Origin of the sequence: Chryseobacterium sp. GM_Chr_2 (genome assembly GCF_026540445.1) — a bacterium.
Lineage (GTDB): Bacteria > Bacteroidota > Bacteroidia > Flavobacteriales > Weeksellaceae > Chryseobacterium.
Genome location: NZ_JALNUD010000005.1, coordinates 115,343 through 230,685, shown reverse-complemented (window position 1 = coordinate 230,685; position 115,343 = coordinate 115,343). Strand labels below are relative to the sequence as shown.

Here is a 115,343-nt window from a genome sequence, read left to right as displayed (position 1 = left end):
TAAATGTTAGAAGATGGAAGCTGGGAGATGGAAGTTTGTCGCATCATCACATTTTCACATCAGCTCATTTTCAAATTTTCAAATTATTCTAGTTTGCAAACGCTAAAATTACAGCTCCTGTAATTAATAAGTTTACCAATGCCATTGGAATTAACGTTTTCCAACCTAAGTGCATTAATTGGTCATATCTAAATCTTGGAAGCGTCCATCTGATCCACATGAAGATCAAAATTCCGATCACTGTTTTAGCTAAGAATGCTACGATACTCAAGATACCAGCTGTGTTTTCACCCCAGTTTTGAGTTACCCATTCAATTCCCGGATAGTTGTACCCTCCGAAGAAAAGAACCACCATGAAAGCATTAGAGATAAACATATTCACGTATTCACCGAACATATATAAACCTAATTTCATTGATGAGTATTCTGTAGAATATCCTGTTACCAATTCAGATTCACACTCAGGTAAATCGAAAGGGTGTCTGTTTGTTTCTGCTAAAGCTGCTACAAAGAAAACAAGGAAAGCAATCGGCTGGTAGAAAATGTTCCAGTTAAGACCCGAAACCCACGGAATGAATCCCCAAAGTTTTCCTGTTGTCTGGCTTTCTGTGATTTCTTTTAAATCTAAACTTCCCGTCATCATAATGATAGAAAGTAAAGCCAATCCCATTGCCAATTCGTAAGAAATCATCTGAGAAGAAGCACGGATGGCACCTAATAATGAATATTTGTTGTTCGAAGCCCATCCTCCGATCATGATTCCGTAAACACCAATTGAAGCCATTCCGATGATGAAAAGTACACCAACATCGATGTTAGCCACCTGAAGATCATAAGAAGTACCTGCAATATTTAAACTTTTACCCCAAGGAATAACCGCTCCCGTGATTAATGAAATAAACATTACCAATGCCGGTCCCAATACGAAAAGGAATTTTTCGGCATTGGCAGGTGTAAAATCTTCTTTAAAGAAAAACTTTCCACCGTCAGCAAGAGGTTGCAGCAATCCGAAAGGTCCTGCTCTGTTGGGACCAATTCTATCTTGCATGATAGAGGCAACTTTTCTTTCTGCCCAAGTAGAGTAGGCTGCAATCGTTAATGAAAGCAAGAAAAGCGCTAGTACAAGTATAAGTTTAAATGTAAGTAAATCCATTTTTTATTTTAAATGTTTGAAGATGGGAGCTGGAAGCTGGAAGTTTATCACGTCGTGCATCAACTCTTCATCACATTACCAATTTATTTTATTTTTTAACGATTTTAAAATTAAAAGTAGAAGTGAAAAATTTTACGGTTAAAAACCTCCATCTTCCAGCTTCAAGCATCCAACTTTTTATTTTTCGTCTTTTTCACTGATTTCTTTAGCCATTGGATTGTCTAAAACTCTTAGCTCATCCTTTGGTTTTTCATAGTGATTCAATGAAATAACTGAATGTCTGTCGATGTGTCTAGGACCTTCGATGTTCCAGTCTGAAAGAGATTTTCTTTCGAAACGACAAGTATCGCAGATGAATTCTTCAACTTCACCCCACTGATCTTTTCTTGCAGTTACTCTTGAAATTTCGTCACCTTTCATCCAAACGGTAGCTTTCCCTGAACATTTATCACATTTACAAGAAGCATTCATTGGCTTTGTAAACCAAACTCTGCTTGCAAAACGAGAAGTTCTGTCTGTTAAAGCTCCAACCGGACAAACGTCGATTACGTTTCCGATGAAGTCGTTATCTAAAGCTTTATTTAAATAGGTAGAAATTTCAGCGTGATCTCCTCTGAACAAAATTCCGTGCTCTCTTTCTCCAGTTAACTGGTTGGCAGCGAGTACACATCTTGCACAAAGAATACAACGGTTCATGTTCAATTTAATGTGAGGACCAAGATCGTCTGCTTCGTACGTATTTCTTTCGAATTCTGTTCTTGTCTGAAGATTTCCGTGCTCATAACCTAAATCCTGAAGGTGACATTCACCAGCCTGATCACAAATAGGGCAATCAAGAGGGTGGTTTACCAATAAGAACTCGGTTACCGCTTTTCTACCTTCCTGAGCTTTTTCAGAAGTAAGATTTTTTACTTCCATACCATCCATCACATTGGTTCTGCAGCTTGCCACCAATTTTGGCATAGGACGAGGATCTGCTTCCGATCCTTTAGAAACTTCCACAAGGCAAGTTCTGCATCTTCCTCCACTGGTTTCCAATTTGCTATAATAGCACATTGCAGGAGGTACAGATTTTCCACCGATTTGTCTTGCAGCTTCCAAGATAGAAGTTCCAGGCATAACTTCGGTAGTCTGTCCGTCTATAGTTATTTTGAATTTTTTAACCTCTTCGCTCATATTCTATGCTTTTCGCTTATGCCTTAGCAGTTAAGCTCTATTTTAATTATACTTTTTTGTATTAAATGTATATCCGATTCCGAAATTGAATTCTCCAAAAACGAAATCCTGTGCAGCTTTATCGGGCTTATTATTAAGGGTTGTCTTAATATCCGGCATATTGATGTATCCGAATTTACCTTCCGCCTGCAATACAATATGTCTCAATACCACAACACTTAGAGCCGTTCTGATATCTGCTCCGAAACCTGCCAAATGGAATCTGTCACTTCTTTCATTTCCCATTAGTTTTACATTAGATTTCGGTACCAAAGCTCCGATACCTGCTCCGTAGCTCCAAAAAACATCAATATTCTTTTTATCGTAGATATTCATGTATTTCTGAGCGCCGATATTTACATAATTAAGACCGTCTGTATGTTCAAATGTTAATAATTTGCCATCCGTAAGATCTACTCTTCCGTTGTTTACCAGCGATGCATATTCAGGATTGTTGATATATCCTTTAAAATCTACGGTCTGGTTTTGATCCATCACATATTTCATGTGATCCATCCCTAAAGTAATCCCTAAATTATCCTTAATAAAATAAGTTACTCTGTAGTTTACCTGAGGAACCGTCACTTTTCCAGGGTTGAAATATAAATTCCATCTGAATGCCGATTGTCTGTCGTGAGCCACTACATTATTCAACTGAAAATCATATCCATCACCCTTAAAACGGATGTCTGAATTTGAATACATTGAATTATTCCATCCCCAAAATGCCAATACTGAACCTTTTTTAAAAGGATTTACCTCCTTTTTGTAGGTAGGTTCTGTAATTTCATTTGTGCTTCTATCTATTAAAGTATCTCTTTTTGCCTGAGCAAAAACAAGATTCGACATCATTAAGCCGACAACCAATAATTTATTCATCTAATTAAGCGTTTTTTTCAACCGCAGGGATTGGATCTGCATAATTGCCCAATCCGTAATTTTGTGTCTGAGACAACTCAGGGTTTTTAATATGCCATTCAAACTCATCTCTGAAGTGACGAATAGCCGCTGCAACAGGCCAAGCCGCTGCATCACCCAATGGACAGATCGTATTTCCTTCGATTTTTCTCTGGATGTCCCAAAGAAGATCGATATCTTCCATTTTTCCTTCTCCTTTCTCGATTTTTTTCAAAATCTTGTACATCCATCCCGTTCCTTCACGGCAAGGAGTACATTGTCCGCAACTTTCGTGATTGTAAAATCTTGCCAACGTCATGGTATGTTCTACGACACACTGGTCTTCATCCAATACGATGAAACCTCCTGAACCCATCATTGTTCCGGTAGCAAAGCCACCATCTGCTAATGATTCGTAGTTCATATATCTTGGTTCTCCGTTTACGGTTTTTAATAATAAATTAGCAGGAACAATTGGAACTGAGCTTCCTCCAGGGATACAAGCTTTCAGTTTTTTTCCGTCTTTAATACCGCCGCAATATTCTTCAGAGTAAATGAATTCTTCAACCGTAATAGTCATGTCGATTTCATAAACTCCTGGTTTGTTGATGTTTCCACAAGCAGAAATCAATTTTGTACCTGTAGATCTTCCCACTCCGATTTTAGCGTATTCAGCTCCTGTAATATCAATGATTGGAACGATTGCCGCGATAGATTCAACGTTATTTACAACCGTTGGTCTTTCCCAAAGTCCTTTTACAGCCGGGAATGGCGGTTTTAGTCTCGGATTTCCTCTTTTACCTTCAAGAGATTCAAGCAATGCCGTTTCTTCACCGCAGATATACGCTCCACCACCTCTTTGAACGTAGATTTCTAAATCGAAACCTGTTCCTAAAATATTTTTACCTAAAAATCCTGCTGCTTTAGCTTCTTCAATCGCTTCTTCCAAAATATCAGGAATCCAAGAATATTCTCCACGGATATAGATATAAGAAACGTTTGAGCCTAAACAGTAAGATGAAATTAGCATTCCTTCAATTAATAAATGAGGAAGAAATTCCATCAGATATCTGTCTTTGAAAGTTCCCGGTTCAGATTCATCGGCATTTACCACCAAGTGTCTTGGCACTCCTTCCGGTTTTGCCAAAAAGCTCCATTTCATCCCAGTCGGGAATCCAGCTCCACCACGTCCACGAAGTCCTGAAACTTTTACTTCTTCAAGAATTTCGTCCGGTGTCATTTTCAAGGCTTTTTCAGCTGCTGTGTAACCTCCCTGTTTACGGTACGTTTCAAAGTAGCGGATACCTTCTATATGTGCGTCTTTAAGTAAAAGTTTTTTACTCATTGTTATATGCTTTTGGCGAATGGCTTTTAGCTTTTGGCTATTTGCTCTGCGCCTTTTTTTAATTAGTTTAAAATTTATTTAGCCCAAATCAACCTGTCCTTCTCTGCAAAGATCAAGGATTTCGTCAACTTTTTCTATCGTTAAATTTTCATGAAAGAATTTTCCTAACTGCATCATCGGCGCATATCCACAAGCACCCAAACATTCAGCAGGCTTTAATGTGAACATTCCGTCTTCCGTAGTCTGTCCGTCCTTAATGTTCAGTTTTGTTCTGATATGATCCAGGATTTTCTCGCTTCCGCAAACCATACAAGGCCCCGTTCTGCAAACTTCCAAAACATATTTACCAACCGGTTTCATGTTGAACATGGTATAAAAAGTAGCTACTTCATATACTTCAATTGGCTTAATACTCAATAATTCAGCAACATAATCCATCACAGGAACGTCTAACCATCCTCCGAATTCTTTCTGTGCTACGTGAAGTACAGGAAGAAGAGCAGACTTTTGTCTTCCTTCAGGATATCTTGCGATAATTTTGTGTACCTGTGCTAAACTTTCCGGTTTAAAAGCTATTGTTTCGCTCATTTTTTATCTAAGATTAAAGAACATAGAAAAAAGAGAAAAGACTCTGAGATTCGTGTTCTAAATTCAATTTTATATTGGGTGATGAAAGTCTTTTATCTTTCATCTATTATCTAAATTCTAATTATGCGTCTAATTCTCCCGCAATAATATTCATACTACACATCGTTACGATCGCATCGGAAATTACAGAACCTGTAATCATCTCAGGATACGCCTGGTAGTAGATAAAACATGGTCTTCTGAAGTGCAGTCTGTAAGGACTTCTTCCACCATCACTCACTAAATAGAACCCTAATTCTCCGTTTCCACCTTCTACAGCGTGGTAAACTTCACCTTTAGGCACATCAGTTTCTCCCATTACAATTTTGAAATGGTAAATCAAAGCTTCCATTTTTTGATAAACATCTGCCTTTTCAGGAAGATAGAAATCAGGTACATCCGCGTGGAATGGTCCTTCAGGAAGATTTTCGTATGCTTGTTTGATGATTTTAATGGATTCCCAGATTTCCTGTTGACGAACCATGAAACGGTCGTAAGTGTCACCAGAAGTTCCTACTGGAATGATGAAGTCGAAATCTTCATAAGAAGAATAAGGTTGTGCAACTCTTACGTCGTAATCTACACCTGTTGCACGTAAGTTTGGACCTGTGAAACCGTAGCTTAATGCTCTTTCTGCAGAAATTGCTCCTGCTCCGATGGTTCTGTCCATGAAAATTCTGTTTCTTTCTAATAAAGTACAGAATTCTTTGAATCTTGGTGGGAAAGTTTTAAGGAAATCCTTTAATAACTCATGGAATTTCGGTGTGAAATCTCTTTCAAAACCTCCGATTCTTCCCATATTGGTCGTCATTCTCGCTCCGCAGATCTGCTCGTACATATCGTAAATACGCTCTCTTTCGATGAACATGTAGGTAAGACCGGTAATTGCTCCGGAGTCCATCCCGGTTACACCATTACAGATAAGGTGGTCACCGATTCTTGCTAATTCCATTAAAATGACACGCATATAATCTACACGTTTTGGAACTTCAACACCAATTAGCTTCTCCACTGTCATGTGCCAACCTAAATTGTTGATCGGTGCAGAACAGTAATTCATACGATCGGTAAGGGTCGTGATCTGAGAGTAGTTTCTTCTTTCAGAAATTTTCTCAAAAGCTCTGTGGATATATCCCACCGTCTGTTCTGCGTGAAGGATTCTTTCTCCGTCCATCGTTAAGATATTCTGGAAAATCCCGTGCGTTGCAGGGTGAGTGGGTCCTAAATTGAGGGTGTATAATTGTCCATCAATCTGCTCCTTACTGTCGTACTGGTTTAGTATATTAGATAATGAGTTATCTTTCATAATTTAAATGCTTTAGGCGATAGGCTTTAGGCTTTAAGCTATTGCTTACTGCTTACTGCTTATTGCATTATTTTTTATCTTCCGAACATGCTATCGTTCTTGTCGGTTCTAGTTCCGTCTTCCAAACGATATTCTTTCAACATTGGGTGGTATCCAAGATCTTCCATATTTAAAATAGCTCTAAGATCCGGGTGTCCTTTAAATTTAATTCCGTAGAAATCAAAAGTTTCTCTTTCCATCCAGTTAGCTCCTGCATATAGTTCCACCAAAGAATCCACTTCTATATTTTCTCTGGACATAAAGATCTTCAGACGCAATCTGAAATTAGCCATCATATTATGCAAATGATAAACAACGCCTATTTCTTTTTCAGGAAATTCAGGGTAATGGATTCCACAAATATCTGTAAGGAAGTTAAATTCTAATGATGAATCTTTAAGATAGTGAATGATCTTCTTGATATCTTCTTTCTTTACCTCGATCGTCAGCATTCCATATGGTTCTGAACTCTCGATTACAGATTCCGGAAATTCTCTTGTGATTGCTTCTAATACAAATTCGTTTGTCATTTCCGTTAGTTGCTTATGTTGTAAGAATCTAATAATTTCTGATATTCAGGAAGATCTCTTCTTCTGATGCTTTCGCTTTCAGCAAGAGCCTGAACCTGCATTACTCCTTCAATAATTTGTTCCGGTCTTGGAGGACATCCAGGAACGTAAACATCTACAGGAATAATTTTATCGATACCTTGTAATACAGAATACGTATCAAAAATACCACCGCTGGAAGCACAAGCTCCAACTGCAACCACCCATTTCGGCTCTGCCATCTGAGTATAAACTTCTTTTAGGACAGGTCCTAATTTCTTTGATATAGTTCCGCAAACCATCAGCATATCTGCCTGTCTTGGTGAGAAAGAGTTTCTTTCCATACCAAATCTTGAAGCATCATACGTTGGGTTTAGGGTAGCCATAAACTCGATACCACAACAAGAGGTTGCAAAAGGTAAAGGCCAAAGTGAAAACTTTCTAGCCATCCCGATTACACTGCTCAGTTTCGTTGCGAAAAACCCTTCTCCTTCAAATCCTTCCGGAGCAGGTGCATCTGTTCTTATTACTGGTTTGTTATCTGACATAATTTCTTCTTCTTAAATAGTTTTATTTATCCCAATCTAAAGCGCCACGTTTCCAGACATAGAAAAATGCCATGAAGAAAATCGCCACGAAGGTAAGCACTGCCAAGAATCCTTCCATTCCGAATTCTCTGAAATTTACAGCGTATGGGTAAAAAAATACGATTTCAATATCGAATAATACGAATAACACCGCTGTCAAAAAGTATTTGATGGAAAACGGCGTTCTTGCATTTCCTTCTACCGGGACACCACATTCCCAGCTTTGGTTTTTTACAGAATTTCCTTTTTTCTGTTTAGGGCCTAAAAAATGCGCTCCAAGCAAAGAAACTGCTACGAATGCTACCGCAACACCTGCTTGTATTAGGATTGGAATATAACTTTCAGGTAAATTCATTTTTGCATTATTATCTCAATTTGCAAATTTAGCGAATAAACAAGAAAGCATGAAATTTATCAGCTTAAAAGTGGCTTGAAAATGGGTGAAATCGGTAATTTAGAATTGATAAAAATAAGATTCTATTTCTTCATTTTTTTTAGCAAAGAGAACGCCATAAATGAAATATATCCAAAAAGAATACTTGCATAAATAATATTAATCGCAGTATTGGTTCTGTCGTCATCCGATTGTAAAAAGAAATTGTAAATAATAAATCCGGCAATTAAAATTCCAAAAATGATAAGATGTGGCTTCATGATGAGTTGGGAGGGTTTGAGAGTGGTAGAGTTTTGGGATTGAGTTAAATTGGTAAGATTGCTCATTACCAATTACTCATTACTGATCCCCAAAGAGTAAGTTCTTCTTCTCTTATGGTTTACCGGATTGTAATCCTGCCAAAGCACCTGAACACTTTTATTTTCTTCCAGTTCAGGATTGGTTTCTGCAAACTGAATTCCCATGCTTGTAAATCGTACAAAAATCTCCTTGAAAATAATAGCCGTTACGCCACGTCTCTGATATTCAGGATGAATTCCGATAAGATAGAAATTAGCACGGTCGTTTTTCTTGCTCGCCTGTAAAAAATGCCACCAACCAAATGGAAACAATTTTCCTTTTGACTTTTGTAAGGCTTTTGAATAAGAAGGCATGGTGATGGCGAAGGAAACAAGCTCATTGTTCTCGTCTACCACACAGATTACATAGTTTTTATCGATAAAAGGAAAGTATTTTTCCTTGTATGTTTTTATTTGCTCTTCGGAGATCGGAGTGTAAGTTGAAAGATGTTTGTACGTTTCATCCAGTAATTTAAACATAGGTTCTACAAACGGTAAGATTTCTTCTTTCGTTTTAAAATGAAGAACTTTAAGCTTATATTTCTGAGCAATTAATCCACTGAATTTTTCTACTTTTTCAGGTAAAACTTTAGGAAAGTTCATTTCAAATTCTACCCATTCTTTTTCTTTGGTTAAACCAAGATCTTCAAGATGTTTAGGATAATATTCATGATTATAAATCCCGATCATCGTGGCCAGTTTGTCAAATCCCATTGTCAGCATTCCAGCCTTGTCGAGATTGGTAAAGCCCATTGGACCTTCTATTTTATCGATATTATGCTCTTTAGCATAATCAATTGCCTTTTGGATTAATGCTTTTGAAACTTCTTTGTCATCAATAAAGTCGATCCAGCCAAAACGAACCTTTTTTATACCTAATTCTTTTTCTTCTTTATGATTGATGATCACCGCAATTCTCCCGACCACTTTATTATCTTTCTTGGCAATGAATTGTTTAGATTGAGAATAGTTTAAAGCTGGGTTTTCTTTGGCATCCCAAATTTTAAATTCATCCTTTATAAAAGAAGGAACATAATAAGGATTGTTTTTGTATAAATCCATTGGGAATTGTACAAACTGCTTTAGATCATTAGGCGTTTTTACTTCAATAACTGAGACTGTAGACATAAGTTCAAAAGGGTAATTAATCAACAAATATAAATAATAAAATCGTAATACTTTGGCATAGTTTTTACATCTCAAAGCTTGAAAATATACAATAAAGTTAGTTAAAAATGATAGGTTATTACATAATTATCGGAATTTCGATGCTCGTAAGCTGGTGGGTTTCATCTAGATTGAAGTCGAAATTTGAGTATTATTCCAATATGCATCTTAGGAACGGGCTTTCTGGTAAAGAGGTTGCGGAAAAGATGTTAAGAGATAACGGAATTAATGATGTTCAGGTAATTTCGGTTCCCGGACAGTTGACAGACCATTACAATCCTTCAGATAAAACAGTGAATCTTTCAGAAGCTGTTTATATGCAGAGAAATGCTGCTGCGGCGGCAGTTGCGGCTCACGAATGTGGTCATGCGGTTCAGCATGCGGTAGGATACTCGATGTTGCAATTGAGATCAAAACTGGTTCCTGTGGTTCAAATTAGCTCCAATTTGATGCAATTTGTTCTTATTGGAGGAATTATGATCATGGCTGCAACCAGAAGTATAGATAATCCAAATGGAAATACATTAGTCTTAGCGATTGGTGTTATTATGTTTGCTTTTACTACGCTGTTTGCATTCGTCACGCTTCCAGTAGAATACGATGCGAGTAATAGAGCCATGAAATGGTTGAAAGATACAGGAACAGTAACTGCTGAGGAATATGTAGGAGTTCAGGACAGTTTGAAATGGGCAGCCAGAACGTATGTTGTTGCGGCAATCGGTTCACTGGCACAGCTTCTTTACTGGGCCTCTTTATTGATGGGCGGAAGAAGAGATTAATCTTTAAATTCAAAAGAAACATACTGCATCTCGGACAATTTGTCTGAGATGTTTTCTTTTTGTGCCAACTTTAAGGAAGCGGTTAGAATACAATTTTCATCCGCATCAAAATCTAATACTTTTGCATCAAACTTTGAAAGCAGGGTGAAAATGATATTTTGTTGATTAAAATTAAACTGAATTTCGATTTGTGTTTCCAGTTCTTTGGTAATGATATTGGCTTCTTCCAATGTAATTTTAGCACACTCTTTATAAGCCTTTACCAAACCTGAAACACCCAATTTTGTTCCTCCATAATACCGAACAGAAATCACAAGAACATTTGTGATCTCATGAGCCAATAGTTGATTGTAAATTGGTAAACCTGCACTTCCGGAAGGTTCACCGTCATCATTAGCACGATAATTTTCCCCATTTAAACCCATTCTGAATGCATAACAATGATGTGTTGCTTTCGGATGTTCAGCTCTGATTTTTTCTAGGGCGGTTTTTAGTTCCTCTTCATTATTTACAGGAAAGGCAAATCCAAGAAATTTGCTTCCTTTTTCTTTTAATAAAGTATTTTCTATGGGTTTTTCTATGGTTTTGTATTCGAACAGCATTGTTTATATGTATGCTTCGACAAAATTAACAGGACAAAATTATGTGTTATATTGTCAAGCTGAACTTGTCGAAGCCTTTTTTAATTATTACGATAAAATTCAATCAAATTATCTCTAAAATTCTCAACTTTATTAAATGTAAAATCAAACTCAGGAGCTTTCGTTCCATTTTCCAGTTTCAAATTTTCATTTTTGATCACAATCGCTTCATCCCAAAGATTAGCATTAATGAATTGTTGTAAAGTAAACCTTCCTCCTTCAATAATAACTGACTGAATTTGTTCTTTATATAAAACTTCCATTACATCTGAAAGAAAATTTTCTTTATCAATTGTAATAAAATGAATATGATCCTGAACTTCTTCTTTTACAGAATTGATGACAATCGTCTTGGCTTCTTGATTGTAAATGTTAAAGTCTTGCGAAACTTTCAATTCAAAATCAATTAAAATTCTGACAGGATTTACGCCTTCTACATTTCTTACATTCAAACTAGGATTGTCATTCAAGGCTGTTTGTGTTCCGACCAAAATGGCGTGTTCATCTGCTCTTAACTGATGCACAAACTGATTAACCAAAGAATTAGAAATAGAGTAGGGTTTGAAATCTTTATCTAAAAATCCGTCGCTCGATTCTGCCCATTTTAAAATTATGTAAGGTCTTTTCTTTTCATGATAAGTGAAAAATCTTTTGTTCAGTTCAATACATTCATTTTCCAAAACTCCGGAAACAACTTCAATCCCTGCATCCTGAATAATCTTTTTTCCTTTTCCATTTACCTTATCATGAGAATCCATGGCACCAATCACCACTTTTTTGAAACCTAATTCTTTAATTTTCAAAGCACATGGCGGAGTTTTTCCAAAATGAGCACATGGCTCCAAAGAAACATAAATAGTAGATTCAGGGATCAACGATTTATCTTTCACGGAATTAATCGCATTTATTTCCGCATGAGGTTCTCCAGCTTGATGATGATAGCCTTCCCCGATAATTTCGCCGTTATGTACAATTACGCTTCCCACCAAAGGATTAGGATAGGTTTTTCCGATGGCTTTCTGAGCCAATTCGATACATCTTTTAATATAAAATTCGTCTTGCATATTGAATGAAAAAAGCGAAGTCAAATTACTTTGCTCCGCCTTTTTAGATTTTTAACTATTTTATTCTCCCGCGATAATGCTGTGAAGATTTTGTTTTAAGGTTTCCAAATGAGCTTTTTTCTCATCAATCGAATCAAAAGTATCTTTCAGCAAAGGATTATCTTTTGTAGGATTTTTAAAGAATGCCAAATTGTTTTCCAGTTTTACGATCTCAGCTTCAAGATCAGAAATCTGGTTTTTAATTTTTCTTGCCTTATCCGTTAACTGATTTTCAGATAAACCTTCTTCTTTAAGTTCTAATTCGTTGATTTTGTTTAATTTCAATTTCTCTCTCAACGTTTTGTTGAATTCAGAGTTAATTGAAATTTTATCTCTCGGTACTTTTCCGATATTATTCCATGCTGTTTTTATCGCTTCAATTCTTTCGATGCTTCCTTCTTCATTCGTAACGTTTTTCAAATCATCAAGAATCGCTTTTTTGTTCTTGTAATTTTCCTTCCAGTTATCGGTTGAAGTATTGCTTTTTTCTCTATAATTATTGAAGAAAGCGTTACATGCATCACGGAAATCGTCCCAGATTTTGTTCGTCATGCTTTTAGGAACATGCCCGATCTTTTTCCAGTCTTCCTGAAGTTTTTTGAACAACGGAACAGCAATATCCCATTCTTCATTAGCCTGATTATCCTGAGCAGTTTGAATTAATTTCAATTTTTCCTCAAGATTAGATTGCTGAGAGCCTTTTAAAGATTTATAATACGTATTTTTTGTTGTATTAAAGCTTCTTAGTGTTGTTTTAAAATCATTCCAGTTTTGGTTTGATAATTTTCTCGGAACACTTCCAGTTTTTAAAAACTCTGAACGAAGATCTTCCACTCTTCTGATCGAGTTTTGCCAATAATTATGATTTGGCGTTTCTGCAGGTTCAGATAATTTTTTGATTTCAGCGATAATTTGAGTCTTTTTCTCAAGATTAGCCGCTTGTTCAGTTTCAATAGCTGCAGAAAGTTCAGATTTTCTTTCGTGAATTTTGTTGGAAATTTCTTTAAATTCTTCCCAAGTTTTTTCACGGAATTCTTCTGCTACCGGCTCAGCTTCTTCCTTCCAAAGTTTATGAAGGTACTGAAGTTCATTTAATGCTTTTTGAATGACAGGCTCATGCTCAAGTTGCTTTGCACGCTCAATAATGTGCTGTCTTTTCTCAAGATTATGATTATATTCCTGCTCTAAGAATTCTTTATTTAGATCCAACATTTGATAAAACTGATTCAAATGATGGAAATAATTATTATTAAGAATTTTAAATTCAGACTTAGCCACTTGCCCCGCATTCGACCAATCTTCTTTTATTTCTCTGATAGATTTAAATAAATTGGTGCCTGGCTCTGAATTCGTATAAAGATTTTTAAGCCTTTCAATGATGGTTTGGCGATGCTCAAGATTCTTCTTTTGCTCTTCTTCCTGACCTTTTTGGTAAGTGTCGTTTTTCTCTTTGAAAATATTCACCAAAGCAGAAAATCTTGCCTGAGAAGGATGCTCATAACTGAAGTTTTCAGGAGCGTTTCCCGCATCTACATATTCATGTTTTTTGTCTTCCACTTCATCATGAATATAATGACTTGCTTTTTCTTTTAACAGATTGAATTTTTTGAAGTCTTCACCCGCATTTGGCGCGTTGATAATTTTCTCCATTTCCTTCAAAGCATCTGCTAAAGTGATTTCTACCTCTTCATGCTCTTCTTCGTGTTCAGCCTCTTCCTCGTGAAGTTTTTCATCGTTTGGAACCTCAGTTCCCGATGTTTCTTCTTGAGATACTTCGTTAGAATTTTTCATTTCTTCGTTTTCAGAAAGATTGTTTTCTGTAGTCATAGCAAATCGTTTATGTGAGTGGCATTAATATCTTTTAAATATAGCCAAAAAGCCAATTAAAGTACTAATTTATGTTATTTTTTTTGAAAATTCCAAATTTCCCAAGCTTTTTCTGCCTGTTGTTCCAGCATGTAATAGCCGTTTACCGTTTTGGCTCCTTTCTCAGAAGCATTGATGATAAATTGAGTATAATTCGGATTGTAAATTAAATCTATAATTAAATGATCCTTAGAAACTCCGTCAAAAGGAAAATTCAGACAATCTTCCACATTCGGGAAAGTGCCGACCGGAGTACATTGAATGATAACAGTATGTTCCTGAACGGTTTCTAAATCTAAATTTTCAAAATTGATTTCAGATTTTCTTGAAATGGTTTTTGAAGCAATTCCGTTTTTATCTAAAACATATTTTACAGCTTTTGCAGCGCCGCCATTTCCTAAAATTAATGCTTTTGTATGATGATCTTTTTTGTGGAGAAGTAATGTTTTCTCAAAACCAAAAGCATCTGTATTATAGCCTGTTTTTTTACCATTTTGAATTAAAACACAGTTTACAGCGCCTATTTTTTCTGCTTCATCGCTTAATTCATCCAGATAATCAATGATCTTTTCTTTATAAGGAATGGTAACATTAAAACCTAAAAGATCGGGTGTGGAAAATAAATTTTCAACCTCATGGATTTCGTTTAAATCAAAAATGTTGTAAGAAAAGCCTTTCAACATTAGTTTCTGAAATTTATCTTCAAAGTATTTTTTTGAGAAAGAATAGGAAATGTTTCTTCCTATCAAGCCTAATTTTTTATTGGAATCCATATGATCAAAAATAAAAAAAAGACCGATAAAAATCGGTCTTTCATATAAAATATTTTTTAACTTTTATTCTACGATGAATTTAGTAGAGAAGTTATCTGTTCTAAGAATGTAATTTCCTTTTAACAAACCTTTTAAATGAATTTTGTTTGATGTTTTAAAAGGATTTTCAATCGTCTGAATCAATTTTCCGGAAAGATCATAGATCTGAGCTTTAGAAATTTTGTTCAGGTTTTCTCCTTTTACAAACAATTCGTTGTTCTTAACAGGGTTCGGATAAATTGTAAATTGAGATTTATCTTTTGATGTTTCTGAAGTTGCTAATGCTCCTAAATAGCACGTCCATGAAAGGTCATCAATAGCAATTCTGTTGTCTGTAACAGAATTTTCAATTGAAATTACAACGTTTCCGCTTACATTAATATTGTTTATTGTAATTGGATTTGCTGGAGCTGCCGATGTGTAAGGAATTGTTCCAACGGTGTTACCATTTACTTTAACTGTTAAACTTCCTGCAGTACCCGTAAATTTCAATTGTGCTTTTACAGATAAACTTTGAATACCACCAGCAATTGTTGAGCTTGTTAAGCTACCATTTCTAATTGTAATTGCTTTTCCGTTAAGGGTTTGGTCAATTCTGGCATCCGTAGCTGTCCAAGTAATACTATTATTAGTCCATGTTCTTGTATCGTAAGCAGGAGTCGTTGGTGATGTAGGAATATTTGAAAAATCTTCAGTTCCACAGCTTCCGCCTACTGGTCCGTCGAGTGTTGTTTCTAGTGCATCATTACTTTGTGGAGAAGAATTTCCTGCTGCATCTTTAGCAATTACATGGAATGAATAAGTTGTAATCGGAGCTAATCCAGTAACAACAGTTGAAGTTCCTGAAACTGTAGCTTTCAATGTTCCGTTTGCATATACATCATAAGCGGTAACTCCAATATTATCTGTTGCAGCTGTCCAGCTTACAGCAATTGAATTTGAAGTTGGGTTGTTAGCAATCAGGTTGGTTGGAGCTGTTGGAGCTTCTGTGTCGGCAACTTGCGATCCCCAAATTAACTCTACAAATTCAGGATGATCAATAAATGGATTTTTATTAGCCTGATATGCAAATGTAGCATTGTTTCTTGAGATTTCGGCAGCAGAAACAGGATCCTGTGCATGCCAAGCACGTAGTTGTTCAAGCTCCCATGATTGTAATCCAGGGAATGCAGATGTTCCCAGCATATTACCTGTACCATTTGCAGAGGTAAATCCTGCAAGTTGGTTTTGATATCTTGTTACAAAATAAAAAATCATTCTTGCAACATCCCCTTTAAACTCATCAATAGGCTCGAATACGGTACCGCCGTATCCGGGAGACACAGATGCTCCTAACTTAGAACCGTTTAACGAAGTAAATGAAGATGTATTTACTTTACCAAAAGGATAGTTAGATCTCATTCCGTTTACTTTTCCGTCTGTAGCTCTTATGAAATTCACGTCAGCCACCATAGGCGATGCTTCATCAAATAAACTTTGAGGAACAATGTGTTCTCTATTGTAGCAATCGCCTTCTGCACCATAGTTTCCACATCTTTTAACGTTTAAGACATAGTTGTATGGATCTGCGGCAGTAGGATTTTCTGAATAAATGTCCAAGATAGTTCCATCATTTTCATAAAAATAATCTCTATCTGTTGTCTCAAAGGCTGTCCATAGACCATTATAAGTTTTAGTCTGATGACCATTTGTTATAATTTCATTTAATTTGTTTTTCAAATTAACACCTGATAATCCTGCTGTACCGTCATAATATGTGGCGGGTGCAGTTTGCGAGAATGCATTAAAAAATGCAAATAATAGGAAAAAGGGAAGTAGATTTCGTTTCATTTTTAAAAATTGGGACGCAAAGGTACCAAAAAATTAAAAAATCTTTATATTAATTTTTGGTAATGTAATCTTTACTGATTTTAGAAAAGAACCAAGAAATCGCGAAACCAAAGATGGATGCGGTAAGCGCAACAATAAAATAATTTTTACCCACAATTTTTACAGGGAAGGGTAATGCTTCATTTGCTCTGAAAAATTCTGTGTACAGTTGGAAATAGCAAAGTGCTGTTCCAAGAATTAAACCTGTGATAACTCCTAAAGTTACAATTAAAACTCCGGTATAGAAATACGTTCTTCGTAAATGACTCAACGGGAAACCTAATGAAATCAAAGATTTTGCCTGTTCTTTTTTATCAAGTTGTAAAATAATAATGGCTCCTGCCAAATTAAATGTCGTGATAAAAATAACTAAAGCAAAAATGAGATAAATAAATAGCTTTTCTGTATTAATCATTTTCCAGAAAGCCGCATTTTCTTCTTCTTTAGTCTTGATTTCTATATCTTTACCTAAAGACGAAATTAAATTTTGCTTTACCGAATCTGTATTTTCAGGATTTCTTAATTTTATAACAATTTGATAAGCTGATTTTTTGGGAAGATTTAATAATTCTTCCGACAGTTCAATAGGAGAGACGATATAATTGTCTAACTGATCATTTCCAGGGAAAATTCCCGTTACCAGAATGTCTTTTTTGTTGTAAATATCTTCCTCATTATTAATAATTCCTGTGCCTGGCTTAGGCATAAAAATCGTAGCATAATCTGTTGAAGAACCTACAGGAATTGATAACCTGTTGTCTAAAGAATTCTCCATTAAAACTTCGTTAGAATATTCGAAGCCGGGATAAGAACCATAGAAAACATTTTTATCAATAGGATTTACTTTAATATAAGCAGAATCTACCCCACGCAGGTAAGCAATATCACCTTTTCCGTTATAATTAATGTAAACTTTTTCTTCAATAACTCTTGAGAAATAGTTAATTTCCTTATTATTTTTTAAAACAGAGGTGATTTTAGGTAAATCTTTAATTGTTTTTCCGGAAGCGCTTTTGATCGTTAAATCTGCATGAAGATTAGAAATAAGGTCTTTATTTAAATCTTCCAATCCGGAAAAAACAGAAATAATAACGAACATTGCAGCAACGGCAACCGTCATCGCGCCAACCGCCAACCACGTAATAAACGTAACGGCAGTGCTTCCTTTCTTAGCTAAAAGGTATCTGGAAGCGATATAAAATGCAATGTTCTTCAAAATTTATAAAACAGGATTATCGCCTTCGCCTCTCAATTCTTTCTCCAATCTTTCCACATCATCAAGAGCGGTGTCTAGATAAAAATTAAGATTAGGAATTACACGAACCTGTTTCGCCATTTTCTGACCGATAAAATTTCTGTATTGAGCTTTATTTTCCTCAATTTCTTTCATTACAGCAGAACGGAATTCCTGCGGAAATATGCTTAAATAAATTTTGGCAATACCCAAATCTGCAGTTACCTTTACATCTGAAACCGATACTAAAATGCTCTGTTTGCTTTCTGCAGCCTGTTTGCGGAAAAGTTCTGCGAAATCTTCCTGTATAATCTGTGCTACTTTTCTTTGTCTGTTACTTTCCATAAGTTATGCAAATTTAGTATTTTTGTTTGAATTGATACTTTGAAATTTGGTGTCTGTATCAAATTTACGACTTAAATATTATTAAACTTTATGAAATTAGAACATATTGGTATTGCCGTTAAATCTTTAGGTGTCTCGGATGAACTTTTTGCGAAACTTTTAGGAAAAGAATCTTTCAAACAAGAGTCTGTGGAAAGGGAAGGGGTAATTACTTCATTTTATGCTGCCGGAGAAAGTAAAATTGAGCTGTTGGAAGCCAGTAAAGAAGAAAGTCCGATCTCAAAATTCATAGATAAAAAGGGAGAAGGTATCCATCATTTGGCTTTTGGCGTTGAAAATATCTTTGAGGAAGTGAAAAGACTGAAAAAAGAAGGATTTGAATTTATCTCTGAAGAACCTAAAGAAGGTGCTGATAACAAATTAGTTGTCTTCCTTCATCCCAAATCTACTAACGGCGTGCTGGTAGAACTTTGCCAAGAAAAGCAATAAAAAATTTTGTAGTAAAAGAAATTTTGCTATTTTTGCAATCACAAAATTTAACCAAGTTTTGAGGTCCTATAGCTCAGTTGGTTAGAGTCCCTGACTCATAATCAGGTTGTCCTTGGTTCGAGCCCAAGTGGGACCACTTTAAGCACTCTTTTGAGTGCTTTTTTTATTTCTATACTATAACTATACCGTAATTTAAATCTTCCACAAAAATTTAAATACAAAATTTCACTTAATTTTTTTTTTGTTAAATCTATGGTAAATTGTTGAATAGGAGTAATTTAAAAATATTTCCTTTTGTAGAGAATTTCAAGAAATATTTTTACATTTGTATCAACGCAAACACATTTATATGATGAAAACAATTGTTCCTAAGCATTTGGATCTGCCTTCGATGGTTCGTGAGGAAAGGCAGTATCACTACAATTTTACTAAAAAGAGCTTTAGCCAAGAAAAAGTATTTTCATTCGATTTTACTTTTATTCATAACGGGCAGACTAATGATGAGCCTAAAAGATCTGTTATAAAAATTAATCGAAATAATCTTTTAATAAATAAAGAAAAACCTGACGGAACGCTTATCAGCGAACTTTTGTATCATTCCTCTCAGGCTTTATTTCCTTTGAGATTATCTCTTAATTCTTATGGTTACCCTAAAAATATCTGTAATCATGCTGATATCGTTGAAAGATGGAAAAGCTTTATACCAAGATTCAAGCCTTATTATGAAGGTGAAAAAGCAATAAAACTGCTTAATCGCATTGGGAAAATATATCGAAATGAAGATTATCTGTTAGATAGTCTAAGAAAAGATGTCTTCTTTTCGGTTTATTTCTTTCCAATTTACGGAGATTATGGAGTAGGTAGGGTTACGAGTATTGAGGGTTACGAGTTTTGTTTTAATTCTGGGCAAAAGATCAAGTACACTTTGGATTTGGAAATTATAAATGAATTTACCGAGAATGGTAAAATCAAAATCATGGTTAAAGGCAAATCTAATGTGAAAGAAGATGATACCGTTTCAGGATATTTTTTATTGAATAAAGACCGAACGATTCATGAAATAAAAATGGATTTCTTCTTCGTTGATTATAATGAAGAAATTAACATTCAGATTTTTGAAACGAAAGAAATTGCGGAAAGAAAATCGGCTTTTAATGTCGTTTATGATGAAAAAGAAGAAAGCGAAAAGCTAATGAAGTCAAGAGGATTTTTCATAGAAGAAATTGAAAGTGATGATGTACCAAAACACAAATAACAATTATGAAAAAAGGATTTATTTACATTGTAAAAAAAGGGGAGACCTTAGAAAGTATTGCCGATGATTATGGGATTTCTGTGTATCAGTTAAGAAAATTCCACAACCTTTGGTGTGAAGATATTAATGACGGAATTGCTTATAAAGTTTGGGAAGGAAAAAAATTGACGGTAGAAAGGGAAATGCCTTCTAAAGAAGAAATTGATGCTCGAAAAGAGGAAGAATATCAGCAGGAAAAAGAGAAAAAAGAAGTACAAAAACAGAAAGAAGAGGAAACTCAACGTATTGAGCACGAAAATAAATTCTATGTCGTGGACGGTGCAAAATGTGTCTGCGATAAAGGCGCTGTTCCTGCTACTTTAAAGGTAACTTCTCATTCAAAAACTATTTTCAGCAGTCGTAATAATGATGAAAAGTTTGTGGGAACTTTAGAAGATGTTCAGTTCAAAGAAGGAAACAGCTGTTTTGGAAGTTGTACCGCTAAAAATAACAATCCCTGCGCTTTTGTTCCTGCCGGAAAATGGAAAAAACCTTATGAAAAAATGAAGATAGTGAACAAACAAGCTCTTTTGGAAATATCTTATCTAATGTGTTCGGTGGGTGGAAAAATTACGGTACAGCATCACGGACAAAGCGTGATCATGGGAAGCAATAATGTGCAGAAAGCAGATGCAGAGCTCATGAATCAAGTAATGCCCGGAATTAATTTTGAAGAGTTTCAGGGCGAATATGACGAAAACCAATATTATTTATAAATTAAATTATGGGTAAAATTTTAAGTGGAATAAAGGGAGAACGTTTCCCTTTGATTGGAAAACAAGCTCAGAAATATTCGGTGACTTTTGATGAGTCGGCAGATATTGGAACGATAAATGATGATGAAATTCTATGGCAGATATATGCTGCTAATGAATACGATAAATATGAGAAAGTGCCGTTTTCGGGACAGAAAAAAGGCAAATTGACAACCTATACGTTTTTCCAAAAATTATTAAATAAAAATCTACAACTCCAAGCGACATACAAAAATGAAACCGTAGAACTGCATATTACTCCGCAAGAGAACGGAGAAATAAAAATAATTGATGTATTTTTTCTGGATATAGAATATAAGATACGTGAAAAAGACAATCTGAAATATATGAATAGTGTGAATCTTCAAATTTACACGTTGAATATGTTGGATAAATATGTCGATTTTAAAATTTTTGGTACCTTAAATGGCACAGAAAAAGAGCTTTACAAAAGTGATCAACCGTTAAAAATTGAACAGAAAAACGGGATTGTAAAAACTAAGAAGTCTATTTTGCTAAGTCCCGCTATGTATATACAGACTCAGCAAGATCTATCTGCGAGTGTGCATTCTTACAGGATAAAAGTCTGGGAAACGGACAATGAAAACAATTTTTATGAGGAAGGCTTAACTGTAAAAAACGAGATGGGAAAAATGGAAGTCCCGCAGGATTCTCAAACGCCTGTGAAGACGGGGACTTCGGAACCTGTGAAGAAGAAAGAAGAGGAGAAGAAGAAAAATGCTTGTTCGGATGACTTTACTTTATCACAAATAAAAGAAGTATGGCCGTCAGCGAAAAATATTATTTGGGTACAAGGTATCGTTGATGAATTAAATAAATCATATGAAATAAAGGGCGAAAATAAAAAATTATATGAGATTTTTGAGTTAAATACTTGTCTTAAAAGAGCGCACTTTTTTGCTCAAGCATTTGTGGAAAGTAGTGCCGATTTATCGGGTGCATTTAACGGAGAGGGGCTTAATTATTCTGTAGAGGCATTAAGGTCTGGATATCCGTTTTCTGTTTTTAAAAACAATAAAAAATATTATGATTATGCTGATAATATTGGTAGAAAATCAGAAATAGATCCAATAACTAAAAAGAAAAAAATTGTTCATCCAGCTAATCAAGAAGAAATTGCTAATATTGCTTACAATGATAATAATAGAGGGGCTGGATACAAACTAGGTAACATTAAAGAAGGAGATGGCTGGAAATTTAGAGGAAGAGGATTGATGCAAATTACAGGAAGGAGTAACTATAAAAATATTCAGGAGATTATTGATAAGCGTTTACCAAATTCTAGCATTGATTTATCTCTCGGCAAATCGACATTTACTGCGAAAGAAGCCGTTTTTGCAGGATTGGGAGATTGGATTTTAAAAAATGCAAATATTTTAGCGGAAAATGGGGCAACACCTGAGATCGTAAATTCTATAACAGCTAAAATAAATTATAGTACAAAATCATACAAAGATAGAAGAGATGCTTTTATTAGAACAATTAAAATATTTAAAGATGAAAAATAATTTTAGTATAATCTTATTGTTTATGAGTATCCAGATTTATACTCAAAATCAAAAAGTAAAGGATTTTTTGAAAACAAATTATATAATTTCAGAACTCCATAATGATTTTAATAATGACGGGTTAAAGGATGATTTATATATTTTCGCAAGTAATACTGAAAAAGAAACAAAAGTAACTACTGAAGGCATGAATAAAAGGAAGTTGCTAATAATATTTAATCGGAATAACAACAATTCAGCTTATTATGAAAATGATAATATATTTCCTTGTAGAGAATGTACAGGGAAAAGTGATAATGATATTAGCGATTTAAAATTTGAGAAAAATATACTATCATATAAGACAATAATAGCTCCTTTTTCATCTAATAATTATTCTATAATAAATTTTAAGTTAAAATTTATTAATCAGAACTTTGAAATTTGCAATTATGAAGAAACTTATTATAAAGTCGGTGAAGATAATAATGCTATTATCAGGTTAGATAGTGGCGATATTCCTAAGATGAAATTTAATTATTATGATTGGGTAGCAAGTAAAAGTTGGGATGATTATATTTTAGTAACAAGCCAAAATGTTACAAAACTTAATGATTTTGCTTATAAGATTGAAAGCGTAAATCCATCTGTTTCAATAAATGTTCTTTTAAAGATTATTAAAAAATATCCAGAACGCGTAGTAGCTTATCTTAATTTAGCAGATGGCTATTGGGAAACTGGAGATAAATTAAAAGCCAAAGAAAACTATAAAAAGTACATTGCTTTAATGAAATCTCAGAACAAAGATTTGAAAAAAATACCGCAGCAAGTTTGGGAGAGAGTAAATTGATTTTATAAAAAATAAATGAGTGTAAAAACAAATAAATCGATATTGCTCAAAATCCTTTATTTATCATTTATATTGATAACAGGACATTTAAGTTATGCACAAAAAATTAACGATAATATTTCTATAAATGATTTTAAAAATCAAAAATATAAGCAAATTTTTCAGCAGAATTATAAGTTTGGTTTAAAAAATATTTCGATTCATATTCTTCAAAAGGATGAGAAAAGAAAACTTTTAATTTATGAAAACTCATCATCTTCAAAAAGAAATATCATTGTAAATAATGATGATGTCATTTATTCTAAATCATCCGAATGTTCTAACGATAGCTTTAATAAAATAGTTCAGAAAAACTTATATTTTACCATCGAACAGAACTTTTGTACTAATAGAAGAGGGCAATATCTACAAGAATATTTAACTTTCAAATATAATAGTAAAATCAGTAGCTTTTTACTTGATAAATATAGTTTCAACCTAGTAAACCATCTTCCTGCAGATGATTCGTTACCTCCTAAAAGCTATATTGAAGATAAATTTCCAACAGAAACTTATACGAGTAAAGATTTTGGAAAAATTGAACTGAATAATTTTAATGAAAATTCAATCAATGTTATTCGTGAGAAATATTTAGAAGATAAGTAAATTAAGAAAATATCCTAATTGTGTTGTTGTATACCTTAATCTTGCAGATAATTATTGGGCAATAAATAAGAAAGATTTAGCCAAAGAAAATTACAAAAAATATATTTCTTTAATGAAATCCCAAAACAAAGATTTGAAAAGAATACCACAGCAAGTTTGGGAGAGAACTAAATAAAGATGAAATATTTATTATTAATTACTGTCTTCTTTTTATTAAATTTTGAAAAAGACAATTCAGTTACAGGTTTATATAAAACCACCGAAGATAGTTTTTGTAATCCTAAAATGAGTATTAATATCAAAAAGAATCAGAAGGGTTATTATTTTACCATATACAGAAATAGAAAAAATATTACTAGCGGAAAACTCACTATTCGTATTAATGATAATCAAAAAAAAGTTTTAAAAATAAAGAATAGTATTGGAATATTGAGAAGTGACAGTATTATTATTATTATTATTATTCAAAATTCAGGAAATGAGATGAATCAATATAATAAATTCAAAAACTGTAGTGCAAAATATTTAATCTTTTTAAAAGAAAAATAGAGTTTTAATAGTAAGAAAATTTGAATATGAAAAAAATTGTCTTAATAATTGCCCTACTATTTTTTGCAAATATCTATTCTCAAGAGATTTATTTAGATTCAGATAATCTTGAAGATAAAATTATTTTAAAGGAAAATAATGTGGCTAGTATAAATATCAATAGAAAGAAGATTAATATTTTTTTAGATAAAATACCTTTAGATAAGTTGCATGATAGAACTGGGGATATAATTGATTTTGATATATTTTCAAATAAAAAAATGCAAATTATCATTTTGGGAAGCTGCTGTGTTGGCGTTACCGAAACAGCTTATTATGAGTATATTCCAAAAGTGGATAATTGGTTAATGTATAAAACGATATATTCGGAAATATCAGCAAATATGATATCAGATGTCTCTGTGAAATATTTTCCATATAACAGAAGTATTGATAATAAAATTTATCCTCCAAACACAAAGCTATTTAACTTAAATATTTCTAATTCAAGACAGACGAGCAATTTTATTTTCAATATTGAATATAAAAAGCTTCAAAAATCAAACAATTTGAAAAATTATAATTTTAAATATTCTATTCCTGAAATATGCGAATTGCTAGAAAATATTCCTATTAATGATGATAATGTAGATAAGTATAATAACTTAACATATTATCTTTCAAAAATAAATCAGGATAAGCAAATTTTAGCTGTATATATGTTTGAAAAAATTATTGAAAAGTTTCCGGAAAGAGTGGTAGCATATCTAAATATTGCTGATACTTATTGGGAACTTGAGGATAAGGATGCTGCCAAAGAAAACTATAAAAAATACATTGCTTTAATGAAATCTCAGAACAAGGATTTGAAAAGAATACCTCAGCAAGTTTGGGAGAGAACTAAATAAAAAATTAAAAAAATCCGAAGAAGAAAATCTCCGGATTTCAATAATCTTTCAAAAATTAAAGATATTTTTAGTCTATTAATTATTATTGTTCAGTCTTGTAATTCTGAAATATTTCGTATAATCTTCGGTTGCTTTTTTCAGAATTCCGGAGTTGCTTCCGTAGGCTGGGGCAGAAGTTCCGGGTTTTGTAATCACCATTTTAATCCTATCATTGGCGTTGAAACGCAATATCGTTCTCGGTAAAATAACCGTTTGAAGCTGATTAGAAGTTCCTATATCGTACGGCATGGCCGAACCCGCAACGGCCGTCCATGTAGAACCATTATTGGTAGATTTCATTACGGTAATTGCCACATAAGTGTAATTCGAATTGTCTGTCGTGACACTTCTTTGAGGATTAAAACTATAATTCGAAAGTATTCTGTAATTTCCTTCAGCTTTTATTCTGAAGGTATCGTTGGTGCTCAATAATTCAATATCGGCGGCGTTGTCAATAGAAATTTCATTAGAAGACCAGATCACGGGAACTTCATAACTTTCACTATTGTTGATGCCTGTTACTTGAGTGGCGGTAAAAGTCTGAGCCGTCGTAGACCTCATCACATATTGATTAGACTGTTTGAAAACCGTAATTTCAGACAATGCTGTAAATTTTTGCCATGCCGAGCTTTGCCAAAAATAAATGGAATTTGCTGCTACGGCATCAGTTCCGGTTCCGTTGGCGGTAAGGTTTACAATCATTAATCCGTTTGCCGGGTTGGCAATAGTAGTTACATCATTTCTTCCTGTTAAATTAAGTCTGGGTAAAAGAAATCCTTTATTGGTAGCAGAAACATCTAAAATAGCCGACGGATGTGGAGAAGTAGTTCCTATTCCCACTTGCCCGTAGCAGAATGTGCTTAAAAAGAAAAGGATATATGTGCTTGTATTGTAAATTTTCATGTCGTTTAAATTTTATCGATTCTTTTTAATTCAGTTTTTGGAATCTTAAAAGGCGAGAATAAGCCAATCCTGTGCCCGATTCAATATTTAGAACGCTTGTGGTAGATACCGTTCCGTGATTTACAGTCGATCCTTTCGCAATAACAGCACGTACAAGGTTATTGGCGTTGAGGTTTACGATAAATGGTGCAATCATGACAGATCTGTTTCTGTCTCCCGTTCCCACACCCCACGTAGAGATGGATTTTGAAATATTCGTCCATGTACTTCCGTTGTCTGTTGAAACTTGAACCATCAGATCTAGCGCAGCAATACAGTTAGCTTCCGTTGCCTGAGTTGTACACGTTGTAGAAACCCACGGATTGTAGCCAACGTATCCCGTAATTTCATATCTTCCGGATGATAATATTTTAAAATTATTATTAGCCAGCGAAACACGATTTCCTACATCTACGTTCATCGCTCCTGATGATGCAGAATTAAAAGTCACCACAGCACTTTGTCCGTTATTGAAGTTCGTTTTGTTAAGTTCTTGATTTCCCGTGTTTCCTACAATGAAAACTTGCGGATAAAGCTCGGTTTCAAAGGTTTGAGAAGTGGCAAGATCAATCCAGCTGGTTCCCGTCCAATAATAAAACGTATTTGCCATTATTAATGAATCAGATGCGGAATTTGTTGTGTTATAAACCAGCAAACCCACTGCCGGATTAGGAATGGTAACCACATCTGTTCTGTTTTGTAAAGCCACACGAGGAAGCAGCAATCCTTTTTTAGCATTACTGGCAAGAGAGCTTACGTCTACATCCAGCATGGCTGAAGGATTAGGGCTGCTGGTTCCAATTCCGACGCCCGGCCCGTTTGTATTTTGAGCCGAAATCATATTTGCGGTAAAGAGAAAGGCTGCCCAAATATTCTTCAGTAGAGTTTTTTTGTATTGTTTATTGTTGAATATCATAGTCTAAAAGGGTTAAGGTTAGGTTTTTTGATATCGGAGTTCTTGCTGAAGCCGTAATAGCCGGAAGCGGAGCGCTTGGATTGGTCGTAGGATTTTCCCCATGAATACTCGAAGTGTCACTTACATCAAACGGATTTTGAACAACCATTCTTAACGTTTGTCCCGCAGTAAGGTTAATGGGGGTTGAAATAAGCGTTGCCGTTTTCAGGAAGCTGTTGGTTCGTACACCCCAGGCAGTTCGGTTCCCGATAACATCCGTCCATGTAGCGCCATTATTGTTAGAAAGCTGAAGTTTAAGATTCAGAAAACAACCTCTTTGTGGTGAGCCGATGGAAGTACGATTCGGATTATAATTCACATATCCCGAAATTTCATAAAGTCCGGTAATGTTAATTTTAAACGTATTCCCGGTTTTTGTGGCAATATTTCCAGTGTTTACTGCAATATCAGAATCAGCAAACGAAACAGGAATTCCGCCATTGGCAGCGCTGGTAGAATTGATAGTGCTATACGTAAAGGTTTGACTTGAAGTAGCGTTTAAGCTAATGACTCTATAAGCCAAAAAGCTTTGTAAAACGGTAGTTACTCCAAAATCTACCCATTCTGTTCCGTTCCAGTAATAATAACGGTTAGGATAAACATCGTCCGGAAAAGTTCCGGCGGTTGAAAGATTATACACCAAAAGCCCTACGGCAGGTGATGGAATCGTTTGCACATCTCTCGAGCCGGTGAGGCTTACACGCGGTCCCAGAAAGCCTTTCTTATTCCCTGTTGGTAAGCTTCCCGTATTCACTTCCAAAATAGCGGATGGATGAACTTGTGGTGTTTGAATTCCAACTTGAGCATTTAGGTAAAGACTAAAACCTAATAATGAACTTGAGAAAAATAATTTACCCATAATTTAAATTTTACGATAATTGCTTTAATGGTAATTTGAATTTTGGTGGAAATGGTGCGTAAAAACTAGTCGAATGTATAAAATCATATAAGAAGCGGGGGGCTTCTTAACATAGCTTAACAGAAATTACCATTATTGATACTATCAATTATGATTATAGTTTAAATGGAATAATACTTGAAGTATTCAAAAATTTTCCTGATGTAGAAATGTTAATAAAAAGAAATTTTTTATAATCATTTCCAACCTTTTTTCACTTTCTCACATCTTTATCAATACAAACATTGTTCAACTAAAAACATAAGGATATGAGAAGTGTTTATATAAAACTATTGTTGTTTTTCCCTGTTTTGTGTTTGGCACAAATTCCGGTGATCGAAACTCCTGATAAAAAAGGTGGTTTTGAAAAAGATAAAAACGTTATTCTTCAAAGATTAAATATCGAAACCAAAATCACAGGCGGAATTTCCACCAATGTCGTAACGATGGTCTTTAAAAATAATTCTAAAAGAATAATGGAAGGTCGCGTGACGTTTCCGCTTCCGGAAGGGGTAAATGCAAGCGGTTATGCATTGGATATTAATGGTAAACTGCGAAATGCCGTTCCTGTAGAAAAAACGAAAGCAAAAGAAGTTTTTGAAACCATTGAAAAACGCAGAGTAGATCCGGGAATTCTGGAAAAAGTGGAAGGAAATAATTTTAGAACCCGAATTTACCCTATTAATCCCAATGGCGGCGAGAGAACTATTCAGGTAACGTATAATTACGAATTGAAAAAGTCAGGAAAAAATTATCAATATTTTTTACCGTTAAATTATTCGACTGAAATTCCTCAATTCAATGTTAAAACAACGGTTTACCAAAGTGCCAATGCTCCTGAGTTAATTGAAAAACCCGACGGTAGTTTTGATTTTATTAAAAAAGGAAATGTCTGGATGGCAGAAACTCATAAGGTGAATTATAAACCTTCTGAAAATTTAAGAATTAATTTTCCTCAGGACGAGGAAAGCCAAAATATTTTATTGCAGAAAGCTTCAAACGGTTCATCTTATTTTTTAGCTAGTATCGGCTTAAATGCTCAGGAAAAACCGAAAAAACTGACCAACAAATTAGCTATTGTTTGGGATAATTCTTTGAGCGGTTCTAAAAGAAATCATAGTAAAGAGTTCGAATTATTAAACGAATATTTTAAATCAAATAAAGATCTGTCCGTAAAAGTTTACTTTATTAACAACGCTTTTGAAGAAGGTAAAAACTTTATAATCAATGATGGAAACTGGTCGGAATTAAAAGCGTATTTGTCTCAGGTTGTTTACGATGGTGGTACAGATTTCGGGCAACTGAAATCCGTGAAAGAACGTGAGATTTTATTTTTTACGGACGGACTTTCTTCTTTTGGAGATTTAAAATTAAACTGGAAACAGCCTGTTTATACTATTTCGGCTTCCAATAATTCCAATTTTAGTCAATTGAAATTTATCAGCAATAAAACGGGCGGCGAATTTTTAAATATCAACGAAAACGAGCCGAAAAAAGAAGTGAGAAAACTATTGTTTCAGCCTTTACGATTTTTAGGAATTGAAGATAATACGGAAGTTACAGAGGTATATCCTTCTTTGCCGCAAGCCGTTTCGCAGGATTTTGTTTTAACAGGAATTTTGAAAGGTCAAAAAACGACGATACATTTAAAATTCGGGTATGGAAATGATGTTTCAGAAACAAAAACAATCGATTTAAATACAAATGAGCAAACGGTAAAAGATTGGGAAATCTCACAATTTTGGGCTCAGAAAAAGCTGAACGAGCTGGAAATTTTTGAAAAAGAAAATAAAAATGAGATTAAAGATCTCAGCCGACAATTCGGTGTGGTGAGCAATAATACAAGTTTGATGGTGTTGGAAGATATCGCAGATTATGTGCGCTATGAAATTACACCGCCTTCAGAATTACGCGCAGAATACGACCGATTGGTTAAAAATAATCGGGTTCAGAAAGATCAGAGAGTAAATGATTTGATGCAGAGAGCCGTAAATATAACGGCTAATCTTAAAAAATGGTGGGAAACAGATTTTGAAAACAAACCAAAATCTTATCCAAGAACGAGACGTTCCCAAAACGATACCATGAATCGAGAACTACAGATTGAAGAAGTGGTGATGGTAGGTTATGGGCAGGAAAAGAGAGTTGCTCCTCAGGCTTTGGCTTCAAATTCTGTACAGGCAGAGCAGGTGCTACAAGGCAGCGTGGCAGGATTGAATATCAGAAACAAAGACAAGAAAGTAGATGAGGTTTTAGTAGAAAGTGATATCATCAACAGCGGAAGAATTATCCTGGCTGATATTAAGTCTGATGCAGAATACATGAAATTTTTTGATAATGCTAAATCTTCTGAAGAAATTTATCAGTTATATCTTAATTATAGAAAAGATTACAAAGATTTACCGCGTTATTATTTTGATATTTCTCAATTGCTTTTCAAACAAAATGATAAAATTTTAGGCTTAAAAGTTTTGAGTTCAATCGCAGATCTTGACCTTGAAAATGAAGAATTATATAAATTATTGGCTTATAAATTGAAGCAGGCTGAGGTGTTTGACAAAGAGCTTTGGATCAGTCAAAAAGTATTGGAATGGCGACCTTTCGATCCTCAAAGCTACAGAGATTATGCTTTGGCTTTGGAAGATAACGGGCAATATCAGGCGGCTTTGGAGAATTTGTATAAAATTTTAAATCAATCCTATACAAGAGAATTGGCGGCTCGTGATTACGGAATTGAAGAAACGATTATCATGGAAATCAACGAATTGATCAGCCGTCATAGAAAAGATTTGAATCTGAAGAAAATCAATCCTAAAATTATGGCAGATCTTCCGGTAAACATTCGCGTGGTCATCAACTGGAATAAAGATAATACCGATATTGATCTTTGGGTAACCGACCCGAATAACGAACGTTGCATGTATTCTCACAAAGAAACGGCGATTGGCGGTAGGTTGAGTAATGATTTTACGGGAGGTTTTGGTCCTGAACAGTTTTTACTGAAAAAAGAAATCAAAGGAAAGTATAAAATTGAAACCAATTTTTATAATGAAAACCAAGTAAGCATTGCAGGGCCAACGGCGATTATGGCTGAGATTTATATCAATTATGCTAGCGGAAAACAGGAAAGAAAAGTAGTTGTTTTTCAGAATAAAAGTGAATCAGACACCCGAAATAGAGATGGTGTGCTCGTGGGCGAATTTGAATTTTAAGTTAGTGAAAGTAAGGGCAGAAATTTCTGCCCTTATTTTTTATGAATTGATATAAAATTAGAATTATTTCTATACAGCTTCGATTTCTTTCTACCTATAATTTTTCGTGAAGTGCCTGCAGAAGGGTATTTTTACAACACAAATATTGTTGGGTGTCATTCCGAGACAATACATGAGATTATTAGAGTTCGATTGTCGTACTTTTTATAATCCTTAATTTTTTAAGTTAGGTTTCAAGTCTGTTCATCGAGCAGGCTTTATTCTTTCTCTCATTTCCAATTTCCTTAAAATATTGTTAAATCCTTAGGCGGCAAGCTTATTTTTTACATTTAAATAAAATTTATGTTTATTTTTGGAATATTAACTCAACTGAATTAAATTATGTTTATAGTTAAAAATAGGATAACTGGGTTGATGTGTGCAATCGGTTGCATTGCTTCCGCTTCTTTGTACGCTCAAAAAACAATTCAGGTTACCAACCCGTCTGATTTTCCTAGAAATGAAGTGGTTTCAATTCCCCTTTCGGATTTGAGAGCTTTTTTAAAGAAAACGAAAGAAACAGACCTTAGAATAAAAGATGGAAATAATAAATTCATCACCATTCAATGGATTGATTATAATGGAGATAAGAAAAATGATGAATTGCTTTTTCAAGTCAATATAGAAGCAAAAGCGACCAATACGTACACTTTGGTTTCAGATCCTAAGACTCCGGTTCCGGAAAGTAAAATCACCACGTATTCCCGATTAGTTCCTGAAAGAGTAGACGATTATGCTTGGGAAAATGATAAAGTAGCTTTTAGAGTATATGGCCCAAAGGGGCAGGAAGAGGCGCTGGCGGGTGTGAAAGGAAGTACACTTTCGAGCGGTGTTGATATTTGGTTTAAAAGAACAGATCAGCCCGTAATTAATAAATGGTACAAAGGATATCTTACAGACCCTATGTATTATCACAAAGATACACGCGGTGAAGGTTACGATCCTTATCCGGTGGGAGACAGCCGTGGAACGGGAGAAATAGGAATTTGGTATCAAGATAAACTAGAGGTTTCCAGAAACTTTATTTCTTCTAAAACGATTGCTGAAGGGCCTTTAAGAACTGTTTTCGAATTGACATATAAAGGTTTCAGTACTTTTGATGTAAAGGAAACAAAAAGAATTTCTCTGGATTTAGGATCTAATTTTTCTAAATTTGAATCTAATTTTAAAAGTGAATTAGGCGCTCCGAATTATACCATCGGAATTTCATTACATAAAAATGAAGGTGAAACAAAACTGAATGACAGAGCTGGATATTATCTTCATTGGGAAAAAATTGATGATGCGTATGTAGGCGAAGGTATTGTGGTAAACCCGAATATTGTTCAAAAATCGTTTGCGAACAGAACGGAAGTTCCCGATCAAAGCAATTTGTTGGTGGTTACGACACCTCAACCTAAGTTAACGTATTATGCGGGATTTGCCTGGGAAAAAAGCGGACAGATAAAAACGAAAGACGATTGGGAAAATATGCTGCAGAAACAGGCTAAAATTGTTGCCAATCCTTTGGTGATTGAACTTAAATAATTTAAAACTAAGAATGAATTTAAAAATCTGCATATTAGCTTTAAGCTTAATGACTTCGAGTTTTTCGGCTCAGGTAAAAGATACTTTGGCGGAAAAAATCTTGTTGTATCAGCTTCCCATTGGTGGTTGGGGAAAACAATTGGAAGATAAATCTGTGGTAAATTATAATTTGCCGATTGATAAAACGCTTTTAAAAAAGATAAAATCAACAGGAAACGATCACGCTACAATTGATAATAATGCCACTTCAAGAGAAATTAATGCTTTAATTAAAGCATATTCCACCACAAAAAATCCTGAATATCTGAAATCTGCGGAAAAAGGAATCGCTTATCTTTTGTTGATGCAATATAAAAACGGTGGTTTTCCGCAATATTATCCGAATACGGGATTGTACAGAAAGCAGGTGACTTATAACGACAATGCGATGATTAATGCTTTAACGGTTTTATACAACGCTGCTGAAGGGAAAAATGATTTTGATGTTATTGATCTAAAACTAAAAGAAAAATCAAAAGTTGCCGTACAGAAAGGTATTGAATGTATTTTGAAAACTCAGGTTTTACAAAAAGGAAATCCTACAATTTGGGCAGATCAGTATAACGAAATTACCCTTCAACCTGACAAAGCAAGAGCTTTTGAACCGATTTCTTTAGCCACCGGAGAATCTGTAGGAATTGTAAGATTTTTAATGTTACAGCCTTTGAATCCAACAATCGAAAAGTCGATTAACGCGGCATTAGAATGGTTTAAACAAAATAAAATTGAAGGTTATAGTTACAACGTTTCAAAAGTAGATGGAAAAGCGGTAAGAACATTAGCGGAAGATAAAAACTCGGTTATTTGGGCAAGATTTTATGACATAAATACCAATAAACCTCTTTTCGGAGATCGCGATGGAAGCGTGAAATACAATTATTACGATGTTTCTGAAGAAAGACGAAACGGCTACAGCTGGTACGGTGATTTCGCTGAAAAACTGATTGCCAAAGAATATCCGAAATGGCAGGAGAAGAATAAGATTGGTAAATAGTGTTTGAGGTTCTAGAGTTGGAGAGCTGTAGAGTAATAGAGTAATAGAGTAATAGAGTAATAGAGTTTTGAAAAAAATAATACAGTCTATATAGTCTTTTATAAGTGAAACGGCTTTGTGAAACTTACAGAATTAATTTTCAATAAAAACTTAGGGGACTTGGTGTTCAAAATTTAAGATTTGTAATACTATGCTTAGATCTCTACGGGGATGACAAATTGTATGGATATAAACTTAATGGTTTCTAACTCCTGTACTTGACCCTAAAAAATCTAAACTAAATTAAAAGACCTTTTCAAAAGCATAAAAAAACGACTGAGATTTCCTCAGTCGTTTTTTTGATCAATAAATAGTATTTAAATTCTTTAGAAAGAATCACACACATTGCCTGTTAATGTAGCTCCAGCATTGGCTGTAACATCAGATTTTACAGAAGATAAAGAAAGGGTTCCGATAGAATAAGGCGGCGTAAATGCCGTTCCGCTTCCCACTTTATTTCCGGTAGTGTTGGTAAATGTATTGTTAGAAGTTACCGTTACTGCGGTGTAACCGCTCATTAAATTGATCGGTTCTTTCACGTTTTCAAAGACGTTTCCATCAACAAGAATGTTCGCTTGAACGCCTGCTGCAATACATTTGTTGCTTACAGTACTGTTGAAATAACTGTTCAGAATATGAATTTTTCCAAATCTCACTCTCGGCATACGTTCTCTACATCCCGGAGCCCACCAGCAACGAACAAAAGTGACGTTAAGTTTTCCTGCATCGGCTGTTGCACCATCACTCGAACCGATTAGATTTGAGAATCTGTGATCGTCCGTTCCTCCTGAACCCCCTGCTTTTGGAGCTTTTAGGTAATGGAATTTCGTGTAAGAAACTGTAATAAAATCAGATTTATTTTTAATATCAAAATTTCCGTCTACGCCATCTCTGAATTCACAGTGATCGATCCAAACATTTCTACAATCATCCAAAATAGCATTGTCCCAACCATCGGTATCATACGCTCCCGGGCCTTCAAAGATCAGGTTTCTGATGATGATATTGTTACATCTTTTAATGTTGATAATTCCTGAACCGTCTTTTGTCTGGTCTGTTGAAACCAATTTAGCACCGCTTGCTCCATAAATCGTTTTTCCGGTTTGATCCTGAAATGATAAACGTGTTGTTATGGTAATGGTTCCGGTAACTTTTATCACTTTCACGGCTGTATTTTCAATCGCCGCTTTTAGCTGAGCATAGGTGGAAACCGTAGTTTCTGCTGCAGTTCCGCCACCGGTTGTACCTCCATTTTGAGAAGCCCATCCCGGAGCCACACAATCTGCCAATGGAATAATTTTACCTGCAATAGAAGTTTTTGATCCCGGTTCAGAAGCGGTTTTATCTGTGTTGATTTCTTCCTGACCGCACCCGATCAAAGCAAAAGTAGAACTTAGAGCTACCGTAAGAAAGGCAGCTTTAAATGTTGTCTTCATAGTTTATATTTTGTGATTTGTTCGGGTGTAAAATTATAAAGTTAATATTAAATTAATTTATATTTTAATATATTAATATTTATATAATTTTAATGTTAAATATTTTATTTATTCAATCGGTTACATATTATATTATGTGTAAAATAATATTTCTTTTATATTTTAATGAAATTTGAATCAATTTATTAATTGAGAATTTTAACCAATAAAAATCCCACAGATTTCAAAAATTCACAGAAAAAATCTGATGAAATATGAAATCTGCGGGAAACAGATTTTTTGAATATTTAATTCAATTTATTTTACATCAAAAGTATATGTTTTACCTGCTTTTGTATCGATATCAAAAAGCTGAGTTTCAGGAACAGCATATCCTTTCAATTCCGCCTTTTCTGAAATTAAAGGTGTCTTAATTGCATTGACCTGATAATATTCGTTCGGGTTTTCACCACTCGCTTCCGTAAGTTTAGATCTGAATTGAAGATCCTTTGCCACACGTATTCTCGCATTGCCGCCCAATGCCGATTTTATGGTTAATCTCTTGAGTTTAGAATCTTTCCAGTCGATATCAATTTCAAAACCGCCTCTCGCTTTTAATCCTTTAACAGAACCGTTAGGTAAAGCATCCGGAAGTGCCGGTAAAATATAAAGATCGCCGTCATAACTCTGAAGCAGCATTTCTGCAATTCCCGAAGTGCAGCCAAAATTTCCATCGATCTGGAATGGCGGATGCGCGTCTAACAAATTAGGATAGGTTCCTCCCGATTGCCCTTTTGTTTCCATTGGAGCTGGAGTTAGTTGATCTGAAATTAATTTATAAGCACGGTTTCCATCAAGCAGTCTTGCCCACCAGTTCACTTTCCAACCCATCGACCAACCTGTAGATTTGTCACCTCTGTAAATCATGGAGTTTTTTGCAGCTTCCGCTAAATCAGGGTTTCTGAACGGTGAAATTTGTCCTGAAGGAAACAAACCGTATAAATGTGAGATATGTCTGTGTTTGTCATCCGTTCTGTCCATATCAGTCAGCCATTCCTGCAGCTGGGCATGTTGCCCGATTTGCATTGGCGGAAGTTTATCCAAAGCTATTTTCACTTCATCTGAAAGATCCTGATCTTCATTAATTAGCCTTGAAGCATGAATGAAATTGTTGAAAACATCAAAAACCAGCTGATTATCCATTGTGGTTCCTGCAGTAATTCCAACCCCTTTCATATAGGTGTTTTCCGGCGACATAGAAGGAGAAACTACGAGATATTTTCCCGAAGGATCAGGTTGAAGCGTGTCTAAATAAAATAAGGCGCAACCTTTTAAGGCTTCGTAGTTTTTCTTTAAAAATTCTAAATCTCCGGTGTATAAATAGTGATTCCAGATATGCTGAGTCAGCCATGCGCCGCCCATAGGCCACATTCCGTAGAAACCGCCGTCTACAATTCCTGTAATTCTCCACAAATCAGTATTGTGGTGCATATTCCAGCCTCGTGCGTGGTACATTTCTTTGGCAGATTCCTGCCCGGTTACCGATAGATCCTGAATCATATCAAACAAAGGCTCATGCATTTCGCTGAGATTGGTATTTTCCGCAGGCCAGTAATTCATTTCAGTGTTGATATTCACCGTGTATTTACTATCCCAAGCAGGATCCAGTTGATAATTCCAGATTCCTTGTAAATTTGCAGGCTGTGTTCCTTGCTGTGAAGACGAAATCAACAAATAACGTCCAAACTGAAAATATAAAGCCACCAAATCCGGATCGCTTGCAGTTGCAAACTCCTGAATTCTGACATCTGTTGTTTTCTTCGTCTGATCCGTTGTCCCTAAATCCAGATTCACACGCTTGAAATATTGTTGATATTTTTCAACATGCGCTTTTAATTCTTCATTAAAACTTTTCTTCAACGCACTGTTTAAATATTCCGTAACTCTCGTATGAGGATTTCCCGAAAGATCATCATATTTTTTGAAATTTGTCGCGGTAGAAACATACAAAATAACTTCATTGGCTCCGGAAATCGTGATTTTACCTTTTGATGAGGTTACTTTTCCGCCTTTCAAAACAGGAACTGCTACGGTTTTAAATTTAACCCTGCCAATTTTATTATCCACAGAACCACTAGTTCCGTTAATAATCAGCTGATTACTTTGTGTGAAAACCGATTGTACTTTGTGTGGAGTCGTGGCACTGATCGAAAAATTTAGATTTCCTCTCTTGCTGGAAGTTAGCCTGATCACCACTACATTATCGGCAAAAGATGTAAAGATCTCGCGTTTGTAAGTCGCCCCTTTTACTTTGTAGGAAACGGTGCTTACCGCATTTTCAATATCTAAAGTTCTCTGATAATGACTGAAATTTTCATGACCTTTAAAATCAATAAACAGATCGCCCATCGTCTGATATGGCATCCCGTAATTCAGATCTTTGGTTGCTTTTCTTGGGTACGTTCTGTTGGAAACATTTTGTGCTTCCTGAAACTGACCGTCATTTAATAATTTTCTGATTTTCTGAATACTGTCAAAGGTATTTTTCGGAACGTTATTTCCTGGTTCACCCGCCCATATCGTTTCTTCATTCAGCTGAAGATGTTCCTGAGCAGCACCACCAAAAACCATGGCGCCTAAACGACCGTTTCCGATGGGTAAGGCTTCATTCCAGTTTTGTGCCGGTTTGTCGTAAGTAAGTTTTAAATTTTTCTGAGCCTGAACGGTAACGGAAATCATGGTTCCGCAGGCGATTAATAAAATTTTATGTTGAAGAATGCTTTTAAACATGATCAAATTAAATTTATAAAGTCTTAAAAAATTATTTATTAATAATCGTTTTCAACCAATCTGTGCAAATTTCTTTCCAATTGTCTGTTAATTCAGATTTATTAGAAATTCCGATGTTGTGTTCGCCTTCAGGAAAAATAAATAATGCGCCTTTTACTTTATGTTTTATCATGGCTTCGTAATACAGAATACTGTTGATAACGGGAACAGCAGGGTCATTCTGAGCATGAAATAAAATGGTTGGCGGTGTTTTTTCATTCACCTTATTCTGCATAGAATATTCTTTTATTTTTTCCGGAGAAGCATCTTCGCCCAATAAATTCACGCGGCTCCCTTTATGCGCAAATTCACCAAGGTCGATCACCGGGGAAACAAGAACTGCAAAATTAGGAATTGTTGAGATGGTAGACAAATCGCCTTTCAATTCTGTATAATCTGTAGAAATATTGCTTGCCATTGCAGCTAAATGTCCGCCCGCGGAAGTTCCTAAAACGCCTATCTGCTCAGGTGAGATACCGTATTGAGCTGCATTTTTTCTGATTAATTTAATAGCTGCCTGAATATCTTGCAAAGGTGCGATCTCTCTTTGTTTCAGATCTGGAGAAGTTGGTAGTCTGTAATTTAAAACGAACGCGGAAATTCCTAATGTGTTCAGCCATTTTGCATAGGAATAACCGCCTAAATCATAAGTTAAATGATGATAACCGCCGCCGGGAATAATGATAATCGCCATCGATTTTCTCTCTTCTTTTGCCGGTAAAAACACAAACAGTTCAGCTTCCTGAATCTGAGTGATTCTGCCTTCCTTTTCTTCATTAATATTTAATTTTAAACCTTTGGAATTGGGCATTTCGCCTTTTGGCCAAACGATAATTTTTTGTTGCGCGGATAATTGTGCGCCAAAAAAAATGATGAAAACTAAAAAAATACTTTTCATTACTGTTATTTTATGATTTGTTGGAAAATCGCAAAGACACAAAGTTTTTAATTTTATATTGTTTTTAAGGCGCAAGAAAATCAAAAATTTTCAGCAAAGTGTTGTGTAATAAATTTTATCGAAGATAAAATCCTTGTGCCTTGAAGAATATTTAAGAATTCAAAAAATCTTTGCGTCTTTTTATAAACCAACATAATTTGTGAATTACTTATTACTTATTGTTTCAAGCCAGTTGGCACACAGTTTTTTCCAGTTTTCGCTCAATGCATCTTTATCAGTTACAAAAAAGCGATGACCTCCTTTCGGAAAAATAAATAGAGATCCTTTTACCTTATGCTGAGTCATTGCTTTGAAATACAAAATACTGTTCATCGGAGGAACTGCCGTATCATCCTGATTATGAAATAAAATGGTGGGCGGCGTTTTTTCTCTCACCCGATTCTGCATCGAATATTCCTTGATTTTTTCTGCTGAAGCGTTTTCTCCAAGTAAACTTTCGCGGCTTCCTTTATGAGCATATTCACCAAAATCGATAACCGGACAAAACAAAACGGCAAAATTCGGAATCGTGGAGATACTTTCCCAATCACCTTTTAACTGAGTATAATCAGTCGTAATATTGCTTACGCTTGTCGCTAAATGTCCGCCTGCTGAAGTTCCAACAACGCCTACCAAATCTGGTGAAATGTTCCATTGAGCAGCATTTTTTCTGATGTATTTTATCGAAGCCTGAATATCCTGCAACGGCGCGATCTCTCTTTGAATTAAATCGGCTGATGTCGGTAATCTGTAATTTAAAACAAAAGCGGAAATTCCCAGTGTATTCATCCATTTTGCAATCTGAAAAGCGCCTTCATCGTAGGTTAATTTTGAATAACCACCACCAGGAATAATAATCACCGACATTTGCTTTCTTTCTTTTACAGGTGGAAGAAACGCAAAAAGTTCGGGTTCTTTTAATACTTCAAGTTCTTTTTTCTTTTTAGTTTTTAAGGCTAAAATTTTAGAATTTGGCATCTCACCTTTTGGCCAGAAAAACATCTTTTCCTGTGCAGAAAACTGAGTCAAAAACAGAATGATGAAAAGAAAAATTATTTTTTTCATTGGTGCTGAAATTATAAACCTCACAGGTTTCAAAAACCTATGAGGTTTGATTTTTTATAAATTAATCTTTTAAAAAATCTTCTCGGAAAGGAGTGAAAGCATCAATCAATTGTCCTGCTTCCAGACATTTTACTCCGTGAAAAATATTTGGCTGGGCGAAGAAGCCGTCACCTTTTTGTAATATTTGGGTTTCGCCATCAACAGTTACTTCAAATTTTCCTTCTGCAACATAAGTAATTTGTGAATGAAAATGCTGATGCAAAACTCCGATCGCATCTTTTTCAAATTTTACAATGACCATCATTACCTGAGAATTGTAGCCCACAAACTGTCTCGAAACACCGTCGCCTAAATCTTCCCATTCAGAATTGCCATCGAAAAAGGGTTCTTTTTTGAAATTCATTTTTTATGTTTTTGAATTTTAAACTTTATCAATTTCACTTTGTCATGCTGAAAGCATCTAAACGCTAAAAAGTAAGTATAGATCCTTTCAGGATGACAAAAAACTGTTAATTATTTCTCGCAAATTTTGCAGATTACGCAGATTTTTTTAGTGTTCACCTGAGAAAATCTGCGTAATCCGTGGAAGGTTATTTAATATATTTCTCCAAACCAGTTTTCAGGCTTTTCAAATCTTTAACAGCCAATTTTGCAACAGATTCAGCGCCTAATCTCGATAGATGCGTGTCGTCTGATTTATCTTTCGTATAATAAGGATTTTCTCCTGCCTTAAAGTGAAGATGTAACAGCTTCGATTTTTCAGGACCTGCAGCAATTTCCAGTTGCTCGGTTAATAATTGCATATCAACAAAAGGAACTTTCATATCGTTTGCAACCATTCTTACCACCAAAGGATATTCTTTGTGAGTATCGATTAAAACACCGTTTTCATTGAAATTTCGTCTCGTAATAGAGGTCATCAGAATAGGTGTTGCTCCTTTAGCTCTCGCTTCATTTACATATCTTTCCAGATTCGCTCTGTATTGAGTGTAAGGATTGGTAAATTTTGTAGAATCTTTCAATTTCTGATCGTTATGTCCAAACTGGATAATAACAAAATCTCCTTTTTTCAGTTGTTTTTCCACTTTATCCCATCTTCCTTCTGTTCTGAAACTTTTTGAGCTTCTTCCATTCATCGCATGATTCTGAATTTCAATTCCGTTGGTCATGTATTGTCCTAAAACCTGTCCCCAACCGTGTTCCGGGTTTTTATCCGGATTTTCCTTATTCGCCATCGTGGAATCACCGATTAAAAATAAAGTTGGTTTCTGTTGAGCAAATAAGAATGTTGCTAGACAAATGTATAATGCTAAAAGTATTTTTTTCATTTTAAATAAATTTTTAATTAATATTCTTTTGTCTTAAAACAAAAGAATCAAAAGTTGAAGACTTGGAAATTTCCGCTAAAAATTATTTCTGTTCTCTAAAAATTCTAAAACTCGCGCGAATTCAGGATTTGTCCTTTGATTTAACATTTGTGTCACGCTCAAACAGTAGAATTTTCTTAACGTTCACGGAACTAATTTTCTTGACGCTTCATTTTCCTATGTCGATTTAGTTATAATTACTCATTATTGATTACTTATTACTCATGTTGAGGGTTCCAATCATTAAAAATCTTCTCTAATGTGTAATTTTTTAAATCTTTTTTCGTCAGTTGATGAGACCAATTGATTCGTTTTGAAACATTTCCGCCATCGCCTTTGCTTCCGAATTCTGCGTAATAAGCAGTTTTTTCTTTATCGGGGAACATTTTGTCGCCTTTCCACGGATTCCAGCCTTCGGGAAGAATATGTTTTCCCATTTCGGTGTTGATGAAAACTGTCTTAGCATACGGTCGCCACGGTCTTCCTAAATAGACTTTGGTAATGCCTTCTTTGGCAATTAATTTACAGTCGAAAAAGACAAAACCGTATGGTTTATCTGCTTCTGTTGCCGCTGCGGTGATGTAAGAATCGGCTAAACTTTTAATGATACAATTTTTAAAAACTACTTTTGCCTGTCCGAAAATGAAATCTGTCGTTCCTTCGATATAACAGTTTTCAAAATATTGTCTGCTGTGGTTGGTTGCAGAATAAATCGTGTCTTGACAACCTAAAATATTCGAGTTTTTAATCACAAAACGGTCACCTTCCACATGGAGAGAAACCGCCTGTCCTTCATTGCACGAAGAATTTTTAATGGTCAGATTACTGATTTTAATATCATCGCCCATCACCAATAAAGTGTAGGAATTAAACGTCGTCATCTTTTCATTAAACGAATCCAATTTCCCCGAAAAATCATTGTTGGTAATGATCGTATTGTCTTTATTTTCGCCTTCTAAAGTGATTTTATGTTTTGAAGAACCGATGACAACTTTTTCATTATACGTTCCGGATTTAATGAAAACCAACGCTTCCGCTGGACCTAAATCTCTGATTGAATTAATCGCCTTCTGAATCGATGTAAAATCTCCGCTACCGTCTTTGGCTACAGTAATTTTAATATAAGGATCATTTCCGGCAAAGAGAAATTGAGCCATCGAAATGAGAAGAATTAAAAATAATTTTTTCATAGGTTGAATTATTTTTTTTGACGCAAAGATTTTTATAAAGCCTCATGATTTTTAGGGAGCAAAGGCAAATAAAATTTGCTTCGCGAAGCTATGACGATAACTTCATCAAATCAACTTGTTGATTCATCTTTGCTCCTTTAAGTTTAACATATTTACTAATAAACTTTGCGTTTAAAATTATTATTTCAAAACTTTATTTAAAAAATCAACAGTTAAATTCAATGTTTCTGTAAACCAGGGTTCTGCTGACCAGAATGAATGCGGGGAATCTTTGATTTCATGAAACTCAGTCGGAATATTATAACTCTTTAATTTTTTCATCATATCGTCTCTTCCTGCATGAAAGCGAGGCTGTGAACTGTTGATGAAAAGGGTAGGAGGCGTATTTTTATCCACATATTCCAGCGGTGAAGCTTCTTTCCAGTTTTTTAGATTATTCTCTCTATCGCCTCCAAGCCAATACGCAGCGTAGGTGCTTTCCTCGGCTTCAGGATGAATAAATGAAACGATTCCGTCTACATTTACAATGGCCTGAATTTTATTCTTTTTCTTCACGCCTACTAAAGTTGCCATTTGCGCTCCCGCAGACTCGCCCAAAACCACCATTTTCTTTTTATTTAAAGAATATTTTCCGTAGTTTTTCTTTAACCAATCAATTCCGGTTTCAATATCTTCAACGCCGGCAGGATATTTAGCTACATCAGCCAATCGATAACCAATTGCAATCACCACATAACCTCTTGAAGCCAATTCCATCGCCATGAATTTTTCATTTTCTTTGCTTCCGGAAATCCATCCACCACCGTGAACCATCGCAATTCCCGGATATTTTTTGGATTGGTCTGAAGGATAATAAATATCAGCTTTTAAAGAAAGTCCGTTGACATTTTTATATTCCACATCTTGATCGATTTTGATATTTTGTGGAACAGGTCTTTCAATAGAAGTGAGAAAAGGATATTTTTTCTTGAATTTTTCAAACGTACCTTCGGTGGTGTAAGGAGTAGCATTCGGTCGATTTACCTGTCCGAATGCCATTGTCCCCACAAAAAAAATAGAAATATAAGTATGTTTTCTGTTAAAAATCATGTTGTCAAATTTTTAAATTTTGAACCATTAAGAATATTGAAGGAGTTAAGTTTTACTAAGAAAATCATTCTGATTTTATCTTAAAGTAGGATTACTTAATTGTTCTTAACAACTTAATTTATCTTAATGGTTTAAATAATTGATACACTATTTAACCGCATTTTTCGCTACATCCGTCCCAATAGAAAGTAAATTTTTATCAGACGTTACTTCTTTCGGTAACAAAACGGTTCCTGTTTTGCTGCCTAAAACCTTCACAACTGGTTTATTGACAGATTCAAATTTCACTGTGGAAAGGTTGATGTTTTTACTGTTATAAATTGTTGCTCCCGTTCCCTGAGAATATTTCAGTTTTACATTTTTCAATTGAATTCCGTCTGCATCTACGATTGTTAAAGCTTTTCTTGTATCAAACTGAGAATCTTCAATGACAATATTTTTAAGATTCATTTCTGCTAAACCGAACAACGTAATCGCTTCATCTGAATTCACCGCATTGATGTTTTTAAAGAAAATATTTCTGAAAATCGGAGTTTCTTCCGTTACGGGATAAATCTTTTCAGGTGTTTTATTGCCTTCCTGTTTCTGTCCGTCTTCCAACACCGGAGAAGCACCCTCGTAGAACATATTGAAACCAATCGTCTGTGTAGGAATATTAATCATATCAATATTCTTGATGTAAATATTTTCAACAATTCCTCCTCTTCCACGCGTTGTTTTGAAACGAAGACCGATATCGGTTCCGATAAAAGTACAGTCGGAAATGTGGATATTTCTTGCGCCGCCTGACATTTCACTTCCGATCACGAAACCTCCGTGACCGTGGTATACAACATTGTTTTTAATGATCACATTTTCCGTAGGCATTCCTCTTTTTCTTCCGTCCTGATCTTTCCCTGATTTAATACAAATGGCATCATCTCCAACATCAAACGTATTATCGTAGATCAAAACATTTTTACAAGATTCTAAATCTACACCATCACCGTTTTGAGAAAACCAAGGGTTTCTAACGGTAAGATTTCTTAAAATCACGTTTGAACACATTAAAGGGTGAAGATTCCAAGCCGGAGAATTCTGGAAAGTTGGGCCGTCTAACAAAACTTTGTCGCAACCCACCAAACTTACCATAACCGGACGAAGGAAATCTTTAACCGTATTTAATTCATCTTTAGAAATTTTATCCGGAACATTGAAGCTTGAGCTGCTTTCAAATCCTTTTTTATAGCTTTCTGAAGGATACCAGTTTTTACCGTCGGAAGATAAAATTCCGCCGGATTTTACGATATTTTTCCATTCAGATTCCGAAACTTTACTTTTTTTGATCGCTCTCCATGCATCACCGCTTCCGTCGATGACCCCTTTTCCTGTGATGGCAATATTGGTTGCATTTTTTGCAGAAATCGGAGACTGGCAGCGAGTGGTATTTAATCCTTCAAAGCTCACATCCACCAAAGGATAATCTGCTTTATCTCTACTGAAAATGATAAAAGCACCTTCTTCTACATGAAGATTGATATTGCTTTTTAATTCGATAGGTCCTGTTAACCACATTCCGCGAGGAACGACTAATTTTCCACCTCCTTTTTTGCTTAAATCTTCAATCGCTTTTTTGAAAGCTTCTGTATTTTTTACATTTCCGCCTGCAATACCGCCATACTGGGTGATAGAAACGGTATTGGCTGCAAATGAAGTTTCTGCCACCTGAGGCATTTTAAACTCAATGTTTTTATAAATATCAAGGTTCTGAGCATAGATTTGCCCTGAAAACATCATTGCTGCTACTAAACCGATCACTTTAAGAGACTTCTTCATTTTATTATTTTTTGAGTTTTAATTCATTTTTTATTGCGCTTTGCCGTTGCCTATGAAGCATTTGTTTGTGACTGGTATGCAGACAACAGCAAAACGACGAATAAAAATGAAACTATATTGTAAAGTTTTTTGTTCTTAGATTTTTTAATCTAATATTTATTTTTTGCTCGCAGATTAGGCAGATTGCGCAGATTTTTTTGTTATTTAATTCGATAAAAAATTATACAGGATCATCTGCGTTATCTGCTCAATCTGCGAGCGCTTTAAATCTTAATTTTTCGTTATTCTAAACCAATCAAAATCGGCATATCCGCCGCGCGCCGCTTTGGTGGTGCTTATGCTGTATAAACCGACTTTAGCACCAATCCATTTTCCTGGCGTCGACTGGAAAACGTCACCTACTTTTGTGAAGCTTTTTCCGTTTTCACTGTAGCTGAACTGGCATAAACCATTGGGTTCATTTACATTCACTTTTAAATAAGCTTCGTTTCCTTTTAATTTGGTTTCAAACAAAATCTTCTCTTCGCCGCCTTTATCTGCTTTTTCGGCTCTTCTTAACTGAAGATAAAACCCGTCCGGCTTATTGGTGATTACAATTGATTCATGATTTAATCCCATCACTAAAAGTCCTGCGGTTTTTCCTTCTTTAGCATCTTCGGGAGTTAATTTAACTTTTGTAGATGCTGCAAAATTCGGAGCCGGGAATTTTTGGGTTAATAAATTCGGGACATTCCACAGATTTTTTTCACCCTCAGGAACTTTTATCGAGAATAATCTTAAAAATTTCTGTCCCGGAAGTTTAGAAGACCACACTATATTTTCGTTCGCGCTCCATTGCCATTGTAACCCTAATTTTTCTCCATCAAATTCGTCTGTTTCAGGAGGTGTAACGACAGGGTAGGTTTTCCCAACGTTTGGTTTTTTATAGGTTAAAACCGGTTCTCCGATTCCGTTTTTATTATTGTCAATTCCGATAACCGGCCAGTCTTTTTCCCATTTCATCGGTTGAAGGTGAACAATTCTTCCACCTGCATCCACATCCTGAAAATGATAGAACCAATCTTCACCCGAAGGCGTGTCTACCCAAGCTCCCTGATGAGGTCCGTTGATTTTTGTTGAACCTTGCTCTAACACAATTTTTTCCTCGTAAGGACCATAAATATTTTTAGACCTTAAGACCAATTGCCAGCCTGTAGCCACGCCGCCAGCAGGAGCAAAAATGTAATAATAGCCGTTTCTTTTATACATTTTAGGACCTTCAACCGTTGGATGTGCATCGTGACCATCGAAAACATGAACGCCTTTATCTAAAACTTTCGTTCCTTCAGGATTCATTTTATTTAAAGTTAAAATACTTTTCACTCCGGCACGGCTTCCCGCCCAACCATGAACTAAATAAGCATTTCCGTCTTCATCCCAAAACGGACAGGAATCAATCAAGCCTTTTCCTTCCATCACCAAAACGGGTTTTTCCCAAGCTCCCAACAGATCTTTGGTCTTCACCATATAAATTCCATAATCGGGATCACCCCAATAAATGTAGAATTCTCCTTTGTGGAAACGGATGGCAGGCGCCCAAACGCCGTCGCCTCTTTTGGGCGTTGAAAAATGTTCGCTCGGAAGGACATCCGGAAGGGCATAATTCACCAACTTCCAGTTAACCATATCTTTTGAATGAAGAATCGGCAGTCCCGGAGCTTCATTAAAACTCGAAGCGGTCATATAATAATCTTCACCCACACGAATGGCATCCGGATCGGAATAATCTGCATAAAGGATCGGATTTTTATAATTCTTTCCCTGATTGGCAGTCCAGACTTCGGAAACGTAGTTTTTTTCCTGAGCATTCAAATAATTTGACGCAATTGAAAAAACAGTTACTGAAAGTATATTTAAAATGTTTTTTGTTTTCATAAATCAGATTTTAGATCTGGTTTAGTTTTAACGCAAAGTGCGCAAAGTTTTTTTGTAAATAATGCTGATGATTTTTTCGTTCGCAAAGGCGTTTCACTCAGCAAAGGCTAATTGTTTAAAATTTTTTACCATTAAGGTTTTATTAAGGAGTTTAGTATAATTAAGTTGAGCTTTGCTTTAAGCAATGAGCTTAATAGAATCTTAACTTCTTAGCTCTTCTTAATGGTTTAAAACATTACTTTTCAAATTCCAAACTTGCCAGAATAAATGGGCCTGTTCCTTTTCCGTCATTGGAACGGATTTCTTCATTTACATAATATTCGTAAGAACCGTCTCTATAAGGTTTTCCGCCTAATCCGGCAACGGCACAGCATTTATTTAAGTTTACGACTCCGTTTTCATCAACGGTGATTAAGTTTTTAATGATTCCGTCGTACCCTTTTTTAGCCGCCGCTTTGTATGATTTTGGCAGATAACCTTCATTCACCGATTTGATGATGGTGTAAACGAACATAGAGGATGCTGTAGCTTCTTCATAATTACCTTTTTCCAAAGGCTTATCCATTATCTGATACCAAAGTCCTGATTTTTTATCCTGAACTTTAATCACGGCATCAGCGTAAGATTTTATATAAGAAATTAATTTTGCTCTTCCTGGATGGTCTTTTGGTAAATAATCTAAAACGTCTACCAGCGCCATTCCGTACCAGCCCATTGCTCTTCCCCAGAAATTAGGTGAAAGCCCGGTTTCCTTGTTCGCCCAAGCCTGTTCTTTGCTTTCATCCCAGCCGTGATACAGCAATCCAGTTTTTTTATCCAGCATATTTTTCTGAACAGATTCAAACTGGAAAACAATATCATCATACGCTTTCTGAGCGTCTGCTCCTTTTACGAAATCTTTTGTATAGTGTGTGTAGAAAGGCATTCCCATATATAATCCGTCTAACCAAACTTGGTAAGGATAGATTTTTTTATGCCAGAAAGAACCTTCATTGGTTCTTGGCTGCCCATCGATTTGCAGACGTAATGTTTGAAGTGCCTTTAAATATTTCTCTTTTTTCTCTTTTTCATAAAGATAAAGTAAAACATTTCCACTGTTCAGCATGTCGATATTGTACTTATCAAGGTCGTAAGTAAGGATGGTACCGTCTTCTTTAATTAAATCTTTACCGAAATCGCTGATATAATTATAATATTCTTTTTTACCTGTTTTTGCATATAATTTTTCGGCGCCATCCAAAACAATTGCTGATGGATACGTCCATTTTGGGCTTTTGCTGAAATCCAGCATCCAGGCTTGTGGAAATCTCTGCATTTCGGAAAGCATCATTCTTTCAGACCATTTAAGATTGATCGGAACAACTTTTCCTGATTTTGATGTTTCAGTAGCCGGTTTTGCAGCGGTTGCTGTTTTTGTCTGAGCACAAGCCAAGAACATTCCTGAACCTAAGATGGCAACAGCATATGCTTTTATTTTATAATTAATGAAATTCATTTGTTTTAATTTTAAAGTTGTTTGTTTTATCTAAAATTGTTCAAGTTAAATATGATATAACCGATTCTCAAGTGTTTTCATTGTTATTGTTTTTCGGTTATCTTTTTAACAATATCATTAAAATAGACTTCAATATTATCGTAGTTTTTATTTAAATCTCTTCCGTTGGCATTGGCAACTTTTGGATTTAAACCATTATTTATTTCCCATTCATCGGGCATTCCGTCGTTGTCTGAATCGGGTAGAGGTGTGCCTTGTTTCAAATCTGGGAATCCGCCAACATCTTTCTGAGAATCAATGATTCCGTTGGTACTTCCTTTTGAACCATTATATGTGAAACTTCCTTTTTTTACATCTTTTAATACATGTAAATCGATTGCATCTCTCGTCAAACTTGCTCCTCCAATCTCCAAAATTTTGGCATAAGCCAGTTTAGGACTATCTGTCTTTACATTATCCTGAATATCGTGAGGTTGGTTGATTTTTATTTCGTTTTTATCTTTATCCGTCAAATTATAAGAAGGTTTCATCTGTGCAAAAACTCCCTGTGTCCAGTTGTCTTTTGAGATTTCAGAATTTCCTTCAATTATATTTCCGTTGATGTAATATTTTCCCCAGATATTATAAACTTCGGTTTCCGGCTTTTCGTTTTTATCGATGGCAACAATTCTTTGTCTGGTCATCGTTGCTGGTCCTGGTTTGTAGTAATTGTTAACGATATTCACATTCATCCCCTCACCACCGTAGACATTATTGTGCCCCCAATTATAGATCACATTATTTCGGAAATCGGTAAGATCGGTCAGTGCAAATTTACTTCCTGCGTACTCTCCCAATCTTGGATTTCTGCTGTCGTGGTGCGCGTAGATATTATGATGAAAAGATGCGAATTTTCCGCCTGCAATTCCTCCATATCCGTGAGCGCCTTTCTGATGGGCAGAGTTTCTTAGACTTTCTGCAATGACACACCATTGAAGTGTAGTATTTTCGTTAACATAAATGGAAACGGTCTCGTCTGTAGACCAACTCATCGAACAATGATCAACGATTAAATTTTTAATGAATCTTGCGCCCAATGCATCTCCTTCATAATTTTTCTGATCGCCCATTCTGAAACGCATATAACGAATAATTACATTATCTGCGCCTACGAAAGTTTCGTAATTGGCTATAGTAATTCCGTCTCCGGGAGCGGTTTGTCCGGCAATGGTTACGTCGCCTTCTTTTATCTTTAAAGGAGACTCCAGATAAATTGTTCCTCCTGTTTTAAATGCGATATATCTCGGACCTTTTTGGTCTAAAGCATATCTTAAAGTTCCTTCTGAACCATCATCTGATAATTTAGTCACAAAATAAACCTTTCCGCCACGACCGCCTGTTGTGTATCTTCCGAAACCTTCAGCACCCGGAAAACTTAACACCTGTTGAGCGTTAATCTGTGTGGAAATACCGCATAAAATTCCTATCGTGAAGAGCTTTGTGAAGTGTTTTTTCATGATTGAAAATTTTTTGGTGTTGTTGAGATTTAGATTAAAAATTTATTTCAAACTTTTCAATGGATTCCAATTGTCTTTTCCTTTAAGAATATTGTTTATGGTGTATTTTTTTCTTTCTTCCTTTGTTAACTGATGTGACCATGAAACTCTTTTGGCAGCATTCGCTCCTAAACCTTTTGAATTAGACTCTCCGTAAAAAGTTGTTTTTTCTGCATCGGGTTTGCTCCAGTTGTGCCAGCCTTCAGGTTTTATGGTTGAGTTGATTTCACAATCGATATAAACGGTCTTTGCAAAAGGTCTCCAAGGTCGTCCTAAATAGACTGAATTTTCTTTGGCATCGCCGATAATTTTAGAGTTGATAAAAATAAATCCGAATTCGTTTTCCTGTGGAGTAGAAGCGGCAGTCACATAGCTTGCTGTTTCTTTAGAATAAATCGTACAGTTTTCAAAAACGGCAGTTCCGGCTCCGAAAATATAATCTGTTGTACCTTCGATGTAGCAGTTTTTAAAATAATTTCTTGAAGATCTTGTTTTATCGGGTGAATCCTGAACGCCTTTTAAATATAAAGTATCTTGATTTCCTAAAAATCGGCAGTTTTCAAAAGCTATTCTGTCACCTGTCGTTAAAGCAGCAACAGCTTGTCCGACTCTTCCTGAACTGTTTTCAAACGAAATATTTTTCGCTGTAAAATCATTTGAATAAATAAAAATCGTGGAAGAACCTGTTGTTCCGATATCTTTTCCTTCAGCATTCTTTTTTGAAGCAAAATCATCAAATGTGATGATGGTATTTTGAGAATTTTCGCCTTCTAATAAAATAGCTCCTTTGCTTTCAGGAACGGTAATTTTTTCTTTGTAAGTTCCAGATTTAATTAAAATTTTTGTTCTTGTTGAAGAACCATTTTCAACGGCATCGATGGCTTGCTGTACTGTGGTAAAGTTGCCTTTTCCGTCTTTTGAAACCACGATCGTTTTATCAGCAGTTTTAAAAGAAAGAAGACTTAACAAGATGATCGAAAAGATTGAAAGTGACGTTAAATTTTTAATAAAAGTGGAAGTTTTCATTGAAAAATTTTTTAGTTAAAATACAGGCTTTTCTTTTGAGGAATAAGCCTGTATTCTTTGATATGAATGCGAAACTTTTTCTAGTATCCGTAATCTTGGGTAAGATTATAGTTTGAATTAACAACATCCAAAGCCAATGGAAGAAGTTCTCTCTTGTTTGGCTGGAAATAATAGGCATAACTCTTAAGAGGGTCGCCACTAATGTATGACTGTGTCATTGCTAATCTCCAGTTAACTTTCGTATATCCGGAGGGTGTCGCCACACTTTGGTTCGGGCTATAGAAAATATCTGCTTTTGCAACGCCCGTCGTAGTATAGAAATCTATATCTGTAATATTCTGTTGAGCCGTTTTAGACTTGTCGTACGCTACTTTTTTATAGAAAATATATTCCGGAATGTTGGCATAAGCGCCTGTACCGTTCATGAAATCAGTCAGTTTTTGTCTGGTTTCATTGATTTTTGTTTCTAACAAATTCCAACGGATAAGATCATATTTTCTCAAACCTTCTCCACCAAATTCCAATTGTCTTTCTTTTACAAGATAATTGAAGAACGCAAGTTTAGTGGTAGGAATGGTTCCTACTTGACCAAGATTACCTGTGTAAGCTCTTCTTCTTACCGCCATTACTGCATCGATAGCATCTTGTGAAGGCGCACCATGCAATTCGTTATCTGCTTCGGCAAACATTAACAGGATGTCAGAATATCTTAACAAAGGCCAGTCGATACCAAGGTTCTGAGAAGTGCCTGTAATATTTGACCAAGATTTTCTGAATTTTCCGTCATTCCAGTTGATAGAAGTCTGAAGTTCTTCCTGTTTTGATGTATTTACTCTGAAGATCGCAACGTTGATGTCTCTTCTTAGGTCATATTTTCCGAATTCGTAAAAATAAGTTGGAATAGCGCTGATACCTCCTGAAGATTTCCAGTCTGTATCATCGTGTCTCAACCCATTGTAGTAACCGATTTTAGAATCCGTTCTTGAATTTCCTCCGAATGCTCCGATGGCATAAATTACTTCGTTTGTAGCATCCTGAGAATTGGTATGCAATGCTCTGAACATTCCTTCATAACTCGGATTTAACTGATGCTGACCAGAATTGATGATATCTTTACATTCATCAAAAGCAATCTGATAATATTTCTGAGGATTAGAACCCTGTAGCATTTGCTGTGGTGCTCTTCTTAATGAATATCCAGCTCTTGCTAAAGCGATTCTTGCTCTTAATCCTTTCACTGCTCCTTTTGAAATTCTCTGAGCGGTTGTTCCACCTTCAGATCTCCAAGGAACTAAGCTTTCAGCTTTCAATAAATCATCAAGAATTTTATCGTAGATGATATCTCTGTCTGTTTTAGGAAGGTATAAATCTGGCAAATCTGCTGAAGGAACGTCCTGGAAAGGTACATCTCCCCAGTTTTTAATAAGATCAGAATAGAATTGAGCTCTCAGCGTTAAAGCTTCACCCAAATATCTGTCCATTAATTTTTTATCTGCATCAGAACCTGTTTTATAAACTGGCGAAAGCGGAATATTTTTAATAACAAGATTCGCTCTCTCGATACCTGCATACGTATCAAGGAAAGGTCTTAAAAGTTCTGTATTTGTAGGTATTGCGCCAAAGCAGCTAACTCCTCTTCTGTCATTGGCATTATAGTCTCCTGAAGTTCTTAAATCGTCTCCTGACTGTGTCAGAATAAGATTCATCCTTTGTCCGTAGGTGTTGTCACCCATTGTGGCGTTGTAGACACCAACCAAGGCCGAGAAAGTATCCGACGCAGAGTCGAACTGCTGAGCTTCTGCGGTATTAGATAAGCTTTCTACATCAAGATATTGATCGCATGAATTTAAAGTGATTAATCCTGCAATGGAAAATACTATAGCTAAAAATTTATTCTTCTTCATAATGTTAGGGTTTAAAAAGTGATGTCAACTCCGGATAAGATAAATCTGCTACGCGGATAAGCTGCATAATCTACTCCCGGTGTTAAAGGATTTCTTCTTGTATTAGCTTCCGGATCATATCCAGAGTAACCTGTGATTGTAAATACATTGTTCATTGTAAAATACAATCTAAAGTTTGAAAGACCTAATTGTTTAGTAAATTCTTTTCCAAGAGAATAACCGATGGTTACGTTATTTAATCTTAAGAAAGAACCGTCTTCAATAGCATACGAATGTAAGAAATAGGCACCTGCAGGCGGAGTCCACCCTGTTGTGTTAGCATTTAAAGCAGCTAATGCGGTGGGGTCTGTTACTTTTTCTCCGGCGCTGTTAAACCATTTCCATCTGTCGGCCACTTCCGCCAACATATTATTGTCTCTGTATAAATATTGTGTTGAATATTCGATTTTATTAGCATTATAAACTTTATTTCCGACTGAGAAATTGAACATCATGCTCATATCCCAGTTTTTGTAACGGAAAGTCTGGCTGAAACCACCATAGAATTTAGGCTGTGCATTTCCTAAATCGGTCATGTCTTTATTATCAATTACACCATCACCATTCAGATCCTGAAGTTTAAGATCTCCCGGTTGTACTGGTTTAGCTCCATTTGCTGCTGCTGCCGAACTAGGAATTCCTGCTTTTAATGTATAAACCTGCGTTGTTGGGTTATAATCGAAATCACTTACTTCATATCTTCCTGCTGTTTGATATCCCCAGAAAGTACCTACCGGTTTACCCACCTGTACTAAGAAATCATTCAAACTGTTTTGCCATCCGGAAGGGTATAGGTAAGAGAATGAGCTTGGAGAAGCATTATTCCCTAAACTTTTGATCATGTTTTTGTTTGATGAAATATTAGCATCCACTTTCCAAGAAAATTTTTCATTGCTGATAATTGTACTTCCTATGGAGAATTCAATACCTTTATTCGTCGTACTTCCTGAGTTTTGATATTGATATTCGTAACCCGTAGTTTTAGGAATCTGTGCTAAAAGTAATAAATCTTTGGTATCGGTTTGATATAAATCTAACGCACCATAAACTTTCCCTTTAAAAAAGCCGAAATCTAAACCAATGTTTTTAGAAGTCGCTGTTTCCCATTTTACATTTTTATTTGCTAAAATGTTTCCTGTAGTTGCTCCCGGTGTTACGTTTGTTCCAAATGCATATCCGTAATCAGACGATGTTGTAAAGAAAGTATCGTACAAGAAAGACCCGATTCTGTTATTTCCGGAAAGACCATATCCTAAACGAAGTTTTAATTCGCTGATTGTTTGGCTTTCTTTCAAGAAATTTTCTTCAGTAATCTTCCAAGCTGCTGAAGCTGCCGGGAAGTATCCCCATCTGTTTCCTGGTCCGAAAACGCTGGAACCATCGGCTCTCATGGAAGCAGTAAGGATGTATTTGTTTTTGAAAATATAATTGGCTCTACCAAAGAATGATGCCAAACGATCCGGGCTTCTTCCTGCTCTCGGTGCATCCTGTATCAAACCTGCTGGAGGCGATGCCGACTGAATATTAGCAAAAGCTTCTTCAGCATTAATCGATTTTGGGAACCATTTAATGGTCATTGCCAATGATTCTCCATCCGTTTTCACAATTTCCTGACCTACTAATAAGTCTACTTTATGATTTCCGAATGTTTTTCTGTAGTTTAACGTATTGGTGTTGGTAATTCTTCTCGTCTGAGATTTGTTTAAAACTACCACCGGCTGATCGTTATTCTGTCTTGCAACAGATGTTACCGTTCCTGAGAACTGATTGATAAACTCATCTCTCTGAACATAACCGATCACACTTCTAAACGTAAAATCTTTACTGATTTTATATTCTATTGTTCCATTTAGCAATAAATCGTTTCTGCCGTTTTCTTTAATCTCGTTATTCGCTAAAAGAATAGGATTTACAAGATTGGTTTCATTAGCAAATAACGGATCGAAATCATCCACATTTACATTAGAACCTCCTTCAAATGGCTGATATCTTACAGAGTTTCTCAGTCTGTTTGTTCCCTGAGAACCTGTAGAAGATGTTCCTGCCCCGTAGATTGTTTGTCTACTATATCTGGCATTCAAGCTCATGCTCAACTTCTTAGAAATATCGTAATCATACTTGAAGTTGGCCATGTTTCTTTTAAATCCGGAACCGATCATAATTCCGTCTTCCTGCACATTATTCAATGATAATGAGAAAGATGAATTATCAGATCCGCCCGTTACTGCAAGATTATGCGTAAAGTTGAAGGCTTCTCTTCCGAATACTTCATCCTGCCAGTCTCTTGTTTTTAATTTTTTGTAATCTTCAAGCTTATCATAAGTACCATATCTTGCTACAAAGGCATCTATATCAGTCTGTACGCCGCCTTTGTTATAAACTTCGTACTGATAAAGCACGTATTGATAAGGATCTAATACATCAATAGTATTCTGTATTTTTCTTACTCCTAAAAATCCATTGTAGTTGATGGATGTTTTTGCTCTTTTGCGACCGCCTTTTGTTGTGATTAAAACCACACCGTTAGCTCCTCTCGCTCCATAAATATTGGTAGAAGATGCATCTTTTAAAACCTCAATAGATTCAATCTCTTTGGGTGATAAAATAGAAAGTGCGTTGTCCATCTGTACCCCGTCCACGATATAGAGTGGTGCATTACTCCCCGTGATCGAGTTACCACCTCGGATGACGATGTCTACATCAGCACCCGGCGAACCTTCACTTAACGAAACCTGTACTCCGGCCATTCTTCCCTGAATAGCTTCGGCAGCATTGGTAGAAGGCATATCTTTAATTGCATCTGCCTTTACAGAAGCCACAGAATTGGTAACATCCTTTTTAGAAACTTTGGTATAACCTACCAAAACCACTTCGTCGATTTTAGTTTCTTTTTCCTTTTTCGGTTCTTTTTCTTGAGCCATAGCAAGGACTGGAAGTAGAAAAACAGTTAAATATAACCACTTTATTGATTGTACTCTTTTATCCATTTTAGTATCCTTATAGTTTTAATTCTTGGTTGAAAGTTTCTTTTCAATTTTTGTGTGTTTTTTGTGGATTTGTAAGTATTCTACGGCGTTTCAGTGGTAAATATTCTTTGAAAGAAATACGCTTTTAGAGTGCAATCGATTGCGTAGTTTTTCATAATAAAATATCCTGGCTTCTAAACTAATATTATTTTCCATTACACAAAGAAAAAAATATTATTTTTTCATTAATTTGATTGTTTAATGTGTTAATTTTTTCAAAACATTTGTTCGTTAGGTTGATTTAATTTATTGATTATTAAGTGTTTGATAGTTTATGTGGTAACTTTTATTTGTATTTAAAAATCTTTAAAAAATGTATTGTTTAACATTTTAAAACTTAAAAATTCCTTAAAATCTGCCTCATTTTTGGCCTTGAAAAATCCCCAAATTTGTCTTCAAGAATAAAATTTTCACCCTTTTACTGATTTTTGTCAGCTTTTCTGGTTAATATTTTTAACCTTATTTTCTACTCAATAAGGATTAATCTTAATATATATAATATGTAGAGTATATTTGGCTTATTATTATCGATTCAATATTGATTGTTTTGTGGTTTTATTTTGGCACGATTTTATATTTAAACCATAGTTAAGCATTAATTTTGGTTAATCTAAATCTTAATATTTTCTTAAAATATTTCAAAATTCTTCTCAATTTTAAATTTTATTAAATTGTATTTCAGTTTATTATAAATTTAAATTAAATTTTTGTTAACTAATTGCAGAATAATTATATATTTATCCCACAAGTATTTCTACAGAATTTTAGTGTAATTTTATGCAATCGATTACGCAATGTTTAACAGGTTTTGATAAAACCGCAAAAAGAAAAGTATAAAGTAGTATGACAAAATCAGAATTTCGTTACGCCCATCATCCAGAAGATGTAAAAAAATATACAACTGAAGACTTGAGAAGGGAGTTTTTGATGAATGATTTATTTAATGAAGATCAGATCAATGTAGTGTATTCTATGTACGACAGAATGATTGTTGGTGGTGTAATGCCTGTAAAAAGTGCTTTGAAACTGGAGCCAACAGACGATCTTAAAGCAGAGAATTTCCTTGACAGAAGAGAATTGGGAATCATCAACGTAGGGGCTGCCGGAAAGGTGACTGTGGATGGTGAAGTTTTCGAACTGGGAAATAAAGAAGCTTTATACATTGGAAAAGGAGCAAAAGATGTTGTTTTTGAAAACGGAAATGAAGGTCAGACTTTATTTTATTTCAATTCTGCACCGGCTCATCACGCTTATCCTACAAAGAAAATCACAAAAAACGAAGCTGAAATTGTAGAATTGGGCGAAACAAAATACGCAAACAGAAGAACAATCAACAAACTGATTGTCAATAGCGTATTAGAAACTTGCCAGCTACAAATGGGAATGACCGAGCTGCACGAAGGAAGCGTTTGGAACACAATGCCTTCTCACACGCACACTAGAAGAATGGAAGCGTATTTCTATTTCGATTTGGAAGAAGGTCAGGCGGTAAGTCACTTTTTAGGACAACCGAATGAAACCCGTCATATTTTTATGAAAAACAATGAAGCGGTATTGTCTCCGGAATGGTCGATTCACTCAGGAGTTGGAACTTCCAACTACACATTTATCTGGGGAATGGCAGGAGAAAATATGGATTACGGTGATATGGACGCTGTTAAAACTAACGAACTAAAGTAATTTTTCTAATGAATTTATTTGATTTATCCGGCAAAGTAGCAGTCGTTACAGGCGGTACTCACGGATTAGGAATGGCAATGGCAGAAGGTCTTGCCGCTGCAGGTGCTGAATTGGCGATCACAAGCACAACGCCGTCAAAATTAGAGGAAGCTTTAAACTATTATCATTCCAAAGGATATAAAGCAACCGGTTATCTTTTTGACGTGACGGATGAGCTGGAAGCCGCTCAGAAAGTAGCTTTAATGGAAGCTACTCATGGAAAAATAGACATCCTTGTCAATAACGCAGGAATCATCAAACGTATTCCGGCAATTGAGATGGAAGTAGAAGACTTTAGAAAAGTAATCGATGTAGATCTTACAGGACCTTTTATCATGTCCAAATTAGTTGGAAAATACATGATCAAAAGAAAATCAGGAAAGATCATCAACATCTGCTCAATGATGAGTGAGTTGGGACGTGACAACGTAGTAGCTTATGCTTCTGCAAAAGGCGGTCTGAAAATGCTTACCAAAAATCTGGCGACAGAATGGGCAAAACATAATATTCAGGTGAACGGAATCGGTCCGGGATATTTTGCAACTTCTCAGACAGAACCAATCCGAGTGGATGGGCATCCTTTTAACGATTTTATCATCAGCAGAACTCCGGAAGGAAGATGGGGAAATCCGGAAGACCTTGCAGGAACGGCTATTTTCTTAGCTTCAGACGCAAGCAAATTTATCAACGGACAGATTATTTACGTTGATGGAGGAATTCTGGCAACCATCGGGAAGCCTGCTAATGAATAACAACAGAATTAGACTAGAATGAAACCTTTTATTACAGATAATTTTTTATTACAGAATAAATACGCTGAAGAATTATACTTCAAGTACGCGGAAAAACAACCCATTATTGATTATCATAATCACTTGATTCCTAAGGATATTGCAGAAGATACGTCTTTCGAAAATATCTCAAAGGTTTGGATTGCGGGTGACCATTACAAATGGAGAGCCATGCGTACAATGGGCGTGAACGAAAAATTCATCACGGGAGATGCTTCAGACAAAGAAAAATTTGAGGCTTGGGCTAAAACAGTTCCGTATACATTGAGAAATCCTTTGTACCACTGGACGCATTTAGAATTAAAAAGATATTTCGGAATTGATGAATTGCTGAATGGTGACAATGCATCAGAAATTTACGATAATATCTCATCTCAGCTTCAGACTCCTGAAAAATCGACAAGAGGTTTATTAAAAATGATGAACGTAGAATCTCTGTGCACAACGGAAGATCCTACTGACATATTGAATTATCACCAAGATTTGGCGAAAAGCGATTTCTCTATTAAAGTGAGTACAGCTTTCCGTCCTGATAAGGCGATTTTGATTGAAAATCACAATTTTGCAGATTATATTTCTAAACTAGGCGAATCTGCCGGAATTGAAATCAACTCTTATCAAACGTTGTGTGATGCTTTGACGAAAAGAATTGAATATTTCCACGAAAACGGATGCAGATTATGTGACCACGGATTGAACAATATTTCTTTCGAAGAAGCTTCGGATGCTGAAGTGGAGACTATTTTTAACGATAAAATTTCAGGAAAAGTAATCGCTGAAAAGCAGGTAAATCAATTCAAAACAGCCATTTTATTATTCTTAGGGGAGGCTTACCACAAATTTGGTTGGGTTCAGCAGTTCCATTTGGGTGCGTTGAGAAATAATAATGAAAGAATGCACAGAATTTTAGGTCCGGATACGGGTTGGGATTCTATTGGTGACTTCGTTCAGGCTGAAACTTTGTCTAAATTATTGAACGCTTTAGACGGAAAAGATAAACTAACGAAAACCATTTTATATAACTTAAATCCTGCCGACAACGAAATTTTCGCGACAATGATCGGGAATTTCAACGATGGAAGCATCAAAGGAAAAGTACAGTTCGGTTCAGGATGGTGGTTCTTAGATCAGAAAGACGGAATGATCAAGCAGATGAATGCCCTTTCAAACATGGGATTAATCAGCTGTTTTGTTGGAATGTTGACGGATTCAAGAAGTTTCCTTTCTTTCCCAAGACACGAATATTTCAGAAGAGTATTGTGTAATTTATTCGGTGAAGAAATGAAGAACGGAGAATTACCGGACGATATGGAACATGTCGGAAAAATAATTTCTGATATCTGTTATCATAATGCTAAAAATTATTTTGATTTTTAAATTTCAAATTAAATAAAAAGTCTCGCAGATTTAGCAAATCTAGCAGATGATTATGTTTAAAAAAATCTGCGTAATCTGTAAAATCTGTGAGAGATAAAAATAAATTTTAAACCATTAAGGAAATTTAAGAAGTTAAGTTTTGATTAAGATAAAATCAAAGATTTTAATTAGGTAAAAACGCTTAAAGCGAAGCTCAACTTAATTTTTCTAAACTCCTTAATAAAATCTTAATGGTTTAAATAAAAAAATCTGTAATTTCTACTAATGAAAAGTCTTTGCGGTCTTAGCTGAGTGAAACGCCTTTGCGAACTTAAAGACAGGTAGTAGTTAAAAAAAATCTTTGCGCCCTTTGCGTTAAAAACAGAAACAGATATTCAAAAAATTAAGGTTAGTAAAAACTTATGGGCAAAATACTTACTTTCGGTGAAATCATCATGCGACTTTCGCCTCCCGGAAACAGAACGATGAAGCAAAGCCACGAAATGGAATTTTTCTTCGGCGGAACTGAACTTAATGTCGCTTCTTCATTGGCAACAATGGGTTGTGAAGTGAAACATGTGAGTGCTGTTTCTGATGATTTTGTGGGAGAATCGGCAATCTCTTTCATCAAAAGTTTTGGAATTGATACCCATTTTATTTCTAAAAATGAACATCCTTTAGGGTTGTACTTTTTAGAAGTAGGATCATCAGTTCGTGCCAGCAGAATTGCTTACAACAGATTGAATGGTTCTTTTGCCAATATTCAGCCTGAAAAAATTGACTGGAAAAAAGCACTTGAAGGTTGCCAATATTTTCATTGGACAGGAATTAGTCCGGGAATTTCAAAAACAGCTTATGAAGCTTTGAAAGAAGGTTTACAAACTGCCCGTGAATTGGGAATTGAAGTAACAACAGATCCGGCTTACCGTTCAAACCTTTGGAAATATGGTAAAAACGGAAATGAAGTGTTGAAAGAATTGGTTTCTTTATCAACAATTTTCATCGGCGGAGTAAATGAAATCAACGAAATTTTAGGAACTCAGTTTTCATCAGATAAAGAAGGTTTCATTGAAGCTTGTGAAGAATTGAAAAAACAATGTCCTTCGATCCATAAAATTTTTGACAAAATAAGAATCGGTGTTACGGCGAGTTCTCAGCAAACGCAGGGAAGAGCTTGGGTTAACGGAAATTATTTTGAAACTGTATTTTTAGAAATAGACAATGTAGTCGACAGAATCGGAACAGGTGACGCTTTTGCCGCAGGTTTGATTTATGGCTTAATCAATTTCGATGACGAAAAAGCATTGAATTTTGCCAACGCAGCCTGCGCCATCAAACATACTATTTTAGGAGATATCAATTACAGCAGTGCAGAAGATATTCTGGAAGTAATGGCTGGAAATTCTGGAGGAAGAATCAAAAGGTAATTTGCTTCTGGCGGATGGCTTTTTGCTAATAGCTTCTAGGAAATGCATAAACTAAAGTTGGAAAATAGCGGACTTGGCTGAGTGAAACGCCTTTGCGAACGAAAAATATACATCAAGTTTTAAAAGAAAAATCTTTGTGCCCTTTGCGTTAAAAATTTAATCTTAAGAAACAGCACACTAAAGGATAGACTTCATCCCATTAAAAATTATTTTTAAACAAGATAATTCAACAAAATGACAAAAATTCAAACCGTTACCAACGTCATCATCAATCAGGGGATTTTACCTCTGTATTATAATGCTGATGAAACGGTAACCATAGAAATATTAAAATCACTTTACAAAGCAGGAATTCGTGCGGTAGAATATACAAGCCGTGGCGAATCTGCGTTGAGTAATTTTACAAAAATGGTAGAAATCCGTAATGTGGAAATGCCGGAAATGCTTTTAGGAATCGGAACGATTAAAAATTTACAACAAGCTGAAGAATATTACAAAGTTGGGGCAGATTTCTTTATCAGTCCGGGTTTTGTGTCGGAAGTAGCAGAATTTTTAATTCCAAAAGATTTGCTATATAGTCCAGGTTGTATGACACCTACGGAAATTATTACCGCCGAAGCGGCTGGAGTAACTTTTATTAAATTATTCCCTGGAAATGCTTTAGGAGCAGGATTTATGAGTGCAATCAAAGATGTTTTCCCAAATCTGAAATTTATGCCGACTGGAGGTGTTGATACAACAAAAGACAGCATTGAAAGTTGGTTCAACGCGGGAGTAGCTGCAGTTGGAATGGGAAGCAAATTGGTAAGCAAAGAATTGATGGCGGCAAAAGACTATGCAACCATTGAAAATGAAACTAAAAAAGTTTTGGATATCATTCAAACTTTAAAATAATAATGATAAAGCAGAGCAAAAAACTTTGTGATCTTATTTAAGTGAAACGCCTTTGCGAACTTAAAAATATACATCAAGTTTTAAAGAAAATCTTTGTGTTCTTTGCGTTAAAAACAAAAATTATTATTAAAAAATATTCAAAAAACTAACTAATTCTAAAACTAATATGAGTTCAGTTAAATCTTCAAAACCAACGAATTTCAGATGGACGATCTGCGTTTTGCTGTTCATTGCAACAACGATCAATTATCTGGATCGTCAGGTTTTATCATTAACGTGGAAAGATTTTATCGCTCCCGAATTTCATTGGAATAACAACGATTACGGAAATATCACAGCTTTATTTTCTATTTTTTATGCGATAGGAATGCTTTTCGCTGGAAAATTTGTGGATTGGATGGATACCAAAAAAGGTTTCCTTTGGGCAATCGGAATTTGGTCTGTCGGAGCAATTTTACACGCATTTTGTGGAATTGCAACTTCAGGAATTCTTACCGGAAACTGGTTCGCTGGTTTTCACGGCTCTAAAGAATTAATCGGGACGGTATCCAATACTTCAGCGATTATCAGTACGAGTGTTTCATTATTTATTTTCGCACGTTTTGTATTAGCAATTGGTGAAGCAGGAAATTTCCCGGCAGCCATTAAAACTACTGCTGAATATTTCCCTAAAAAAGACAGAGCTTTATCCACAAGTATCTGGAATGCCGGAGCAACGGTGGGAGCCTTAGCAGCACCGATTACGATTCCTTTCATTGCAAAATCAATGGGTTGGGAATGGGCATTTATCATCATTGGTGCATTAGGATTTGTTTGGATGGGACTTTGGGTTTTCTATTATAAAAAACCTCATGAACATCATAAAGTTAATGAGCATGAACTGACGTATATTCAGCAGGATGTAGAAGATTTTCCGGTTGAAGAAAACATAGTACAGACAGAAGAAAGAAAATTCTCGTTTAAGGAATGTTTTAGTCACAGACAGACTTGGGCTTTTGCCTTTGGGAAATTCATGACAGACGGTGTTTGGTGGTTCTTTTTATTCTGGACTCCCGCTTATTTAAGCTCGGTTTACAAAATGGATTCTACCCAAAGTGCATTCCCGTTATTCGTTCTTTACATGATTACTTTATTGTCGATTATCGGAGGATGGCTTCCAAAATATTTTGTGGAAAAGAAAGGAATGAACGCCTATTCAGGAAGAATGAAAGCGATGTTGATTTTCGCATTTTTCCCGTTATTAGCGCTTTTAGCACAACCTTTAGGTTCAATGACCTATTGGATTCCTGTTTTAATTATCGGAATTGCAGGAGCAGCACACCAAGCTTGGTCGGCAAACATATTCTCAACAGTTGGCGATATGTTCCCGAAAAAAGCAATCGCAACCATCACCGGAATTGGTGGAATGGCAGGTGGAATCGGTTCATTTATCATTAATAAATCTTCAGGAGTTTTGTTCGATCACGCTCACAAAGCTTGGTCAACCGTTGACGGAATTCCATTGTTAGAAAAATATCCACAATATATCAACGAAAGATTGCCGGATGGATTCTTTGAACAATTAGAAAAATCAGGAGCAGTAGTGGTAGATGGAATTGATAAAGGATACATGATTATTTTTTCAGTTTGCGCCGTTGCCTATCTAATTGCATGGAGTGTAATGAAAACATTGGTTCCAAAATATAAAATAATAAAATAAGAATATACAGTTTTAAACCTTCCAGGTTTCAAAAACATTGAAGGTTTGGCTAAGATAAAAACTTTGCGATCTTATTTAAGTGAAACGCCTTTGCGAACTTAAAAACGAATAGTAGTCAAGAAAATCTTTGCGCCCTTTGCGTTTAAAACAAAACCAAACAAAAATAAGCGCAAGTAACATTAAAGAAGATGGAAAATCAGATAAAACAAAAATTGAATCGTGAATTAAGCAATTCTCAGGAAAAACTTCCGATCAAAATCATACAATTCGGTGGGGGAAATTTCATGAGAGGATTCACAGATTATGTTATTGATAAATTAAATAAAGAAACCGATTTTAAAGGTGGAATTGTAAATGTACAACCCACTCCGAATGGTTCGGTTCATAAACTGGAAGAGCAGGATAATTTATATACGCTTTTCACAAGAGGAATTAAAAAAGGAGAAATCCATGATGAAAAGCAGATCATTTCTGCGATTCAAAAGTCGATCAATCCTTATGCAAATTATGATGAATTCTTAGCATTAGCAAAAGAAGAAGAATTAGAATTTGTCTTTTCAAACACTACAGAAACAGGAATTGCTTTTGATGAAACGGAAACTTCTTACGAAGGTCCGCACAAGAATTTCCCTGCGAAAGTTGCGGTTTTGCTTCACGAAAGATTCAAACATTTTAACGGAGCAACTGATAAAGGATTGAGAATTATTCCTTGTGAATTAATTGAAAATAATGCTTTTGCATTAAGAGATATTATTATTAAATATGCTCAACTTTGGAATTTAGAAGAGTCGTTTGTGCAATGGATTAACCAAAATAATTATTTCCATAATACATTGGTTGACAGAATTGTTCCGGGTTATCCGAAAGACGATGTAGAATCTTACGAAGATCAGTTAGATTACGAAGATCAAATGATGGTGGTTTCTGAAACGTTCTTACTTTGGGTTATTCAGGATGCCGGAAATTTGAAGGAAAGAATTCCTTTTGATCGGATTAATGAACAAATTTTAGTCGTTGATGATATTCAGCCCTATCGCTTAAGAAAAGTAAGAATTCTGAATGGCGGTCACACCTTAATGTTGGCTCCGGCAGTTTTATCAGGAAAAGAAACGGTAAAAGAATCTATTGATGATGCATTTATTGGTCAGTTTTTAAGTGAAACTATTTTCAATGAAGTCAATCCAACCTTAGGTTTAGATGAAACGGAATTAAAAGATTTTGCGGAAGAAGTTTTCGACCGATTCAGAAATCCTTTTATTAAACATTATCAGACGAGTATTGCTTTGTATTTTGTTTCTAAATTTAAGGTAAGAATTCTTCCGAGTTTGTTGGGCTATGTTGAAATCAATAAAAAATTACCGTTGAATTTGGTATTCTCTTTGGCAAGTTTAATCAGATTCTATCAGGGGAGTTTTGGAGAAAAAGCTTTACCGATTAATGATGAAGAAGCTATCGTTGCTAAATTCAAAGAAATCTGGGCAAACGAAGATTACGGAAAAGTTGCAGAACTGTCATTAAGCGAAACAACTTTCTGGGACACAGACCTTACTCAGGTGGAAGGCTTGAAAGATGCAGTGGCAAAAGCTTTGTGGGAAATAGATCACAACGGCGTGGAAACTGCATATCACAACTTTATACAATTTTATTCTTAGAAAAAATGCAAAAGAAAGTACTAAAAGTAAATCCCAAGGATAATGTAGTGGTGGCGCTGGTTGATTTGGCGCAGGGGGAAACTGTTACTTTGGGTGAACTTACTTACGAAATTATAAAAGATACGAAGGCGAAACACAAATTCGCCGCCGTAGATTTTGAAGATGGCGATCATATTATTATGTATGGCGTGATCGTTGGAAAAGCGAATCAATCTATCAAAAAAGGGGAAGTGATTACGACTGAAAACGTAAAGCACCAAAGTGCAAAAGTAGAAGGAAAAACCGCTACTTTAGGCTGGACTCCACCGAATGTTGATAAATGGAAAGACCGCACTTTCATGGGATATCACCGTGAAGACGGACAAGTAGGAACGGAAAATGTTTGGCTTTTCTTTCCTTTGGTATTCTGTGAAAACAAGAATATTGAAACGCTTAAAGATATTTTCGAAAAAGAATTACTTCACGATAAGGCAAGTAAACATCAATTATTGCTAAGATCATTATTAAATGGTGGAGCGACTGATGTTTTGGAGGAAGAAAAAGAAGAAGATACGAGAGTATTTAAAAATATTGATGTTAGATTCATCACGCACCAGGGTGGTTGTGGCGGAATTCGTCAGGATGCGGAAGCATTGGGAAGACTATTCGCAGGATATGTGAATAATCCGAATGTTGCAGGAGCAACGGTTTTAAGTTTAGGTTGCCAGAATCTTCAGGTGCAGATTTTTATGGATGCACTTCATGCTTTAGCTCCGAATAATAAAAAACCGATTGTTGTTTACGAACAGCAAAAATCCGGTACGATCGACGAAATGCTAACCGGCGTTATCAAAGATTCTTACGAAGGAATTAAAAAAGCCAACGATATTGAAAGAAAACCTGCACCGATCACAAAACTGAATATTGGTTTAGAATGTGGTGGTTCAGATGGTTTCTCCGGAATTTCTGCAAATCCTGTTTTGGGTGAAGTTTCCGATATTATGGCGGCAGTTGGCGGAACAACGATGCTTGCCGAATTCCCTGAATTGTGTGGGGTAGAGCAGGAGTTGGTCAATCGTTGCATCAATGATGAAGATGGCGTAAAATTTCTTAAACTGATGCAGGATTTTGAAAAATCAGTCGTTGCTGCAGGCTCAGGCTTTGATATGAATCCGTCGCCGGGGAATATTAAAGATGGACTAATAACCGATGCCATGAAATCTGCAGGAGCGGCTAAAAAAGGTGGTGCAGCCCCAATTGTAGGAGTTTTGGATTTTACTGAATACGCTACAAAATCAGGTCTAAACCTTTTGTGTACGCCCGGAAATGATGCCGAATGTACAACGGCTTTGGTAGGTTCTGGAGCAACAGTTGTGCTTTTCACAACAGGTTTGGGAACCCCAATGGGAAATCCAATTTCTCCAGTGGTGAAGATTTCTTCAAACACGATTTTATCCGAAAAAATGTCGGATATCATCGATTTTAATGCGGGAACAGTGATTAGCGGAGACAAAACTATTCCTGAAGCAGCAGACGAATTGTTAGAATACATTATAAAAGTAGCAAGCGGCGAGGTAAAAACCAAAGCCGACCTACTCAATCAGAATGATTTCATTCCTTGGAGAAGGGGTGTTTCTTTATAATTATTGTTTTAATTATATAAATATTAGGGTTGAAAATGCTTCTTGCTTCGGTGAGGAGCATTTTCTTTTAAACAGGAGTAGCACTTTTTTACACGAATAAACATAATAGTATAATCTAATCAAGATATTTATATCAATAGGAACGGGCTTTAGCCAGTTTAATGAATATGCAAATCATATTGGCTTTAGCCAAAACTTAAATTAGTCCTCCATAATAAAAATGTCACGAATTAAAAATCCGCGATATCAGTATATTTTGCATATTGATTCTAATCAAATTATTGCTTGGCAACTTTATTTCCTACCCCAGTCAATGACGTATTGGGTTTTCCGCTTTTTGTACCGGAAGTTTTATAAAATATGGTATTGTTACCTCCTTCCATTGTAATGTTATCTACTCTATCGATGTACACTTTGTTACCAGTTCCGGAAACAGAAATTTTCTTCGCGCTTCCTTTAATTGTGATCGTATTATCGCCTCCTTCCACTTCTACGATACCTCCGTTAAGGGTGTAATTCAGTTTATGGCCGATGCCTTCTACCTGTATTTTTTTATCATTGTCTGATTTTTCTACGCCTTTGATGGATTCTGTTTTTCTGGATTGAGAAAAAGCAGTTCCCGTTCCTAAAAAGAGAATTGCCAAGATGGCTGCTGTTTTAATATTTTTCATAATCAATTTGAATTTAGTTGAAGGTAAATATAAGTATAAAATGAATTCTTATGGACTGTTTAAAAGTTAAAGGATTATAAAATTGGTTAAAGCTTAGATAACGTAGACTAGGTAGCACAGATTTGTAATCCATGCTTAGAATATGATGTTGGAATAAAGTTTAAATTTTAATTTTTATCGAAAATTTCCAAGTCTTGAGTTTTTGTTTCAAGACAAAAGAAAAACAGCCTCTTTTTGAAGCTGTTTTTTTATATAAGTTTAGATGTTTCACAATGACAAATAAAGTATTTGTCTCCGTAAGATCTTTTTGACTTTATGCGAAAAGAAAATTAATCTTTTTTAGATGACTTTCGAATATAAATCTGCGGAGCGAGCACCACTTTTTTCTCAATAGAAACTCCGGAACCGTTTTCCTTTATACTTTCGAGAAACACTTGTCCTGCCATTTTTCCCATAGGTACAGGAGTTTGGTCAACAGAACTTATCGGAAGCTCCATAAATTGAGTAAAAGGTTCGTTGGAGAACCCAATAACAGCTACTTCATCCGGAACTTTAATATTACGTTTTTTAAGTTCCTGACAGGCACCCAATGCGGCAAAGTCACTGGAAGAAAAGATTGCATCGGGAACAGATTTTTTATCCCAAAGCTTTTTAATGGCATCAATTCCTGCATCAATAGAACTGCCGGTTTGTAGAATATTGTCTTCTTTTACGGGTAATTGATGATCTATTAAGGCTTGCTTATAACCATTCAGACGGTTTTGATAGATCTCAAGATTCAGATCTCCGGCAAAATGGCAAATGTTTTTATAGCCTTCTTTTATTAAATGTTCAGTTGCGATATAGCCTCCTCTGTAGTCATCAATCACCACGGTGCTGATTCCCGAAATATCTTTTTTACGGTCGAAAAAGATGATCGGAGTATTCGTAGTATCTAAAATATTTTGGATGTGTTCTGTATCGATCGTTGTTTTGGAAACCGACATGAAAATGCCGTCTACCTGAGCATTGAGCAAAGTATTAAGATGTCTTTTTTCAATATTTACATCTTCGTGGCTTTGGCAGATAATCACGTGATATCCGAATGGTGAAAGCTCTTCTTCAATTCCGCGGATGACGGAGGAGAAGAAATTGGTATTTACAAACGGAACAATAATTCCTACGTTTTTGGTTTCCCCACTTTTCAGTGCCTTGGCAAGATTATTCTGCTTGTAGTTCATTTCCTTAGCAGTTTTCTTTACCAAATCTTTTGTGGCCTGGCTGATTCTCGGGTGATCGTTTAATGCTCTCGAAACAGTTGCCACACTGACATTTAGCTTCTTCGAAATATCATATATAGTGGCACTTTTTTTATTCATACAAGTTTTTTTCTAGCTGTTTTTCGTACATCAAAATGATATACATTATTGACGTAAATTTAATCAAATTAAGCATATCTGTACTGTAAAAAATTATTATTTTATAAGTATTTTCAATAAAAACATCTGAAAAAGCCTTTACGAATATTTTTATGAATTTTTTAACCCTCTCTTTTTAGAATTGAATAAAAGAATTAGTCTAAAATATACATTTTTTTGTTTTTCAGGCTGATGCCTATTTTTTTTCCGAACCAGTTGATGCTTGTTTTTCCTTCATAAATTAAACCTTCTACAAACATCACTTTGGGATCTTTCAAGGTCACAAATTTGTTGGAAATTGAATTTACAGAACCTTTGTAGAATTTGGTAACTACCTTTTCATCAAATTCACTTTTCTTTTCTAGAACTTCAAGTTTTTCTTTGTCGATACTTAATGTCTTTAGCAGTTTATCACTTAACCAGAAAGAATTATTTCCTGCTCCTGAATCTAGCAACACCTGAATTTTATATTGATCATTCAGCATAATGTAAGTGAAAATATCCAACGATTTATCTGCCTGAGTTGTAATTTGTATATCAAAAACTTTAGCATTTTTTTCTTTGGAAAGATCGGTAAGATTGATTTCTTTTTTATCAAAATCAATGATAAAATCTGTTTCGCTGAACATGGGAAGTGAGATCAAACCATCAATGCCGTTCAGCTTCATATCAAAAGTAGAGTAAGGTATATTGGCGAATTTTTTTCCGGCAAACGAAACTTCACTGCTTTGAAATACAGGGATATCCATTCTTTCGCCAGTTGCGCGATAAGCTGTCAGGAAATTATAGGTTGATTTTTGTTTTAAATCTTTAGCAAAACTGTCGAAGAATAAATTGATGCCGCCGCCGGTATCGAAGATGAAATTTCCTTCTTTTCCTTCAATATTAGCTTTCGCAATAATATGACCGGATGGAAGAATATTAATCGGCGTTTTTTGAGAAAATAAAAAACCGGATGCTGCAACAGCGAATAAGTACAATGTTTTTTTCATGGATTAGTTTAAATTAATGGGTTAAAATTAATAAAATTCAATGAAGTCTTAATCACTAAAAATAATGAAGGACACCAAAAAATGATGTCCTTCACCTAACTAAGTGTGTATGATGTAAGAAATTTTTATTTTTTCCAAAGGGTTTCAATTTCCTCTAATGATTTTCCCTTCGTTTCAGGAACCATTTTCCATACAAAAAGTAAGGATAAAACGCTCATTACTCCATAAAATCCGTAGGTAAATGCCCCACTGAATTCCATCATAAAAGGATAAGTTGATGAGATTAAATAATTGGCAGCCCATTGCGCGGCAACGGCAATCGCAATCGCACCTCCTCGTATTTTGTTCGGGAAAAGTTCAGAGATTAAAACCCAGCAAATCGGTCCCCACGACATCATAAAAGATGCCGTATACACAATGATAAACACCAAAGTGGCAATCCCGATAATATGAAGGTAGGAGAAAATAGCAATGGCAAACATACCAATTGCCATTCCGATGGAACCAACGATCAATAAAGGTTTTCTTCCCCATTTATCAACGGTAAAAATGGCGACAACGGTAAAGACTACATTCACCAATCCCATCACCACAGTCTGTAACATGGAAGCGTCTTTATGAACGCCCATGCTTTCAAAAATCCTCGGTGCATAGTACAAGGCAACGTTGATTCCAACAAACTGCTGAAAAACAGAAAGCAAAATCCCGATAATGATAACAGTTTTTCCGAAAGCGAAAATCTCACTTTTATGTTCGGCAACCGTTCCTTTTATTTCGTTAAAAATCTGGTGACCTCTTAATTGTCCATTAATTTTTGTTAAAATTTTAAGCGCTTCATCATCTTTTTTAATCAAGGTTAAATATCTCGGTGTTTCAGGTACAAAGAACAGTAGAATTCCAAATAAAGCAGCAGGAATCGTTAGAGATAAAAACATGTAACGCCATCCGATATTGTTGATCCATTCTACGGATTTTCCATCCGCAATTCCCCAGTTGACAAAATACACCACCAACATTCCGAAGATGATTGCAAATTGATTCAGAGAAACTAACCTTCCGCGAACTTCAGCAGGTGCAATCTCTCCAATATACATCGGGCAAACGGCAGAAGCTAGTCCAACTCCGATTCCACCGATAATTCTGTAAAAATTAAAGGCTAGCAAAACTCCCATGGAATGTTCACCGTGCTTAAAGAATAAAAATTCTGGATAAGCAGCTCCCAAAGCGCTGATGAAGAATAAAAATGCCGCCAGCATCAAAGATTTTTTTCTTCCTAATTTTGATGAGAAAAATCCTGAAACTGCTCCTCCGATAATGCAGCCGATCAATGCGCTGGAAATCGTTGCTCCATGGGCAAGAGAGCTCAATCCTAAAGGAATGATTAAATATTCCTGAATCGATTTTTCGGCTCCGGAAATTACAGCCGTATCATAACCGAATAAAAGTCCGCCTAAGGTCGCAACTAAGGTCAATACAGTTACATAAGTCATATTAATTTCCGCTTTTGCTCCAGAAGAATATTGTGGCCCGGAATCTATTATTTGCATAATGTCATGTAGTTTTAATGATAGGTGATTAATTTTTTATCTTTCAATGTAATCGATTGCACTTTTCTATCTCTGTTTCATAAAAATTAAACTTACTTATTTTCTGAATTTTAGAAATAATTATTTAAAAAGTGTTTTCAATATAAAATGGTAATCAATGTTGATGATTTATTAACAATTGAAAGTCTCTAAATGTAATAATTTTAAACAAACTGCAAAGAGATTTTTATAATATCTTACGTTGTATGATAAGGATGAGTGTATGTGTTTGTTTTTTAGTTGAATAATCAATATTTATTGTTTTGTTTTTTACGATAAAAATTAAATTTTGTTAACATTAAGCAGGGTTTCCCTTTCCCAAATTTGTGTTCTGCATTACGTTTTTTGGGTTTTCTTACAAATATTGATTCCCAAAATCAATATTTTTCATTAAAAATTTTACATTTGAGCATGAATAACAGGAACCGTGGAAAAAATACCGAAGATGATGATTTGTTTGGAATAGAAAAGCAAATTGATAAGATGAGAGAGGCTGTTCAGGATGTGAAATATCTTTTGAGCCATGGATACGCAGAAAAGGCAAGTTGTGATTTGGCAGGAAATCGTTATAAACTTAAAACCCGACAAATTCAGGCTTTTCGTGGTGCTTCGGCATCAGAAAATCAGATTCAGACAAGAAAAAATAAGCAACTGAATTTTATCGATCTCAAAGATAAAGTTGTTTTTCTAGATGGCTTCAATATTTTGATTTTGTTGGAAAGTTTGCTTTCCGGAGCATATTTATTTCAGGGATTGGATGGCTGCTACCGTGATTTGTCAGGCGTTCACGGAACTTATAAAAGAGTGAACCAAACTTTTGAAGCAATTGGTTTAGTAGGTCGTTTTTTTCATCAGATAAAACCTGAAAAATTAGTTTGGGTTTTTGATCAACCGGTTTCTAACAGTGGAAGAATTAAGCAGATAATTCTTGATTTTGCTCGGGAAAAATCTTATCATTGGGAAGTACTTTTAGAATTTAATCCCGATAAATTTTTAGTGGAAAATGCTGAAATTGTGGTTTCCTCAGACGGCTGGGTTTTAGATCATTGCAAACATTGGTTTAATCTCACAGATTATTTAATTACAGAAGAAAATTTGCCTGTTAATCTGATAAAACTCTTTTAAAAAATGAATCTATTTCAACCCTATATTTCATTGTTTTCGAATGAATGGAAAGATCAATATTCTAAAATTTTAGCTGAAGAATATTTGGAAAACATGAGTAAGAATATTCATCGGTTTAAAGATGGAAATGTAGACTTTGTATTGCCTTATTTTAATGAAGAAATTCAAATTGAGCGATCTGAAAGTTTTAAATTATTCATTGATATTTTTGATAGAGAATTAACAAAGGAAGTACTTGTAAAATCTCTTGAACAAATTCCTTTTGAACATTGGTTGAATATTTTAGGACAACGGTTGACTTCTGCGAGTATTCGCGATGAATCTGCCATTCCGCCTTTAAAAAATATTTTGATTGAGAGTTGTGAAAAGCCTTTTAATAATGAAATCACCATCGCACAGCGAGCTTGGGAAAAACATGTCGGAAGAATGGAAGATCAGTTTTGGGGCGAAGTAAAAGGAAATAATCAAGAAAAACAGAAGATTGTAATGGAAAAAATCCACCATATTTTAGATTACCAAACATGGTGGAATGTATTTTTTCATTACAAACACAATCTTGTATTTGAAGTTCGTGAAAAAGGAGGTCATGGTATGAGGTGGAGCCACGGAGGGACTCATTTAATAGGCTTTCTCGAAACTTTTATTAATGATTAAAAGTTGAAGAATAATCTCGCTTTTGTTTTTAATCTGAAAGCAACTTTGGTTTGATACTGTAAAAGATCATAAATATCTTTTTCGTTAGTATAAGTCTTGGGAACAGTTTGCTTATTAATCATCTTTATAGAGCGCCTTTTCATCGTGTTAAAGATAACTCTGGCAAAAGATTCTTTCGCTTTTTTCTTCGATTTGAATTGTGAAATTCCGTGAGAATGAAGTCTGTATTTATAAAGATCTTCATCAATAAATGCAGGATTTCCGTGATCTAATATTTTCAGATAAAGATCTTGATCCACAGCACTGGTAAGTTCAGGATTGATACCTAAAGTTTTTTGGTAAATTTCTTTTTTAAAAGTAAAAAAGTGAGCAAATTGAACTGGACAATTAAAAAAATACTTGTCGTTGTAGATTTGTTTTGTTTTTGAAAAAGTTTTGTCAGCCGTCAGATTTTCATCACACATCATCATTCTGGAATACGTAGCAACAATTTCAGGATTATTGTCGTATTCTGCTACCGATTTTTCTAGTGCGGTAGGGTAAAGCGCGTCGTCAGGATCCAGATAACCACAGATTTCACCTTCTGCATATTCCATACATTTTCTTTTTGTGAAACCACATCCTTTGTTAGATTCATTTTCAAACAGTTTGAAACGATCATCTCCCGAAATGATTCTTTTTATAATTTCCACAGAATCATCCGTTGAAGCATCATCCACTATTATCACTTCAAAATTAGTATAAGATTGATTGATAATAGATTCATAGCACTCCTTGAAGTACTTTCCGTTATTATAATTCGCTATAAGAACTGAAAATTTTATCACCATCATTAGAAATATTGTATAACGTAAATTTACGATTTTTTTATTTGAAAGTATTTATTATTGGTTGAAATTTAATTTTTATACTGTAATTTGTTATTATTCAATAAGATTATTTTTAAACGTGGTATGTTAATGTTTTATATATTTTCTTTAAAATAATAAATGTTGTTGTTTGTATTAATCTCAACTTGGCATTTTGTTATTATTATTTGAAATTGAAAATATGATATATAATAATTTATGATTGTGAATAATTATTAATGAATAAAAAATATTTTTTGCTACGTAAAAAGAATGCGTACATGAAAAATAATTTTGCTTTTGTAAATAAAAAGCAATGGATTTTTCTAATCAAAACTTTACGCAAAGCGAATGGAAATCGTGTCTTAAGGTATTAAATGCCTTAAAAGATGAGCCATTTTCTAATCCGGATAATCAAACTTTTTCAGGATTAATTACGAAAATTCATAAGAACGCCAAAAAGCAAAGTCGCCAGGAAAATTACTTTCAGATGAAATCTCATGATTTAGAGATTAATTCTGAATCTGTACTAATGAAAAAAGCGTTGGCGGGAGTTTCTGCTTTTTATGATGACCAAAAAGGCGAAACACAACTTACAAAATTACAAATACCTAAAAACTGCTATTGCTGTAACCAAAGTTATCATTACGCCCATTCTTTTTACACGAGACTGTGCCCAAAATGTGCGGACGAAAATTACGAAAAACGTTTTTTGTCAACAGATTTAGCGGGAAGAAATGTAATTTTAACCGGAGGACGTGTAAAGGTAGGTTTCGCAACCGCTTTAAAATTGTTGAGAAACGGTGCCAATTTGGTTTTGACGACCCGTTTTCCGGCGCTGGCATTGGAAACTTTGCAGCAGGAAGTAGATTATGATGAATGGAAAGACAGACTTTGGGTATATGGTTTAGATCTTAGAAATTTAAAGGCAATTCAGGAATTTATAGATTTTTATAAATCGAATTTTGAAACGCTTGATATATTAATCAATAATGCAGCGCAGACAATTAAATATCCCGATCAATATTATTTACCTGTCATCAAACGTGAAAACGAAATGTTGGTTGAATGTAGAAACAATCAAAAATTAATTCCCAACGCAACAGCAATTTCCTCCGAAATCGAAAAACTGGAATATGCGGAAAATGAAGAAGCGAATATTGCTTTAACGCGTTTCGGGCAACCTGTTGATAATCGGGATAAAACGAGCTGGAATTCTACATTGGAAGAAGTTTCGATGTACGAATTGGTTGAGGTGAATTTAATCAATCATATCGCGCCCTATTTTCTGATTAAAGAATTAAAACAATTAATGAAAAACTCAGTTTTTAAAGAAAAATTTATCGTGAATGTGACGTCTTCGGAAGGTATTTTCAGTTATGATAATAAAACGATTTTTCATCCGCATACGAATATGACAAAGGCCGCTCTGAATATGATGACGCTCACTTCGGCAAAGGAATTTGAAAAAGATCAGATTTATATGACAGCAGTTGATGTTGGTTGGATTTCCACGGGAGCAAAGGAAAGTTTGAGAAAGAAACAGTTTGAACAGGGATATATTCCACCATTGGATTCTGTGGATGGAGCTGCGAGAATTTTACATCCGATTGTGGAAGGAATTAATGGAAATTATTTCAGTGGAGTTTTATTGAAAAATTATAAAATTAATAACTGGTAAAATATAGGAAGCGTTAGTTCAGCTGGAAGAATTTTGTCATTGCGCGGCAAAGGTCGTGGGTTCGAGTCCCACACGCTTCCAAAATGGAGATAATAGTTATAATGGAAAAATACATTTTGCTAAAGTGAGTTGCAGGTTCGATTCCTGCTTATCTTCCAAAACAGAAACGTTAGCTCAAAAGGAAGAGCCCTGATTTTCCAGGTCAGATGTTGCGGGTTCGAGTCCCGTACGTTTCGCAAGGAATACGAAGTTTATAGAGGGAATAAATACTTTCGCTAACATGCGAAAGAGTATGCAGGTTCGAATCCTGCGGTATTCCCATCTTAGATTTCAAGGCAAACGAAATTAATTCATATTTAATTCAAAAGCATGAAAAACATTTATAACAAGGGAACTTTCAGAAGTTATGAATGGGGTAAAATCGGACCTTATTTAAAAAAGTATGGGAATAAAAAATGGAGAAGGACTGAAAGATTAGAAATAGAAGATCAACTTAGAGAAACAACTCAGTTTTTTAAATGGAGAAGAAAAAAACGAAAATTAATTTGGGCTAAAATTACAAGAGAAATCAATGGAAGAATAACTTCTAATTATAGAAGCTTTTACTCTGAAAAATCTTTTAAAAGCTCGATAAGCAGAGCCCATATAACAAGATGTTTTTTAATAAATAATGATAAAAAAAGAAAAAAATGAACACATTTATCGATATTGGTATCAATCTCACCAATAAACAATTTTATAACGAACAAGAAGAAATCATCAACCGCGCCCTTGACAATGGAGTAGAGCAAATGATCCTCACAGGAACAAGCGTTCGCCGAAGTAAAGAATCAGCGGAGATTGCAGAAGATTATCCTGAAATTATATTTTCAACCGCTGGAATTCATCCTCATGATGCAAAATCTTTCAACAATGAAAGTATTCATGAATTAAGAAAACTTTTAAGACTGGATCACGTTGTTTCCGTTGGAGAATGTGGACTAGATTTCGACAGAGATTTTTCGCCAAGATCCATTCAGGAAAAATGCTATCGCGCTCAACTTGAATTATCAATCGAAGTGAATAAACCTCTTTTTTTTCACGAAAGATTAGCCTTCAAAAGGTTTAACGAAATCACAGACGAATATTTATCAAAACTTCCAAAAGCTGTTGTCCATTGTTTTACCGGAGCTTTGGAGGAAGCGAAAATTTATTTGGATAAAGGTTTTTACTTAGGTTTCACTGGAGCTATTAGCGATCAAGGTAGATTCAAATATTTGGAAGAAGTCATTAAATATGTTCCCCTCGACCGAATAATGATCGAAACCGATGCGCCTTTTATGCTTCCGAAAAATATGCCTCGAATGCAAAACCGTAGAAACGAACCTTCATTTTTGCCTTATGTTGCCCAAACGATTGCCAATGTAAAGAAAATCAGTATTTCTGAAGTTGCCGATGAAACAACAGAAGTTGCAAAAAGTTTTTTCAGAATATAAAAAAAGAGTTCTACATCACTGTAAAACTCTTTTTTATAAATATTTTCAAACGAAAGATATTCGCTCTTATAAACTTTTAAGTGCTGATTCCAACGCTAATTCCATCATTGGTTTCAACGCTTTTTCTCTTTCGTCAGCAGAGATTTTTTCGTGAGTCGGAATAATGTCTGTTACCGTAAGAATGGTTGCGGCATTTTTTCCTAAATATTGAGCATTGGCGAATAATCCAAAAGCTTCCATTTCTACTGCAGGACAGTTATATTTCGTTGCAATGGCAGGAACAGCCGGATCTTTTCTGTAGAAAATATCACTACTGTGAACATTGATTGCTTTGGCTTTTAATGAAAGTTCTTCAGCAGTTTGGTTAATCGTATTGAAAATATTTCCTTGGTGAGAAAGAATTTCATCTTCAATTTCCCAAGCATATTTTGCATACGTACTTTCACTGGCTGCATTTTCAACATTTAAAATATCAAAAAGCTGAAGCTCTGTATTGTAAGCGCCACAAGTTCCGATTCTGATGATCGTATCTACATCATATTCTGTAAACAACTCAAAAGAATAGATTCCGATGCTCGGGAAGCCCATTCCGCTGGCTCCCACAGAGATTTCTTTTCCTTTATAAAGCCCTGTATAATAGAAAATTCCTCTTGTTTTACTTACCAGTTTGGCATCTTCTAAAAAATTTTCGGCAATATATTGTGCGCGAAGCGGATCTCCGGGTTGTAACAAAACTTTAGCAATTTCTCCTTTTTTTGCGCTAATGTGAATACTCATAATTTTATTTTGAAAGTGCAAAGATAGCAAATATGTGCATAGCTAATTTCTAATCTTTATATGCGGTAAATATCAATGTGATAAAATTATTTAATCAGTTTTTTTAGGAGCTTTTTCGCGCTTTCCGCACTCGCTATTTTTTTGTTTCGGGCGGCGGCTGGCAAAGCCAGCCGCCGCCCGAAACAAAGAAATGAGCTCAAACAAATGCTCCAATCACGGCTAGGGAAGTTGTTTACCAATTAACAATCAGTAATAACATTCACCTTTTATCATTCAAAATGAATCTACAAAAAATAAAAACTTCCATTACCCAACATCCTAACTTCCATCTTTTTATTATTTAATCATCAATCCTTCATTTAAAAATTTTATTGTCGGATAAATAATTCTATTTTTGTTATATCATGGAAACCAAATCCCCATTTTTAGACACTTTATTTATGCTTCGGAAAGACGAATGCATCACTATTTTTACGGACATTCAGGAAATCTCAAAAAAAGAAGAGCACGATGCTGCCGATTATTTTGAATCTGAATTCGAAAAAGAACGTCTTGAGTTTTTATCAGATCAAATCAGTTGTGATAAAGAGGCGGCTGTTTGGGCTGCAAAAGTTCTGTATCAGAGTGTGCAATTGCATCTTATCAGAAAAGGAACCGGAAAAGATTTAGAAAAACTGATTCCGAAATTTAAAGGAAAAAGAGATGTTTCATCCATGCTGTCGGCCGATCTTTCACTGAGGTTTTTACCACAAATCATTATCGTCCTTCAAAATGCGGATCCTGAAGATGCTTTAGTGAAAATGTTGGAAGACATCCTATTGCAATTTCATTATTCAGGAATTGGATATGATCTGAATCTGGAAAAAATAAACTGGGAAGAAGAACTGAAAGATAAAACCTACCGAAAATTATATCTCGAAAGAATTGTAGAAAAAAAAGCATATCAGCTTGCCGAAATTCCTTATATCAATCAGTTATTGATCGCCGAATTTGGAATGTATAAAGATATTTTCTGGAGAGAATTAAAAATTGTAAAGGATTAAATCTTTGTTGTCTTTGTTAAGTGAAACGCCTTTGCGAACTTAAAAACATTTATTTATTAAAAAGAAACTTAGCGCTCTTTGCGTTTAAAAGATAAAATAAAAAATTAATGACTCAGAATATAGAAAAATTAAACAAAGTACTGTCCTATGTGAAAGACACTTTTGTTGGAAAAAACGATGTAGTAGATCTATTGGGAATCTGCCTTTTGGCAAGAGAAAATGCCTTTTTGTACGGCCCTCCGGGAACGGCAAAATCTGCTATTGTGAGAACATTGGCCAATACTGTAAAAGATGGCAAAAACTTCGAATATCTTTTGACACGTTTTACCGAACCTAACGAAATTTTCGGTCCATTTGATATCAGAAAATTAAAGGAAGGTGAATTATTGACGAATACCGAAGGAATGATGCCGGAAGCTTCCATGGTTTTTCTGGATGAGATCTTCAATGCCAATTCGGCGATTTTGAATTCACTTTTGATGGCTTTAAACGAAAAAATTTTCAAGAGAGGAAAAGAAACCAAGCATCTTCCAGCCTTAATGTTTGTCGGAGCAAGTAATGTTCTTCCCGAAGACGAAGCGTTGAATGCTTTGTTCGATCGTTTTCTGATCAGAATTAATGTAGATTATGTACATCCTGACCTTCTTCAACAGGTACTTTTAGCCGGAAGAAAACTGGAAAATTTTGTGGAAATGGAAAGTCCAGAAATTTTAGCTCATGAGATCAAAGAACTTCAGGGTTTGTGCAGAAGCATAGATTTGAAGCCTATTTATGAAGTGTATTTAAATACGATTATCAGTCTTAGAAATACTGGAATTGCTATTTCCGACCGTAGAGCGGTAAAGTTGCAGAATTTGATTGCAGCAAGTGCTTTGATTTGCGGAAGAAATGAAGCCATTTTATCGGATTTATGGGTGCTGAAACATATTTGGGACACCGAAGAACAGATTGAAATTCTGGAAGGTATCATCAACAGGACGATTGAAAAAGATGAAAATCCTCAGTCTCATCCTCAGGCATTGCAAAACAAAACGCCGAATCCTGAAGAAGTGATGAAAGATGTTAAAATTTTGATTGAAAAATGGGAAAGCGGCGCATTAAGTTTTGAAGAGCAGAATGTCATCAAAGATAAATTGAGATATCTTCAAACGCGTTGCGACTGGATCAAAAATCCTGAACAAAGACAATTTATTCAAAAAGAAATTGAAAGTCTATGGCAGAAGATTCTCCAAAGCGCATAAAAGAATATTGGGCAGAATTTCCGCGTTCGTCTGAAGATTTTCTAGGCTCGATCCGAGATTGGAAAAATGTTCAGATCGCAACGGATGATGAGATCATTTGGCTCAGAGGTTTTACCGAAGAACAGACAGTTTCTTCGGAGCTTCAGCAGTTGCCTAATTTTTTGCTTTACGAATTACGAGACGGACTTTTATTCAGAATAGAAGCTTTGGTTCCGAGTAAAAAAATACGAACAGGTTTGCTGTGGATGTCGATTCATAAAGCTTTACAGCTTACTTTTCCTCCTTCCAATCAGAATTTTTTTGGAATTGACGGGAAAATTGAAGTTCAGCTAAAACCGAGTGAAGAAGAGCAGCCGGCAACCGCTTTGTTATGTTCAATGAAAGATATCAAAGAAATGCTCATTGCAATGCCAAAATTCAAACTGGAAAAAATCAACTGGATTGTTATTAATGATAAAGCTTTATTTATGGGAAATCCGTTGCTGAGCTTTCCGGGGAAAACATTTTGGCTAAAAAACGATCATTTATTGCCGACAGGTTTTGATTTTGAATTTAAAAACGTAAGCACTTTACTGCAAAAAAAATATAATGAAAAACGCGGCAAATGGCTTTTATGGAATGAAGACGGAAGTTATCTGCCAATCACTAAAAATGATTTTCGAAAGTTGTCTGTAAGCTCATTTCGCCTCACCGAAAAATCGAAGGAATGGATATAAATCAATATTTCCAATCGTATGAAAATTATTTCTGGGAATGGACGACCGATGAAGACGTTCCCGATGAATCCGGCTATCACGAAAACAATCTTATTTCGATCCCGAATATAGGACCGATTGCGTATAGAGCGTATGTGATCGAAGTTTTGAAAATGTTAAAAGTAGGTTTCCCGAGTTTTGGTTCTCTGCTTTTAACTTTGTATGCCACTCAGGATGGGTATATCAATTTTAATGATGCATTGGCTCCGACAAAGAATTTTTACGGCGATGGAGATGCTGTAAAAGGAATTGTGAATATAACGGTTGATTTTCTGGAGCGCGTAAAAAGTTTAGATAAAGTCTATAAAAAAGGTCAAAATAGAATCACGCTTTTACAAACCTTATTTGGAAGCGTTTATCTTCGATTGTCGTCCGGAAATTCTGAATTAATTTTAGGAAGATACCGAAAAAGACCGCATAAAATTGGCGAAAGCGCAGTTAAAAAGTATGCAACTCCCAACTTTGTTTATAATGATCTACGGATTTTTGAACGATTAAACCAAATATTTCCTACAACACAGTCCATTATTGATGCATTACAGGGAAAAATTGATGATCTTGAATTGGAAGATGAAATTGCCGAAGATGAAGCCACTGTAGAAAGTGCCGGTAATGATTTCATTCAGGAATTGATCGAAGAGCCAAAAACATTTCAGGTTGGAAGTTTGATTAAAAGAATCTGGAGCGGTTTAAAAATTCCGATGAAGCATCTTTCGCCTGGCGAACAGCCAATTGGCGGCGTTTCTGATATGACGAATAAAGGTGAACTTCACAGAATGCTTTTGTCTGAATTTGCTAATGAAGATGAGGTTTTCATGAGTAGAATTGCCAATAATGAGGCATTGTATATTCAAAGGGAAATTCCGCCTGAAGAAAATATTTTTGAAAGAATTATTTTAATAGATACTTCCCTGAAAAATTGGGGAATGCCGAAGGTTTTGTCTTTTGCTTCCACGATTGCGATCATCAAACATCCGAAAGCACACACGGAATGCAAAGTTTTTGCCTTGGGTAAAAATATCACGCCGATGTCTTTGGATAAAGTGGAAGAAGTGGTTGAAAATCTGAATCAGGTGAGTGGTTTATTGGATGTTTCACCTGCATTGGACGAGTTTTTCAGTAAAAAGCATTCTGAAAAAGATCTGGAAGTTTTCTTTGTTACGAATGAGGAAAATTTAGCCAATCCCAATCTTCAGAAAGTCATTCATGAGAACAGAGATCGATTGAAATTTATTGTAACTACTTCGGCAAATGGCGAACTGAATTTTTACAAACATCACAACGGAGCCAGAAAACATATTCAGAAAATTATGTTGCCGTTGCAGGAATTATGGGCAAATCCTCCGAAGAAAAAAGCGGTTCAAAATAATAATGCTCAGAAAAGCGGTTCCAAAACTCCGATTCCGTTGAATTATCCGGTGCTGTTTCCAACACCAAAAAGCAGAATTACCACTTTTTTATATGAAGGAGAATTTTATATTTTAAGCAACAAAAAACAATTGCTGCGAACGTATTTGTCAGACAATTATTACAACAAAAATATTTATGTAAGTTCTAGAATTCATCGTGGTTCAGAGGTTTTGGTTGAAAATATTTCCATAAAACCGAAAGGACAGTTTGCTTTGGCTAAAGATAAACAGGGAAATTATATCATTTGCCAATATCAGCCGGATAAAAAATTGCTTTCAAAACTGAATGTGATTACCGGAGAATATTCTGATCTGAATGTAACGGGACAAAATATTCCGTTGAATTTTAATCTTATTTACTTTAACCGAAATTTTTATCTGCATGAAGATGGTTTTCCGAAGATTTTCAAAATCAATATTGATGGTAAAATCTCCATAGAACAGGTTGAAAATAATGAAGAAATAAGCAGACGATTTATCCGAAATACGGCAGAGTTGGCGAGGCTTCATAACGGTGGCGAAAATATTTTAAGCAATTTTGGAATCATAGGAATTAATGAAGCACAAGAATTGGTGGTTTCCAAATTGGCTTTATCGCGTAGGTTTGATAATGTATATAATTTTAATAAAAATCTTATGGATTTGGATGTCATCGCAAGCCAGAATAAGAATAAATATACTTTTGGAGATGGCAGCGAAATCATCACCGATACCCGCGGAATGCTCACTTTTAAAAGCAGCAACAAGCATATTCCTACTTTTTATATACCTTCCACGCAATACGGTTATCTCGCGTTGGCAACCGGAAAAGATTTTGGCGGTTCAGAATATTATCTGCCTAAAAATACGCAGTTGAAGATTAAAGAAATGGACGAAATGTATACGGATTATATGAAGAATTTCATTAAACATATTTTGGATTATGGAACTAAGAATTAAACCTTTTCCGAAAAACAGCTATCCAAAGAAAGGACTTTTGATAAAAGGTTCTTCACCTTTGGTATGGCTTCAGGAAATGGAATTGTTGGGAATTGATCTGAATGAGGTGAAATCTTTTGCTATTCCGTCTAATGAACCGAATAGCTTATACGGTTGTTTGTTGATTTTCAATGGTTCTGCTCCTAATGAAATTGGAAAGAACGCTTATTTTCAGTCGGTTGATGACAAATTGTTTATTCCGGAAAACACTATTTTTTATCCGCAGATTTTGCCGGAAGAGTGGAAAAGTTCAGGTTCAGAATATCTGATTATGCATCCTGATTTTGGTTTGGTGAAATTGTCAGAGCAAATTAATTGGCTGGAAGTCATTCAATCTCCTTTGCTGGATTCTTCGAAAGTTCGAAAACCATCGAATGGGGTGAAAATTTCTTCCGAAATTAAGAGTTATACGGTAGAAATGGATGATGATAAGGTGTTGGAAGCTTTATCTAAACCTAAAACCGATGAAGAATGGATGAAAGATTTACCATTCGATCTAAAAAAAGTATTAGCAGGAAATCAAAAGGAAATTGAAAAATATTTAAAATATATCGAGCAGCATCCGGATAGAATTGTGGATTTGGGTGTGCCGTTGGATGTGATGGGAACTTCACGCGGTGATGGTTTCAGCAAATTTAAATTTGGCGAGGGAATGTTCGGTAGATTATTTGGAAATATGTTTGGCGGAAACAATAATTCAGCTGAAAATTTTTCTGATAATGAACGTCCCCGTAAAAAAAGCTATTTCTGGATATTTTGGGTGATCATTATTATATTTTCAATCATAAGATTTGCGATACGATGGGATAAAATGAACTCTACACCTGAAAAAAGTGAAAATGTTCAGACGAGTAACCTTCCGGTAATTTCAAAACCATCAGATCCGCTGATGTTTGAATCGGGAGTTACGGAAATAGATATGAAAATTGATTCTATTTATCGCGAAAAGAGAACACAACTTTCAAGAGAACTCAACAAAACGAGACAAATTTACACACATAATGATGATTTGGTAACTCAGCATCATCTTCAGAATGGCGGACGAAATCTGGAAACTGTAGAAAATGATATTGCGATTACAAAAAATAAAATGAAAAGGTCGAAAGATTCTCTGAAGCAGATTTATAATCAGAAAATTTTTCAGCAGGTAGAGGAAAAATCAACAAGTTTTAAGAAAAAAATTGCTGATTCTCTGAAACAATCAACCGGAAAACCTGCCGATAAAGGTTTGGTAAAAAGCATTTGGAATAAAAAACAAATTCTGATGATCGATTCTCTCGGAAAGTATTACGGAACAAAAGAAGAACCTGAACTTCCTGTTATTCATGATGGTAAAAATAATTTTGAAGAGCTGCAAAATGCAACACCGAAGAATAATACCTCATTTATGGAAATCGTCTGGCTGATTATCTTTATGATAGGAGCGGTAGGGCTTTATAATTATCTGGTAAAGAGAAATTATTTTGATATCGGCGGCGAAAATATTCCGGCGGGAGTGAAAGTATTACTCATGATTATCCTTTTGGGAATGTTGCTTTATATTTTTTATCCGCTCATTAATATGTTTGGCTACAACTGGTTTGTCTGGTTGCTTATTGTGTGCGTTATCGTCGTATTATATCGACTATTTAGTAAAGATAAAACCATCTTAAAATCTGATAAAAATGAATAAACAAAGATTTACAGATAAATTTATCGCGGCACTTTTTATCCTGATATTCATTAAAATATTCGGAATTCTGGCCGAGCTTTTCCATAAGAGCTTTTGGGATGTGTTTGCTACTTTTTTAATTTTTGTAGTAGTGGCTATTGTTGTGCTTATTGTGGTTATTTTTCAATCTGACAAAGAAATAAACAATGCCAATGCTGGAAAAAGTGGCAGATCGATGGCGGGAAATAGCTCGTATGTAGAATCCTCAGTTTTCAACAGGCTTCATAATATATACGAAGAACGTGCGCAAAAATACATTTCCGAGAAAGATTACAGAAATGCGGCAAAAGTGTATATCAATCTTTTGAAAGATAATTATCGCGGTGCAAAAACATTGGCAGACGGCGAATTGTATAACGAAGCAGCAGTAATTTACCTCAAAAAATTAAATAATAAATCTGAAGCAGCCCATTGTTACGAAAAAGCAAAACAGTATAAAAAGTCGATTGAATTATATAAAGAATTGGGGCAAAAAGAAAAAGTGGGAGATCTGTATAAGGAAATTAATGAGGTTGAGAATGCCGACAATTATTATCAAATGGTGGTAGATGATTATGTGAAATATAACCAAATGGTAAAAGCTTCTTTAATTTATCGTAAAAAAATGGAAAAACCGGAAGCGGCTCAAAAAATTCTACTTCAGGGCTGGGAAGAAAATAAAGATGCTTTTAATTGTTTGAATAACTATTTTGCGAATATCTTCGATGTTAAAAATCTGGATTCTGCGATTCGTGAAGTATATAAAAAGACGCCTTCCGAGAAAAAATCGATTTATTTGGATGCAATGAAGCATGAATTTAAAAAAGATGTTCAGCTTCAACTGACCGTAAGAAATATTGCTTACGAAATTATTGCGGAAAAAATTAAAACCCATTCTGAAATAGTGAATGAATTAAAATATTTTAATCCTGATGATGAGGTAATTTTAAAGGATATTTCAAGATATAAAATGAATCGGAGTAAAATTTTTGGACATTAAATTTAAAGAATGGATAATTATCACAAATATCTATATATCAAGAAAGGAGATAAAAACGTTTATGAAATTGTTGATGAATTAATGAGAAAAAATAAATCTCCATTGATTGCTATTAAACGGCTCAAAGAAATTTTCCCTGCTCTTTCATTAATGGAAGCAAAAGGAATTGTAATTATCAGGACGAGCGAGCATAAAAGTTTATACGATTATCAAGGGAGTTTATTTTCGGATCTTGAAGAATTTGATAGATTAATGAATGAAGAAAAAGAAAACAGAAACGAATAAAAGGCTCTCGAAGCCGCTAGTTTTTGATCTACTCGTCATAAACATTGTTAAAAAATTAAGAAAAACAATTATCTTTGCACCAATAAAATTATGACAATACAAAGAGCACATATCAGTTTAAATCTATGCGATCACCCTGTAGTAAAGGGATCGTTTGGATATGAATGGATGATATTGGATGAGGCGAAATGTGCTTGCTTTGAAAATTATTTACTGTAAACTCGTAAAAATTTAAACAAAATACTGCAGAAACGCCTCGATGATCGGGGCGTTTTTTGTGTTTTTAGGGCAGAAATTATTTAGAATGAAAAAAAATAACCATAAAAATGAAAATTATTTAATAACAAATGAACAATTAATAAGAAAATAAAGCGTGATAGGTAACCCGATGAGAGACAGTCATTTAGGTATTTAAGACATCTGCAAAATATTGCGGACGGAAATTCTCTATTCTAAATTTCAGTCATAATTAATTGATTTTCAAGTGTTTAAATGAAAAATAAATTTGCGGGTTAAAAAAAATCATCTTTACTTTGCAACCGAAAATTGAAAGCAACAAGTTTTCAACCTTTCAAACAAACTTTTTTTAAAACAAGAAAAATAAAATGAAACAATTACATAACATATCTAATTTACCTTCAAGACAGCGCGGTGTAGAACCGACGGGGCATGGGTATGCTTGTATTGTTCTTCTTGATAGTGAATTTGTGGATAAAAGGTGCTTATATAAATGGGTCAGCTAATAAACTGACCCGTCTAAAAATATAAAGCGCCTCCCGAAAAGAGGCGCTTTTTTATGTTTTATGGTTTCTCTAGCTTATTTGGTAAAGCGTCGGTTTGTGGCACCGGAGAACAGGGTTCGATCCCCGGAGATACCCAAAAAAGTGAATAGTCAATGGTCAATTTTACTTCGTAAGCGAATTTTTTAAAATTGATAACCAAAGCAGATTGACGATTGCTTATTCATAAATTAAAAACAATCTCATAGCTCAATGGGTTGGAGCATCGGTCTGATACGCCGAAGGTTGAAGGTTCGAGTCCTTCTGGGATTACAAAAAGTGAATGGTGAATTTTGTTTCACAAATGAATTTAAAATTTAAAATTGACCGCTCACAAATAAAATCTCATGGCTCAATTGGATAGAGCGTCGGTTTACGAAACCGAAGGTTGAAGGTTCGAGTCCTTCTGAGATTGCAAAAAGTGAATAGTGAATTTTGTTTCACAAGTGAATTTAAAATTGACAAGCAAAGCGAATTAACAATTCACCATTCACAAATAAAATCTCATGGCTCAAATGGTTAGAGCACCGATCTTTTAAATCGGGGGTTGAAAGTTCGAATCTTTCTGGGATTACAACGGTCTCGTAACTCAACTGAATAGAGTATGGGTTTTCTAAACCCAAAGTTACAGGTTTGAATCCTGTCGAGATCACAAAAGGAGAGTAGGCAAATATTGGTTTGTTGCGGCTTACTGCTAATGAGTTCTACGACAGTAGTGAAGGTTCGATCCCTTTGCTCTACGCAAAAAAAGGTCTATTGAGGTAATGGCTAACCTACCTGACTGTCGCTCAGGCACTGCGAGTTCGATTCTCGCATAGACCGCAAAGATTCACGGAAAATTTTGGATCCGACTGTCTCTCGGAGAAGATTTTTAAAGTGAATCTGCAAAACTGGAAAGATAACGGTGGTTGTTTACCCGTCTTGGACGCGGGAGGTCGCAAGTTCGAATCTTGCTTTCCAGACGAAAAAATGTGAATAGTCAATTGTGAATTTTGTTTTACAAGTGAATTTAAAAATTGACAAGCGAAGCAAATTGACCTATTCACAATTCACATCAAGTTAATTGTTTCAAAAGAGAAAAAGAAAAGGTTTGTCGAGAGCAGAAGATCTTTACGCCAAAAACACGATATAATATAGACAAGCTTTTTCTTAACTCACTTGAAACTTGATGAAGAAAGTTTTAAACATAATATAAATTTTTAGGTAAAATAAAGTTTGTCAAAGCGCAGAAGTTCTTATATCAAACAAAAAATTAAGACAGGCTTTATTTTTTAATGAAAATTTAAATAAAAAAGAATAATCAGAATGTTGGGAAATTACTCATTGCCCATTACTGATTACTCATAAAAACGATGGTTCGCCGAAGTGGAAGAGTCGGGGCGGTCTGCAAAACCGTTGCGTAAGCTGAGTGAGTTTTGAAATGTGAAACATTCGTGAATTCAGATAAAAAAATAAAATGGTTATGAACAATCTCATAACCATCTCAAATAACTAAAATGAGATTAGTTCCGAAGAAAAAGAAAAGTTTGTCGAGCGTAGAAGTTCTTATATCAAACAAAAAATTAAAGACAGGCTTTGTTTTTCTTCACAAGAAATTAAAAGTTAAGAATTGGAAGATTATTATAAAATATTACTCATTACCAATTGCTTATTACTCATGAAAACCGGAAGTACGCCGAAGTTGGAGAGTCGGGGCAGACTGTAAATCTGTTGCTTTATTGCTGAATAGGTTCGAATCCTACTACTTCCACCAACCGCCGATAATGTAATGGCAGCATGCAGGAAATGTACTCTTGTTGTTCAGGTTCGACTCCTGGTCAGTGGTCAAAGAAAGTGAAATGTGAATAGTGAATTTTGCTCCGCAAGTGAATTTAAAGATTGACTACCAAGTAAATTGACGATTGACAATTCACAAGAAAAACGCTCTATTCGTCTAACGGTTCAGGACGCCTGCCTTTCGAGCAGAAAACAAGGGTTCGATTCCCTTATAGAGTACAGAAAAGTGAATAAGTGAATGGTGAATTTTGCATCGCAAGTGAATTTTAAAAATTGACTGTAAAACAAATTGACGATTAACAATTCACAAAGAAATAGGTTTAAATGGAAAGGGAAAAGTTTGTCGAGCGCAGAAGATCTTTACGAATATAACAGGCATAGTTTATAAATATAGACAAGCTTTTCTCAGACCTAAAATATGGGTAATAAGTAATGGGCAATGAGTAATTATTGCAACGGGTATAATTAATAAGACATAATTTTTTCATTACTGATTACCAATTACTCATTACTTATAAAATCCGCGGGAATGGTGGAAATGGTAGACACACTTGATTTAGGCTCAAGGTTTTGGGGGTTCGAGTCCCTCTTTCCGCACAAAATTGCCTCTCTATTCCAATTGGCAGAGAAAACGGCTTTAAATCCCGTAAAATCCCAGTTCGAATCTGGGGTGAGGTACAAAATATAATTGATAAATAATCAATCATAAATGATAAAAACTGCAATGGGATCATTTATAACTTATCAATTATCATCCATAAACAAGGAAGAGTGGTGTAGCAGGTCTGCACGTTAGTCTGAAAAACTAAAGGTACAGGCTCGATTCCTGTCTGTTCCACCAAAATATGAATAATAAGTAATGTGTAATGAGTAATAATAAAGCATGAAAATATTACTAATTACCAATTACTTATTACTTATAAATTGATTCATAGTGTAATTGGTCAGCACACAAGACTTTGACTCTTGTTGTTCAGGTTCGAGTCCTGATGAATCAACAGAAAAGGCTACAACAAAAAAACTCTTTTTTCTTTGCTGAGTGAAACGCCTTTGCGAACATAAAAACAGATAGTTGGTAAAAAAACTTAGCGCACTTTGCGTTAAAATAAATATTTAAACAAATACAAAACAAAACATGTAGAAAAAATGGAAACGCAACAACAAACTTGGCAGAACATGATGGGAAAAATTTTCCAACAGTCTATCACACAGTTGGTAGAAGAAGCCATCATCCGCGAACAGGCAAATGGACATCGACTGAAAGTATGTGTGGGTTCAGACTCTCACGTTTATGGTGATGCTATTAATTATGCTACGGCAGTTGTCTTTATTCGTGAGGGAAAAGGAGCGTTTACCTTTATCAGAAAAGAAAGAGAAATACAGAGTATCAGTATCAAAGAGCGTATGCTGAACGAGGTGAACAAATCCGTGGAAATCGCTTATGCAATTTGCTCTATTCTGGAAACTTATGATGTGGAAATGGAGGTACACGCAGACATTAACACCGATCCGGATTTCAAATCCAACGTCGCTTTGAGAGACGCTATGGGATATATTCTGGGAATGGGATATGTGTTTAAAGCAAAACCTTACGCATTCGCAAGTTCAAATTGTGCTGATATGATGGTGTAAAATAGTTGGAAGTGGGATGATGGGAGATGGAAGTTTTTTTACAGTATGAATTTAACTTCCCTCATCCAGCTTCTAGCATCCATCAAAAAAAATAAAACAATGAAAACAATTTTAATCATTAATGGGGAAAAATATTGGAAAGATTATTTTGCGGGATTTAATGTGGTTCAGAAGAAAGTTCAAACCTCAGAATTTATCGTAAAAGATGCAGAATTGTATGTGATTGATGTAGATGGAGTATGCAAACCGGACGTGATTTTTTGGAGATTGGGAGCAATAAATCCTGAATCAAAACACAGAAATATTTTGGAATTAATTGAATATTCCGGAGTTCCTTGTGTGAATTCAGCTTCAACATTATTAATGGGTTATGAAAGATTATCAATGCTAAACAGATTGAAAAAATTGGGATTACCTGTTGTTGATTTTAACGTAGCAACCAATACAACCCAATTGAAAAATCTGGAAATGCAATTTCCTTTTGTGGTTAAAGTTGGAAATCATCATGGTGGATACGGAAAAAGTTTGGTTTCGACCGAAGAACAATGTGAAGAACTGAAAGATTTGCTGTTTATCCATCAAGATTATGTGACGACAGAAAAATTTATTAATTATAAATATGACATTCGTTATCTGGCTATCAATGATAAAGTCTGGGCAATGAAAAGAAAAGGCAAATATTGGAAAGCTAATTCTTTAACTCAAGAATATCAAATCGTTGAACCGGAAAAAGAATGGATAGAAAAAGTAAAATTGTTACAGGAAATATCAAAGCAGATATCGTTGCGATTGATGTTCTGGAAACAGAAAACGGAGAAAAAGTGATTTTAGAATACAACGATATTCCAGGACTTTCAGGATTTCCTGAAGATGCAAAAATGGAATTAGCGAGTATTGTAAAAAATAAATAAAAGAACCTTAAAAAACTAATAACCATGTATTTTTTAGTTCAGGCTAATGTGTATTTAGATCCCGATCATTACAAGATTTTTGATGCTTTGGAAGAATTAAATATCGATTACAGTGTAATTAATATTCCTCCAACCGCAGAAAAAATCGATTTCGAAACAAATAGAAAAGATGTTTTCGTCTATGGTTCGGTGACAATTGCAAGATTGGCAAAACAAAATACGGATTTGTTTCCCGGTTCTTTTTATGGAGGCAATCATTTGTATGAAGTGTATTCTAAATATTACGGTGAAAATCTTCTCAATCACAAAGTTTCCGTACATAAAATTTCAGAAGAGTTGATTTGGAAAAAAGGTGAAATTAAATTCATCAAACCTTACAATGAAGCGAAAATTTTTACAGGAAAAGTTTTCAATGAAAGTGAATGGAAAGATTTTGTTTTTGAAGCTTTGGAAAATCAAACCAACAGAATTACGGAAGATTCTTTAGTTCAAATTTCAGAAGTAAAACGAACGATTAAAGAAGCAAGACTTTGGATTGTTGGCGGACAAGTTATCGATGCAGGATATTATAAATTTAATGATAATGCTCCTTTCGAAGAAAAAATTTCAGAAGATGGGTTGAATTTCGCTAATGAAATGATCGAAGTGTTCAACCTTGAAGAAGCTTTCGTAATGGATATTTGTTTAACCGATGAAGGCTGGAAAATTGTTGAAATAAATTGTATTAACAGTTCCGGGTTTTATCCAAATACAAACGTGAAAAGTATTATCAAAGCATTAAATATTTACTTTTCAAATTAAAAAAAATAAAGCAATGGAAATAACAAAAAGATTACTGTTTATAGACGATATAAGATATCCAATCGAGGCGTATCATTATACCAAACAGGATATTTTTCTCAGAAATGATTGGCATATCGTTCGAAATTACGAGCAGTTTGTCAACAGGATTTTGGAAAAAGGACTTCCAGAAATGATCTCTTTTGACCACGACCTTGCTGATGAACATTATTTAAAACCAAATTCTCAGGAATTTATTGAAAAAACAGGCTACGATTGCGCAAAATGGTTGGTAGAATATTGTATGGATAACTATTTAGAATTGCCAAAATTCTATTGCCATTCAATGAATCCTGTTGGAAAGGAAAATATTGAAAGCCTTTTAAACAATTTTAAAACTATTAAAAATGAAAAAGATAAGTACATTATTCAAAAAAGATATAAATAATTTAGGAAGAGTTATTAACGAAATTAATCCTGAAAACAACTGGGTTTTTGACGGAAAAGCTGTTGCTACGCAAAAGTTTGATGGTTCTGCATGTGCAGTAATCAACGGTAAATTATACAAAAGATACGATGCCAAGAAAGGAAAAACAGCTCCTGAAGTCGCAATTCCGTGTCAGGAAGCGGATCTTATTACCGGTCATCATCCGCATTGGGTAGAATGTGATAGGACTTAAAAAAGAGGATCAATACTTCTGGGAGGGCTTCAATGCTTTGGCCGAATCGGGCAATGTAGAAGACGGTACTTACGAACTTATCGGTGAGAAAGTACAAGGAAATCCTGAAAATATTAAAGGTCATTTATTGGTAAAACATGGACATAATATTCTTAGTTTAGAAAGTTTGGATTTTGAATTTATTAAGAACTTTTTGAGCAATCCTGAGAATAATATGGAAGGTATTGTTTTCCATCATACAGAGGATCATCGTATGTGCAAGATCAGGAAATCTGATTTTGGTATACGTAGAAAAGTATCAAAAGAACTTGTTGTTTAAAATAAAGATTAAGTTTCGGTAATTCATTTTATCGAAACTTTTTTACGTGTTAAATTGAACCATAAATTTATCTGTCAAATATGCAGAAAGTTTGTCATTCTAACGAAGGAAGAATCTAGGCATTTTTTTAGAGATTCTTCATTACACTTCGTTTCATTCAGAATGACAGTTAGAATGATAAAATATGGTTAAAAAAATTAAAAAGAAATGTTACAAGCAGAAATAAAAAGTCTTTTAAAAGAAGACATCAGTATATTAATAAAAGTTCCAAATTCGGCAAAGCATTATTTATGCGATTGCGGTGAAGCGAGTTTGCTGACGGTGAAAGAAGTTCAATCTGTTTCGGTGGTTTTCATCAGTCATACTCACATTGATCATTTTTCAAATTTTGATGGAATTTTCAGACATCAGATTGGAGGTGGCGAAAAAATTGTGATTTGCGGACCGAAAAATATTCATCAACAAATTGAAGCAAGGTTAAAATCTTACACTTGGAATTTAATTGATGAAAATGCTATTGAATATGAAATCCGAGAAATCGTTTCGAAAGAAGAAATTAATGTCTATAAAATTCGTCCTCCACATTGGAATCTTGAATTCATTGAAACTCAGAATTTCCTTTTTGAAGATGAATATGTAAATGTTGATTTTGCCATTCTTGATCACAAAACAGATTCTATCGCTTATTTATTTAAGGAAAAAGATTCAGTGACTTTTAATGAAAACGGTTCTGAATTCAAAAAAGGAAAATGGATCAGCGAATTGAAAACGGCTTTTGAAAACAACGATTTAGACAAAGAAATTCAGATTGAAGAAACAGTTTATAAAGCTTCAGATTTATTTCATTTCCTGACTCGTAATGTAGGTTACAAATTAGGTGTAATTATGGATCATGCCGTTTGTGAAGACAATTATGAAAAAATCAAAATGGTTTTCAAAAATGCAGATATGGTTTATATCGAAACTTTTTATAAAGATGAAGATGAGGAATTTGCAAAAATAAATTATCATAGTTTCGCCTCTGCATCCGGAAAAGTTATGAATGAATGTGAAGTAAAAGAAGCAATCCCGATTCACTTTTCAAGAAGGTATGTCGAAGGCGATAAACTGGAAATCGAAACGGCTTTTTATAAAGCATTTCGAGGAAATTAATTAAAAATATTTATTAAACTAAAACTGCAATTTTATACGGTGAGTTTGTCATTCTGACGAAGTAAGAATCTCAACGTCAATCATTATAGATTCTTCATTTCACTTCGTTCCATTCGGAATGAGATTGGAAACGCTGAAATTTTGCAGTTAAAAAACAAGCAATTAAAAAAATGAAATCCAATATATTTTTCACAGCAGACCACCATTTTGGTCACGAAAATATTATAAAATTCTCCGAAAGACCTTTTGAGTCTTTGGAACAGATGAATGAAGAACTCATTAAAAGATGGAATGAAAGGATCGGCAAGGACGATATCGTTTACCATTTAGGCGATGTAAGTTTAGGAAAACCAGATATTACAAAAGGTATTTTAGATAAATTGAATGGTAAAATTCATTTAATAAAAGGCAATCACGAAGGTGCGGCTCTGACTTATCCTAAACGATTCGCGTCTATCAGAGATTATCACGAACTAAAAATCGATGAGCCTGAAAACAGCAATGGCAAACAAAAAATCATCCTTTTTCATTACGCCATGAGAACCTGGAATGGTTCACATCGCGGAGTTTGGCAACTTTACGGTCATTCACACGGAACTTTGCCGGATGATGAAATGGCTCTGAGCTTCGATGTCGGTGTAGATTGTCATAATTTTTATCCAATTTCTTACGAAGAAGTTAAAGAATTTATGAAAAAGAAAAAGTGGACTCCGCCATTTGCTCCGAGAAATTAATAAGATGGAAGCTGGATGCGAGATGATGGAAGTTTTTACAGTGCGTAATTTACTTCCAGCCTCCAACTTCCGGCTTCCATTCTTTAAACCAAAAATTATGAAAACAACCAATGAAATATTAATCATCGATTTGGAAGCCACATGTTGGGAAAACGACAGAATTCCCGCCGGACAAAAAACCGATATTATAGAAATAGGAATTTGCGAATTAAACAAAACAACACAAGCAATTTCCAAGAAGCAAAGCATTTATGTAATTCCCGAAAGGTCTAAAATCAATAAATTTTGTACTGAACTTACCGGAATTACACCACAATTAATCGAAGAAAAAGGAATTTATTTCGAAGAAGCCTGCAAGAAAATTAGAGATGAATATCATTCAACTCAGCTTACTTGGGCAGGTTTTGGAAATTTTGATAAAGAGCAGATCGTCGAACAGTGCGATTATCTCGGAATCGAAAATCCTTTTTCCGAAAATTATATCAATGTGATGTATCAATTCAAACAATTTAATGGACTTTTTAAAATGATGTGCTTAAAAAGAGCCTTGAAGTTCCTGAATATGGATTTTGAAGGCAATCATCACAGCGGAGCCGACGATGCTTACAACGCTGCCAAAATTTTGAGAGAGATTCTAAGGTGAATTTGGGTTGGAAGTCTGAAGCTGAAGGCTGGAAGTAAATTGTGCACTGTAAAAACTTCCATCTTCCCGCATGCAGCTTCCAACCTTTAACAATTAAATATTACAACAAATGAAAACAACAGATAAAATATTAATTATAGACCTCGAAGCCACGTGTTGGGAAGACCGACCGCCGAGAGGTCAGGAAAGTGAAATCATAGAGATCGGAGTTTGTATTATGGATGCAAAAACCGGTAAGATTTCGCAAAATGAGGGAATTTTGGTAAAACCTCAATTTTCAAAAGTGAGTCCATTTTGTACGGACCTTACTTCTATTACGCAGCAAATGCTTGACGACGAAGGTATTTTATTGGAAGATGCATTAGATATTCTGAGAGCAGAATACGATTCTGAAGATCTTACTTGGGCAAGTTACGGAAACTATGACTTGAACATGCTTCAAAATCAGGCAAGAAGATTCAATGTAGATTATCCTTTGAGCGATGATCATATCAATGTGAAAACTCTGTTCGGAGAATTGCATCCGACAGTTCGTAAAAGTGTCGGTATGGCAAGAGCTTTGGGAGAACTGAATCTCACACTTGAAGGCACGCATCACAGAGGTGTTGATGATGCTAAGAATATTGCGAAAATTTTGCACTGGTGCTTGCAGCAATAATGTAATAATTTAGCAATCTAAAAATGTAACAATGGCTCCCTTTAAAATAGGGAGTTTTCTATTTCCTCTCCAGCCACTCCTCATATGAAAGCACACCCAATTCCGGCTTTCCATCACCTTCTAAAATCGATATAAATTCTAATTGATTTCCATCAGGATCATTAAAATAGATCGCCAAAGCAGGCATCCATGCGAAAACCATCGGCTGAAGACTCCCATCTTTCAGGAAATTGTAAGGCTTTAAATTTTTATTTTTCAAAAAGTCAACAGAATAATTCATAATATCTTCTTTATCGGCAGTAAAAGCAAAATGTCTGGTCTGCAAATTTTCTTTCTGTTCCCACAAACCCAGCATCGATTCCTTATTTTTTCCAATCCATAAAAATGCAATCGGGCGCGTTTCATCTTTGTGAGCGAATTCCAATCCCAATACTTTTGTGTAAAATTCTATAGCATTTTCTAGGTTGCTTACTTGCACATGAGTCTCATATAATCCTTTAATCATAGTTTAAAATTTTAATAGAACAAAGCTAGAAAAGAGATTTTCATAAACTTCAAATTGTTGATTCCTTTATTTGAAATGAATAATAGATTTTTTCTTTCGGTTGATAGTTGATGGTTTATAGTTGTTAGTTCAGCAGTATGTTTGTCATTCAGAGCGAAACGAAGTGCAGCGTGGAATCTCTGCCGAAAAAAAAGCAGTCTAGATTCCTCCGGAATGACAAACTTTGTGAATAAGTTTTTTAAGATTTCTCCATCACTACTTTTTTCTGAAAAATAACATAGTAAAATTTTATCGCAGATAAAACCCTTTGTGCCTTAAAAGCAGCCTAAATAAAAAGAAAAACTTTGCGCCTTAGCGATTTTCCAACAAAAAATTAAAAACTTTTACACTACGCAAAAACACTGCGCAAAAGCATCCTTACTTTGCATCAGAAATCAGAGAGGAAGTGATAATCCTCGAAAATGTTTAACTAAAAAACAGTAACCATGAAATTTAATTTTTTAAGAAAATCAAATAACGTAGTAACGAATTACGAAGGTGCAAAAGCATATACCCTGACACCTGCAGAAGAACTATATAGTGCTGTTGTTACAACAGGATTATCAAATGCAACTTATGAAAAAGGAAATGACAGATTGGCGAGAATTCAGTCTCTGATTCAGAAAAATGATCCTGAATTCGTTGCAAAACTAGCCGTTTATGCAAGAAAAGATATGTATTTGCGTTCGATTCCATTGGTTTTGACGACCGAATTAGCAAAACAAACTTCAGGTACAGACTTGGTAAGCAAAACAGTTGACGGTGTTATCCAAAGAGCAGATGAAATCACAGAATTATTGGCGTATTACCAATTGGCAAACGATAGAACGGATTTGAAAAAACTGAACAAACTTTCAAAACAAATTCAGAAAGGTTTGGTGAAATCATTCAACAAATTTGATGAATACCAATTCGCAAAATACAACAGAAAAGCGGAAGTGACTTTGAAAGATGCTTTGTTCCTGGTTCACCCAAAAGCAAAAGATGAAAATCAACAAGCCATTTTCAACAAAATCGTAAACGATTCGTTGGAAACTCCATACACTTGGGAAGTTGAACTTTCGGTTTTAGGACAAACAAAATTTGCCGATGACGCAGAAAGAAAATCAGCTTTCAAAAACAAATGGGAAGAACTGATTTTCAGCAACAAATTGGGTTATATGGCAACCTTGCGAAACCTTAGAAACATCTTAGAAGCCAACGTTTCATCGGATGCGATGTACAAAGTGTGTAATTATTTGTCGGATGAAAAAGCGGTGAGAAATTCAAAACAATTGCCATTCAGATTTTTGTCGGCGTATAGAGAATTGAAAACGATCGATTCGCCTTACTTGTCATCAATCTTGGAAGCATTGGAAGATGCAGTAATGGTGAGTGCAAAAAACATCAAAGGTTTTGGTTTCGATACTTCAGTAGTGATCGCGGCAGACGTTTCCGGTTCGATGCAACAACCGGTTTCTCCGAAATCTAAAGTATTGTTGTACGATATCGGTCTGTTGATGTCGATGATGTTGCAGTCACAGTGCAAAAATGTGATTTCAGGTATGTTTGGTGACACTTGGAAGAGAGTTCCAATGCCTAAAAACGGTATCCTGAGAAACGTAGATGCATTCTACAAAAGAGAAGGTGAAGTTGGTTACTCCACAAACGGTTATTTGGTGATCGAAGATCTATTGAACAGACGTGAAAAAGTGGATAAAGTAATGTTGTTCACCGACACTCAGCTTTGGGATAGCAACAGTGGTAGAAATTCTTTCGAAAATTCGTGGAATCAATACAAAAGTTTCAACCCGAATGCAAAATTGTATATTTTTGATTTGGCTGGTTACGGAAAACAACCGTTGGATGTCAGAAAAAATGATGTATATCTTATCGCAGGTTGGTCAGACAAAATTTTCGATGTGCTGAATGCTTTGGAAGACCGAAAATCAACGGTAGAAATCATAAAAAAAGTAGTGCTGTAAAAGGCACTGCTTTAAAATATAAGTTATAAGTCATAAATGATAAGTGATTTTCAAATTGGATAATTACTTTTATTTAGGAGCTTAATCCCGCTTTCCACTGTATCTTTTGTTCCGCTTCGCTACACAAAAGGATGCCGTTACAATCGGGGCTAGAAAAGAAAAACTGTACAAAATGATTCGATTTATTAACGCAATAGAAATTTTTCCATTAAGGTATCAGAAAGAAGATGCCGAACTACCTGAAATATCTGATCTTCATGATTCGGAAGAATGGTATAATGAATGGATAAAATCACAAACGATATTAAAGCTAGATTTCGATGCTATAGAAAAAGGATCATATTTCGTTGATACAGAAATTATTGATGATGAAAATCTGCAAATCATTTTAACTGAATTTTTAGAAGAAATAGATTTGGATGATTTTGAAGATAGTATAATATCGTTCAACGGAGGAATTGTTTTAATGGAAAACGAAAAAGTTTTAATTAAACCAATGTGTTGCGGAGATCTCAGAGATATTTCAGAATGGAGAAAAATTTTCGAAAATTCTTCAAAAGAATGGACAGTGTTACAAATTGGACATCCTTGGGTTTTCTATAAAAAAGAAAATGAAAAAGTTCAGTTTTCAGATTATACAGAATTAAACTTAGAAGATTTTGTCAGTATTAAACCTATTTTCGAAATTGATGAATTGGAATTAAAAATAGAATTTGATAAAATAAAAGATCATCCTGTAAATTTTAAAAATAAGGTTTTAAAAATCTTGAATTCAATGAAGTTGAAAAATGCAGAATCAATTTCAGAAATAATTGCTGGAATAAGAAACTAAAATTTGTCATTCACAACGAAATGCAATGAAGTGAAGAATTTATTATGAGATTGCTTCGTCGCTTCGCTCCTCGCAATGACATAAAAAGAATAGTTGTAAAAACGACCTAGGAAATGGAGGCGTTAAGAAAATTTTAAAAATTTCCGTTAAAAAATATCCACTGTTTGAACAAGCGTTAGGAAAAGCAAGGCGTGAGTTTGGATATTTTAGGAAGATTTTTAAATTTTTAGCCGGAGTTTCCAAGTCTTGAACTTTTGGTTCTTTTGCTTCAAGGCAAAACGAACAAAAACAAAAAATAATTTCAACAACGTAAAAAGATTGCGTACCGACACAATAATTTTGCAGTAACAAAAAACAATAACCATAAAAACTCAAAAAAATAATCGATGCCGTCAGAAAAGAATTCCTTCGATTTTCACTTGAACTAGAGTCTTTTCGCTATTTTGCTCGATTTAAACTAACCAATGTCGTTATCTTAAGAGTTTCATCGTCAAACTTCCAATTTGAACAGCATTCAAAAAGCTCTTATAACCTGTTACTTGGTTTTTTATTAAAAATATTTAACTGCGTAAAAAGAATGCGCACTGAGGTGATAATTTTGCTTCAATAAAAAAATTATAATCATAAAAACTTAAAAAAGTAAGTGTCGTAAAACAGAGTTACTTCGGGGGACAGCAATACAGGTTCGAATCCGGTTTCTTATTTGAGAATGGCGTAATGGTATCGCTCTGTCGATAAGTCTCTGTTTGATTTTTCACCTTACTTAAAAATAATCGATGCCGTCAGAAAAGAATTCCTTCGATTTTCACTTGAACTAGAGTCTTTTCGCTATTTTGCTCGATTTAAACTAATCAATGTTGTTATCTTAAGAGCTCCATCGTCAAACTTCCAATTTGAACAACATTCAAAAACTCTTATAACTTGTTACTTGGTTTTTAATTAAAAAAATCAACTGCGTAAAAAGAATGCGCATTAGCTAAATAAATTTGTATCAACAAAAACAATAACCATGAAAATTTAAAAAAAATAAGTGTCGTAAAATAGAGTTACTTCGGGGGACAGCAATATAGGTTCGAATCCTATTTCCGATTAGGAATGGCGTAATGGTATCGCTCTGTCGATAAGTCTCTGTTTGATTTTTCACCTTACTTTAAAATAATCGATACCGTAAAAAAGAGTTACTTCTACTTTACATTGAAACATAATCTCTTTTTAAACATTGCTCGATTTTAAAATTATCTTACAAGTGCCGTGGATAAAAGTTACTTCGATTTTTTACAAAGGTTCGAATCCTTTCGCCGAAAGGTGTGGTCGAGTGGCTAGACGAGTTTTAAGACAGCTTTTATTAATATTTGCCTTGTATTTTTTAGAAATAAAACAGTTAAAAATAAAATCAAGTGTCGTTTTAGAATCATACTTCGATGTTAAATATTTGTGTCGCAGGTTCGATTCCTGCCTTCTCTGTGGTAAACGAGATGTAGCTCAGATGGTAGAGCAAAATGTACGGAAGATTCTGCCATTATTACCTTGATTTTTAAAAAACAAAAGAGTGCCGTAGAAAAGGCTTACTTCGAGTCAGAATTTAGACCTCAAAAATCTAAGAAAAAAGTGCAATTTCTTGAATAATAGTAGGGATCGGGTGCATGTCTGTCTTTTCGCCTTTTGCCTCTTTTTATAAAAAAATTATAAAGAATATATCAAGTGTCGTAGTATAGAAATGCTTCGATTCCAAGCTTAAGATGCAGGTTCGAATCCTGTCTGCGAAAGCAGTCGTCTAATGGTAAGATGTAAGCGTAAGTGTCTGTACGAAAATTACCTTGATTTAAAATAAAGAGTGCCGTTAGAGAAAACTTACTTCGGTTAATCTTATGATGTTGGTTCGACTCCAGAGTAGATCTGAAAATGATCTATATAAAGAGTTTTCTCGTCTTTTGCCTCTTTTTTAATTTAAAATTTATAACAAATAAGTGTCGTAGAGAAGGGTTCCTTCGTAAATATAACGGTCCTAAGGTAGCGTAATTCGGGCGACCGAACTAGCGAAGTTGGGTTGAAAACCAACCGGGCAAAAGTTTTCGCAAGAAAACGTAAGTCTCTCGTAGATGTAGAATTGCCGGCTCACTGCCCAAAATGGGTAAAAGCGGCGCTCTTAAAAGAGCACACTCTTTTCGCCTTTTACCTTATTTGTTTTAAAGATATAAACAAGTGCCGTAAAATAGTGTTACTTCGCTCATCACGACGGGGTCGCGGGTTCGAAATGCACAGCATTCGTGAATACAAAAAATAAAATATAAAAGGGCAATGAACAATCCCGCCTTTTCCACAAAAAAAAGCACAAAATCTAAATAGGAAAAGTAGCTCAGTGGGTTAGAGCACGACTCACTTTTTGGTTGTTGCCTTGTTTAAAAATAAAAGTGACGAAGAGAAAAAATAAATCGGGAACATTTTGAAGGGGAGGAATAATGAAGTCGGTAATACCGGCAAGATTATCCGGTTCGACTCCGGCATCACGCTGCCCCAATTATTTTTTTTCGATTGTGGCCTTTTATAAAAGAAGCCGGATGAAATTTTCATTCGGCTTCTTGATTGAAAGATATTAAAATAAAATATTGAATGCTGTTTTAAAATAAAAAGGCAATACTCAGAATATTGCCCTTGTTTTCATTAATGAAATTTTTTTTCATTGTGTGTTTTTTGTTTTTGGCAAAATTCAATTTCATCATTTGTGCTCGGAAAATCAATCTAAAGGTTAATTTTTATATTTTTCATTTGTGTTTAGATTTAGTCAAATTTTTCAGAAAACTTTAGTAAAGTTTCTTTATCATCATTTGTGTTTTTAATTATACACCTTTTGTTGATTTACCTGTGCAAATAGATTAAAAAAATATTTCTTAACAAAAAAAACAGTATACTATTCTTATACTATTTTAAAATAATTATTTTATTTTCAGTGTTTTATATTCTTTGGGTTGATTTTTTTATTAAAAATAAAATAAATTTAAATTTATAGATGAATTGAAATTATCTGAGGATTATTTTGAGCAATAAAATTTTTCTTTCAAAAAAAATTAATAGTAGAAGAGCAATCATAAATTGAGTTTAGTTCCGCTCGGTTCTACTATTAATTCATCATTTTTTGTGTGTTTTTAAAATTTTGATTATTTACTAATCAAATTCATCATTTGTGTTTTTGCCCTTATTATAGAATGTTAGAAAATTTTTATTGTTATTTGTGTTTGTGCTTTTTTATCTAATTAATTTTATTTATTGTGCTTTAAAAATTTCGTCAAATGCATTGATTTAATTTTCTGATGCAAAGAGAATGAAATTTAGCTTTAATTCAAAAAAAATAGCATACCATCAGTATACTATTTATATGTAAGTTTCTTGTTTTTAATGTTTTAATTTAGTTTTTTTGAGTTTGTGTTAATTCTCTTAACCAAATCCCCATATCCTTTTCTTTTGGAATATTGAATTTCTTACGAAGATTTTGCTTTCTGTTTCGTACAGTGTTTATCGATTTTGATGTATATTCTGCAATATCTTTAATGGTAAATCCTAAAAAAGTATAAGCACACAAAACCAACTCAGAAGTTCTAAGCCCAGGGGAATTTTGAAGAATTTTTATTTGAAATTCAGGATAAATTTCCTGAAAATATTCATAGAATTTAGGATCATTACTTTTGGCTAAATCTATAATATCGGTGTAGGCTTTATTTATTTTTTGTTGCAGTTCTTTGGTTTCTGTGTTTTTCTGATCAATAATTTCGTCTTTTTTCTGAAGATTGCCTTTTACTTCGCTGATTTGATTTTCTTTATGTTTCAGATTTTTATAAATTAAGCGGGAAAATATAAAAATGAGCAGAATTATAATGACAATAAGGAAAAAAATTAAGGTATAGTGTGTTTTTTCTTTTGTTTTATAAAAATTTTCATGATCACTGAGAATTACTTTTAAAGCTTCCTCTATATTTTTTTCTCTTTCCAAAAGAAGTTTATGTTGTAGATCGGTATATATTTTTTTGTATTCAGATTGCTTTTTTGTTTCTCCAAGATTACCATACAAGTCAGAAATTTTCTTGTATAAACTGTTATTGTGAAAATGATAAGGTGCAATTGATTGGTCCTTAATATTTTTGATTGCTTTTTCATAAAAAGAAATAGCCCTTTTGTATTGCTTTTGCCAGGTAAAATAATCTCCAAATGACGTATAATCCTGAAAAACAACCGGATCTTTATATTTTAAATTAATTTTGAAGCTTTTATTAAAATAGTAGAGTGTAGAATCTGGCTTTTCGTTATCCATAAAATCCGTACCCATATATCGATAATAGTCTGAAAGTTCTAAATGAATTTGCCTTTCAGGAATTTTTTTTAATTCATCGTAAGATAATTTAGAATAATATAATGCTGAATCTGGTTTTAATGCTCCAAGATTTAAGTATGTTCTTTGTTTTAAGATAATGGCTTCTCTATTATTTTCATTCTTTAAAAGCTTTATGATATTAGGAAGCTCTTTAGTAAACTGAGAATTTAATCCCAAACTGTAGTAATTGAAAGCTTTTACTTCACTTACCTGAGCTTGTAAAAGGTTGCTTTTTTTTCCATAAGGCTCATTTAGTGCCTTATTAGCATACGCAAAACTTTCTTTTTGCATTTCAAGAAAGGAGAGTGCTCTCGCCATTGTATAATAACTCTGTGTTATTTTTTCTGAATTTTCGGCTTTTTGGGAAAGAATAAGTGCGTCTTTTGCATATTTTAGTTGATCGAGATGTTTAAATTTTTGTCTGCTGATTTCTGCTTTTTTTAAAAGCTCATCAATATTTTTAGTATCATTATTTTGACAGAAAATAAGACTAGACCAAAAAAAGAAGAATAGAAAAAGAAAATATTTTTGAAAGCTTCTCTTGAGCATTAAATAATTATTCATCATGAGGCTTTACTGTGTTTTTAGTTATAGCTTATTTAGGCAAAAGTAACAAAATATTGACTTAATTTACTGTATTATTAAAATTATTGTTGATTACTTTTGTTGAGATAAAGAGTAAAAAGTAGAAAGGTAACATCGAAAAAATATTACCTTTTTCTACTTAAATTTTTCATCATGTTGTGTTGTTTGTTGTAGTCAAAAAAATTGGGACAATTTCATGAAAACAACAGTTTAAATTTACTCTCTGAAAACTTTATTGTTTATTGTGTTTTTTATGGTTTGTTTTTAATTGTTTGTGTTTTTATTCGGTATTATTTTCATTTTAAATTTTAAACAAATAGATAAAAAAAATATGTAAGCACAAAAAAAGTAGTATACCATTTGTATACTACTTTTGGTTAATATTTTGATTTTTAAAGCTTTATGTTTTGTTTATTCTTTTGGATAAATAGTATTGTTTAACCAATCTTCCATGTCAGTTTCTGTGGGAATACTGAATTTTTTGCGCAAATTCTGCTTCCTGTTTCTGATGGTATTAATCGATTTAAAAGTGTATTCAGCAATATCTTTAATGGTAAACCCTAAGAAAGTATAAGCACATAAGATGAGCTCGGTAGTTTTCAAACCCGGAAAATTTTCCAGTAATTTTTTCTGAAACTCCGGATAAACTTCTTGAAAACGAAAATAAAATGAAGGATCATTAGTACGCGCCAGTTGCATTACCTCTTTATAAGCATCGCCTATTTTTTGCTGAAGCTCTTCTTTTTCGATACTTTTTTGAGAGATCAATTTTTCCTTTTCTTCTAAGGTACTGGTAACTTCTGTGATGAAAGTTTCTTTGTGTTTCAGATTTTTGTGTAAAATTTTATAAATAATGATAAATAAGAGTATTAGTATAAAAACTCCTGCAAAAATCATGGTATATTTTCTTTTTTGAGAAGAATTGTATTGATTTTCCTTGTCTTTTAGAATTATATTTATAGCATAGTCCATATTTTTTGCTCTGTCTGCAGAAATTTTGTTTTGGTTTTCGTTATAAAGCTTTTCATATTTTGTCTTTTTTTCGTTATTGCCTAAAATACCGTACAATTCAGACGTATCCTTATAAATTTTAATAAAACCCATGATATTCATCGATTTTTTATCAACTTCTTCTAAAGATTTTAAATTAAAATCAAGCGCTTTTTTGTAATCTTTATTCTGATGATAATATTTCCCTAAAGACATGTAGGATAAAAAAAGACTGTAATCGTTATATTGTCTTGATACGTCATAGCTTTTTTGAAAATAATATAATGCAGAATCATTTTTTTTCATTTTAAGAAAAGCATTTCCCATAGAAATATAATGATCTACGTAGTTTGCGTATGCTATATATTCTGGCAATTTTCGGATCTCCTTTTCTCTCTTACGATAGTAAGCAAGTGCAGAATCAGGATTATCGTCATCAAAGTAAAGATGCCCGATATTGCTGTATATTTTTGACTGTAATTTTATGGCAGTGGTGTCTTTTCTTCCTTTTAAAAGCTTTAAAATATCATCAAGCTCTTTTCTTCCTTCAGATTTTAATGATAAGGCATTGAAATTATAGGCCTTTATATCTTTAAATTTAGCCTGCAAAAGCGGATCGCCTTTTGTGTAACTTAATTTGAGGCCTTCTTCTATAGCCAAAAGACTTTCTCTTTGCAATTCCAAGGAGCTTAAGGCACGAGCGATAGAAAATGTACTTTCTGCGATTCTTTCTGGATCATTTATTTTTTTTGCTAATACATTGGCTTCCTTAGCATCCTCCAGCTCAAGAATATTTTTGTAATTTTTATGATTTTTGTATGCACGAAGGAGTAGCACATCGATTTTTTCTACTTCATTACTTTGGCAAATCGCGTGATTTGACAATAAAATGAAAAGTAGCATGATGCTATTTTTTAAAATGTAATTTGTTCTAATCATAAAACTTTGCCCCATAAAGTTGTGATGAATGATTGTTACAAAAATATAACTCTTAATTTAATAAATACTAGATATAATCCATGATTTCACTTGTTTATCATTTTTTTGCTAAAGATTTAAGTTTAACATCTAATATTAACGAATAAAATGATGCAAATTGTACAAAGTGTAATATGAATTTACGTCAAAAAAACAAATTGTTAAGTTTATTTTAAAGCATAAAAACGAGAATTGATTTAAAAAATCAATCAATTTGAAAATGTAAACGAGAAAGGAATTAAGATTTGAAATTTATATGAAAAAGGATAATACAAGAATGAAGTATTACCCTTTTGTCATTTGTTTTTCATCATTGTGATGTAGTCTGTTTTCTTTCAGATTTTTTCATTTGTGTTGTTTGGAAAAAGAAATTTGAAATTTAGGGCAATATTCAAATTCCTTGATTTTCATTCTTATTTTTAGAAAATTCTAGGGATTAATTTTTCTAATTAAAAGCTTGAGGTTGTGTTTTTTTTCATCATTCGATTTTTGTGACCTTACTTGTAAATCCGTGTAATTTTCTAATACAAAGAGAAACAAAAATCACTGAATGACAAAAAAAGGAAATACCATTTATATACTATTTTTATTTAATAGTTTAATATTCAGTATTTTAATTAATTCTCTTTTTGTGGATTAATAAAATTTCTTAACCAAAATCCCATATCTTGCTCCGTCGGTATGTTGAACTTCTTACGAAGATTTTGCTTTCGGTTTCGAATTGTATTGATCGATTTGTAGGTGTAGTCTGCAATATCCTTTATAGAAAATCCTAAAAATGTATAAGCGCAAAGTATTAATTCTGAATTTCTTAATCCGGGAAACTCTGTCAGCATTTTTTTCTGAAAATTAGGATATGCATTCTGAAAAATAAAATAAAAATCGGGATCATTGTTTTTTGCCAATTCTACTAATTCTGTGTAAGAATGGTTGATTTTTTGTTGAAGTTCTTCGGTTTCCTGGCTTTTTAGATTGATAATTTTATTTTTTTCCTGTAAAGTATGTGTAACTTCTGAAATAATGTTGTCCTTGTGCTTAAGATTTTTTCGCAAAACAATAAAAACTAGGAAGAAAATTAAACTTAAGGCAATAATTCCAACTAAAATATAAATATATTGCTGTTTATTAGATTCTTCTTGATCTCTTTTTTGGTCTTTTAAAATTACATGCAACGCATAATCCATATTATGATCTTGCTCTTTTTGAATTTTTGCATTATTCTTGGCAATTAAATTTTCATATTTTTCGTACATCTCTTTATTGCCAAGTTTTGCATAGGAATAAGAGATTTGAGCATCGATAAATGCATAATAGCTGGGTTGATAAATGTAATGCTGCATATTTTCTTTTGCTTTAAGAAAATAATCTAATGCTTTTTGGTAATTATTTTTATAGATGTAGTAGCTGCCAAAGTCTTTATATTGCTCATATAATACAGGATCATTGTATTTTTTCTTAAGTTTCAGCGCTTTTTCAAAATAATTAAGTGCCGAATCAAAATCATTTCTTTCTAAATAATTACCTCCCAGATAACTATAATGCTCGCAGATTGCATTAAAATATTTTTTTTCTGATAATTTTTGTAACTGTTTGGCTTGTAACTGAAAATAAGTATAAGCCGAATCTTTATCAGAAGTCATTTGGGCAAGATTAGCATACGTTCGTGCTCTTATTTCATAGGCTTTCTGACTGTTTTCATTTTTTAGAATGTTAAATATTTTATTGAATTGAAAGATACCTTGTGACTTCAGATTCATGAATTTATAAATGTATCCTTTCAATTCGATAAATAGAGAATTAAGTAAAGGATCTTTGGTAATATATCCGTCAGAAGTTGCTGAATTAATGTGTGCTAAACTTTCTTTTTGAAGCCCAAGATTAAATAAAGAACGCGAAATGTAGTAAGAACTTCTTGCTTTTCTTTCGCTGTTGTTTATTTTTTTCGCGAGAATATTAGCCTTTCTTGCTGTTGTGAATTCGTTAAGATCTTGAAATTTTTTATTAAAATAATCTGCCTTTTTCAGCAAACTATCAATTTGTTTCAGATCTTTATTCTGGCAAGATATATAGCCTGACAAAAGAATCAGGAGTAATAAAATGCTTTTTTTTATTTGTGTTTTCAATGGCATCATCATTATTTTTTCCTTCAAAAAATATTATGATTAATGCCAAAATATTCTACTTCAAACATTAGTTTTGAATAGAATATTTAATAATTTTTTTCGAAGGTTTTAATTAAAATAACCTAAAAATTAATAGGAACAGGGCAATATTAGGATGAAGATATTACCCTGTTTGATCCATTAATTTTCATCTTGTGTTTTAAATACAAACTTAAAATTTGGGGCAATTTCAGATTTGTATTTTTAATAGAAAGTCTTTAGGTTAATTTTGATGATATGTTTTTTTTTCATCAAATGTTTTTAAAAGGTTATCAAAATTCATCTTCCAACTTTCTGATACAAATAGAAAAAAAATTAATCAAAACACAAAAAAAATAGTATACCATTTGCATACTACTTTTGTTTAATATATTGATATTTAATGACTTATTAATTCTCCTGATTTGGATTAATTAACTCACGAAGCCATATTCCCATATCCTGTTCGGTTGGAATATTGAATTTTTTTCGCAAATTTTGCTTTCTGTTTCGAACAGTATTTACAGATTTGTAGGTATATTCTGCCACATCTTTTATTGTAAAGCCAAGATAAGTATAGGCACAAAGAATAAGTTCTGAGTTTCTTAAACCCGGAAAATCTTTTAGCATCTTTGTCTGAAATTCCGGATAGACTTCTAGAAATCGAAAATAAAATGCAGGATCATTATTCTGAGCCAAATTTATGACTTCATTATATGCGTCATTTATTTTTTGTTGAAGTTCTTTTGTTTCTTCATTTTTTTCGGAAATTATTTTTTCTTTTTGCTCAAGATGTGTTGTCACCTGGTTTATTTCAGATTCTTTTTGTTTTAGTTTATTTCTTAATGTTCTGTAAATGAAAAGAAGTGAAATAAAGAGTGCTAAAACACATAGGGAAATCCATAAATAAATCCTGTTTTGTGATTCTTTTAATTGGCTTTCGTTGTCTTTTAGAATAATATTAAGTGCTTTTTCTGTATTTTTTATTTTAAGCTCATTAGCATCTCTTATTTTTTGATTGTATTTTTCTTGATATTCATTTTGAAGCTTCTTATTTCCTAAAATTCCATATATGCTAGATATTTCTTCATAAACAAATAAATAAGGTTCAATATTTACTTTGCTTTCTTTAATATTATCCAAGCTTTTTAAGTAAAAATTCAAGGCTTTTTGATTTTCCTTTTCTGCTTTATAGTAATCACCAAAGCAAATATACTCCATGAAAACTGAAGGATTTTTATGTTTAATTTTAAATTGATAAGATTTTTGATAGTAATAGAGTGCAGAATCTTGCATTTTTCTTTCACGAAAAACATCCCCCATTGCTAAATAGCACTCCGGAAGCCTTATAGATTGAATTTCTTTTGAGAAGCCCTTTACGAGATTATAAATTTTTTTATAATAATAAGCAGCAGAATCTAGTTTATTTTCTGTCTGATAATAATTTCCAATATTACCATAAATGCTGGTAATTGTTCTTTCGGAGTCTCCGTCTGTTCTGTTCTCTAAGAGTTTTACGGCGCCAAATAGCTCTTTCATACTTTGAGAAGTGAGCCCAAGCATAGAATAATTATAAAATTTTAATTCTTTTATTCTCGCCTGAAGAGGTATGTTTTGCTTAGTATAAGGTTCTTCGTAAGCTTTATTAGTGAAAATTAAACTTTGCTTTTGTAACTCTGGAGTTAATGTTAATAGAGCCATTTCATAATAGCTTTTTGCTTTTCTTTCAGAATTTCCAGTTTTTTCTGCTAAGTTGCTGGCTTGCTTTGCATACTGTAAAGCATCTATATTATTATATTTGGCTCTGCTATTAAAACATTTCATTAAGAGTGCATCTATCTCTTTAATGTCCGCGTTTTGAGCGAATAAAAAACTTGAAAAAAAAATAAAAAATAATTGCAGACTGTTTTTTGTAATCGTATAAATCATATTAACTTTTGCCCCTTAAAGCCTTTAATGATTATGGTATTGTCGAATTACAAAAATAAGATAGTTTTTAATTTGTACAGCTATAGAATCAAAAATGTTTTTTTAATCAATTTATTTTACTGATTATCATTCGGATAGATTAGGTTTTTTAACCAAATTCCCATATCCTGATCTGTGGGAACTTCAAATTTTTTTCTCAGATTTTGCTTTCTGTTACGTATTGTATTTACAGACTTGAATGTATATTCTGCAATATCTTTAATGCTAAATCCTAAAAATGTATAAGCACACAATATTAGCTCTGTATTTCGTAGCCCCGGAAAATGTTTTAATAATGTATTGTGAAATTCTGGATAAATTTCCTGAAACCTGAAATAGAATGTAGGATCATTGTTTTTGGCAAACTCTATTAATTCATTATAAGTATCATTTACCTTAAGTTTTAACTCTTTGGTTTCTATATTTTTTTCGAAAATTACTTTTTCTTTTTGTTCAAGAGTGGTGGTTACTTCAGATATCTTCTCTTCTTTCTGTTTTATTTTTTTTCTTAAAATTCTATAAATGAATAATAAAGGAGTAAGAATAAGTAAAATGCTTAAAGATATCCAGATATATCTTTTTCTTTGGATATTGTTTAATTCATTTTCTTTATCTTTTACAATAGAAGAAACTATGTATTCTATGTTTTTCTTTTTCAGCTCGTTGTCTTCACTGTTTCTTTTCTCAAAAATGGTTCTGTACTTTTCAGCTTTCTCTTGATCATTAAGCATTTCATAATTAGTAGAAATATTTTTATAAAGGATTGTAGCTATTGCTGGATTCATAGAATCTTTTTTAATAGCGCTAATGGATTTTTTATAATAATCTATAGATGGTTTATATTTTTTTTGAAATGCATGCACATCTCCTAAATTAGCATAATCTAAAAATGTCAGTTGATTAATTTTGGAATTGATATCAAATGATTTTTTAGAAAAATAATAGGCAGAATCATAATTACCTTTCCTCATGTAAATAGAAGAGTAACATCTATAATAGATTGCTAAATATTTGGTTTTCTCATTTACATTAAAAGCGCTAAGCAGTTGTTTTGATTCTTTGTAATATTTTAATGCATCATTGATATTCTCTAAGTGATAATACTGATTTCCAATATGTCCGTAAATTTTCCCCAATTTTTCACGTGATGCTGTATCTTTTTGTTTCTCTAAGGATTTAGACGCTTTCAGGAGTTCTTTCAACCCTTGTTTAAATAATCCTTGTTGAGAATAAATTTCTGATTTTATTTCCATGATCCGACACTGGAAAAGGAGGTCTTTTTTTGCATAATTACTAGAGGCAGCCCGATTAAGAAATAGGAGACACTCTTTTGTAAGCCCGAGATTGCTTAATGCTTGAGCCATATTGAGATAGCTCTGAGAAATTCTTTTAGAGTCGCCCATCTCTTTTGCCAATAGATTAGCATCTCTGGCATATTTAAATTGTTGAAGATCCTGATATTTCAAATAACTTTTTTCGGATTTCTTCAATAAATCATCAATTTCCTCTGTCTGCGAGAAAGCAACTCCAGAAAACAAAAGAGAGAATAATAAAACGTAATTTCTGAAAAAAATACTTAATTGAATCATATTAACTTTTTGCCTTTAAAGCTTTTAATGATGATGCTATTGTCAAATTACAAAAATAACATACTTTTTCAATTAAAATAAAAAACCGATAAATTACTATTTATCGGCTGTTATTTTTTCCAGATCCTCTTCAAATGTTTTTTTCCATTTGGCGATTGTAGTTCTGCTTATTTTATATTTTTTAGACATATAACTTGTTGAAAAACCGTGCTTATGCTGATATTCAAGCAGTTTTAACATCGTTTTTTTGTCATACGTTTTTAGCTTTTGATTGTCTCTTTGGCTTTCCTTAGATTGTGTGAATATCTTCTCATTAAAATTCAGTACATCTTCCGTTGTATTTAATTTTTTGAGGAGTTCTTTAATCTTTGGGTCTTTCAGCTTATCCGGGTATTCCAGCTTAAGCATGTCATGATAAATTTTGGTGTAATTGGGTCTCATATCCTAGCTGTGTGTGTTCTATTCTACATCATTTCTTTTCTGCAACCATCTGTGTAATGTGCTTTTAGGGATAGAATATTCCTTAATGACCTCACCTTGAGTCATCTCTCCGGATAAAATTCTTTTCATAATAAAATCCTTAATTTCCTGCGTATAAATATTCTTTCTGAAATAAGGAATTTTTTCAGATTTCTGAGGGTTTTTGTGTACCGCAGAAGGCGGAGCATAAAGAATAAGGTGAGAACTGTAAAGTCTGAAAAAATCATACTCTAATAGTTTACAGAATCTCAGCAGAATTTCTGTATCGATAGATTTGCTTTTGTAAACATTTTCAATAAATTCTTCATCTTTATTTAAAAAATTACATATTCTTTCAATAGTAATTTCTTTTTCGTCTACTCGCTCTTTTATAAAATGTCCTATATGTATCTCTTTGTATAGCATTGTGTATGTAATGTTTATCATTAAACAATATACATTAGATCAATAGGTAAGCCAATCTGTTTTATTCAGATAAAAGTCTTTCTTCCTTTATTGTTGATATAAAGAAAAATTAGAATTATGATTTATTTTATTCAGTGTAATGTATAATGATTAGATATGATAATATATCCAAAGAATTACTCTTAAATACATCCTAAGAGTCCTATTCGTATTGTCGTGAGCGATCATCCTTTCATTTAATCTCGTAAAATTTCATATTTCCAAACTCTTCCCCATAAGTCTGAATTACATCTTACCTATTAAAGCTCTCTCATGTATCTTATATAATTTTTAGTTGTTAATTTTTCCCTTTAATACTGTGATTGCAGCAATTTATTTTTTCCGTCAAGATTTTATTGATAAAAATTAACCAACATTTGTTCTTCAAATATAAAAAATCCTAATTAATAACTACAAAAAAATATATTAAAAAAAACGTTAAAATTAATATTATGTTAAAAAATATACAATAAATGGACGTTTGTGTGAAATAAAATATAGCTTTTGTGGTATTAAATAAGAAAATTTATTTTGTGTAAATTATTTTAAACTCTCTACATTTGTGCTTCAGTTTTACACATGAAATTATTCGACTTTTCTCAGAAAATTAATTATAAAAACGAGTTGTTGGCAGGGCTTACCGTGGCAATGACCATGATTCCGGAGTCGCTTTCTTTTGCTATTTTGGCAGGGCTTTCTCCATTAACAGGGCTTTATGCTGCCTTCATGATGGGATTGGTGACTGCAATTTTCGGCGGACGTCCCGGAATGGTTTCCGGTGGAGCAGGAGCGACCATCGTTGTTTTAATTGCTTTAATTAAAACTCACGGAATAGAATATCTTTTCGCAACTGTTATTCTTGCAGGTATTTTTCAGATGTTGGTGGGAATTTTTAAACTCGGAAAATTCGTAAGATTAATTCCACAACCTGTAATGTATGGTTTTCTGAATGGTTTGGCTGTCATTATTTTTATGGCTCAGGTTGAACAATTTAAAATAACCGATGCAAACGGAGTGACAAGTTGGCTTCAAGGTACAACCTTATATATAATGTCGGGGTTG

Annotated in this window: 95 protein-coding genes and 17 tRNA genes (1 of these 112 cut by a window edge); 62 read left to right on the top strand and 50 right to left on the bottom strand. The window is 34.2% G+C overall.

Features of this window, described 5'->3' with window-relative positions; translation table 11 throughout:
* Window positions 1–88: 88 nt before the first annotated feature.
* The 11 genes from nuoH to OXQ85_RS10360 all read right to left on the bottom strand — a co-directional run bounded on the left by nuoH (window position 89) and on the right by OXQ85_RS10360 (window position 9,577).
* A complete protein-coding gene (gene nuoH / locus OXQ85_RS10410) occupies window positions 89–1,153 on the bottom strand; it encodes an NADH-quinone oxidoreductase subunit NuoH (RefSeq protein WP_267404216.1) in 1,065 nt (354 codons plus the stop codon).
* A gap of 177 nt (window positions 1,154–1,330) precedes the next feature.
* Window positions 1,331–2,329, bottom strand: a complete 999-nt coding sequence (locus tag OXQ85_RS10405) for a 2Fe-2S iron-sulfur cluster-binding protein (RefSeq protein WP_267404214.1) — start codon at window positions 2,327–2,329, stop codon at window positions 1,331–1,333.
* 42 nt (window positions 2,330–2,371) lie between these two features.
* Entirely contained in the window at window positions 2,372–3,247 is an 876-nt protein-coding gene (locus OXQ85_RS10400; RefSeq protein ID WP_267404212.1) for a hypothetical protein, read from the bottom strand.
* 4 nt (window positions 3,248–3,251) lie between these two features.
* The gene (nuoF, locus tag OXQ85_RS10395; RefSeq protein ID WP_267404210.1) at window positions 3,252–4,610 is read right to left on the bottom strand and encodes an NADH-quinone oxidoreductase subunit NuoF; all 1,359 of its coding nucleotides are present in this window, start codon (window positions 4,608–4,610) and stop codon (window positions 3,252–3,254) included.
* 78 nt (window positions 4,611–4,688) lie between these two features.
* Window positions 4,689–5,198, bottom strand: a complete 510-nt coding sequence (locus OXQ85_RS10390; protein WP_039370403.1) for an NAD(P)H-dependent oxidoreductase subunit E — start codon at window positions 5,196–5,198, stop codon at window positions 4,689–4,691.
* A 121-nt stretch (window positions 5,199–5,319) separates the two neighbouring features.
* Window positions 5,320–6,543, bottom strand: coding sequence for an NADH dehydrogenase (quinone) subunit D (gene nuoD, locus OXQ85_RS10385; protein WP_267404205.1), 1,224 nt, complete (start codon window positions 6,541–6,543; stop codon window positions 5,320–5,322).
* Between the two features lie 74 nt (window positions 6,544–6,617).
* On the bottom strand, window positions 6,618–7,112 hold the full coding sequence (locus OXQ85_RS10380; RefSeq protein WP_267404203.1) for an NADH-quinone oxidoreductase subunit C: 495 nt from the start codon (window positions 7,110–7,112) through the stop codon (window positions 6,618–6,620).
* Between the two features lie 5 nt (window positions 7,113–7,117).
* Complete coding sequence (locus OXQ85_RS10375) at window positions 7,118–7,678, bottom strand: NADH-quinone oxidoreductase subunit B (RefSeq protein ID WP_267404201.1); 561 nt, start codon at window positions 7,676–7,678, stop codon at window positions 7,118–7,120.
* 22 nt (window positions 7,679–7,700) lie between these two features.
* The gene (locus OXQ85_RS10370) at window positions 7,701–8,072 is read right to left on the bottom strand and encodes an NADH-quinone oxidoreductase subunit A (RefSeq protein WP_040996932.1); all 372 of its coding nucleotides are present in this window, start codon (window positions 8,070–8,072) and stop codon (window positions 7,701–7,703) included.
* 122 nt (window positions 8,073–8,194) lie between these two features.
* Complete coding sequence (locus OXQ85_RS10365; RefSeq protein WP_267404196.1) at window positions 8,195–8,371, bottom strand: hypothetical protein; 177 nt, start codon at window positions 8,369–8,371, stop codon at window positions 8,195–8,197.
* Between the two features lie 72 nt (window positions 8,372–8,443).
* A complete protein-coding gene (locus tag OXQ85_RS10360; RefSeq protein ID WP_267404195.1) occupies window positions 8,444–9,577 on the bottom strand; it encodes a GNAT family N-acetyltransferase in 1,134 nt (377 codons plus the stop codon).
* A gap of 107 nt (window positions 9,578–9,684) precedes the next feature.
* Between OXQ85_RS10360 and OXQ85_RS10355 the strand changes: the two genes are divergently transcribed.
* Window positions 9,685–10,395 (top strand): zinc metallopeptidase, encoded by a 711-nt coding sequence (locus OXQ85_RS10355; RefSeq protein ID WP_267404194.1) that lies wholly within the window; start codon window positions 9,685–9,687, stop codon window positions 10,393–10,395.
* Here the strand turns inward: OXQ85_RS10355 and OXQ85_RS10350 are convergent.
* From OXQ85_RS10350 to rbfA, 7 genes are all read right to left on the bottom strand, one after another.
* A complete protein-coding gene (locus tag OXQ85_RS10350) occupies window positions 10,392–10,997 on the bottom strand; it encodes a YigZ family protein (RefSeq protein ID WP_267404193.1) in 606 nt (201 codons plus the stop codon). The genes OXQ85_RS10355 and OXQ85_RS10350 overlap by 4 nt on opposite strands.
* 80 nt (window positions 10,998–11,077) lie before the next feature.
* Window positions 11,078–12,100: a bifunctional diaminohydroxyphosphoribosylaminopyrimidine deaminase/5-amino-6-(5-phosphoribosylamino)uracil reductase RibD gene (gene ribD, locus OXQ85_RS10345; protein ID WP_267404192.1), complete on the bottom strand. Its 1,023-nt coding sequence runs from the start codon at window positions 12,098–12,100 to the stop codon at window positions 11,078–11,080.
* A gap of 60 nt (window positions 12,101–12,160) precedes the next feature.
* Complete coding sequence (locus OXQ85_RS10340) at window positions 12,161–13,966, bottom strand: DUF349 domain-containing protein (protein ID WP_267404191.1); 1,806 nt, start codon at window positions 13,964–13,966, stop codon at window positions 12,161–12,163.
* 74 nt (window positions 13,967–14,040) lie between these two features.
* On the bottom strand, window positions 14,041–14,778 hold the full coding sequence (locus tag OXQ85_RS10335) for a shikimate dehydrogenase (protein WP_267404190.1): 738 nt from the start codon (window positions 14,776–14,778) through the stop codon (window positions 14,041–14,043).
* Between the two features lie 63 nt (window positions 14,779–14,841).
* Complete coding sequence (locus tag OXQ85_RS10330; protein ID WP_267404189.1) at window positions 14,842–16,647, bottom strand: endonuclease; 1,806 nt, start codon at window positions 16,645–16,647, stop codon at window positions 14,842–14,844.
* 49 nt (window positions 16,648–16,696) lie between these two features.
* The gene (locus tag OXQ85_RS10325) at window positions 16,697–17,902 is read right to left on the bottom strand and encodes an ABC transporter permease (protein ID WP_267404188.1); all 1,206 of its coding nucleotides are present in this window, start codon (window positions 17,900–17,902) and stop codon (window positions 16,697–16,699) included.
* Window positions 17,903–17,905: 3 nt separating this feature from the next.
* On the bottom strand, window positions 17,906–18,265 hold the full coding sequence (rbfA, locus tag OXQ85_RS10320) for a 30S ribosome-binding factor RbfA (RefSeq protein WP_267404187.1): 360 nt from the start codon (window positions 18,263–18,265) through the stop codon (window positions 17,906–17,908).
* A 90-nt stretch (window positions 18,266–18,355) separates the two neighbouring features.
* On the opposite strand from rbfA, the gene mce reads away from it, so the two are divergent.
* The 9 genes from mce (at window position 18,356) to OXQ85_RS10275 (ending at window position 25,242) form a co-directional block, all read left to right on the top strand.
* A complete protein-coding gene (mce, locus tag OXQ85_RS10315; RefSeq protein WP_267404186.1) occupies window positions 18,356–18,754 on the top strand; it encodes a methylmalonyl-CoA epimerase in 399 nt (132 codons plus the stop codon).
* A 62-nt stretch (window positions 18,755–18,816) separates the two neighbouring features.
* Window positions 18,817–18,890, top strand: a tRNA-Ile gene (locus OXQ85_RS10310).
* 213 nt (window positions 18,891–19,103) lie between these two features.
* A complete protein-coding gene (locus OXQ85_RS10305) occupies window positions 19,104–20,009 on the top strand; it encodes a hypothetical protein (RefSeq protein ID WP_267404185.1) in 906 nt (301 codons plus the stop codon).
* A 5-nt stretch (window positions 20,010–20,014) separates the two neighbouring features.
* Window positions 20,015–20,764 (top strand): PAAR-like protein, encoded by a 750-nt coding sequence (locus tag OXQ85_RS10300; RefSeq protein WP_267404184.1) that lies wholly within the window; start codon window positions 20,015–20,017, stop codon window positions 20,762–20,764.
* An 8-nt stretch (window positions 20,765–20,772) separates the two neighbouring features.
* Complete coding sequence (locus OXQ85_RS10295; protein WP_267404183.1) at window positions 20,773–22,332, top strand: hypothetical protein; 1,560 nt, start codon at window positions 20,773–20,775, stop codon at window positions 22,330–22,332.
* Window positions 22,322–23,161, top strand: a complete 840-nt coding sequence (locus tag OXQ85_RS10290) for a hypothetical protein (RefSeq protein WP_267404182.1) — start codon at window positions 22,322–22,324, stop codon at window positions 23,159–23,161. Before OXQ85_RS10295 ends, OXQ85_RS10290 begins: the two co-directional genes overlap by 11 nt.
* Before the next feature lie 15 nt (window positions 23,162–23,176).
* The gene (locus OXQ85_RS10285) at window positions 23,177–23,806 is read left to right on the top strand and encodes a hypothetical protein (protein ID WP_267404181.1); all 630 of its coding nucleotides are present in this window, start codon (window positions 23,177–23,179) and stop codon (window positions 23,804–23,806) included.
* Between the two features lie 177 nt (window positions 23,807–23,983).
* A complete protein-coding gene (locus tag OXQ85_RS10280) occupies window positions 23,984–24,355 on the top strand; it encodes a hypothetical protein (protein WP_267404180.1) in 372 nt (123 codons plus the stop codon).
* 26 nt (window positions 24,356–24,381) lie between these two features.
* Window positions 24,382–25,242 carry a tetratricopeptide repeat protein gene (locus tag OXQ85_RS10275; RefSeq protein ID WP_267404179.1) on the top strand — a complete coding sequence of 287 codons (861 nt, stop codon included), beginning with the start codon at window positions 24,382–24,384 and terminating at the stop codon, window positions 25,240–25,242.
* 75 nt (window positions 25,243–25,317) lie between these two features.
* On the opposite strand, the gene OXQ85_RS10270 is transcribed toward OXQ85_RS10275, so the two are convergent.
* From OXQ85_RS10270 to OXQ85_RS10260, 3 genes are read right to left on the bottom strand one after another with little or no spacing between them, the layout of a single operon-like run.
* Window positions 25,318–26,184 carry a hypothetical protein gene (locus tag OXQ85_RS10270; protein ID WP_267404178.1) on the bottom strand — a complete coding sequence of 289 codons (867 nt, stop codon included), beginning with the start codon at window positions 26,182–26,184 and terminating at the stop codon, window positions 25,318–25,320.
* A 25-nt stretch (window positions 26,185–26,209) separates the two neighbouring features.
* Window positions 26,210–27,139 carry a hypothetical protein gene (locus OXQ85_RS10265; protein ID WP_267404177.1) on the bottom strand — a complete coding sequence of 310 codons (930 nt, stop codon included), beginning with the start codon at window positions 27,137–27,139 and terminating at the stop codon, window positions 26,210–26,212.
* Window positions 27,123–28,037, bottom strand: a complete 915-nt coding sequence (locus OXQ85_RS10260; protein ID WP_267404176.1) for a hypothetical protein — start codon at window positions 28,035–28,037, stop codon at window positions 27,123–27,125. Before OXQ85_RS10260 ends, OXQ85_RS10265 begins: the two co-directional genes overlap by 17 nt.
* A 308-nt stretch (window positions 28,038–28,345) precedes the next feature.
* Here OXQ85_RS10260 and OXQ85_RS10255 point away from each other — a divergent pair, with 308 nt between their 5' ends.
* The 3 genes from OXQ85_RS10255 to pelA all read left to right on the top strand — a co-directional run bounded on the left by OXQ85_RS10255 (window position 28,346) and on the right by pelA (window position 33,887).
* Window positions 28,346–31,288 (top strand): VIT domain-containing protein, encoded by a 2,943-nt coding sequence (locus OXQ85_RS10255; RefSeq protein WP_267404175.1) that lies wholly within the window; start codon window positions 28,346–28,348, stop codon window positions 31,286–31,288.
* Between the two features lie 381 nt (window positions 31,289–31,669).
* Window positions 31,670–32,854, top strand: coding sequence for a DUF4861 family protein (locus tag OXQ85_RS10250; protein ID WP_267404174.1), 1,185 nt, complete (start codon window positions 31,670–31,672; stop codon window positions 32,852–32,854).
* A 13-nt stretch (window positions 32,855–32,867) separates the two neighbouring features.
* The gene (gene pelA / locus OXQ85_RS10245) at window positions 32,868–33,887 is read left to right on the top strand and encodes a pectate lyase (protein WP_267404173.1); all 1,020 of its coding nucleotides are present in this window, start codon (window positions 32,868–32,870) and stop codon (window positions 33,885–33,887) included.
* A gap of 365 nt (window positions 33,888–34,252) precedes the next feature.
* Here the strand turns inward: pelA and OXQ85_RS10240 are convergent, their stop codons facing one another.
* From OXQ85_RS10240 to OXQ85_RS10170, 15 genes are all read right to left on the bottom strand, one after another.
* Window positions 34,253–35,362, bottom strand: a complete 1,110-nt coding sequence (locus OXQ85_RS10240; RefSeq protein ID WP_267404172.1) for a pectate lyase-like adhesive domain-containing protein — start codon at window positions 35,360–35,362, stop codon at window positions 34,253–34,255.
* 297 nt (window positions 35,363–35,659) lie between these two features.
* The gene (locus OXQ85_RS10235; protein WP_267404171.1) at window positions 35,660–38,131 is read right to left on the bottom strand and encodes a glycoside hydrolase family 95 protein; all 2,472 of its coding nucleotides are present in this window, start codon (window positions 38,129–38,131) and stop codon (window positions 35,660–35,662) included.
* Window positions 38,132–38,162: 31 nt separating this feature from the next.
* The gene (locus OXQ85_RS10230) at window positions 38,163–39,068 is read right to left on the bottom strand and encodes an alpha/beta hydrolase (protein ID WP_267404170.1); all 906 of its coding nucleotides are present in this window, start codon (window positions 39,066–39,068) and stop codon (window positions 38,163–38,165) included.
* Window positions 39,069–39,272: 204 nt separating this feature from the next.
* Window positions 39,273–40,172, bottom strand: a complete 900-nt coding sequence (locus tag OXQ85_RS10225) for an alpha/beta hydrolase (protein ID WP_267404169.1) — start codon at window positions 40,170–40,172, stop codon at window positions 39,273–39,275.
* A 61-nt stretch (window positions 40,173–40,233) separates the two neighbouring features.
* Entirely contained in the window at window positions 40,234–40,575 is a 342-nt protein-coding gene (locus OXQ85_RS10220) for a cupin domain-containing protein (protein WP_267404167.1), read from the bottom strand.
* 187 nt (window positions 40,576–40,762) lie between these two features.
* Window positions 40,763–41,500, bottom strand: coding sequence for a rhamnogalacturonan acetylesterase (locus OXQ85_RS10215; RefSeq protein ID WP_267404165.1), 738 nt, complete (start codon window positions 41,498–41,500; stop codon window positions 40,763–40,765).
* A 257-nt stretch (window positions 41,501–41,757) separates the two neighbouring features.
* Window positions 41,758–42,729 (bottom strand): pectinesterase family protein, encoded by a 972-nt coding sequence (locus OXQ85_RS10210; protein ID WP_267404163.1) that lies wholly within the window; start codon window positions 42,727–42,729, stop codon window positions 41,758–41,760.
* 180 nt (window positions 42,730–42,909) lie between these two features.
* Window positions 42,910–43,818 carry an alpha/beta hydrolase fold domain-containing protein gene (locus OXQ85_RS10205; protein ID WP_267404161.1) on the bottom strand — a complete coding sequence of 303 codons (909 nt, stop codon included), beginning with the start codon at window positions 43,816–43,818 and terminating at the stop codon, window positions 42,910–42,912.
* A gap of 147 nt (window positions 43,819–43,965) precedes the next feature.
* Window positions 43,966–45,633 carry a glycoside hydrolase family 28 protein gene (locus OXQ85_RS10200; RefSeq protein ID WP_267404159.1) on the bottom strand — a complete coding sequence of 556 codons (1,668 nt, stop codon included), beginning with the start codon at window positions 45,631–45,633 and terminating at the stop codon, window positions 43,966–43,968.
* Window positions 45,634–45,903: 270 nt separating this feature from the next.
* Window positions 45,904–47,547: a glycoside hydrolase 43 family protein gene (locus OXQ85_RS10195; protein ID WP_267404157.1), complete on the bottom strand. Its 1,644-nt coding sequence runs from the start codon at window positions 47,545–47,547 to the stop codon at window positions 45,904–45,906.
* A 235-nt stretch (window positions 47,548–47,782) separates the two neighbouring features.
* The gene (locus tag OXQ85_RS10190) at window positions 47,783–49,042 is read right to left on the bottom strand and encodes a glycoside hydrolase family 88 protein (protein WP_267404155.1); all 1,260 of its coding nucleotides are present in this window, start codon (window positions 49,040–49,042) and stop codon (window positions 47,783–47,785) included.
* An 83-nt stretch (window positions 49,043–49,125) separates the two neighbouring features.
* Window positions 49,126–50,538, bottom strand: coding sequence for a pectate lyase (locus OXQ85_RS10185; RefSeq protein ID WP_267404153.1), 1,413 nt, complete (start codon window positions 50,536–50,538; stop codon window positions 49,126–49,128).
* 42 nt (window positions 50,539–50,580) lie between these two features.
* Window positions 50,581–51,603 (bottom strand): pectinesterase family protein, encoded by a 1,023-nt coding sequence (locus tag OXQ85_RS10180; protein WP_267404151.1) that lies wholly within the window; start codon window positions 51,601–51,603, stop codon window positions 50,581–50,583.
* A gap of 80 nt (window positions 51,604–51,683) precedes the next feature.
* On the bottom strand, window positions 51,684–53,507 hold the full coding sequence (locus tag OXQ85_RS10175) for a RagB/SusD family nutrient uptake outer membrane protein (RefSeq protein ID WP_267404149.1): 1,824 nt from the start codon (window positions 53,505–53,507) through the stop codon (window positions 51,684–51,686).
* A gap of 11 nt (window positions 53,508–53,518) precedes the next feature.
* Complete coding sequence (locus OXQ85_RS10170) at window positions 53,519–56,533, bottom strand: TonB-dependent receptor (protein WP_267404147.1); 3,015 nt, start codon at window positions 56,531–56,533, stop codon at window positions 53,519–53,521.
* An 882-nt stretch (window positions 56,534–57,415) separates the two neighbouring features.
* On the opposite strand from OXQ85_RS10170, the gene kduI reads away from it, so the two are divergent.
* From kduI to OXQ85_RS10130, 8 genes are all read left to right on the top strand, one after another.
* Window positions 57,416–58,252: a 5-dehydro-4-deoxy-D-glucuronate isomerase gene (gene kduI, locus OXQ85_RS10165; protein ID WP_047438108.1), complete on the top strand. Its 837-nt coding sequence runs from the start codon at window positions 57,416–57,418 to the stop codon at window positions 58,250–58,252.
* 8 nt (window positions 58,253–58,260) lie between these two features.
* Window positions 58,261–59,043: a gluconate 5-dehydrogenase gene (locus OXQ85_RS10160; protein ID WP_267404144.1), complete on the top strand. Its 783-nt coding sequence runs from the start codon at window positions 58,261–58,263 to the stop codon at window positions 59,041–59,043.
* An 18-nt stretch (window positions 59,044–59,061) separates the two neighbouring features.
* Complete coding sequence (gene uxaC / locus OXQ85_RS10155) at window positions 59,062–60,459, top strand: glucuronate isomerase (RefSeq protein ID WP_267404143.1); 1,398 nt, start codon at window positions 59,062–59,064, stop codon at window positions 60,457–60,459.
* 401 nt (window positions 60,460–60,860) lie between these two features.
* Window positions 60,861–61,865: a sugar kinase gene (locus OXQ85_RS10150; RefSeq protein ID WP_267404142.1), complete on the top strand. Its 1,005-nt coding sequence runs from the start codon at window positions 60,861–60,863 to the stop codon at window positions 61,863–61,865.
* A gap of 234 nt (window positions 61,866–62,099) precedes the next feature.
* Window positions 62,100–62,759 carry a bifunctional 4-hydroxy-2-oxoglutarate aldolase/2-dehydro-3-deoxy-phosphogluconate aldolase gene (locus OXQ85_RS10145; protein WP_267404141.1) on the top strand — a complete coding sequence of 220 codons (660 nt, stop codon included), beginning with the start codon at window positions 62,100–62,102 and terminating at the stop codon, window positions 62,757–62,759.
* 166 nt (window positions 62,760–62,925) lie between these two features.
* Window positions 62,926–64,458, top strand: coding sequence for an MFS transporter (locus OXQ85_RS10140; protein WP_267404140.1), 1,533 nt, complete (start codon window positions 62,926–62,928; stop codon window positions 64,456–64,458).
* A 188-nt stretch (window positions 64,459–64,646) separates the two neighbouring features.
* The gene (locus OXQ85_RS10135; RefSeq protein ID WP_267404139.1) at window positions 64,647–66,110 is read left to right on the top strand and encodes a tagaturonate reductase; all 1,464 of its coding nucleotides are present in this window, start codon (window positions 64,647–64,649) and stop codon (window positions 66,108–66,110) included.
* A gap of 5 nt (window positions 66,111–66,115) precedes the next feature.
* Window positions 66,116–67,732: an altronate dehydratase family protein gene (locus OXQ85_RS10130; protein WP_267404137.1), complete on the top strand. Its 1,617-nt coding sequence runs from the start codon at window positions 66,116–66,118 to the stop codon at window positions 67,730–67,732.
* 278 nt (window positions 67,733–68,010) lie between these two features.
* On the opposite strand, the gene OXQ85_RS10125 is transcribed toward OXQ85_RS10130, so the two are convergent.
* The 4 genes from OXQ85_RS10125 to xylE form a co-directional block, all read right to left on the bottom strand.
* The gene (locus OXQ85_RS10125) at window positions 68,011–68,403 is read right to left on the bottom strand and encodes a DUF3060 domain-containing protein (protein ID WP_267404135.1); all 393 of its coding nucleotides are present in this window, start codon (window positions 68,401–68,403) and stop codon (window positions 68,011–68,013) included.
* A 329-nt stretch (window positions 68,404–68,732) separates the two neighbouring features.
* The gene (locus tag OXQ85_RS10120) at window positions 68,733–69,761 is read right to left on the bottom strand and encodes a LacI family DNA-binding transcriptional regulator (protein WP_267404134.1); all 1,029 of its coding nucleotides are present in this window, start codon (window positions 69,759–69,761) and stop codon (window positions 68,733–68,735) included.
* Window positions 69,762–69,955: 194 nt separating this feature from the next.
* A complete protein-coding gene (locus OXQ85_RS10115) occupies window positions 69,956–70,792 on the bottom strand; it encodes an aspartyl protease family protein (RefSeq protein ID WP_267404132.1) in 837 nt (278 codons plus the stop codon).
* 125 nt (window positions 70,793–70,917) lie between these two features.
* Complete coding sequence (xylE, locus tag OXQ85_RS10110) at window positions 70,918–72,339, bottom strand: D-xylose transporter XylE (protein WP_267404130.1); 1,422 nt, start codon at window positions 72,337–72,339, stop codon at window positions 70,918–70,920.
* A 450-nt stretch (window positions 72,340–72,789) separates the two neighbouring features.
* On the opposite strand from xylE, the gene OXQ85_RS10105 reads away from it, so the two are divergent.
* Window positions 72,790–73,503, top strand: a complete 714-nt coding sequence (locus tag OXQ85_RS10105) for a DUF434 domain-containing protein (protein ID WP_267404128.1) — start codon at window positions 72,790–72,792, stop codon at window positions 73,501–73,503.
* A gap of 3 nt (window positions 73,504–73,506) precedes the next feature.
* Window positions 73,507–74,157: a hypothetical protein gene (locus tag OXQ85_RS10100; protein WP_267404126.1), complete on the top strand. Its 651-nt coding sequence runs from the start codon at window positions 73,507–73,509 to the stop codon at window positions 74,155–74,157.
* On the opposite strand, the gene OXQ85_RS10095 is transcribed toward OXQ85_RS10100, so the two are convergent.
* Window positions 74,154–74,990, bottom strand: coding sequence for a glycosyltransferase (locus tag OXQ85_RS10095; RefSeq protein ID WP_267404124.1), 837 nt, complete (start codon window positions 74,988–74,990; stop codon window positions 74,154–74,156). The genes OXQ85_RS10100 and OXQ85_RS10095 overlap by 4 nt on opposite strands.
* A 331-nt stretch (window positions 74,991–75,321) precedes the next feature.
* Between OXQ85_RS10095 and OXQ85_RS10090 the strand changes: the two genes are divergently transcribed.
* The 6 genes from OXQ85_RS10090 (at window position 75,322) to OXQ85_RS10065 (ending at window position 78,161) form a co-directional block, all read left to right on the top strand.
* Window positions 75,322–76,686, top strand: coding sequence for an SDR family oxidoreductase (locus tag OXQ85_RS10090; RefSeq protein ID WP_267404122.1), 1,365 nt, complete (start codon window positions 75,322–75,324; stop codon window positions 76,684–76,686).
* A 7-nt stretch (window positions 76,687–76,693) separates the two neighbouring features.
* Window positions 76,694–76,766: transfer RNA gene (locus OXQ85_RS10085), tRNA-Ala, on the top strand.
* A 5-nt stretch (window positions 76,767–76,771) separates the two neighbouring features.
* A tRNA-Ser gene (locus OXQ85_RS10080) sits at window positions 76,772–76,843 on the top strand.
* A 6-nt stretch (window positions 76,844–76,849) separates the two neighbouring features.
* Window positions 76,850–76,922 (top strand) — tRNA-Gly (locus OXQ85_RS10075).
* A 133-nt stretch (window positions 76,923–77,055) separates the two neighbouring features.
* Window positions 77,056–77,379 carry a hypothetical protein gene (locus OXQ85_RS10070; RefSeq protein WP_267404120.1) on the top strand — a complete coding sequence of 108 codons (324 nt, stop codon included), beginning with the start codon at window positions 77,056–77,058 and terminating at the stop codon, window positions 77,377–77,379.
* Window positions 77,376–78,161 carry a TatD family hydrolase gene (locus OXQ85_RS10065; protein WP_267404118.1) on the top strand — a complete coding sequence of 262 codons (786 nt, stop codon included), beginning with the start codon at window positions 77,376–77,378 and terminating at the stop codon, window positions 78,159–78,161. Before OXQ85_RS10070 ends, OXQ85_RS10065 begins: the two co-directional genes overlap by 4 nt.
* Window positions 78,162–78,227: 66 nt before the next feature.
* On the opposite strand, the gene deoD is transcribed toward OXQ85_RS10065, so the two are convergent.
* A complete protein-coding gene (gene deoD / locus OXQ85_RS10060; protein WP_267404116.1) occupies window positions 78,228–78,938 on the bottom strand; it encodes a purine-nucleoside phosphorylase in 711 nt (236 codons plus the stop codon).
* Window positions 78,939–79,342: 404 nt separating this feature from the next.
* Here deoD and OXQ85_RS10055 point away from each other — a divergent pair, with 404 nt between their 5' ends.
* From OXQ85_RS10055 to OXQ85_RS09910, 30 genes are all read left to right on the top strand, one after another.
* A complete protein-coding gene (locus tag OXQ85_RS10055; RefSeq protein ID WP_267404114.1) occupies window positions 79,343–79,981 on the top strand; it encodes a hypothetical protein in 639 nt (212 codons plus the stop codon).
* Window positions 79,982–80,088: 107 nt separating this feature from the next.
* Window positions 80,089–81,222, top strand: coding sequence for an AAA family ATPase (locus OXQ85_RS10050; protein ID WP_267404112.1), 1,134 nt, complete (start codon window positions 80,089–80,091; stop codon window positions 81,220–81,222).
* Window positions 81,195–81,938: a hypothetical protein gene (locus OXQ85_RS10045; RefSeq protein ID WP_267404111.1), complete on the top strand. Its 744-nt coding sequence runs from the start codon at window positions 81,195–81,197 to the stop codon at window positions 81,936–81,938. The genes OXQ85_RS10050 and OXQ85_RS10045 overlap by 28 nt, the downstream gene beginning before the upstream one ends.
* Window positions 81,929–84,325, top strand: a complete 2,397-nt coding sequence (locus OXQ85_RS10040) for a hypothetical protein (RefSeq protein WP_267404110.1) — start codon at window positions 81,929–81,931, stop codon at window positions 84,323–84,325. Before OXQ85_RS10045 ends, OXQ85_RS10040 begins: the two co-directional genes overlap by 10 nt.
* Window positions 84,309–86,036 (top strand): APC family permease, encoded by a 1,728-nt coding sequence (locus tag OXQ85_RS10035; RefSeq protein WP_267404109.1) that lies wholly within the window; start codon window positions 84,309–84,311, stop codon window positions 86,034–86,036. Before OXQ85_RS10040 ends, OXQ85_RS10035 begins: the two co-directional genes overlap by 17 nt.
* Entirely contained in the window at window positions 86,029–87,054 is a 1,026-nt protein-coding gene (locus tag OXQ85_RS10030) for a hypothetical protein (protein ID WP_267404107.1), read from the top strand. The genes OXQ85_RS10035 and OXQ85_RS10030 overlap by 8 nt, the downstream gene beginning before the upstream one ends.
* Before the next feature lie 9 nt (window positions 87,055–87,063).
* The gene (locus OXQ85_RS10025) at window positions 87,064–87,339 is read left to right on the top strand and encodes a hypothetical protein (RefSeq protein WP_267404105.1); all 276 of its coding nucleotides are present in this window, start codon (window positions 87,064–87,066) and stop codon (window positions 87,337–87,339) included.
* Between the two features lie 805 nt (window positions 87,340–88,144).
* Window positions 88,145–88,217: transfer RNA gene (locus OXQ85_RS10020), tRNA-His, on the top strand.
* A 100-nt stretch (window positions 88,218–88,317) separates the two neighbouring features.
* Window positions 88,318–88,391, top strand: a tRNA-Ile gene (locus tag OXQ85_RS10015).
* Between the two features lie 68 nt (window positions 88,392–88,459).
* Window positions 88,460–88,533, top strand: a tRNA-Arg gene (locus OXQ85_RS10010).
* Between the two features lie 85 nt (window positions 88,534–88,618).
* Window positions 88,619–88,692: transfer RNA gene (locus OXQ85_RS10005), tRNA-Lys, on the top strand.
* Between the two features lie 4 nt (window positions 88,693–88,696).
* Window positions 88,697–88,770, top strand: a tRNA-Arg gene (locus tag OXQ85_RS10000).
* Between the two features lie 98 nt (window positions 88,771–88,868).
* Window positions 88,869–88,940: transfer RNA gene (locus tag OXQ85_RS09995), tRNA-Asp, on the top strand.
* Between the two features lie 68 nt (window positions 88,941–89,008).
* Window positions 89,009–89,080, top strand: a tRNA-Pro gene (locus tag OXQ85_RS09990).
* A gap of 704 nt (window positions 89,081–89,784) precedes the next feature.
* A tRNA-Tyr gene (locus tag OXQ85_RS09985) sits at window positions 89,785–89,871 on the top strand.
* A gap of 169 nt (window positions 89,872–90,040) precedes the next feature.
* Window positions 90,041–90,113: transfer RNA gene (locus tag OXQ85_RS09980), tRNA-Glu, on the top strand.
* Window positions 90,114–90,417: 304 nt separating this feature from the next.
* Window positions 90,418–90,491 (top strand) — tRNA-Leu (locus OXQ85_RS09975).
* A gap of 7 nt (window positions 90,492–90,498) precedes the next feature.
* Window positions 90,499–90,572: transfer RNA gene (locus tag OXQ85_RS09970), tRNA-Leu, on the top strand.
* 87 nt (window positions 90,573–90,659) lie between these two features.
* A tRNA-Phe gene (locus OXQ85_RS09965) sits at window positions 90,660–90,735 on the top strand.
* An 84-nt stretch (window positions 90,736–90,819) separates the two neighbouring features.
* A tRNA-Gln gene (locus tag OXQ85_RS09960) sits at window positions 90,820–90,892 on the top strand.
* A 148-nt stretch (window positions 90,893–91,040) separates the two neighbouring features.
* Entirely contained in the window at window positions 91,041–91,526 is a 486-nt protein-coding gene (locus tag OXQ85_RS09955; RefSeq protein ID WP_267404103.1) for a ribonuclease H-like YkuK family protein, read from the top strand.
* Window positions 91,527–91,625: 99 nt separating this feature from the next.
* Window positions 91,626–92,351 carry an ATP-grasp domain-containing protein gene (locus OXQ85_RS09950; protein WP_267404101.1) on the top strand — a complete coding sequence of 242 codons (726 nt, stop codon included), beginning with the start codon at window positions 91,626–91,628 and terminating at the stop codon, window positions 92,349–92,351.
* Window positions 92,352–92,461: 110 nt separating this feature from the next.
* Window positions 92,462–93,238 (top strand): ATP-grasp domain-containing protein, encoded by a 777-nt coding sequence (locus OXQ85_RS09945; protein WP_267404099.1) that lies wholly within the window; start codon window positions 92,462–92,464, stop codon window positions 93,236–93,238.
* Window positions 93,239–93,251: 13 nt separating this feature from the next.
* A complete protein-coding gene (locus OXQ85_RS09940; RefSeq protein ID WP_267404097.1) occupies window positions 93,252–93,665 on the top strand; it encodes a cyclic-phosphate processing receiver domain-containing protein in 414 nt (137 codons plus the stop codon).
* Window positions 93,625–93,897 (top strand): hypothetical protein, encoded by a 273-nt coding sequence (locus OXQ85_RS09935; protein WP_267404095.1) that lies wholly within the window; start codon window positions 93,625–93,627, stop codon window positions 93,895–93,897. Before OXQ85_RS09940 ends, OXQ85_RS09935 begins: the two co-directional genes overlap by 41 nt.
* Window positions 93,884–94,216: a DUF5565 family protein gene (locus tag OXQ85_RS09930; RefSeq protein WP_267404093.1), complete on the top strand. Its 333-nt coding sequence runs from the start codon at window positions 93,884–93,886 to the stop codon at window positions 94,214–94,216. Before OXQ85_RS09935 ends, OXQ85_RS09930 begins: the two co-directional genes overlap by 14 nt.
* 207 nt (window positions 94,217–94,423) lie before the next feature.
* Window positions 94,424–95,368 (top strand): peptidase, encoded by a 945-nt coding sequence (locus OXQ85_RS09925; RefSeq protein WP_267404092.1) that lies wholly within the window; start codon window positions 94,424–94,426, stop codon window positions 95,366–95,368.
* A gap of 170 nt (window positions 95,369–95,538) precedes the next feature.
* Entirely contained in the window at window positions 95,539–96,102 is a 564-nt protein-coding gene (locus OXQ85_RS09920; protein ID WP_267404090.1) for a metallophosphoesterase, read from the top strand.
* Between the two features lie 97 nt (window positions 96,103–96,199).
* Window positions 96,200–96,745 carry a 3'-5' exonuclease gene (locus OXQ85_RS09915; RefSeq protein ID WP_267404088.1) on the top strand — a complete coding sequence of 182 codons (546 nt, stop codon included), beginning with the start codon at window positions 96,200–96,202 and terminating at the stop codon, window positions 96,743–96,745.
* A gap of 109 nt (window positions 96,746–96,854) precedes the next feature.
* Window positions 96,855–97,403: a 3'-5' exonuclease gene (locus OXQ85_RS09910; protein WP_267404086.1), complete on the top strand. Its 549-nt coding sequence runs from the start codon at window positions 96,855–96,857 to the stop codon at window positions 97,401–97,403.
* Between the two features lie 58 nt (window positions 97,404–97,461).
* Here the strand turns inward: OXQ85_RS09910 and OXQ85_RS09905 are convergent, their stop codons facing one another.
* Window positions 97,462–97,908, bottom strand: a complete 447-nt coding sequence (locus OXQ85_RS09905) for a VOC family protein (protein ID WP_267404084.1) — start codon at window positions 97,906–97,908, stop codon at window positions 97,462–97,464.
* A 485-nt stretch (window positions 97,909–98,393) separates the two neighbouring features.
* Here OXQ85_RS09905 and OXQ85_RS09900 point away from each other — a divergent pair, with 485 nt between their 5' ends.
* On the top strand, window positions 98,394–99,911 hold the full coding sequence (locus OXQ85_RS09900; RefSeq protein ID WP_267404082.1) for a TROVE domain-containing protein: 1,518 nt from the start codon (window positions 98,394–98,396) through the stop codon (window positions 99,909–99,911).
* A gap of 172 nt (window positions 99,912–100,083) precedes the next feature.
* Window positions 100,084–100,743: a hypothetical protein gene (locus OXQ85_RS09895; protein ID WP_267404080.1), complete on the top strand. Its 660-nt coding sequence runs from the start codon at window positions 100,084–100,086 to the stop codon at window positions 100,741–100,743.
* A 3,403-nt stretch (window positions 100,744–104,146) separates the two neighbouring features.
* Here OXQ85_RS09895 and OXQ85_RS09890 read toward each other — a convergent pair.
* The 7 genes from OXQ85_RS09890 to OXQ85_RS09860 form a co-directional block, all read right to left on the bottom strand.
* Window positions 104,147–105,673 carry a hypothetical protein gene (locus OXQ85_RS09890; protein ID WP_267404078.1) on the bottom strand — a complete coding sequence of 509 codons (1,527 nt, stop codon included), beginning with the start codon at window positions 105,671–105,673 and terminating at the stop codon, window positions 104,147–104,149.
* A gap of 429 nt (window positions 105,674–106,102) precedes the next feature.
* The gene (locus OXQ85_RS09885) at window positions 106,103–107,584 is read right to left on the bottom strand and encodes a tetratricopeptide repeat protein (RefSeq protein WP_267404076.1); all 1,482 of its coding nucleotides are present in this window, start codon (window positions 107,582–107,584) and stop codon (window positions 106,103–106,105) included.
* 692 nt (window positions 107,585–108,276) lie between these two features.
* Window positions 108,277–109,737: a hypothetical protein gene (locus tag OXQ85_RS09880; RefSeq protein WP_267404074.1), complete on the bottom strand. Its 1,461-nt coding sequence runs from the start codon at window positions 109,735–109,737 to the stop codon at window positions 108,277–108,279.
* Window positions 109,738–110,211: 474 nt separating this feature from the next.
* On the bottom strand, window positions 110,212–111,624 hold the full coding sequence (locus tag OXQ85_RS09875) for a tetratricopeptide repeat protein (protein WP_267404073.1): 1,413 nt from the start codon (window positions 111,622–111,624) through the stop codon (window positions 110,212–110,214).
* A gap of 221 nt (window positions 111,625–111,845) precedes the next feature.
* Window positions 111,846–113,357 (bottom strand): hypothetical protein, encoded by a 1,512-nt coding sequence (locus OXQ85_RS09870; protein WP_267404072.1) that lies wholly within the window; start codon window positions 113,355–113,357, stop codon window positions 111,846–111,848.
* Window positions 113,358–113,453: 96 nt separating this feature from the next.
* Window positions 113,454–113,798 (bottom strand): helix-turn-helix domain-containing protein, encoded by a 345-nt coding sequence (locus tag OXQ85_RS09865; RefSeq protein WP_267404071.1) that lies wholly within the window; start codon window positions 113,796–113,798, stop codon window positions 113,454–113,456.
* Between the two features lie 18 nt (window positions 113,799–113,816).
* Complete coding sequence (locus OXQ85_RS09860) at window positions 113,817–114,242, bottom strand: transposase (protein ID WP_267404070.1); 426 nt, start codon at window positions 114,240–114,242, stop codon at window positions 113,817–113,819.
* A 618-nt stretch (window positions 114,243–114,860) separates the two neighbouring features.
* Between OXQ85_RS09860 and OXQ85_RS09855 the strand changes: the two genes are divergently transcribed.
* Window positions 114,861–115,343 carry the 5' portion of a SulP family inorganic anion transporter gene (locus OXQ85_RS09855; RefSeq protein ID WP_267404069.1) on the top strand. It continues 1,044 nt past the right edge of the window, so the window shows 483 of its 1,527 coding nt (coding positions 1–483); the start codon lies at window positions 114,861–114,863; the stop codon falls past the right edge of the window.

Coding starts and splice junctions, on each gene's coding strand:
- OXQ85_RS10270 (WP_267404178.1), bottom strand. CDS start 26,184: ATGAAAATTTACAATACAAGCACATATATCCTTTTCTTTTTAAGCACA.
- deoD (WP_267404116.1), bottom strand. CDS start 78,938: ATGAGTATTCACATTAGCGCAAAAAAAGGAGAAATTGCTAAAGTTTTG.
- nuoD (WP_267404205.1), bottom strand. CDS start 6,543: ATGAAAGATAACTCATTATCTAATATACTAAACCAGTACGACAGTAAG.
- OXQ85_RS10040 (WP_267404110.1), top strand. CDS start 81,929: ATGGATATAAATCAATATTTCCAATCGTATGAAAATTATTTCTGGGAA.
- OXQ85_RS09900 (WP_267404082.1), top strand. CDS start 98,394: ATGAAATTTAATTTTTTAAGAAAATCAAATAACGTAGTAACGAATTAC.
- OXQ85_RS10305 (WP_267404185.1), top strand. CDS start 19,104: ATGATGAAAACAATTGTTCCTAAGCATTTGGATCTGCCTTCGATGGTT.
- OXQ85_RS10335 (WP_267404190.1), bottom strand. CDS start 14,778: ATGGATTCCAATAAAAAATTAGGCTTGATAGGAAGAAACATTTCCTAT.
- OXQ85_RS10195 (WP_267404157.1), bottom strand. CDS start 47,547: ATGAAAACAAAAAACATTTTAAATATACTTTCAGTAACTGTTTTTTCA.
- OXQ85_RS10070 (WP_267404120.1), top strand. CDS start 77,056: ATGAAAAACATTTATAACAAGGGAACTTTCAGAAGTTATGAATGGGGT.
- OXQ85_RS10170 (WP_267404147.1), bottom strand. CDS start 56,533: ATGGATAAAAGAGTACAATCAATAAAGTGGTTATATTTAACTGTTTTT.
- OXQ85_RS10135 (WP_267404139.1), top strand. CDS start 64,647: ATGGAAAATCAGATAAAACAAAAATTGAATCGTGAATTAAGCAATTCT.
- OXQ85_RS10030 (WP_267404107.1), top strand. CDS start 86,029: ATGAATAAACAAAGATTTACAGATAAATTTATCGCGGCACTTTTTATC.
- OXQ85_RS09860 (WP_267404070.1), bottom strand. CDS start 114,242: ATGCTATACAAAGAGATACATATAGGACATTTTATAAAAGAGCGAGTA.
- OXQ85_RS10300 (WP_267404184.1), top strand. CDS start 20,015: ATGAAAAAAGGATTTATTTACATTGTAAAAAAAGGGGAGACCTTAGAA.
- OXQ85_RS10045 (WP_267404111.1), top strand. CDS start 81,195: ATGGCAGAAGATTCTCCAAAGCGCATAAAAGAATATTGGGCAGAATTT.
- OXQ85_RS10160 (WP_267404144.1), top strand. CDS start 58,261: ATGAATTTATTTGATTTATCCGGCAAAGTAGCAGTCGTTACAGGCGGT.
- mce (WP_267404186.1), top strand. CDS start 18,356: ATGAAATTAGAACATATTGGTATTGCCGTTAAATCTTTAGGTGTCTCG.
- OXQ85_RS10290 (WP_267404182.1), top strand. CDS start 22,322: ATGAAAAATAATTTTAGTATAATCTTATTGTTTATGAGTATCCAGATT.
- OXQ85_RS10120 (WP_267404134.1), bottom strand. CDS start 69,761: ATGAATAAAAAAAGTGCCACTATATATGATATTTCGAAGAAGCTAAAT.
- OXQ85_RS09950 (WP_267404101.1), top strand. CDS start 91,626: ATGAAAACAATTTTAATCATTAATGGGGAAAAATATTGGAAAGATTAT.
- OXQ85_RS10370 (WP_040996932.1), bottom strand. CDS start 8,072: ATGAATTTACCTGAAAGTTATATTCCAATCCTAATACAAGCAGGTGTT.
- OXQ85_RS09935 (WP_267404095.1), top strand. CDS start 93,625: ATGAAAAAGATAAGTACATTATTCAAAAAAGATATAAATAATTTAGGA.
- OXQ85_RS10225 (WP_267404169.1), bottom strand. CDS start 40,172: ATGAAAAAAATAATTTTTCTTTTCATCATTCTGTTTTTGACTCAGTTT.
- OXQ85_RS10240 (WP_267404172.1), bottom strand. CDS start 35,362: ATGAAGACAACATTTAAAGCTGCCTTTCTTACGGTAGCTCTAAGTTCT.
- OXQ85_RS10250 (WP_267404174.1), top strand. CDS start 31,670: ATGTTTATAGTTAAAAATAGGATAACTGGGTTGATGTGTGCAATCGGT.
- OXQ85_RS10360 (WP_267404195.1), bottom strand. CDS start 9,577: ATGTCTACAGTCTCAGTTATTGAAGTAAAAACGCCTAATGATCTAAAG.
- OXQ85_RS10255 (WP_267404175.1), top strand. CDS start 28,346: ATGAGAAGTGTTTATATAAAACTATTGTTGTTTTTCCCTGTTTTGTGT.
- OXQ85_RS10375 (WP_267404201.1), bottom strand. CDS start 7,678: ATGTCAGATAACAAACCAGTAATAAGAACAGATGCACCTGCTCCGGAA.
- kduI (WP_047438108.1), top strand. CDS start 57,416: ATGACAAAATCAGAATTTCGTTACGCCCATCATCCAGAAGATGTAAAA.
- OXQ85_RS10210 (WP_267404163.1), bottom strand. CDS start 42,729: ATGAAAAAATTATTTTTAATTCTTCTCATTTCGATGGCTCAATTTCTC.
- OXQ85_RS10095 (WP_267404124.1), bottom strand. CDS start 74,990: ATGATGGTGATAAAATTTTCAGTTCTTATAGCGAATTATAATAACGGA.
- OXQ85_RS10220 (WP_267404167.1), bottom strand. CDS start 40,575: ATGAATTTCAAAAAAGAACCCTTTTTCGATGGCAATTCTGAATGGGAA.
- OXQ85_RS10115 (WP_267404132.1), bottom strand. CDS start 70,792: ATGAAAAAAACATTGTACTTATTCGCTGTTGCAGCATCCGGTTTTTTA.
- OXQ85_RS10380 (WP_267404203.1), bottom strand. CDS start 7,112: ATGACAAACGAATTTGTATTAGAAGCAATCACAAGAGAATTTCCGGAA.
- OXQ85_RS10260 (WP_267404176.1), bottom strand. CDS start 28,037: ATGGGTAAATTATTTTTCTCAAGTTCATTATTAGGTTTTAGTCTTTAC.
- OXQ85_RS10150 (WP_267404142.1), top strand. CDS start 60,861: ATGGGCAAAATACTTACTTTCGGTGAAATCATCATGCGACTTTCGCCT.
- pelA (WP_267404173.1), top strand. CDS start 32,868: ATGAATTTAAAAATCTGCATATTAGCTTTAAGCTTAATGACTTCGAGT.
- OXQ85_RS09940 (WP_267404097.1), top strand. CDS start 93,252: ATGGAAATAACAAAAAGATTACTGTTTATAGACGATATAAGATATCCA.
- OXQ85_RS10390 (WP_039370403.1), bottom strand. CDS start 5,198: ATGAGCGAAACAATAGCTTTTAAACCGGAAAGTTTAGCACAGGTACAC.
- OXQ85_RS10265 (WP_267404177.1), bottom strand. CDS start 27,139: ATGATATTCAACAATAAACAATACAAAAAAACTCTACTGAAGAATATT.
- OXQ85_RS10140 (WP_267404140.1), top strand. CDS start 62,926: ATGAGTTCAGTTAAATCTTCAAAACCAACGAATTTCAGATGGACGATC.
- OXQ85_RS09945 (WP_267404099.1), top strand. CDS start 92,462: ATGTATTTTTTAGTTCAGGCTAATGTGTATTTAGATCCCGATCATTAC.
- OXQ85_RS10185 (WP_267404153.1), bottom strand. CDS start 50,538: ATGAAAAAACACTTCACAAAGCTCTTCACGATAGGAATTTTATGCGGT.
- OXQ85_RS10050 (WP_267404112.1), top strand. CDS start 80,089: ATGACTCAGAATATAGAAAAATTAAACAAAGTACTGTCCTATGTGAAA.
- OXQ85_RS10055 (WP_267404114.1), top strand. CDS start 79,343: ATGGAAACCAAATCCCCATTTTTAGACACTTTATTTATGCTTCGGAAA.
- OXQ85_RS10205 (WP_267404161.1), bottom strand. CDS start 43,818: ATGATTTTTAACAGAAAACATACTTATATTTCTATTTTTTTTGTGGGG.
- OXQ85_RS10285 (WP_267404181.1), top strand. CDS start 23,177: ATGAGTGTAAAAACAAATAAATCGATATTGCTCAAAATCCTTTATTTA.
- OXQ85_RS10295 (WP_267404183.1), top strand. CDS start 20,773: ATGGGTAAAATTTTAAGTGGAATAAAGGGAGAACGTTTCCCTTTGATT.
- OXQ85_RS10365 (WP_267404196.1), bottom strand. CDS start 8,371: ATGAAGCCACATCTTATCATTTTTGGAATTTTAATTGCCGGATTTATT.
- OXQ85_RS09870 (WP_267404072.1), bottom strand. CDS start 113,357: ATGATTCAATTAAGTATTTTTTTCAGAAATTACGTTTTATTATTCTCT.
- OXQ85_RS10280 (WP_267404180.1), top strand. CDS start 23,984: ATGAAATATTTATTATTAATTACTGTCTTCTTTTTATTAAATTTTGAA.
- OXQ85_RS10025 (WP_267404105.1), top strand. CDS start 87,064: ATGGATAATTATCACAAATATCTATATATCAAGAAAGGAGATAAAAAC.
- OXQ85_RS10190 (WP_267404155.1), bottom strand. CDS start 49,042: ATGAATTTCATTAATTATAAAATAAAAGCATATGCTGTTGCCATCTTA.
- OXQ85_RS09925 (WP_267404092.1), top strand. CDS start 94,424: ATGTTACAAGCAGAAATAAAAAGTCTTTTAAAAGAAGACATCAGTATA.
- uxaC (WP_267404143.1), top strand. CDS start 59,062: ATGAAACCTTTTATTACAGATAATTTTTTATTACAGAATAAATACGCT.
- OXQ85_RS09905 (WP_267404084.1), bottom strand. CDS start 97,908: ATGATTAAAGGATTATATGAGACTCATGTGCAAGTAAGCAACCTAGAA.
- OXQ85_RS10350 (WP_267404193.1), bottom strand. CDS start 10,997: ATGCTGTTCGAATACAAAACCATAGAAAAACCCATAGAAAATACTTTA.
- OXQ85_RS10065 (WP_267404118.1), top strand. CDS start 77,376: ATGAACACATTTATCGATATTGGTATCAATCTCACCAATAAACAATTT.
- OXQ85_RS10355 (WP_267404194.1), top strand. CDS start 9,685: ATGATAGGTTATTACATAATTATCGGAATTTCGATGCTCGTAAGCTGG.
- OXQ85_RS10105 (WP_267404128.1), top strand. CDS start 72,790: ATGAATAACAGGAACCGTGGAAAAAATACCGAAGATGATGATTTGTTT.
- OXQ85_RS10400 (WP_267404212.1), bottom strand. CDS start 3,247: ATGAATAAATTATTGGTTGTCGGCTTAATGATGTCGAATCTTGTTTTT.
- OXQ85_RS09865 (WP_267404071.1), bottom strand. CDS start 113,798: ATGAGACCCAATTACACCAAAATTTATCATGACATGCTTAAGCTGGAA.
- rbfA (WP_267404187.1), bottom strand. CDS start 18,265: ATGGAAAGTAACAGACAAAGAAAAGTAGCACAGATTATACAGGAAGAT.
- OXQ85_RS10130 (WP_267404137.1), top strand. CDS start 66,116: ATGCAAAAGAAAGTACTAAAAGTAAATCCCAAGGATAATGTAGTGGTG.
- OXQ85_RS10100 (WP_267404126.1), top strand. CDS start 73,507: ATGAATCTATTTCAACCCTATATTTCATTGTTTTCGAATGAATGGAAA.
- OXQ85_RS09915 (WP_267404088.1), top strand. CDS start 96,200: ATGAAAACAACCAATGAAATATTAATCATCGATTTGGAAGCCACATGT.
- OXQ85_RS10230 (WP_267404170.1), bottom strand. CDS start 39,068: ATGAAAAGTATTTTTTTAGTTTTCATCATTTTTTTTGGCGCACAATTA.
- nuoF (WP_267404210.1), bottom strand. CDS start 4,610: ATGAGTAAAAAACTTTTACTTAAAGACGCACATATAGAAGGTATCCGC.
- OXQ85_RS10340 (WP_267404191.1), bottom strand. CDS start 13,966: ATGACTACAGAAAACAATCTTTCTGAAAACGAAGAAATGAAAAATTCT.
- OXQ85_RS10145 (WP_267404141.1), top strand. CDS start 62,100: ATGACAAAAATTCAAACCGTTACCAACGTCATCATCAATCAGGGGATT.
- OXQ85_RS10175 (WP_267404149.1), bottom strand. CDS start 53,507: ATGAAGAAGAATAAATTTTTAGCTATAGTATTTTCCATTGCAGGATTA.
- OXQ85_RS10275 (WP_267404179.1), top strand. CDS start 24,382: ATGAAAAAAATTGTCTTAATAATTGCCCTACTATTTTTTGCAAATATC.
- OXQ85_RS09895 (WP_267404080.1), top strand. CDS start 100,084: ATGATTCGATTTATTAACGCAATAGAAATTTTTCCATTAAGGTATCAG.
- OXQ85_RS10235 (WP_267404171.1), bottom strand. CDS start 38,131: ATGTTTAAAAGCATTCTTCAACATAAAATTTTATTAATCGCCTGCGGA.
- OXQ85_RS10090 (WP_267404122.1), top strand. CDS start 75,322: ATGGATTTTTCTAATCAAAACTTTACGCAAAGCGAATGGAAATCGTGT.
- OXQ85_RS10405 (WP_267404214.1), bottom strand. CDS start 2,329: ATGAGCGAAGAGGTTAAAAAATTCAAAATAACTATAGACGGACAGACT.
- OXQ85_RS09910 (WP_267404086.1), top strand. CDS start 96,855: ATGAAAACAACAGATAAAATATTAATTATAGACCTCGAAGCCACGTGT.
- OXQ85_RS10215 (WP_267404165.1), bottom strand. CDS start 41,500: ATGAAAAAAATACTTTTAGCATTATACATTTGTCTAGCAACATTCTTA.
- OXQ85_RS09920 (WP_267404090.1), top strand. CDS start 95,539: ATGAAATCCAATATATTTTTCACAGCAGACCACCATTTTGGTCACGAA.
- OXQ85_RS10330 (WP_267404189.1), bottom strand. CDS start 16,647: ATGAAACGAAATCTACTTCCCTTTTTCCTATTATTTGCATTTTTTAAT.
- nuoH (WP_267404216.1), bottom strand. CDS start 1,153: ATGGATTTACTTACATTTAAACTTATACTTGTACTAGCGCTTTTCTTG.
- OXQ85_RS09955 (WP_267404103.1), top strand. CDS start 91,041: ATGGAAACGCAACAACAAACTTGGCAGAACATGATGGGAAAAATTTTC.
- OXQ85_RS09875 (WP_267404073.1), bottom strand. CDS start 111,624: ATGAAATGTTTTAATAGCAGAGCCAAATATAATAATATAGATGCTTTA.
- OXQ85_RS09890 (WP_267404078.1), bottom strand. CDS start 105,673: ATGATGAATAATTATTTAATGCTCAAGAGAAGCTTTCAAAAATATTTT.
- OXQ85_RS10035 (WP_267404109.1), top strand. CDS start 84,309: ATGGAACTAAGAATTAAACCTTTTCCGAAAAACAGCTATCCAAAGAAA.
- OXQ85_RS10200 (WP_267404159.1), bottom strand. CDS start 45,633: ATGAAGAAGTCTCTTAAAGTGATCGGTTTAGTAGCAGCAATGATGTTT.
- OXQ85_RS10125 (WP_267404135.1), bottom strand. CDS start 68,403: ATGAAAAATATTAAAACAGCAGCCATCTTGGCAATTCTCTTTTTAGGA.
- OXQ85_RS10180 (WP_267404151.1), bottom strand. CDS start 51,603: ATGAAAACTTCCACTTTTATTAAAAATTTAACGTCACTTTCAATCTTT.
- ribD (WP_267404192.1), bottom strand. CDS start 12,100: ATGCAAGACGAATTTTATATTAAAAGATGTATCGAATTGGCTCAGAAA.
- OXQ85_RS09885 (WP_267404076.1), bottom strand. CDS start 107,584: ATGCTACTTTTCATTTTATTGTCAAATCACGCGATTTGCCAAAGTAAT.
- xylE (WP_267404130.1), bottom strand. CDS start 72,339: ATGCAAATAATAGATTCCGGGCCACAATATTCTTCTGGAGCAAAAGCG.